The following is a 115343-nucleotide window of genomic DNA, read 5'->3' on the forward strand; positions in this document are numbered from 1 at the left end:
GTGCAATCAAACTTAATCCTGCCTAAGACTATTGTAAGGCAAAAAGAGAAGTGAAAAAAGTAGTGGAGTCAGTATCCTATTTTCATTATAGGCTGAGATAAGCTTTCATGATTCGTTGACAATTCACATACGATTGAAATCGAAGCAAACGGATTATTTATATGCATGAGTAATGAAATCAAGCCGGTGCTTCTGAAGATACTCATGGATGTGCTGAAGGTGCCATTTTGTTAGCGGATATATCAAGTGTTGATGCAATCTATAACGTTTGTGGCTTATCCTCACGATATTTTTATCCTTATCTTTTTAATGAAATATTGATTTCAAGCTGTTTTTAAGAAAAATATCAAGATAAAAATTTATATGCGATAATGAAATCATAATAAAATTGAAGGGATGTGATTTCATGAATTACAATAAAACTGTAGACAAAGTAATGGCACTGCTGAAAGAAAAGAAGGTGTGTTCAAGCAGTCAAAAGTCATATAGAGATTGCTATGAATCCCTTGGACTTTCTATGAAACAAAGGAATGAGGGATATTCAGATGCTGTCTGTGAAAGTTGGCTTGCAGATATCAAAAATGAATTACCGTCGCAAAGACATATTGTATGGGTACAGTATACATATCAATTAGTGGAAATGGACTCCACAGGGAGCATTTCGGATCGCGGGCTTTATCTTAAGCGTTCAAACTATGACAAGCTGCCTATGTTTGGAGAAAAGACCTTGATGTGTATCTTGATGATTGCAGCAGTCGGTATACTGCCGGGACATTAGAATTAATCCGCATTTACTGTTCAGAAGGATTACTTTTTCTTGATGATATGGGATACACGCTGTTACTGATGTCATTTATGACGCAGTCATAAAGCTGATAGGAACAAAAATGTATTGTTCTGATAATACAAAGACTGTAATACTGAATAACACTGCACGTATGATCAAGTTTTATGGTGGAAAAGGATTTTGCCCTATGAACTACAGCCTTGTTTTCAACTGACAGATATATCCTCATATCGGGTTAGTATCCGAATTCTCACAGGAGAACCGGATGGCACTGGAAAAAATAACAGATGTAACTATCCAGTTTTCTTTTCTTCACTCATCAATTTTATCTCACAATCTGCCCGGTCGGGCGCAATTTTCCAAATAGAGTATAACAAAAAAATGGACATCTGACAATGTGTTTTTGAAATGGATATGCGACTATGCAAATTTTGCTTGGAGGACATGCGACCATGTCCTATAATAAATTAAAATCAAATTGATACGTGAATCGAAAAGAGCAAAATTATGATAAGAAAAAAGAAAGATTACAGAGAATTGAAAGTCAGTAGTTTCGGCGGCTATGGCTGCAAGTCAGCTCCGATGCTCAGACTCCAGGGATTGTGGCTTGAAGAGCTGGGATTCAAAGCCGGGTATCCTGTACTGGTCAAATGTGAAGACGGAAGGCTTATTATCACGCCGGACACTTCCAGAGCAGAAGTGGTGGAAGCTGAGAATGCATTTATGGAAGAGAAAACAAAGAAGCTGCATGAGAAATACCTTCAAGAGAAGCGTGAGCAGCATGTAAGATTTGTGGCTGAAAGAAAGGCAGGGTACGGTGTATGAGTAAAATTATTTTAGTAGGAGCAACAAAGGGCGGTGTCGGAAAAAGTGTAAGCGTATACAATCTGGCTTATTTTCTGGAAAAGCTTGTCATGGTGTGCTGAATCCGGTAATCGTCCGTACAACAGAAGATGGATATGAAATGCTTTCTGGTCATAACAGACAGAATGCAGCGAGACTGGCCGGTCTTACAGAGATACCGGCAATCGTGAAAACTGATTTGCCGGATACAGATACTTATGTGTATGTGATTGAAACGAATCTGATGCAGAGATCCTTTTCTGATTTGGAGATTTCGGAGAAGGCAGCAGTCTTGAAAGAATGATATGACAAGGTCTTGTATCAGAGACAAGGGGATATCATCATGGCAGAAGTGGCTAAGCTGGAAGGCATCCCGCTGAAAGGTGGTCACGGTGACCACCTTTTCAAAAATCGTGATGAAGTGGGCAAGAAATACGGATTGTCGGGAAGCTCTGTGGGAAGGCTTTTGAAAGTGAATGATCTGATAAAGCCACTTCGCAATAAGCTGGATAATGGTTCTTTGGTTTTTAAGGTTGGAATACAGATATCTTTTCTGCCGGAATCAGAACAGCAGCCGGTATATGAGCAGATGATGGAATTGTATGTGAAGCTGACAATGAATATGGCGATAAAACTTCGGGAACATTCCGGTGAGTTGACCGAGGCTATGGTACGGCGTTATCTGACTAAGACGGTGGAGCCGAAGGATAAGCCGATGAATATCATTTCCCAGGGAAGGATCAGAATGCGATTGAAGATATTATGGAAAAAGCGTTGGCGGCATGGTTTGAGGTGAAGTAAAGAAAGATTTTATAACTACAGCTACAATGACAGAAGGTTGCACTGCGAGTAGAATATAAAGCTAATATGTATAAAAACATACGGAGTTGTGGACTTTAATAACTATGAGGGGGTGTTTGTCATAAAAAGAAAATATCCTATAATCGATGTGGCCAGAACCGGTCAGAATATAAAGCATATCATGCAAGCGAGAGGATTAAATGTAAAGAATATTCAGGATTTTTTTAGATTTAGCACGCCTCAGAGCATTTATCACTGGTTTGACGGAAGAAATATGCCGACGGTAAACAATCTGTGTGCCTTAAGTGGACTCTTTCGTCTGCTAGTAGATACTCTTTTGAAAGGCAATAGAAATTATGAGTACAGACCGGCAGAGAATGCAATGTATCAGCGCATTACTATTTATTATGAAAAGTTCCTCAGGCCAGTCTCTGTTATGGATAATTGAAAATTGATTAAAGGGGATGAAGAGTAATGAAAGTAACAGGGTATACAGGATGGAAATTTGGAACTGTAAAATATAAGGTCATTAGTAACTGGGGGTTAAATGATGAAAAACAGTTATATGAAGATGCAAGGAAAGCAGTCATAGATGATATTCGAGATAATGGATATCATTTTTCAGGACATGATCATCAAAATTCAGATGTTGGAGTACCCGTGCTGGATGATAGATACCTATTTCAGGTGACTATGCGAAGTTGGGGCGGTCTTATGGCTGATGCTTATCCAGATGAAGATTATGGACTGCAGAATTCCAATGGAGAAAAAGGAAATTATAGGTATTGTAAATGGGCATGGTACAATCCAGAACTTGTTTCGGAAACAAAATATCCAGATGACAGTCGGATGATAGAGTATGAATGAAATCAGACATGAAAACATAGAAGGAGAGCTGTGAGGAGACTGCAGTATTAAACTATGCAGAGGGTGCTTGAGTAAAGTATCCTCTATTTTTTGCTTGCATTTCGAGTCACAGTTAAATCTCTTTAAACTAAAAAATAAGTAGATGTATATTTGATAAAATATAATATAGATATGAAATAATCGCAAAAAGATGTGATTATAATGCACATAAGAGTTGATATTCGTTGTAATCTATTTGCCTTCATGGTAAAATGAAAAATGTATATTATATCTATTTCGAGACAATGTTCTGAGTGAGGTAATAACTGAATGAAAATTAGCTATAAGAAGTTATGGATTATGCTGGCAGAAAAAGAAATGTCAAAGCAGTTGTTAAGAGAAAAACTTGAAATATCGGCAGGGACAATGACTAAATTGAATAAAGGAGAAGAGGTGTCTTTAGCTACGCTTCTTCGGATATGTGAGTTTTTTGACTGTAATATTGGAGATATCTGCGATGCGGTTAAGAAGGATGAATTGAAGTAGAAACCGGAGGAATCATAATGAGAGAACTTGTATGTCCTAAGCATATGTGCAAGACACCTATGGGAAAATGCATGGAATGGGATATTGATGAGATAACAGGTCAAAAAGTTCAATGCCAAGAAAAACCTGTGATGTCAACGACACTGTATTGGTGTAGTAAATGTAATGTTCCAATGTATGAGGAGCGTTGCCCAGAATGTGGAAGCAAAGGTGAATATATTGCAACAGATATTAGACCAGTATTTCCAGAGGAAAAAGTATTGTTGGCACTACTTTTAAATAAAGAGGATCCCTTGTGTTTCGAGGAAGCTTCTGTTTGGAATAATACAAATTATTACTTTATAGATGGCGAGAGATTGCAGGTTTCTATTAAGGAGTTTAATGGTAAGTCATTAGAAGAAATAAAAGCTATTAAGGCAAAATATAGTACCTGTGTGTCAGAGATTGATTACACAAAGTTTGACGCAAATATTCAAAAGTTTATAGAAGTAAACCAAAATAGATACAATGAAGTAACAGATGAAGCAATCAATTTTGTTCAAGGTTATAAAGATCGGTACTCGTTAGAAAATATGTTTGTGTCTTTTAGCGGTGGTAAGGATTCTACGGTTACGTCAGATATCGTGAGAAGAGCGTTTTCTTCAAATAAAGTTTATCATATCTTTGGAGATACCACACTGGAATTTCCGTTGACGTATGAATATAAAAAACGATTTGGTCGTGAACATAGAGTGCTGCCTGCAAAAAACTATGAAAAGAATTTTGAAAACCTTTGTAAGCAGATTGGTCCTCCAAGTCGTGTTATGAGATGGTGCTGTACAGTATTTAAGACGGGAGCGATTACTCAAACAATAGCCTCTGCTTTTAAAAATAAGACGAATATCTTATCTTTTCAGGGAATTCGACATAACGAATCTTTAAGTAGAAGTAAGTATGACAGGGAAAGTAAGAGCCCTAAGATTACAAAACAGACGGTTGCGGCACCAATTATCGAATGGACAGACTTTGATGTGTGGTTGTATATCCTGACTACAGGAATTGATTTTAATGATGCATATCGTCTTGGATATTCGCGAGTTGGCTGTTGGTGTTGTCCGAATAATGGTGCATGGTCAGAGTTTTTATCAAAGGTGCATATGTATGATCAATATGTACATTGGAGAGAAATCCTCGTTGATTTTGCGAAGAAGATAGATAAACCCGATCCAGAAGAGTATGTCGATCAGGGAGGTTGGAAAGCAAGACAAGGAGGGAATGGAATTGATATTGCAGAAAGATCTATTATCTCATATGAACCTTGTGCAACGGAAGACAATGCGTTCAATTATGAGCTGCAAAGGCCGATAACTCCTGAATTTTACGAATTATTTAAGCCTTTTGGTTATATTAATCCTCACCTAGGGAACGAACGTTTAGGAGAGGTGTATGTCCTTGATAAAAAGGGAAAGGTTGTTCTTGTACTTCAAGGAAGAATTGGTTCTACTAAGCTAAAAGTTACGATAAAAAATGAAAGACTTGCCGGAGCTACAAGCTTAAAAGTAGCAGATGGAAAAATTCAATGTCAGTTGACGAAATATCAGATGTGCATAGGATGCAAGGCATGCGAGAGTGTTTGCAAACATAATGCGGTCAAAATAAAAGAATTAGAAGATGGAAGTACTTCATATAAGATTGACGATGAAAAATGTGTAAGGTGTACCGAGTGTGTCAACCATTACAATGCCGGATGTTATGTGAGAAAGGTGCTTACAATCAAGAGAGAAGGATAAGATGGCGAACAAGGTTAATTATAAATTAAAAGGGCATGAAAAGTTTCCGTTGCGTGAAGGATGGATGAATAAAGGCATTTTTGCAGCAAAAGAAAATGGAACTCATATTTTCTTGGAAAATCAAGGACCGGATGTATTAGGCGTTGGTACAAATATGGTGAAGTCTATCCGTTATTGGATGCAAGCTTGTGGAATGATTGAAAAAAATGGAAATAAAGAAAAACTCTCAGATATGGCAGAAATCATTTTTGAAAAAGATCCATATTTTGAGGATGTTTTTTCGCTATGGCTGCTTCATTCAAATATTGCAAAAAATATCGAACAAGCAACGGTTTGGTATATGTTTTTTAATAGATTTGAAGCGGATTCTTTTTCAAAAGCAGATTTGCAAGGAAAGATGAAACAGGAACTTTTTAATTATGTGGGACAGCAAGTGACTGAAAGTTCATTAAAAGATGATATTGATGTATTGTTAAATATGTATTCTAAGGGTAAGATTCAAAACGAAGACCCTGAGGATAAAATTATATCTCCATTATCCGTGCTGGGAATTTTGAAAAAAGAAGATGAAACATATTATAAAGTGCAGCCGGATTTAAGAAAAGTAGATAATATACTAGTGTTATATGAAATAAGTTGTCTATTTGAAAATGAGAAGTCTCTTAGCATTGAGCGGATTTCAGCAGGAGAAAAGAGTCTTGGGGCAATATATCATATGACTATGGTTACGGTAAACAAATATTTAGATGATCTTGAGTCTTTGGGATATATTCGGGTCGATAGAACAGCAGGTCTTGATATGGTTTATCCGTTAAATATCAAGAAACCAATTGAAATTATAAAGGATTATTATAACAAATAAAGGTGGATAAATATATGGCCGTTAATAAATTAAGTCAAATCGTAAAGTTAAATGGTAATTTTAAAAATTCCATCAATCTTTATTTGAACTTAAATAAAAAAGAAAAAATAGAAAGCTATATTCCTACAAAATCATCTTTGAACATATTGAAACGGTATGCGAATTCTGTAAAACAGAATAAGAATCATTCAACAATACTAATAGGTTCTTATGGTAAAGGAAAGTCTCATTTGCTGTTAATTCTTTTAGCAATCGTGAGTATGGAACGGTCAAAAGAAAATGATAGCATTGTGAGTGGGTTTTTAAAGAAAATTCAGCCAGTAGATGTAGATGCATACAAGATAGTAAGAGATGTATGGCAGAATAAGGGGCGTTTTTTGCCGGTAATTATTTCAGGTAGTCAGGATGACGTTAGCCGTTCTTTCATGATTGCATTAAATGATGCGTTAAAAAGAGAGAAGTTGACAGACCTTATGCCTGACACTTTCTTTAGCATTGCCAAAGAGACTGTTGCACGTTGGAAAGCAGAGTATCCAGCAGTATATGAGAATTATGAAAAAGCTTTAAAAGTAAAAGGAACATCAGCAAAGATAATTGAAAATGGTTTAAAGGTGTGCAATCCTGAAATATTAGAACTATTTAAGAAAATTTATCCTTCATTAATGGGAGGAGAACAGTTTAATCCGCTTGCAGGAAGCGAAGTGTTGCCTATGTATCAAAGTGTAGCAAATAAGTTACATGAGGAGCGTGGTTATAGTGGTATTTATATTGTCTTTGACGAGTTCAGTAAATTTATCGAGGGACAGGAAAAACATGCAATTGGTGGAAATATGAAATTCCTTCAAGATATGTGTGAACTGGCTAATGAATCAAAGGAAATGCAGATTTATATGACAATGGTAGCACATAAATCTATCAAAGAGTATGGAACTTACCTGCCTGAAGCTATTATCAATGCGTTTACTGGTATTGAAGGTAGAATTGAAGAAGTTATTTTTAATACGTCTTCGAAAAATTGTTATGAACTGATTCAGAATGCTATAGAAACGGATACAGAAAGACTTGCGGAAATTCCAGACTCAAACAAATTTTTTGGAAGAGAAAAGATTGATGAATATTATAAAATACCTGCCTTTAGAACCACTTTTACCAATAAAGACTTTGAAAAAATTATTATCAAGGGATGCTATCCACTTAGCCCAGTTTCAGCGTATGCGTTGTTAAATATCAGTGAAAAGGTTGCGCAGAACGAGAGAACTTTATTTACATTCATTTCAAAAGAAGAACCTAATAGTATGGCACAACTTGTGTCTGATCATTCTTTTAGTGATGAATGGATTATTACACCGGATAGGGTGTATGATTATTTCCAAAATATGTTTAAGAAGGAAAAAGCAAATGAACGCGTTCATACAGAATGGCTAAATGCGGAGTATGCGATATCAAAGGCAAAAGAAGCAAGTAAAATACGTATGTTAAAGACATTGGCGGTTCTTAATATCATTAATAAATTTGATGAGATGCCTCCGACAGAGGAAATTCTCAAAATTGCTTCAGGACTTCCCAATGCTACAGAAATACTTAGTGCATTAGTTGCTAAGGAATTATTGTATAAAAAAGATACTAATAATTGCTATGTTTTTAAGACAAGAGCGGGTGCTACTCTTAAATCGGAAATCAAGAAACGTAAGGCTTTAAAGGATGTGCCCAACCTGCCCAAGGCATTTGCTCAGATTAGTGATATACAGTATGTATTGCCTAAAAAATATAATAATCAATACTCTATGACTAGGTATTTTAGATATGAATATTTGGATGTAAAGGATTTCTTACAAATAGATAATATAAATGTATTTTTGAAAGATGGTAAGTTTCAGGACGGAAAGGTAATAGCCCTCTATTCTCTGGAGAATGCAGATAAAACGAAAGAGATTCAAAAAAAGGTAAAAACTTTCGGAGCAGAAAATATCGTTGTGATTTATACAAAAACACCATTTGTCTTAATAAATAAGGTCACAGAATATGAAATTTTACAGGATATAAGGACAGACGTAAAATTCATGAAAGAGAACGAAATTCTATCCAAGGAATTGAACGTAATGGAGGAAGATATCGTTAAGTTGTTGTCGAACTTCTTAGAGGATGAATTTGAGAATGCCGATTCTCATGTCACTTTCTACCACGATGGGCAGGGATGGGTTTTAGACGAAAACATAACTACAAGTGCAGCTGTTGATGCTGTTTGTACCCATTTCTATTCAGAGACAATGGTTATTAATAATGAGTTGATTAACAAACAGTATATTAAAACTGCACCAATCAAGAAGTCTAGAAAAATCATTATGGAAAACATAATGAATAAGTGCTCTGATGAGGATTATCTGACGGGAACAAGTGCAGAATCTACCATTTATCGAGCAGTTATGGTTAATTCAGGAATATTAGCAAAGGAAAAACCAGATAAAGTTCAGAATTTGTTGGAAATGTTTGATGAATTCTTTGATGAATGTGTAGAAGAAAAACAGTCTTTGAGTATTCTTATTAATAAGTATAGCGCAAAGCCTTATGGAATGAGAGCAGGGGTTCTTCCTATTTTACTTGCTTATGTTCTGTCACAGAAGAAAGAGGATATTATTGTATACTACGAGGATAGAGAAACAACACTTACTGTGGATGCAATTATCAATATGGTGGATTATCCGGAGAAGTATTCAATGTTTATTTCCAAGGATAGTGCAGATAAAGATAAGTATTTGCAGGACTTGTCTAAGTTGTTTGCAGATAAGGCAGATAATAATCTTTCCGGTAATAGAATTGAAAATATCTTAACCTGTATGCAACGCTGGTATCGAGCTTTGCCCCAGATTACAAAGAACATTCGAAAAGAGAATGAGTACATTTCTGATAAGCAGGTTTTGAAAGCTTTACCTAAGTTGAAAAATATTATGCAACGCATGGATGTGAATGCATATGAGGCTATTTTTGAAACATTGCCTGAAATATGTGGAGATACAGACTATGAAGAGACTATTAGTTTCCTCCAGGTAATGAAAGTAAAATTGAATGGCTATATGGATTGGCTATTTGCAAAGGTTGCAGAAGATACAAGGAAGATTTTTTCGGAGGACGGAAAAGACGACTTGATTCATACTTTGAAGACTTGGTATGAGAATCAAAGTGATGTTGCAAAGCATGGATTATATAATGCAGCAGTATCTGGATTTATGTCTTGTATTGCTGATATAGATACTTATGATGAGTATTCTGTTGTTTCGAAGATAATGAAAATTATCACAGAGGTTCATGCAGATTCCTGGAATGATGATTCTTATACAGAGTATATTGAAAAGCTTAATGATTTAAAGGCTGAGATTGAATCTATTGGAAGTGAAGATAAAAAAGGAAATTATGTTCTTACATTCACCGGTAAGAATGGAGAAATAATACAAAAATATTATGATCCAGTTGATATGGATGAAGGAGCAATGTTTAGAAATATTATAGAAGATCAGTTGGAAAGTTTTGCAGATCTAGATGTGAATGTGCGTGTCGCAATTCTTCTAGAAATGATTGAAAAAGTGATGAGAAAAGAGGACTAGAAATGATTTATTTGGACAATGCAGCTACTACTTATCCAAAGCCAGAAACAGTTTATCAAAAGATGGACTGGGCGAATCGCGGCATTGCTGTGAATGCAGGACGTGGCGTATATAAGGTTGCGCAGGAGGCCTCTAATTTAATAGAAGATACACGTAAGAAATTGATTGAGGTGGTTCATGGAATTGCTGTAGAGGCTGCTGTCCTAACACCGTCGGCAACAATTTCGTTAAACATGATTTTGAATGGCCTACCGCTTTCAAAGGGGGATGTAGTATATGTATCACCATATGAACACAATGCTGTTGCACGTACATTACATCGAATTTCCCAAGAAAAAGGGATTCGAGTGGAAGAACTACCACTGAAAGAAAACCTGGAGATAGATTTGGAAAAAGCAAAATATCAATTTGTGAAGGATAGACCGAAGTGTGTATGCTGTACACATGTAAGCAACGTTACAGGATATATTTTACCAATAGAGGAAATTTTCTTGATGGCAAAAAAATATGGGGCAATTACGGTGATGGATGCTGCACAGTCGTTTGGATTGATGGATATAGACGTAAGAACATGCAAAGCAGATTTTATTGTATTTGCAGGTCATAAAACGTTGTATGGGCCATTAGGCGTTGCAGGATTTATTGATAATTCAACGATTAATCTGGCACCGTTTATTGTAGGTGGAACAGGAAGCGAATCTTTGAAATTAGATATGCCACAGAAGAGTCCGAGTAGATACGAGGCGGCAAGCAAAGATGTGGTAGCTATAGCTGGGTTACATGAAGCTTTATCCGTTTTGAATCAGAAGTGGAATTTTAAAACTGAGAAAAAACTTACAGAATATGCAATAGAGCGATTAAAAACTTTGAAGAATGTTATCCTTTATACGCCAGAGAAATTCGAGAATCATATCGGAGTCATTTCCTTTAATGTGAAAAGCTATAAGTCAGAAGATATAGGGAGTATTTTGGATGAGGATTTTGATATAGCCGTAAGAACTGGATATCATTGTGCTCCTTATGTACATAAATATTTAGAAGATGAGAAGTATTCAGGAACAGTAAGAATTGGTTTGGGTAAGTTTAATACAGAGGATGATATAGACCAATTAGTGGATGCAATAAGCGAATTATAAATATGGTGAAAGAGGCCGGATTATGAACAATAAGATGTATATTGATTATCTGAATTCATTGCACAATTACAATGCTCAAAATGAAAATGCATATGGAGAGAAAAATGTAGACAGTCCTTATTTTGAAGAGGTAATGGTGAGAGTGGGATTGTGCGATTATATCAAAGACAATCTTACAGAGAAAGAGCCACATATCGTGATTTTAACTGGACATGCTGGCGACGGTAAAACAAGTATCATGTATCAGGTTTTAACTGATTTGGGAGCAGAATTTGATGCAAAGGAAAAGATGAGTGAGATAAGTCTTCCAAATGGTGCGAAATGCCTTTGTGTTAAGGACTTTAGCGAACTGCCAGAAGAAGAAACGGAAAATCAGACAGATCGAATCCATGTAATGAGAAAATCTGTAGATATAGTGGAAAATGGAAATTATGTATTTATGGTTGCTAATACCGGTCCTCTTATCAATACGTTTGGGGAATTATTTGATGCCGAGGAAGAAAAAGAAAAAGCCAGGATTCGATTAATTAATATGATGGACAATAATGCTGGTGAAGTCGTCAGTATAAGTGGTGTTCGAATGTGTGTTATAAACGTTGCGACGATTGATAACGTTTATTTTGCAACAGAGTTTTTAGAAAAGATAACTCAGGACAAATTATGGGAAGGTTGTAAAAATTGTAAGAAATATGATTATTGTTACATATATAGGAATCGTCAGCTCATTATAGAAAATAAGACTAAAGTTTTTGAGTTTGTTCATAATCATTTTATCTGGTTAACGGAATATGGAATAAGATTAACTATTCGTAGTATGGCAGAACAGTTAGCATATATGCTAACTGGAGGAATGTCCTGCGAGGAAGTTGCTTATAGTGAATCATATAAGTATCTTTTTAGTAATTTGTTTTTTGGATATATTGGAACAAAGCAGAATGAGCGTGCACTAAATATTATCGCAGTTGATGCAGCAAATCGTTGCCTGTATGACCATAAAAGAATGCGTTCAGATGAAAAACTCTTAGTGGGTAAGGAATATAAGAAATTATTTGGAAATGCAATTGAAGGGATTATTGTTGAGGCGGAACATAAAAATGCCTTTGTTAGTGGTTGGACAGAATTCCTACGTAGAACATATTTGTTCATGAATATAGTTACTGATGAGAAAAGTGTTTTACAAGACTATGAGGATATTTTTTCGAAACAGTTTAAAAGATATCTTGCACTTCGAGATAGAACTGATACACCATCGAAGCTTGATACGAATCTAATTGAGGATGCATTGTCCATGATTTATGTGGGAACACCGAGTGATGGTACAGAAATTCCGTTGACTCTTAGTAGAGAGTCTGGTATCACACAGAATGTACAGTTGATTACCGGAACAATACCAGTACGGAGACTTCGCATAGAACAAATTAAAACAATAGATAGTATCTTTAATAAAGGAAAAGACAGATATGAGCTGAAACTAAAAATAGACAGAGCGGTTTTAGATACTGTCTTGACTCTTCCAATGCTGGATTATTTTGAAGAGTTGAAGAACGGTGTAATTGCTACAAATATTGATCCACAATTATCTCATGGTGTAGAAAGTTTAAAATCCCAGATATCAGAGATATTAAAAGATTATGAAGATGAGGATATTGTTGAGATTGTAGTGCTGAAGAATAGTGGGAATGAGAATATTCGTCTAGAGTTAACAGATGACGGAAAGATAAGAGAAGTATAGGGGGATTGAATATGGGGACATTTCCTAGTTGGATGGAAGATGATTATAATAAGATTGCTAATAAAGGTCCGTTATCTACCTTAATTTTTGGACATAGATTTAAGGTTGATCAAACGTTATATGAGTATTTAACTGAATTTCTTTTGGTATTTGTTTCTGCAAAAAACGAAGACTTGCAGGAAGGAAAAATGCAATTCCACGATGTGACGATTGAAAAAAATCTTAGCTATTGGGTAGAGCCCAGAATGGCTTTGCGTAGGTTTATTTTTTATGATAAGGCAAAAAAGAAAGGGGCTATTCCAGCAGATTCCATTGCTTATCGTGAGATGGTAAAACATTTGGTTGATAAAATGGATGTAAACGATAAGGAATTAGCGAAGGAATATGTAGAAGATATTCAAGATCTATTTCATGGATACGCTGCAGTGGTAAGAAATAGATTTTGGGGAGCTCAAACATTGTTGCCTATATGTCCAGAGTTTGTTTTATGCGGAGTTGATCCAACGGAGAAAAAGCGAAAGAAAGAGGTATATTGGGAAAATGATCCGGAATCTCTAGATACAAAATTTGATTTCACGAAGCATAACTTTTTGTCGCGTGGAGGAGAACTGTATTACTTGCATTTACTTCAAGGGGTAGAAGGGGACAAAGACAGAAGGGAAAGACTAGAGAAGTTATTAAATGATATGCTTAATGGATCATGTAAAAAGATATCTAAATTGGCTAGATATGTTCAGGATACATGGGAAGAGCAATATGCTCTTGATAAAAAGGTATTGTCTCAAAGATTAGAGGTGGCTTATATTCCAGCTACTGGATATAAAGAATGTGGAAGCTTTAGTGTGGATGAACTTAATAGTTTTCTTTCGTGTAAGTTACATCCGATTACAAGAGTTGAAATCCTGGCAAAGGGTGTAATGTTTCAAATTATGAGAATGATGTCTTGCAGGGTTGCGGATTACCTTGCTAAAGAAAGACCAGCATGGATTGTTGATATGAAGGGTGAAACAATAGATACGGTTAAGAAAATTGCGCACGAATCATTCCTTAATATAGAGTCGGATTTTATGACGGCAATAAATAAAATGGCAAACGAGGCAGGTATTACAGAAGAAGAACGTATGAAAAAAGTACGTGAGGCTCGTATAAATTCTTTGGATATTTTTAAAAGCAAAGGCAAAGAATTACAGTGTATTATTCCAGTGTCAGGTCCTTTTGAGAGATTTAGTCTTTCAGAAGATGCGATTCGCTTTCTGGTGCTTTCATTAGTGGCACCAGGAGATAAAATGACATTAAAAATGTTTTTGGAAAAATTGTATCGTAATTATAGAATAGTAATTGGCCCGGAAGAATATAGACAGAGTCTTGAAAATATAATTATGGATTCGTCTTTGGCAAATAGTTTTGCTGAAAATGTTGTTGCTTTTCAGGAGTTTTTACGTTCGACAGGGTTTTTAAAAGAACTGTCAGATGCGACATCTATTGTGGTGAATCCGTACGAGTCTATTGAGGAGGTAGAGGCATGAAATACGTTGTAAATAGAATTATAGAACTAATATTGAGTAATGAGCCTTCTACCAATAAGGAAACCATGGTTCGCGTGGATGGATTTGATAATATAGCAATTTATGAACAGGTTGCATCAAGAATCACATCATTACTTGGGGAAAAAGGACTTACCGTTGATGTAAGGCTTGCAAAAAACAAGTGGAATTCTTTTAAGAGGAATCCGGATAATACAACAATTTTACAGTCTATGAGACGGCATGAGTGGATTGCAGAAGAGGATAGTATTACCCATTATAGGAATCTTCACACAAGCAATGTTGTAATTCTGATGGGTACCGAGGATGAAGAAGACAAGGGAGGTCTTGCGAATTGTCATAGTATCACACCTGAAATTCTTGTCAAAACATTAAATGGAAAGTATCACCTTGTATTTAATGAAGATTCACTTACAGATCAGGATAATGATTTGATCGATCGTCTGTATAAGGATTTATTCGAGTATGAGGCAATAGACATTTGTAAGTTGAGTGACATAGCAGATTTTTGGGAAGGCAAGATTACAAATAGTAAGGATTTTATGGAGCTGTTCTTTAGTGGGCTTCCTGCATGGGGATTGCCTTATAGACGACTTGAGTTGCCAAAGCGGAAAGATATTTTGGGACGCAAAAATGTACTTGCAGATTGTCATAGATTTATAGTACGTCAGCCGTTTAATAACAAAATGTCAATTGCACAGTACAATAAGTATATGAAAAAAATTGATTATTACAATTCTGGAGAAGCAGAATTGGCAAAATATCCATCAGATCATGATTGTTGGAGTGAGCAAGGGATAAAGGATTATGATGAATTTGCAAAAGTGTTGAAGGAGTTCATAATAGGAGAGAATGTTCAAGAAAACGCAAAGAAGTTACTAGAAGTTGATTATTGTGTTGTTGAAGATGTACTCGATATTGGAATTCCAACAGAAAAGAAACCGCCTAAGGATAAGGTGAAAACATTAGTTGGAGAGCCATTGGAAATCTTTACAAATGCACTTTTTACAACTTTGGCACATATTAAAAATACAGATATTAGTGTAGATAATATAAAGTTTGATTTTACGCAGGCTGAAATCGTGTGTATGTATTCTGATGTTGAAGATGAGGAAGAAAAGCAGCAATTATTAGAGACATGGAAGGCAATCTGTACTCATTGCGGTGGTGTTATAGAATATCTGAACAAGAGAATGTGGACGGTAAACGAGAATGATGTCACTTTGACTTGCTCCCCTGAAAATTTCTTAATACCAGCACAGGCGTATCATTTTATTGAAGAAGATGTATATGTAAAGCCTGCAGCAGCAAATAAGTCTGTTAGTAAGATTGATTTTTCAACTTGTTATGAGGTTAACGGGAAAAGATTTCATCATGATTACCAATGGAAATTTGATACTGCAAATTCTTGGGATAAGAATTTTGGAGAACTATGTTTACAGGATTTCTGCAACAACAAAGATGGAAACTATACTCCGATATCAGAAATTTCAAAAATTAATTCTTTAATATTTTCTAAGAGTGAGGAAGAATTCTTTGACCGCTTTAAAGAATGTGACATTAAATTTGATTTTAATCTTACGGATTATGTAGACAAAAAGATACCAATGGTTGAGAAGGTTGTATCTGCTAAATTTGATGAAGTGGGAAAAGCGTTTGCTCAATTTGCATATGCTGTTGCAAATGAGGGATTTTACACTTGTATAGCAAAGGATAATTCTGAATTGTCAAGACTTTGTGATGCATATGTAAATTTAGGAAAATATTTAAGAGGACGAACATTTCCAGAAAACTTAAAGTGGATTTTAGACGCATACATTAATGCTTTTAATATTATAGGAGATGTTAGCGTATTTGAGTCAGAGAAAGAAATTGCGAGTTGCATAGTACCTGCATGGCATCCTGCTACATTGGAAAAATTAAATGATCAAAAGATATTTTTCCTTGATGGATGTGATGAATGGTGGAATGAAGTACAGAACAATGTTAATATTTCCGAGAAAGAGATTGCGGATACTCTTACAGATCTTCTTCAAATGAGTATGCTGCAAAGTACACTTGATATTTTCCCTTCTTACGGACAGGTGTATTTTGGAACAATTGCGTCCTTCGGAGCGTTTAGTCTATATGGTAGAAATGATATTATAAACGAGAATCGTTTGAGAGATATGATTCATAAAGATGCTATTTTTGATGATGATTTTGATCGAAAAGAAGTATCTAGATTAAACGATAATGCAAAGATGATTTACAGTGTAATGTCGGACTATGCGAGAGCTTTCCCCAATTTAGCAGACAATCTTAGCATTGTATTTATAGATCCGTCAGAGTTGCAACCAATTGTAGCAGCAATCTATAAATATATTGAAATAAGAAGAAAAAAGGAAGATCAGGCTAAAATTGATATTTCACTGCGAATTTTAGTAAGACCAGAGAATAAAGGTGGAAGGAATTATCTTGCGTATTGGATGGATGAGTTTTTTTCACAGGATGAAAATGTTAATATTCATACTTATTTGAATGAATGGAATAGTAAATCAGCACTTGAAAAGTTGTTAAATGGAAATAATGATATTGCCTTTGTGATGGATATTCTAAAGGTAAATAATCTTGGCTTTGTATCGTCCTATAATGATACGTGCCTGGCTCCGAGTCAGTGCAGATTTCCGATTGTGTATAAGCCAACACCAATTTCAAACACTTCTGTGAAGAGAGCTATTGAACTTTCTCAACCACAGTTTAAAGCTGCCTATGAGCATACTCAAATTGTACGTTACCGTAATAATATGGAAAAAATTCCGGATGGAATGTATATTGCCTCAAAGGAAGTGAGCATTGATACGGATGGACAGGCTATTGTTCATTTCCTTCACGAGAAAGCATATTGGGTAGTGTGTGTAGATAGTGGTATGGACGGTGCATTGTTAAGAAGTGATAATTCTCACCAACAAGATTACAATATTATAGGTTTCAGTACCGGCAAAGGTGCATATGGACAATATAATTTGACGATTACTACTAGAAAAACGATTCTTGAAACCATAAGAAAGAAACTGGAAAATCGACTGTATAGCTTGTTTAAGTGGGATAAGGAACAGATAAAAAAGGCTGCACAGCTTTGTATTGACGAAGCAAGTGGTTTGGATGGTATCAGCCTTTTATCTGCAACGAATCCAAAGGATGAAAATGTGCGTGAGTTTATGGCGTATGTTTTGACATCTCTTCGAGAAGGAAAATCAGAAAGTGAGAGTGTGCTTAAGATTGTTGTTAATTTGGATTCCTATAAACATTGGTTTGGAGGCGATATAGATAAGGATGAGGACATTTCTGCTTCTCGTCCGGATTTTCTGGTATTAGAAGCATTCCTTACTGATGATGATAAACTTAAGCTAAAAGCAATAGTAACAGAATGTAAGACATCTATATATGCGAATGCTGAACAGCATAAGGAGCATGCTCTTGAACAAGTGGAGAATGGCGTTCGTAGATTGAGTAGGATTTTTAATCCTGAATCGAAGTCTATTAAAAGAAGGTATTGGTTTGCTCAGCTATACCGTGCATTAGCGTTTGCACAAGTTACCTTTAGCAATGATACAACGGAATTTGCTGAGTTGTCCACAAAGCTTAGAAATGTTCTTGAGGGAAATTACGAAATCGAGTGGAATGGACGGATTCTTGGATTCTGGTTAGATAAGCAAGGTGATGAGGAAGTTGAAACAGTTGTAGGTGAAGAAGAAACGTTAATTTATGATATCCCACAAAAGGTAATTCAGTCCCTTTTGTTAAAGAACAACATAGATGGAGTAAAGTATGTGTATATTGATCCCCAAGCTGTTGTTGAAGATGAGGAGCAGCAGGAGAAAATCAGGGAGCGAGAAAAAATTCTTGATGAAGAGATAGCTACATCACAGACAGGAAAAGCTAAGAGAATTCAAATGTCAGAAGTTCCTAACCCCTCTGTATCGCTAATGAATGTGGCGGAGCATGTACATGCCGGTGGAGAGAATACACAGCTAGATGTTGAAGGGCCAGAGATGATTAATACCGAGAATGTTAACTTTGAAGCTTCATCAGATGATAATAATACAAATAATGAAACTAGTAAGGAATCAGTGATGATAAAAGAATCTTCTGATAAGGAACCAAAATTTACAAATGATTCAGAAATTATCAAGGTTGCGGAAAACGTTAATCTTGATGATATTCGTGTGTTAATTGGCAAGAATAAAACTATGTCAAATGTTTGTTGGGAATTTGGAAGTCCGCAGATGGCGAATCGACATCTATTGATAACCGGAACTTCTGGACAAGGAAAAACATATAGCATTCAAACAATGCTATATGAATTAGCAAAGAGCAATATTTCTTCTGTGATTTTTGATTATACGGAGGGATTCCGGCTCGATCAGCTTGAACCAGAGTTTGTAAAAAGTATGAACCACAAGATAAATCAGCATATTGTTAAAATCCAAGGCGTACCTATCAATCCGTTTAAAAGACAGGAGCAAGATTTTGCAGGAATGATTATACAGGACACATCAACAGATGTTGCAGGTAGATTTGCAAATATTTTGACACATGTGTATGGCTTTGGCGAACAGCAGTATGCGGCTATTTACGAGGCGACAAGAGTTGGTATGGATAAATATGGAGATGATATGGATATGAATCATTTCCAAGAAGAATTGATTGGGATACAGACCCAAAATGCTTCTGCAAAAACGGTTCTGTCCAAGATGACACCTTTTTTTCATAGCATTGAATTCAACAAGGATGCGGAATTCGATTGGGGCAGTATATTATATGCTCTGGAAGCAAAAATGAACATTTTTCAGCTTACGATGATTGATAGAGAAATGCAAGTTATTGTAACCGAACTAATGTTGTGGGATGCTTGGTATTTTACGAAAAATTATGGCTCCAAGGAGAAACCGTTTGTAGTGGTATTAGATGAAGCACAGAATCTTTCCCACAAGGAGAACTCGCCAAGTAAAGCTATTCTTACGGAAGGCAGAAAATTTGGCTGGTCAGCTTGGTTTGCTACGCAATCATTAAAAGTTCTTGCGGACGATGAGGTCGTAAGATTAATGCAGGCTGCACTTAAACTCTACTTTAAGCCTACGGATGAGGAAATTACTAAAATGTCTAAGCAGCTTGATCCGACAAATTCATCGCTCTGGATTGGTGCATTGAAGGCATTAAAAAAAGGACAGTGTATCGTAGTGGGTGATCGAAAAAAGGATGATGGAACTTTTGGAGGTACAAAGCCTACAGTAACCAGTATTACATCATTTAAGGATAGGGGTTAGTATGGTAAAACAAGTCAATATGAACTTTCACCAGACCTTTAAGCCAGCGTGTAAGTACATCAGCAGTATCTTAGATATTGCTGATGGAACTTCATGGCTTAGCGTGAAGGATATTTCTGGAATGACAGGAATTCCCCAAGGGGCATCAAGTGGAAAAGTAGAACCACATATTAGTTATGCTGAATACATGGGATTGATAAAAAGTGAAAAAAAAGATAAGCAAATTCAGTTAACAAGGACTGCGTTAGGCGAAAATGTTAGCATGGAGGATCCAGGATTACAAGAGTCTTTAACCAAATTATTGTTACATGCCATGATTTTGCGCCAGGAGGAAGGCGCAAGTATGTGGAGTTCAATTTTTAAAGATATTCTTCCAAAGTATCGTAATGGAATTAAGAAGGATATGCTTATTTTAGAATTGAATCAGATTTACGATAACAAGGTTACAACAAAAAATATTTCTCCATTTTTTGGCTCATATGATGATTTTTTTGCAGAGATAAAAATTTTGAATGTAGAGGATGATGTGGTGAAATGTAATTCTCTTGCATATAATAAGGAATTCATATATATGTATGCTTTGGCATTATGGGTATATTGGGAAGAATATTATCCTGAACAGGAGGAAATATCATCGGTTCAATTTGAAAAATTGGGATTTGGCAAAGCATTTGGTTGGAATACACAGGTAGAGTACGAAGTGATGGAACATTTAGCAGATAGAGGATTGCTGAGAATGAACCGGCAGCTAATGCCATACACGATTTTGAAACTTACAAATAAGGAAGAGTTAATTAGTAACTTGTATAGTGAATTGTGTTAGGAGGACATTCAGCGTGGAGTTAGGGAAGGTACTAGAGTTTAGAAAAGATCTATATTTTGAGGGTGCGGTTCAGGCAGATTGGTTTTACGTTCAAGAAAAAGCAGCAACAGTAGCAGAAAACTTTGTGTTTCATGGCAAGCAATATTTCGGAGTTGAAGATCAGGGAATTGGAAATAAAAAAAGAATCGATACAATCAGCTTAGTTGAGGAATTAGCAGAAAAGATGTCAGACGATCATGCCAATGCTCTTACATTGGCGATTGCGGATTATGGAACAGGAAAATCTCATTTGGCAGTAACTCTGGGGCAGATTTTTTCTGGAAAAGACTATATGCCGGACACATATAATAAGCTGATATCTAATATTGCTAGTATTGATTCTAACGCTGCAAGGCATATTCAGGCATTAACAGATGAAAGAAATTTCGTTATGGTAATAAACGGAATGAGAGATTTCAATTTGCATTCCGAAATTTTAAAGGCAGCACAGAAAAGCTTAAAACTATATGGATTGTCGGATGATGGATTAAGAAAACTGAATCGAGCTTTAGAAACAGCGGAGACTTTTTTTAATCGTAATGCGTATAATTCTATCTCTTTGTTTGAAGAGAAAGCAAGAGGTTTAGGATGGAATGAAAACGGTAATTACTTGATAGAGAAAATTCGCGATAATCTTATGACAGATGAGGTCGCTTTTGATATAGTAAATGCAGTTTATACAGAGGTTAATGGACAAGAAATAAGATGGGATGAGGGACTTTCTGCTTCTAATATTCTTGAAATGCTCATATCAGAATATTGTGGTATGAATGGTAGATTTGAACACATTATTCTATTATTTGATGAGTTTGGAAGATATTTAGAATATGCGTCCGGGGTTAATGCTGCCAAATCAGGAGATTCTGCATTACAACAGATTTTTGAAACTGCACAAAATGCAAATAGTGTCTTGCAAGTAATCAATTTTATTCAGTCTGACATCAAGACATATCTGCAGCGTGTGGATCAAACAAAGAATATTAGCCGATACATTGGGCGTTACGATACCAGTGATAAATATTATATTTCTTCCAATTTGGAAACGGTCTTTGCAAATCTAATTCAACGTAAGGATAAGGATGCTTTCGAACAAAATGTGGTTTCATGGCAAAAATCTCATGAAGCTCAGTGGAAGAATATATTTGAAAAGTTGAATATATGGCTTGTGACCAAAGGAATGTGGAAGGACTATGCCCTGTTTCGTAAGGTAGTAGTAGAAGGGATTTATCCGATGCATCCACTTTCTACGTTTATGTTGACACAGTTGTCTGATTATTTACAGAATAGGTCTTCTCTGACTCTGATTAGTCAATACATAGAAAATTCCAAGTCAGTAGATGTTTCTAAAGGCGATGTTCTTATTATGCCAGAAACTTTAATGCTTGGAGATTTGTATACAGAAATGCTTGCGGCAGAGCAGGAAGGAAAACAACCTTCACAGCAATGTATTCGCTACGACAATATCTTAAGAAAGTACGGAGATAAACTATCGGAGAAATCACTAGCTGTACTTAGGTCCAACTTAATTCTTAGAATTCTTCGTTTTAGAACGAAAGATTACACAGATGCAAAGGAAGCATTGGCCCTTTGTAGTGGATTTTCTATTGCTGAAATAGAAGAAGAACTCAGATGGCTTGAAAATGAATATGCTGTTTTGGGCTTTGATGATCATGCGGGATGTTTTGATTTTATGGAAGAGTCAAACGGAGCACATGATTTCAAGGTGTTAAAAAAACGTCTTATGGCAGGTGCCTCCATCAATAAGTCTTTATTACAGAGCATAAAGATTCAAGAGATTGCAGGTGTACTAGAAAAGCAGACTACTAATTTTGCATTAAAACATAAGATTACAACAAATGAATGGTTGTTTGAACAAGAAATGTATGCAATAGAGCAATTTGATGATATAAGAGTAAAGACATATTTAAAGGAATGGGGGAATGCAACCAGTTCTACGAATGCTAAGGGGCGGTTGGTATGGCTGTATGTTAATAAGGATACAGAAGCTTTATATGTAGAGCGAGCCGAATTACTTGTAAAAGAGTTTGTTGGGACACCTATCGTTGTTATGCTGCTAAATGATGTTGATAATAGGCTTTATGATACACTGTTAGAGTACGATGTTTTAGACAAATTAGATGACGTAAATCGAAATAAGTATGATCGACATTATCTGGCGGATTATGGACAAGCAGAGAGTAATCTGAAGGATGAGTTTTCGGAATTAAAGAAAAAGAGAATTCATATAGGTTCAGAAGGAATAGAAGAATTGAAAACAAGGATGCCAATGTACCTGACTAGTGTTTTTGAGGATTTATATCCAAATGTGGTTCCGTTCTCATTTGATGGCTTTGTAACAAAAGGAAATAATCTAGGAGGTAAGGGAGGTACTTATTACTGTACAATTATCAAGATGTTGCTTTCTAATTCCGTAAATGAAACAACAATCCACAATTTTGCCAGCGATGTGCGGAATAGAATCGAGGCATTATTGATGACAACAAATGCAACTTCCTGGAAGTGTATTGATAAGGAATTCAGAGTGATTCCTCCAGAAGAAAAAAAGGCACGACAAGTATATGACAAAATCGTAGCAAGCATCACTAAAAGTAAGGAATATGCATGTAATGACATCTTTGACACATATTGTCGTCCACCGTATGGCATGAGTGACGATATTGTTACGCTTATGCTTGCAGTTATCTGTGCAAATCTTAGTTATTGTCTACGATTTAGGTATAATGGCTCGATGACAAATATCAACAATTGGAAGGAACTTGTTGTAATTAAGGACAAGAAGATTGATATTGATGTTGTAAAGCAATCCGTTTTTGTAATGGTAGATGCCGGCGCAGTTACCGGGAAGTATATGCGATTTTTTGATCGGGTTCAAACTAATAAGAGTATTTCCGAAGTAGTATCACTTGAAAAGACTCTTACTAATATGATTGCAGCAGATGAGATTCCAGAAGAACTGAGTACTCAGTATTTACTTGCACGAAAATATCTAGATTCGGGTAAAAAGGCAATTCATGAGTGGAAGAGTTGCATAGGAGAAATCGATAAAAAACTTGAGGCCGCTATAGAGGGGAATAATTTGTACGAAGCTCTTAAAGGCTTGCAATTGGTTAATGTAGTACCATATACTAAGATTTTTAAAGACAATGGATATGAGATAGATGAAGAGTCAAAGAATTCAGTCAAAAGTCTTGCTGACAGTTTGAAAAATGTTGTAGATCAATTAATTGATCCTTATATTGAAAATATGTATTGTAAGTCGGTTGAAGGAGTTAATACATTCAGAAACCACAATACGAAAATGCATACAATGCTTGAAGAGCTTGGTTTCGTCGAGTATGCTTTGAAAATTAAAAAGCGTAAGGAAGAGGAACTTGCTAATATAGATGAGATTCGTTCTCGTCAAGAACTTCGAGCCGATTGTGAGAGGTTTTTAGAAGAAAGTCAGATTACTAAGTATGTTACCTATGTAAATATTTGTCTTTATTTGAAGACCGGAAAAGAACTACAGCCAAGAGTACAAAAGTATGGTGCTGCATTAGGTAAGGATTCTCAGAGAATTAATGACAATATCAATCGTAGAGTAGGTGATTTAGAAAAAAATCGCGACCGGACAAAGAAAGATATGTCAGATATCTGGGATGATCTTTATGAAGTGAAATGCGCTGAAGATGTAGAGGATTTACTAGACAATATTGCTAGTGTTTTGCAGAAAGGTATACCGGCAACAGACCAAGAAGGTTTTGAAGAATTGCAAGAAAATCTACAGGAGTTTCTGAATGACATTAATGCTATTAAAAATGCAACACAATCAAGAATTCAGTATAAAGAGATCTCTAAGGCTATGCTTGAAAAATATGAGGAGTCAGAATTTGATTTTGAGGTTCTTCCAATATTGAAAGCAGTTATAACTGATATTAAAAGAGCACTTGATGAAAAAGAGAAAAAGTGGATAACAGAAGAACTGACTCTGGGTGATAAGAGCAGAAAGGCTGTTCATCATTGGAAGGAAAAGTCACAATTTATACCGGAATATTTATCAGAGGAAACGATTGAAAAAGTTAAAAAACTTGATCAAGAGGCAGATGAGCTGATTAGAGAAGGTAAGATAGAGGATGTTATTTTCTATTTTGATAAATTGGATGAGGCAGAAAAGCAGGAGTGTATACAAAGATTACAAGGCAGATTAAATAGATAATATGATGACGTCGTAACACTTTTGGATAGTGTCAAGTGGTGTATGAAAAAACTGAGCTGAAAAAATAGGCTCAAATGAACATTGAAAACTGCAGATATTTATACTTGAATATTCTCCCATGGCATAGGGCGCTGCCCTATGTACCCACAATGAACCATTATCGGGCTCTGCCCGAACTCTTCCTCGCCGGAAGGAAGGTGGCACTTGCCCGGCATGTTATCGGCTCCGTTCAGCATCTCAACCTCGTTCAATACTTTATATCCGGCATGTTTATGTGGTCGGAGAAAGTTATAATAGGCAACCTATAGAGCCAAGTCATAGTTGGCATCGTCGATGTTATCAAAACCGTTCGATCATCTGCTTGAACGGACGAATTCTTTGGATACTTCATCGTCGTTGGTAAGTCCGATCACCTGAGTGATCTCAAATTTAAATTTTTCACCAAACTCATGGAAAAACTGCTGGGCAGCGAGAGGGTAGGCACTATAACCATCAGCAATAAAACGGAAGTTCTTTGGAAGTTCCGTTAAGTGCCGAAAAGCCATTCTCATGGCGAGAATGCAGGGAACGACACCACGTTAGTCAGATACCTGATAGCCAATGATGGAACGTTTGGCGGCATCCATGATGAACCAGATGTAAGTCTTGATACCACGGATTTTGATATAGGTCTCGTCATCAGTGAAGACATTGCCAGAGCCGTAATCGTAGTTGTCAACAAAAGGATTGATACAGATAGCGGCAGTCTTGCAGTAATTCGCTATCTGCTGATGGGAAATGGAGATGTTGTACAAATCCTTTAAGGCCTGAGAGGTTTTCCTGAGATATAATCCAAGATTTACGTGGAGAGTCAGGCACAAAGCCATTGTGTTGGAATCAAACTTGCTGAACTTCAGAGAAGAGGCATTCTTTGGCAGAGAGTTTAAATCCATGCAAAAAAAACCATCGTGAATTCACGGTAGATATAGTGGATCTTGAACTTGAAAAACAAGGATCGAAGAACGCCTATAAATATGTTTTTGATGCGAAGTACCGTATTGAAATGAACCCGAACAGCTCATTTTATCCGGATACCAAACCAGGTCCCAAAGTGGATGATATCAATACGGTGCATCGTTATCGTGATTCTATTGTTTATGAGAATCCGGATTCCAGATTTGCTTTTGAGAAAACTATGTTCGGCGCTTATATTTTGTTTCCATATGCAGAGGAGGAAGTATATAAGAATCATAGGTTTTACCGAAGTATAGGAAGTGTCAACATTGGCGGATTGCCGTTTCTTCCGAGTGCAACTTCACTTGTTACAAAGTTGCTGGACCATCTGATTACGGATTCACCCGAGTCAGCGTTTGAAAGAGCGACTCTTCCTGCAGGTATGGAGGAGCGTATTCGTACTGTAGATTGGAATAAGAGAGATGTGCTGATTGGTCTTGTTACAGATTCGGACCACCTGCAGTTGTTCCTGAAATCTAAGTTGTACTGGACTCGTCGATTTGATAAAGTGAACCTGCCAATACGGTATGTAGCGCTATATGAAAAAGGCTCCGATATTCGGTACTACGGAGAACTCATATCTTACGGTCAGAGAAAACGGTCACAGTTGCCCGGAGCCAGCAAACATAGTTCTAAGGATTATCATGTGTTTGAAGTCTTACAATGGCTAAAGTCGTTCAAATTGAGGAATAACTCAGAAAAATAATGGATATTCTGGTAGCGAATGATGTCTGTATTATACAGGAAAGTATGGGTATCATTCGCTCAAGTAAAAGTTAGGAGACAAAAGCATCCAGAAGGAACCTTCTCAGAGAGATGGGTATACCGATGCGGTGAAACCGCTGTTCCGGAAAAATGGGGTCAAAGTTTTAAATCACTAAGGACAGAATTCTGCGTAAGAGTCTTAAAATACCGTGCAAATGGTGCAGTGTTATCGAAATATACAGAAAGGATGGCCGAAATTATGAAGAAAGATAAATGGGCATTGAAAGTCTGTGAGCAGTCCGGATATAATTATAAGCCGACACCAGCGATTATGTTAAAAGGAGCATGGCTGGAGGACGGGGTATTTACAAAGGATACTCCGGTGACAGTTCTGGTTGAAGAGGGAAATGATATGGTTAAATAAAGGGAGCCGTCCAAGGGCGGGCATCCGGAAAGGAATTGTAAATGATATACATAACAGGTGATACCCACGGACAATTTGGACGAATAGAAGAATTTTGTGAGCGGCTAAAGACCAGTCGTGAAGATATATTGATTATACTTGGAGATGCTGGGATAAATTTCAGCGGACAGAAACAGGATAGTTTAAAGAAAAGATTTCTGGAATCTCTGTCGATTACGCTTTTCTGCATTCATGGGAATCATGAGCAGAGACCGTATACGATAGACAGTTATAAAGAAAAAAGCTGGCACGGCGGTACGGTTTACTATGAAGAAAAATATCCACATCTGTTGTTTGCAAAAGACGGGGAAGTGTTTGATTTGGATGGGAAGCAGGTGATTGTCATGGGTGGAGCGTACAGCATTGATAAAATGTTCCGGCTGATTTACGGTTACGGCTGGTGGGAAGATGAACAGCCATCAGAGGAAATAAAGAAGTATGTGGAAGCTCAGTTAGATAAACTAGGGTGGAAGGTGGATGTGGTGCTGAGTCATACTACACCATTGAAATATGAGCCGGTGGAAGTGTTCCTGCCAGGCGTTGACCAGAGCAAAGTAGATAAGTCTACGGAAGAATGGCTAGATGGGATAGAGGACAAGCTGGAATATCAGAAGTGGTATTGTGGGCATTATCATACGGAGAAGAAGATTGATAGGCTGGAGATAATGTTTCAGAATGTGGAAGAATTTTGCGGAAATATTAATACTATAAATTAAGCGAATGATAGAAAGGAAAGTGCTATGGAAAATCAGTTTAAGTGAAATGGATATATATTCAAAGGAATTAAATAAAACAATCTTTATAGACCATATAGGGTAAATATTATTTATGTGGTGATTAAGGATTATAAAGAAAGAATACAACAGTTGTCATAATTTGATTCTTTGTAGAGGACAAGAGAGATAACGCAAAAATGTATATCTTCTTTTAATATGCAAGTGTCCCTTAAATGGGGGAATTCGGTACCCCCCGTAAAATAAAGGAAAAACTAATATATAAGGAGAAATGCAAACATGATAAAAATACTATTCGTCTGCCATGGCAGGAATTGCCATTTTTATTAAATTTCCTTATTTTATGTAGGTTTTTGGATGGTAGAAGGGATTTTACAACTTTTGAAAGGCGTTCTGGTATGACGATTATTTGTTAATTATTTTCAGTACTTCCAGTGCAAAATAATTGTATTGAGAATGATTACTATTCGTGATAAAATTTGATTATATAAACGTGTGGTTAGATTATGGACTTGTGTTTCGCAAGTGTTGACGAAAATGGTAGGAAGATATGCTCTCTATCAATCTGTATTATGCTTATGTATATTTTATTATATATTATGCATCGCATATCTTAATGGAAGAGAAAGAGCGTATAGTCAATTTATATTTTATAAATACTTCTTTGCTAATCCGAAACCATTAATTGTAACAGAAGGGCGGTTTCTGTGATACTGTATACGGCTACGCTGGCCTCTGACCCACGGATACTCTTTGAAGACAGCCAGTTGCGGCGGCCCACTGCAAAGTTTTTGATAGCACGTTCGGCTGCATTTATTATAGGATAAGGGAGACAATTGTATATGGAACTTGATAAAAATTCACAACAACCATTGTATATGCAGCTAATGAAGAAAATAAAAGAACAGATACAGAGCGGATGTTATAAGCCAGGAGATCAGATTCCTACGGAAATTCAACTTTCAGAACTTTATCAAGTGAGTAGGATTACTGTTCGAAGAACAATTGAAGAACTCTGTGTTCAAGGAGTTTTAGTAAAACGTCAAGGCAAGGGTACATTTGTAGAAGCACCACGGATTTATAGGAAGATTGAAAATGATAACAATATGAGTTTTTCCGCGGCCTGTATAGCAAATGGAAGACGGCCGTCCTCTCATATCATTTCCTGCATGGTCATGGATGCGGAGAACTGGCAGAAGGAATTTCTAAAGATTCAGGATGATTCCCGCCTGTACCATATCGAACGTGTCCTGTCGGCGGATGATCTGCCGATTATATATGAACATATCTACATACCGGTAAGCCGAGTGCCGGATCTGCAGGCGGAACGTCTTGAAGGCGGATCGTTCACCCGCATGCTCAGCGAGGAATACAATGTACAGGAATCCGAGAAAGGGCGCAGTACGGTGGAGGTGCGTATGATCCCTCAGTCGATTGCGGGATATCTGAAGATGAGCACTGGTGAACCGGTTATGATTCTGACCAGTTATATCAATGATAAAGAGGAAAATCCGCTGTATATCAGCTATGAGATCATAGCGGGCGGACGATACCGGATTTCAATCTGAACCGGTAGTTTATAAAGGTTATATCTGAAAGTGAGAAGAGCTTATAAGCGAGACATTTCAAAATGAGAAATGCTGTTTTTAAGCTCTTTTTTTGTCTATTTACTACAAAAAATTGATTTTAAAAATATTTATTACTAACAAAGTTCTAATGCACCGGAAAGGTCATATTGTATTATAACGTTATAAGATGATATAATCAAAAGCAAGAGAGGAGGGAACGAGAAATGGAGAAAAAATTCTCAAAGGTGATAGCTGCAAAGCACCTGTTTGACAGCGTCCGAGACGATTCATACGAAGGTTATATATGTCTGAAAGACAATGTGATCGCCAAAGCCGGAACCGGGGCTCCAACGCAGGAGATCACAGATCAAGCAGACGAATTCCTACAGTTTGATGAGGAATTTGTTATGCCGGGGATTACAGACACACACACGTTTTTCACCGGATATGCAGTATTTCATGTCGGCGCGGATATGTCTGATGTGACGGACAATGGGCAGGGGCTGAAGACACTGCAGAACTATGAGGGCGGGAAGGGGTCAGAGGGCGCAATTTTGGGTCATGGCTGGATTCCGGAGAAATGGAATCAGGCAGAAGGTGAAAAGATGCTGGAAGCAGAGTATCCGGACAGACCGGTTATCCTTTTTGCGGCTGACAGATCAACCTGTATTATGAATCGGAAGGCAAGAGAGACTTACGGATTTACGCCGGAGAGTTGTTATCCTGAAAGCTATTACCGCATTATGAGGGAATATCTGAATGACCGTGGGTTTATTGAAAAGGAATTTTCAGACTACATGAAAATGATGAATTCCCGGGGCGTAACAACGGTAAAGGAGATGGGGTTCGACGATTTCTACGGATTTACGGATTACCTGAAGGAAATGGAAGATTCCGAAGACCTGCATCTCAGATTCTTCTTCATGTCCCAGCCGGTCGGACAAAGAATGAATCTTCCTTATGCAAGAAAGATGAGAGAAAAGTTTACAGGAGACAAGGTAAGATTCAGTGGATTTAACAGTATGACGGACGGGACCATTGCGGCAAATAAGGGAGATCTCAAAAAGCCATATGAGGGGCAGACGTTTACCTGCACGCTGGATATTCTTTATGATGAGATTGAGGCGGACGTACTTGCTGCGGATGCGGAAGATTTCAGATGGTCTCTTCATGCACAGGGAGACGGTGCAGTAGGAAAGATCACACAGATCTATGATAAGTGTAAAAAGGAAGACGGGCAGTTGAAGAACCGCCATGCCATTACGGACATGGAATTTACCGATCCCGTTGATCTGGAAAGACTTGGAGCTTTGGGGGTGACGGCAGAACTCTATTTCCAGATCATGTCACTGGATCCTGCGGAGGTGTTGCTTGATAATATCAGCAGAACAATCGGATTTGAGAGAAGAAAGAATTACTGGAACCGCAGGAAGATGCAGGATTCTGGTATGATATTAAGCGGGGCGACGGATCTGCCTCTTCTGATCACAAGTCTGCCGGAGTCAATCTATTACTCGTGCGGCGGATATCTGGATGGTCTGGATACTCCGTTCCAGCCGGAAAATACCATTACAGTATCGGAAATGCTGAAAGCATGGACCATCGGTGGAGCCAGAAACCTTTCTATGGAAGATAAGCTCGGAACGCTTGAAGAAGGGAAGCTTGCAGACATTACAGTATTTGACAGAGATTTTCTTTACGCAGATTCTGCAAATGTAAAAAGCGCAGGCGTAGTTATGACAATCATGGACGGAAAGACTGTATATAAAAAATAAAAGGAGAAGAGAGTAATGGCAGAGAAGAAAAAATTCAAGATACATATGCCTCATGTAATCACTCTGATCTTCTTCCTGATAATCGTTGTGGCAATCCTCACCTGGATCCTGCCAAGCGGTGAATTTGAGAGGACGATCATGGAGACTTCTACAGGTGAAAGAGAAGTCGCAGTTGCAGGAACCTATCATACTGTTGCAAAAATCACAGAAGATGGTACGAGTCTCCGACAGGGAATCACTGAGGTGCTGATGGCTCCAGGAAAAGGCATTCAGTCGATGGTAGAGGTACTTGCTTTTGTTTTTATCATTGGCGGAGTGTTCCAGATCATGGCAAAGACAAACGCGCTGAATATGGGAATTCAGAAAGTTGTTAAAAAACTCGGTTCAAAGGATGTGCTGATCATACCGATCCTGATGGCCCTGTTCGGTTTGGGAGGAAGTACATTCGGTATGTCGGACGAACTTGTTCCATTCTATCTGCTGATTATGCCGATAATGTTTGCAATGGGGTATGATTCCATGACTACATTTATGACAGTCTGTCTGTCGGCGACAGTCGGATATGCGGCATCAACAGTGAATCCGTTTTGCGTGCTAGTGGCACAGGGAATTGCCGGGATTCAGGGAAATCCGCAGCTGGTTTTCCGTATGATCCAGTGGGTAATTATGATGGCAGTTATCATTGCATTTGTTACATGGCGTGCTATGAAAATTAAGAAAAATCCTGAAAATTCAATTACATTTCAGGATGATCTGCACAAGAAAAAGGAAATGGGTGGAGAAGATGTTGATTTTAATCAGAATATGACACTTCGCCAGAAACTGGTGCTTGCAACATTCGTGATCGGTATGGTCATCGTTGTGTTTGGACTGGTTAATTTTGGATGGTATATGAATGAACTTTCTATGTGTTTCCTTGGAATGGGGATTCTGATGGGAATCTTCGGTGGACTTACTGAGACAGAGATTGCGGAAGAGTTTATTACAGGTGTTAAGGATATCGCATTTGCCGCTATGGTAATTGGTTTCTGCAGCGGTATTATGGTAGTGGCTCAGGACGGAAAAATTATTGATACGATTCTGAATGCCTTGAGTAATCTGGTGGCAAATTCGAATAACGTTGTATTTGCAGCTGTACTCTATGTGGTTCAGTCTCTGCTGACACTGCTTGTTCCGTCCTCTTCAGGACTGGCTGCTCTTTCTATTCCGATTCTGGCACCGCTTTGCGATCTTCACGGCGTAAATCCGGAGGCGGCAGTTACAGCACTGCAGTACGGAAATCAGCTTACGAATCTGCTGAGCCCTGTAGCGGGAACAACAGTGGCAGGACTTGCGGTGTGCCGGGTATCCTTTGCACAGTGGTGGAAAACAATCTGGAAAGTATGGATTATTCTTGCAGTACTTGCAATTGCATTCTGTACAATATCAGCAGGCCTTTAAATTATGATATATCGCGGAGGAACGCGAGAAGATATAGAAGGTGCACAATTCTTGTGCAATTTAAAAAAATATTTTATAAAAGTAGAAAAGGAGAATTGAATTATGAGCAATAGACCGGAAGAACTTATCAAAAAAATCTATGAGGAACAGGGAAAGATCAACGATGTATTCCTTACAGCCTGCGGGGGTTCTCTTGTAGATCTGTATCCGGGGTACTATTTTATAAATTCTGAGTCAGAGACAATGCATTCACACTGGCTGACAGCAAGAGAAATGACCGTATCACCATCAAAATTTCTGAAAAGAGGAGCACTCGTTATCCTGTGTTCACATGGAGGAAATACAAAAGAGACCGTTGAAGCTGCCAGACTTGCAAAAGAAAGAGGCGCCGCAATCATCACTATGACACACAATCCGGAATCAATCTGCGCACAGGAGGATATGAATCCGGTCGTATACAGCTGGGAAGATGATACAAATGAAAGAGAAAGGCCGCAGGGCATCGTTATCAGAGTATTAAATGAGCTGATGAAGATGCAGGAGCCTGGATATACAAAATATGAAGCAGTCCTGGACGGACTGGAGAAGGCTGACGGTATCGTACGCGCAGCTGTGAAGAAAGTACAGAACCGTACATGGGTATTCGCAGAGAAATATTTCGATGAACCGTTCCTCTACATCATGGGATCCGGCGCTTCCTACTCACAGGCATATGGATTCTCCATCTGTTCTCTTCAGGAGATGCAGTGGATGGATTGCTGCTACCTGCACTCAGGAGAATATTTCCACGGCCCGTTCGAGTGTACAGATGAAGATCATCTTTATATCCTGCTTATGGGAACCGGCAAGGCAAGAGTTATGGATGAAAGGGCACTCACATTCCTTAAAAAATATGCGAAGAAATATGAAGTTATTGATGCAGTCGAACTTGGCATTGATGCGATCGACGAGAGCGTAAACGAATATTTCTGTCCGATGGTATTCTATGCAATGACTGTTGCATACCGTACAGGACTTCAGGATAAGAGAAGACATCCGCTTGATATGAGAAGATACATGGGTGTTGTAGAGTATTAAGGAGAATAGCGATGGCAAAATATAATACAAATGTTTTAGGATTTGGCGATAACGTAGTAGATATTTATGAGCATTCGCACATGATGTATCCGGGAGGAAACTGTGTAAACCTCTGTGCTTATTCCAGAATGTTCGGAGCAAACCGTATTGCATATATGGGATATTTTGGAAGTGACGATATTGCTGAGTTTGTTATTTCCGTGCTGCAGGAGCTTGAGATTGAAACAGTTAAATGCAAACAGCTGGTCGGAGAGAACGGATGGTCCAAATGTACTCTGAATGAGGGTGACCGCATTTTCGGTGATTACAATGAGGGCGGAGTCAGAGGTAAGACACCGTATATTCTGGATCGGTTTGATCTGGAGTATATGAAACAGTTTGACTTTGTCCACACCGGAAATTATTGCTATACAGAATCACAGTTAAAGCCGATGAAAGAGGCGGGAATCAGGATTTCCTTTGATTTCTCGGACGATTCTTCAAAAGAATATTACGAAAAATATGCGCCCTATGTGACATATGCATTCTGTTCCTTTGACGGCGATGAAGACGCGGCGAAAGAACATCTGAAATTTATGTATTCTCTGGGACCGGAACTGGTATCTCTTACAAGAGGATCAAAGGGATGCATCATGTATGACGGAGAGCAGTTTTATGTACAGCCGGCGACAATGATCGATGAGGTTGTGGATACCATGGGGGCAGGGGATTCGTTCCTTACTTCTTTCATGGACTGCTATATCGATCAGTTAAAGAAAGGTGCAGAGAAACCGGATGCGATCCGGACGTCTCTAGCAGAAGCATCCAAATTTGCCGCGCATGTATGCACATTGGACGGTGCTTTCGGATACGGAAAGACAATTACAAGAGAAATATAAAACAAAAAAGAGGAGAGGACTGATGATCTATCATGGAGACGCACTGGAATATATCGGTGAAACACCGGATATTCTGAGCAGAATTATTGAGGGTCAGGCGTCTGTCCTGCAGGACTGCGGGAAAATATTCGACAGGGATGGAATCCGCGGAGGGATCAGTGAGGTCATTCTGACAGGATCCGGCTCATCCTACAATGCAGCTGTCGGAGCCTCTGTCTTTGCACAGAAACTGCTGGGTATACGGGTGACTCCCGTATACCCAGTAACAGTTATGGAAGAGATGGATGTTGTCTCAGACAAAGCACTGGTGATCGGAATTTCGCAGCAGGGCACGAGCACAGCAGTCATCCGAGCGCTTGATGCGGCGGGGGAAAAGGGATTTTGCACGGTTGCAGTGACAGGAGAGTATGAGACGGAGATTACACGGCACGGAGAGGCTGTTCTTTATGTGGAATGCGGGTATGAAGATGCCGGAGCCACGACCAAAGGATATACAGCTACCGTTCTGACACTGTTCCTTTTTTTTATTATGGCTGCTGAGAAAACGGGCAGGATTACCGGCATGCAGAAAGCGGAATATATCAGCCGGCTCCGCAGGGTAACCGGCAATATGCCGGGGATTCTTGAAGAAAGCTTCGGATGGTGTAAAAGAACAGCGGATAAACTTGTGAATAGCAGGGATCTGATGCTAATCACCGGAAGCAGCATGCGGGCATCACTTCTGGAGGGGTGTCTGAAATTTTCCGAGACCTGCCGATTCCCTGTCAGGGGGTATGAAGCAGAGGAATTTATGCATGGAATATACAATGCAGTGACAGAGGATACGGATTTTCTGTACCTGTTTCCGGCAGACGGATATGAAAAAATGAGAATGGAGAAATTGTACGGCTATTACAGGGAGAAAGGATACCGGCATTATGCGGTAAATCTTCCGGAGACTGCCTGTTCGGAAGGCCAGTGCGCGAATGTTCTGTGCTGCCATTTTATCAATGATCCTGATTTTTCTGTGCTGGAGTATATGCTGCCACAGCAAATGCTTTTTGTGTTCGCATCAAGAGCAAGAGGGATAGACTTGAACCTGCCGAAAGATCCGGAATTTCACAAATATATGGGAAGCAAGATTGAGTAATAAAAACAAAGGATCCGGGAAGGATCCAAAGGAGAACGACTTTGGAAAAAATGATCAAAAGAGAACAGATTGCAGGAATGAATATCCATTACCTGTTTTATTCACTGGAGTACTTTCTGGATGCACAGGCAGCGGCGGGAATCCGGACGATTGAATTCTGGCCCGGAACACCGCATTTTTTCCTGAGCTATCTGGAATATTCAGATTGTAAAAGAGTGAGAAAACTTCTGAATGACCGGGATCTGACACTCCGTGTCATCACACCGGAAAACTGTACATATCAGTATCAGTTTGCCGCACAGGAGAAAGAGCAGTTTGAAAAGAGCCTTGGGTACTTTAAGAAGGCGATGGATGCAGGCGAAGAACTGGGCGCGGAGATAATGGCCATCAATTCCGGATGGGGATACTGGAATGAAGAACGTGAGGAAGCGTGGAAACGTTCAAGAGAGATGCTGTCCATGCTTGCAGAATACGCGAAAGAGCGCGGCATACGTCTGGCAATGGAATCTTTGCGGCCGCAGGAATCCAATCTGGCTACAACAGTGCAGGATGTAAAACGGATGCTGGATGAAGTAAACCATCCAAATCTCAAAGCAATGATCGACACGACGGCTATGGGAGTCGCAGGAGAGACTATCGACCAGTGGTTTGACGTTCTGGGTGAAGATATTATCCATATGCACTTTATTGATGGCAATCCGTACGGACATCTTATCTGGGGCGACGGGACCCACGACCTCGAAGAGTTCTTGAGAGCGCTGAAACGTCATAACTACATGGGGTATCTCGGACAGGAAATCACGGAGTTTGATTATTTCAATAATCCGGCAGCAGCGGATCTGCGGAATATAAAAGCGTACGAGCCATATATTATCTGAAACTGAGAAACAGAATCCGCCCTGTGATCCGGCAGGGCAGCAAAGAGAAAAGGAAGCAAATGTGAGATTGATTATAAAGAAAAAGAGAGGAATCCTGTTCCTGCTTCTGACAGCTCTGACAATTGCCGGCTCCGCAGTTTTACTGCCCGCAGATGGGATGTTTACTCTGAATGCGGCGGAGCAGACGAAAGAAATCGTGGTGGGAACAAATGCCGAGTATTCACCTTTTGAATACCGGGACAGTGACGGAGAACTGACAGGATTTGATTATGACCTGCTTGAAGCCATTGCTGAGGTACAGGGGATTGAACTGGTCTGGAACGACCTGCCATTTGATTCGCTGATGGGATCAATGGAAGCAGGAGATATACAGATTATCGCAGCTGCGGTGGGACCGACGGAGGAACGGGAGAGAAGTGTAAATTTTTCAGATGTTTACTATACCGGTTCCCAGAGTATCATCTGCAATGAAGGTGCAGACATTACCGAATTCGCGGATCTGACAGGAAAGACAGTGGCAGTTCTGGAAGGTTCTATGAGTGATCTGATCGTATCTGGTGAAAATACAGATTACGGTATGGTGGAAGATGCTGATGTGAAACGTTTTAAGACGGCGTCCAGCGCAGTTATGGAACTGATGAACCAGGGAGCGGACGCAGTCGTGATAGATACAATCATGGCCGAGATTTACTGCGACCAGATGACCGGTATTACATATACGGAGGTGCCGGGGACAGAAGAAGATACGGTATTCTGCATCCAGAAAGGGAATACCGTACTTACTGAACTGATTAACGAAGGGCTGGCTAAGGTAAGAGAAAACGGCACATATGATGAACTGTATGAAAAATATTTCTCCGGTGAGGGAGAAGATACGGCTGCCGCAGATGAAGAGCAGGGTTTCCTGGGAAAACTGAAATTTATTTTCCTAGATGAAAACCGCTGGCAGTATTATGTGAGTGGTGTGGAGATTACGATTCTGATCTCAATACTTTCCACATTGGTTGGGACTTTGATCGGTCTGTTTGTAGCGATTGTGAGACTTCGAGCCGACCGGATGAAACGAAAGAGTATCGTGGCATGCATTGCGGCGTTGTATGTGGACATTATCCGCGGAACTCCGTCTGTGCTGCAGCTGATGATTATTTATTTTGCAGTGTTCCACAGCCGACTGGGATATGTGGCGGCCGTGGTCAGCTTCGGGATTAACAGCGGAGCTTATGTTTCCGAGGTGATCCGCGGCGGTATTCTTGCTGTGGATCAAGGACAGACAGAGGCAGGCAGATCGCTTGGAATGTCATATACGGATACCATGTCATTTGTAATCCTGCCCCAGGCAGTGAAAAATATCCTCCCGGCACTCGGAAATGAATTTGTCCAGCTGATCAAAGAGACGTCTATTCTTGGCTATGTGGGTATTCTGGATCTTACGAAAGCGGCTAGCTATGTGTCCTCCAGAACATATCAGATGTTTATTCCGCTTGTCGCCGCAGGAGTGATTTATTATGTTATTGTAAAACTTCTGACAATCCTGCTCGGGAAGTTTGAAAGGAGGCTGAGGGACAGTGATTAAGATCAGACATCTGCAGAAAAGTTTCGGGCAGGTACAGGTACTGAAAGATATCAGTACGGAAATCAGAAAAGGCGAGTGTGTCTGCGTGATCGGACCGTCCGGATCAGGAAAATCCACCTTCCTGAGATGCATCAATCTCCTAGAACAGCCTGACGGCGGAAGTATAGAAGTGGACGGCAGGGATATCCTGGATTCGGGACTGAAGATTGATGATTACCGCAAGGAAGTGGGAATGGTATTCCAGCATTTTAACCTCTTTCCTAATATGACAGTAAAACGTAATATTATGCTGGCTCCGATGCGAGTACTGGGACTGTCCGAGGAGGAAAGCTCCGGGAAAGCATTGAAACTGCTGAGGCAGGTCGGTTTAGAGTCCAAGGCGGACACCTATCCGAATAAGCTGTCCGGCGGACAGAAACAGCGCGTGGCCATTGCACGTGCGCTGGCAATGAATCCAAAAGTCCTGCTCTTTGACGAGCCGACTTCTGCTCTCGATCCGGAGATGGTCGGGGAGGTACTTCACGTTATGAAAGAACTGGCAGAAGGCGGAATGACGATGATTGTTGTAACACATGAAATGGGATTTGCCAGAGAAGTAAGTGATAGGGTGTTGTTCATTGATCACGGCGTGATTCTGGAGGACCGGCCGCCAAGAGAACTATTTGGGCGGCCAGAGAATGAACGGACGAAGGAATTTCTTGCGAAAATACTGACATAAAATGAAAAAAATTATGCAGATATTCCAGTTTGGTGTAGATATACGCTGACCATTGAAGAAGCTGCCGGATATTATCATATTGGAGAAGGCAAGCTGAGAATGCTCATTGACGAACATCCCAATGAAGATTTCTATGTGAGGAACGGAAACAGAGCATTGATAAAAAGACAGAAATTTGAACGGTATCTGGATCAGGCAACTGCAGTATAAAAAGTTTCTGAAAAAAGAGAATGGCAGATTGCCGATATCCTATGATAAAACTATACGGAGAGTCAAACTTGTGGTACAATAATCTTGCAAGTCTGGCTCTCCTTTTTTTGAAAGGAGAGATTCGATGAGTGAGAAAAGACGAGATAACCGCAATCGGATTTTGCGTGAGGGTGAGTACCAGCGTACAGACGGGAGGTATCGGTTCCGTTATATTGATGAGGACGGAAAAGAGAAAAATGTTTATAGTTGGCGTTTAGACAGGAATGACCCAACCCCCAAAGGTAAAAAGCGGGAACTTTCGCTGAGAGAGAAAGAAAAACATGAAGCAATTTGAGAAAATACTCTGAAAAACGAGGACTTCGGATTAGACCAGAAATCCTGTAAAATCAAGCGTTTGAGAAGAAATACAGACCCTATAAGGAGTTATAGAAAAATGATAAAAGTACTATTCATCTGCCACGGCAACATCTGCCGTTCCCCCATGGCCGAATTTGTCCTAAAAGACATAACCCAAAAAGAAAACCTATCCAACAATTTCTACATCGCATCCGCTGCCACCAGCACAGAAGAAATCGGCAATCCGGTACACCACGGAACACGGAACAAACTTCGTGAAGTAGGCATTTCCACAGCGGGCAAATACGCGGTGCAGATGAAAAAATCAGATTACGCAAAATATGATTACCTCATAGGCATGGATGCGTGGAATATCCGTAACATGAACCGCATTGCAGGCCACGATCCGGAACATAAGATCTGCCGCCTGCTGGATTTTTCAGAGCATCCCAGAGACATCGCAGATCCATGGTATACAGGGGATTTTGAAACAACATATTCCGACATTGTTGAAGGCTGCCGGGCCTTTCTGGAGACTTTGCGGCGTCAGAAGAAAATCTGATCCGGCTGCAGCCAGCAGAAAAAGCCATCAGTAAAAAAACAGCAAAGAAGGTTTGAAACAATGCAGAAGAGCCAAACGCCACAAACCCGATACCTGTTAACGCACCTGTCAGAGCTGCAGGGCGTTGGTATATTTTCTTTAAAAGATAACAACATCATTTCATATCAGAAAAATTCTGCTCACAATCCTTTACACCATTGCGCAGAACTGCAGTGTTTCCTGGCAGAAAATGCAGAAAAACAAACAGTTCCATATATCTGTAAAGACGATTACCAGGCCTATTTTGTTTGTATCAAGGCGCCAGATGCGTACTATCTGGCTGGTCCAATGTGCACGGTTTTCTTTAATAAAATCGAAAGACACAAGTTCTATCGCGCATATGGTATACCGGAAGATGCAGAGAAGAACCTTCGCCAGTTTACGGTTACTGAAATACTTCAGACAGTTTGCATACTTGCAAAAATTGTGTGCGATGCAGAATACACGGATCAGCAGCTGTTGGATGCCAATCATCTGGTTCCGGTCACGAAAGAACAAGAAACGGAAGAGCAGATTTTGTTTACCTTAAAGTCTGAGGAAGAAGACTTTTACCGCCATTCCTATCAGGAAGAGAGGAAACTTCTGGATATGGTGCGTGAGGGGAATGTGGAAGAGGCAGTCCGTTTGTCAAAAGATATGGATGCGGAAGTCGGAAAACTGGGAGCCAGTGAGCTGACCCATTGGCGGAATATGCTGGTTGTAGGTGTGACTTTGTGTGCTCGCGCGGCGATTGAGGGCGGATTAATGCCATATGCGGCTTATCGCATGAGCGGGTATTACATTAATAAAGGGTCAGAATGTAAAGATATAATGCAGATTCTTGCCTATCGGAATCATGCCATAGAGGAACTTACAAAACGTGTCTGTGAGCTGAAGACTAAGCGCCATACTTCCAGTTATACAGAGCAGTGTAAGGATTATGTAAAGAAGCATTTCAAAGAAAAAGTATATCTGGATGATATTGCAGGTAAGCTGGGAATCAGCAGCAGTTATTTATCACGAATTTTCAAAAGAGAGACAGGCATATGTATCCAGGACTATGTGAACGATATAAGAATTGAACGTGCTGCAAACCTTTTGATTTATTCAGAGGAATCGATTCCGAGAATAGCAGAGTACGTCAATTTTCCGTCACAAAGTTACTTTGGAAAAATTTTCAAAGCGAAAAAGAACATGACACCAAGACAGTACCGGGAATCCTATAAACCAACGGAATTTCTGGAAGAAAAATAGAAAAAACAAAAATGTATAAAATATGAGGAATGACAAAAGAACGTAGGAATAGCAAAAAGTAACAAAAGAAAGACAGCACTAATAAAATAAGAACAAAATAAAATCAAAAAGATCAAAATACAGATATATCCATTTGTAGATTCCTGTTAAGATATCTTCAACAAAATAACTGAGGATTCGCTGCCACTATGAGTGGAATGACAACCATGAGTGGAGCGACGAATCTTCAAAAAACGGAACAGAAGCGGTGGTAACGGCAATCCATACATACCTATATTCCCCAATATTACAGACCCGTTCCCATCAACAAAACAGGAAAAATCACAGGCAGAAAGACATTAGTCAATCTGCCAACAATCATACTATCTAAAGGAGTTTGCCATGGAATATCTGAAAGATTCAAACTGGATCTGGAGCCCGTCCTGGAATTCGGAAGACAAGGAAAATCCGCGAATCGTGTTTTTCCGCAAATCAATAGACATAGACGGAAAAATAAAGGAAGCCGCCCTGCACATATCCGCAGACACCCGCTATAAACTATATATCAATGGGAAATTCATAGAGGCAGGACCTTCCAGAGGCGATCTGCAGATATGGTTTTATGATACCATTGACATAATGCCATATCTGAAAGAGGGTATAAATGTAATCGCAGTCTCTGTTCTCCGCTATCCCCAGGACCCGGAAAAAGGAAATCACGGAATGTTCCGTACACCGGTACCGGGCCTGAACGTGAAGGGGGAAATACGGACTGTCAGCGGAAAACAATATGCGTTGTCCGCCGACGCATCCTGGAAATGCAAAAAAGATGATTCCGTCTTATTTATTCGGGAAGAGGAACGTTTTGCTCCCCTGATCATACATGAAAATGCTATAGGAAATCCGGAACTCTTTGGCTGGAAGACAGATACCTATGATGACAGCCTATGGGATGCGGCAAGACCGTATATCAATAAACAGATTTCAAAAGCCATCAGCCCGGGTAATTTATATCCCCGGACTATCCCGTTTATGTACCGGAAAGAGCGTCAGTTTTCCGGTGTTATGGATGTTAAAAAATCCGGATATACCGGTCAGGATTGGTCAGATTTTATAAATGGAAAAAGAACTTTAAAATTCCCTGCAGAAACCGAAGAAATCATAGAACTTGACGCAGGAGAAGAAATGACAGGATATTTGAAAACAGAATTTTGTCACGGAAAAGGCTCCAAAGTGCAATTCCTCTATTCGGAAGCTTACGTCCAAAATGGTTTTACAGGACCGGAAAAAATTCCGGTAAAAAGAGACCGAGCAGATAACATGAACGGCCATCTGCAGGGCTATGAAGACACATATTCTGTGGGGGGATTTGGCAGTCCGGATATGCCGGAAACTTATGAACCTTATTGGTTCCGTACCTTCCGTTTTATACGGCTGCACATCATTACAGGACAGGAACCGCTTACACTCTGCAGCATGCATTACGAAGAAACAGGATACCCTCTGCAGGTGCAGACAGAGGTTACAACCTCCGATAACACTTTAGCAGACATTTGGGATATCAGCGAAAGAACTCTGAGACGGTGTATGCATGAAAGCTACGAGGATTGTCCTTTTTATGAGCAGCTCCAGTATATAATGGATGCAAGGCAGCAGATTCTCTACACATATGCAGTCAGTGCGGATGACAGACTAGCCAGGAAATGTCTGGACGATTTAAAACGTTCCCAGCGGTATGACGGTCTGCTGAATTGCTGCTATCCGAACTGCAATCCCAATGTGATTCCCGGATTTTCCGTTTATTATATATTGATGGTCTATGACCACATGATGTATTTCGGTGACAAAAAGCTGATAGAGGAACACATGCCGGCAATTCATCAGATCTTAAACTTTTTTGATAGAAATCTGACCCCGCAGGGATATGTGGGGAAAATCGGAGGAATGAATATGGAGACTCCCTTCTGGTCTTTTATTGATTGGGCAGAGGAGTGGAACGACACCACAGGAATGCCTCCGGCCGGGGTGAATGGACCAATTACAATGGAAAGTCTATTATATATTTACGGCCTTCAGCATGCTGCAAAGCTGGCGTTATTTTTGGACCGAAGGGAAGAGGCGCACAGATTTTCGGAAAAGGCGGAAAAAGTCAGGAATGCTGTCAGAACCTATTGTACAGGGAAAAATAGTATGCTTCAGGACGGCCCCGGAGTCGAGGAATACAGTCAGCACTGCCAGGTGTTTGCGGTTTTGACAGATACTGTAGATACAATTACCGGGACCGGGAATCTGTTGGAAACCATAAAAAATAAGAAGTATACCCAGTGTACCGTTGCCATGTGTTTCTATCTCTTCCGGGCTCTGGAAAAGACAGGACTGTATCAATATACAAACCAGTATTGGGAGATATGGAGAAATATGGTCAGAAATCATTGCACGACCTGTGTGGAAGCAGAGGCATATGCCAGGAGTGAATGCCACGGATGGGGTGCTCTTATTTTATATGAACTGCCCTGCGTCACGCTTGGGGTACGCCCCGCAAAACCCGGATTCCGAAAAGTCCGCATTGCTCCCACAGCGGGATATCTGACACATGCGTCAGGGAAAGTAAAAACACCGGTGGGTGATATACAGGTGTCATGGAAATTGGAACATGGGAACTGTAAAGTGGAGTATACGGTACCGGAAGATATAGAGGTGCTGCCTGCGCCTGTGTGAAAATTTCCTCACCTTTATAGGCGGAGGCATAAATCGCCAAAACAAACTCAGCGGCAGTGACGGACAGGGAGAAACCGTATCCTTCACGGACATGAGAGCAAGCCTCGCATCCATATATGACGTAATCATACGCTGTGAAATTACCGAATGTGGATTGAAACAAAAAATAACATTATTACACAACCCCTTTTACATACAGGCTGTAACACCAGAGCAGCAGTCTGTATGCAAAAGGGTTTTTATTATTTTACCAGATAATTATATATTTTCCGCCCATCCCTAAATGCTCTCTTCCTCCTTTCCCCATCCCCACACAACACCATTATTACAACAAAATAATTACAAAAACAACAAAATAACAGTATATCAATTTCCCGTCCACTGCTATTATAAATACATCAAAACACAAGACAATCAAAGGAGAAAGCACATGATTTCAGAACGTTTTTACGGAATCGGGGAACCGCTGATCCAGCGGGAGCGGGATACCCATGTACCGGCAGCAGAATATCTGGATTTGGTAAAGGCATTGGGATGTACGGCATACCGTTCCTGGATGCATCTGACAGAGATCCTGAAGGACCCTCTTACACCTGATGAGGAGGCTGTTTCCGCTCATACAGAGCTTTTGGACAGGGCAGTGGAGCTGGATCTGGAAGTGACGGGCATGAGCCACGAGTGGTTTCTGCCGGAGGGATGTATTCAGCATACAGGGCATGCAGTTCCAAGGCGGGATTTGACAGAAGGCAGTCTTTACCGTCAGACACTTGAGATGCTGGAGCAGTCCTGGTTTACCATGGTATCCCTGTTTCCACAGGTGTCCCAGTGGGAGGTGGGGAACGAGTGGAACATCAATGCATTTCTGCAGCCTGACGGATTTCTTGACAGCGATATGTCAGAGCCGTTTAGCCCGGAGGAGAAGCTGGACATAGCGGTTGACCTCATGTATTTTGCCGCAAAGGGCATCAGAAGAGCGAACCCCAATGCAAAAGTTGTTTCCTTTTCCCCGGCGCTGAGCACGCCCTGGCTGGGAGGAAATCTGCCGGACTTCCTGCCGCCCATGTATGGAATCGCGTGGACTCTGGACAAGATTTACAGCCGCATCCGGTCAGGAAAATTCTGGTCCACAGACCCGGATGATTACTTTGACCTGGTGGCATGGCACCCCTATCAGATGAGTACCTGCCAGGATAAAAGAGAGGCGGATCTGTTCCTGCACATTGAGGAACCGGACTATCTGTGGAAGGATTATAACGACGCAGCATATCGTGTCATGTGCAAATACGGTGATGCAGAGAAACAGGTCATCCTAACGGAAACAGGTTTTACAGACTGCGGAGATCCCAAGCTTGAAAAAATGCAGGCTGAATATACACGTAAATTGCTGCAGCTTGCGGGAGAACTCCCTTATGTCCGGACTATCTATAATTTCCGGCTGCTGACCGAGACAGGAATGCTGGAAAAGCAGGGCATAGAGAAAAACCAGATCGGCGGCCGGGCAGAAGTGTACTTCGGATTTTTCGAGGAACCCCATAAGAACTGCAGACCAAGATTAAAGGCATATGTCTTACAGGAGGCAGCGGGCGGTAACGAAGACCTAGCTGCAGCAGGGAAAAAAGTGGCACTTTTAAGGAAGAAATCATGAGGAAACCGCAATGAAAGAATACGTGGTAAATACAACATCCGGGAAAGTAAAAGGCTATCTGAGAAACAATCTGGTGGAATATCTGGGCATCCCATTTGCACAGCCTCCCGTTGGCAGCCTGCGCTTTAAAAGAGCACAGCCTGTGGCTCCATGGCAAGGGATTTATGATGCCGGAGACTATGGAAAAGAAGCTGTCCGACTGGACGAAGGACAGTTAAAAGGCAGCGAAGACTGCCTTACCCTGAACATAAGACGCCCCATGGAGGGAAAGGATCTGCCGGTTCTTGTGTGGATACACGGCGGTGGATACAATACGGGATCAGCGTCCGTTCCCCTTTACAGCGGTGTCTCATTTGCGGAAAAAGGTATTGTCTTTGTCTCCGTTCAGTATCGTTTAAATGTACTGGGATTTTATGACTTTACAACATACCCCGGCTGTGAAGATTTTGAGAGTAACTGCGGTGTATCTGACCAGATTCTTGCCATAACCTGGATCCATGAAAATATAAAAGCTTTCGGCGGCGACCCCGGCCGCATCACCATAGCCGGAGAATCAGCCGGCGGAGCCTCTGTGATCAATATGCTGGCAGCTCCCGCCGTAAAAGGTATGTTCAGCCAGGCAATCGCACAAAGCCCCCTGCCGAACTGTATTGCCACCCACAGGACAGCCGGAGAGAATACAGATCTGTTTCTGGAAGGCATGAGGTGGAACGTGGGGGATCTGCAGAAGCTCAGAACCATAAATCCCTTTGAATTGCAGAAAGGCAATACTTATGTGGCAGAAAAGCACCAGTACAAAAACCCGGGAATCTTTCTTCCCGGCCCTATACAGGACGATCTGCTTCCCGTACGCCCCATTGATGCCATCCGCAGCGGCAGCGCAGAGGGAGTAAAGCTTCTCATCGGTACCAACAAGCATGAGGGAACCTTGTTCGTCCATCCGGAAAAGACGGGGTTTCCAAACAACTGGGCCATGACTGCTGCTATGTTTGAGAAGAACGGACATGCCGCCGCGCTTCCGGAAATGATCCGTTATTACCAGTCTTCCCCGGAAGAACAGAAGCTGAAAGAAGTATCAGACAGACAAAGAGAAGTCCCGGCGGAACAGTTAAAACCGTTTATAAATTTTGCCACAGACTACGCTTTTCGTATGCCTTCCCTGAAGGCAGCGCAGGCCCAGAAAGCATACGGGGATGTGTGGCTGTATAGCTTTGAATTTGTTTCAAGATCCGGGAAAAGTACAGGGATGGGAGCCTCCCACGCTTATGAACTTCCCTGTATGTTCGCCGACAAAGAATTTGCTTTCAGCAGATTTATCTTTGACGGGGAAACGGAGGAAACCGCAGACACGCTGATAGAAGCTATGCACAGTTCCTGGGTCCGGTTTATAAAAACAGGGGAACCCGATAAAGAGAACTGGCCAAAATACACGGGATATCACACCCCGGTCCGTGTCTTTGACAGAGTGAGCAGGACAGAAATACGGGATTTCAGTAAGCTTATGGAACTCTGGAAGGACATGCGGTTTTATGAAAACTGAGGGTAACGTGGCTGAAGCGTTACAACTGAGGCAGTAAAGACCAAACACTGCCCTGAAAAGGAGAGAAGAAAATGTTTAGTTATGCATCAAAACATAATGACCCCAAAGCAAAATTAGGCTGGAGCGAACGCATCGGCTACGGTATCGGCAACTATGGTATGGCGTGGGTAAACGGCATCATGTCAGCCTTCTTTATGATCTATCTGACCAATGTATCCTTCGTGGATGCAGGTGTGGCAGGCACGATCATTGCCCTGTCAAAAGTATTTGACGGTATCAGCGATCTGATCATGGGCGGAATCGTGGACCACACCAAATCCAAACACGGCAAGGCCAGGATCTGGCTGGTGCGCATGTGTATTCCGCTGGCAGTTTCCACACTGCTGCTGTTCTGTATCCCGGCATCCATGACCGGATTTATAAAATACGTCTACATATTTATCATGTATAACCTGGTAAACGCCGTATTCTACACAGCTATGTATGTTCCGTATACTTCCATGAATTACCTTATGACCCAGAATGACTTTGACCGTGGTCTGCTGGGCAACATGAACATGATTTTCCAGACACTGGCGAACATCACCATGAACACCTTCTTCCTCACTTGGCTGAACAAATTCGGAGACGGTGATATCTACACACAGAAAGCATGGACAAAAGCCTTTATGATTGTAGGCATAATTGTCATTGCTGCCAGTATCCTCTGTTTCTTCGGAACAAAGGAACGCGTAAAAAACATGGAAAAACAGTCAGAAGGGGAAAAAGAAGAAAAATCCGTACCTGCAAGGAAAGCCGTAAAATCCCTGTTCCAAAATAAATACTGGGTTCTGATGACAGTCTGCATGTTCCTGATTTTCTTTGTCATTGTCATGTACGCAGTGGCGGCAGCCTACTATGCGCAGTATGTTCTCGGGGATATAGGCTTCTACACCCCGATCAACAACGCGCTGTCCATCGCACAGTTCGGCATCATGTTCCTCACACCGGCATTCATGAAGAAATTCGGAAAACACAGAACCTATCAGGTCGGTCTTATTGCTATGATGGCGGGATTCGCAGGCACAGGCCTGTGCGGTACAAACCTTCCGTTACTTATTTTCTTTAACGCAGTAAAAGGCGTGGGGTTAGGGGCTGCCGGCGGTATGGCCTTTGGAATGGTGTCAGATACGATTGAATACGGAGAGTGGAAGAACGGTGTTGTGGCTGTGGGAATGGGCAATGCAGGCGTCAGCACAGCCCAGAAGCTGGGACTCGGTCTTGGACAGGCAGTTATGGGTTGGATTCTTGCGGCAGGCGGATTCGATGCGGCAAAAGCCGTGCAGTCAGCAGGTGCACAGAGCGCGATCAGCTTTTGCTACAACTGGATTCCCGTTATCTGTGTGGCCCTGTGCTCTGTACTTATGCTGTTTTACCGCCTGGACAAAGAATTGCCGGTGATCCGCACAGAGATGGCAAAACGTAACAGTTCAGACAGGTCTGCGTATTGACTGCGCTGACCGTATGAAAAAGTAGTGCCGGCAGACCGGTTAAAATATTCTGTACTGGAATAACTTCCTGATATGTGGTATATTGATGAAAAGAGAGGGAAAGCTTAGTACCCCCAATCCTTCAGGGCCTCATAGACAGTCCGGGCAATGGCTTTGGCTCCCAATTCGTTGGGATGGACACCGTCCTGGAGGAAAAATTCGGGGTGGCTGGCAGTCACCTCATGAATATCGATAAAAGGCAGTCCCAGTTCCTTGGCGAGCTCACGGACTGCTTTTGCTGATTCGCCGGCTACGCCGGCCCGTATCTTATAGGGCTTTGCAGGATTGAAATTCTCCGGGAATACAGAGGCAGGCGTCATGAGAATGACATCCGGTCTGGATGGCAGCTCCTGGTAGGAGAGGATCAACTGCCGGTAATCATCCTGGAATGCCTCTGTGCTGATCCAGTTATAGGGCTTTGTATCGTTGGTCCCCAGCATGATCAGCACCACATCCGGTTTGAAGTCCAGGCTTTTTTTGTACCGCTTGTGGCTCGTATAAGGTCTGTCACAGCTTTCCTGAAGTGTGTATCCGCTGGCACCGAAATTTTTTACGGAATATTTCCGGCCGAGCATAGTTCCAAGCTGTGCGGGATAACTGTCGTGGCTTTTGTCCCGGATCGTGGCGCCGTAGGTTATGCTGTCCCCCACACAGGCGATCCGCGTTTGGGAAGGGCAGGTCAGCCGGAGGACGAGGAGTATGACGGCCAGAAGAACGGCAAAGCGCAGCAGGTAATCAGAAAGTTTCTTTTGTCTCATAAAGGAATTTTCTCCTTTTTTCATATTTCACATGCATATCTTATTGTAAGGGCTAAAAAATGGAATTGCAAGGGAAGGATACAAAAATGGAAGATAGAATAAAAGAAGTTCTGGTGCAGACACCTTTCTGGGAACATTTGACAAAAGAGCAGCAGGAGAGGGTGTGCCGGGATTCCAGAGAAGTGCACTATCCGGCGGGAAGCCTGATCTATTCACCCACCAGGGAATGCCTGGGAACCGTATTTATTTTAAAGGGCGTTATCCGTGCGTATCTTTTGTCTGACGAGGGCAAAGAGGTGACCATATACCGGATCAGGGAAGGGGATACCTGTGTGCTCACAGCCTCCTGTGCCCTGTCGGCCATCACCTTTGATGTGGAGATAGAGGCAGAGGCGGACTGTGATGTTCTGCTGATACCGGCACCTGTATTTTCAGCTCTTGCGGTGGACAATATCTATGTGGAGAATTATGCCTACAAGATCGCAACGGAGCGTTTTTCAAGCGTTGTGGAGGCTCTGCAGCAGATGCTGTTTTTAAGTCTGACTCAGAGGATCGCCGCTTTTCTCATCGACGAATCCGCACAGAGGAAGGATGACAGCATCCGTATGACCCATGAGGAAATCGCAAAAGCCATCGGCAGTGCCAGGGAAGCGGTGAGCAGAACCCTGAAACAGATGGTAAAAAAGGGGGATATATCCCTGTTCCGCGGCGGAATCAAGATTGAAAATAAAAGCAGCCTTTATGAGCTGCTGCCGTAAGGCAGGCATGACGAAAAAGGGTGCGGCAGGAAGCCGCACCCTTTTATCCATCCATCTCTGTTTTTATTTCAGAAGATTCAAAAGCTGCCCTTTTGGAACAACTCCCACAGATTTTTCCACAACCTTTCCATTCTTGAACACCAGAACCGTGGGAATGTTCATAACGCCGTAGGAGGAAGCCAGACCCGGATTCTCATCCACATTTACTTTGCCTACTTTATACGCGCCTTTGGATTCCTCGGCAATCTCCTCAATAACCGGCCCCAACATGCGGCAGGGCATACACCAGGTTGCCCAGAAATCTACCATTACAGGAACAACAGAATCCAATACCTCACTTTTAAAGTTTTTCTCATCAAATACCATTGCCATAATTATACACTCCTTATTTTTATCATAAATTTTTGGTTTCTCATCTTTATGAGCCTATTCTATCAGATGCAGGCCCGCTTTTCTGTGACTGTGTCACACTGCTTCCGGAAGCTTTTTTAAATACTTCACAGCTTTTGTTCCCGCAAGAGCTCCTTCATAGACGGCTTTTGATACCTGAAGAAGGCCGCCTGTGCAGTCTCCTGCTGCAAAAAGTCCGGGAAGGGCAGTGCTGGTGTCTGTCTCTATCATGATATGATTGTTTTCTATCATCAAGCCCAGTTTTCTTGCAATATCTGTGCTTCCTGCGGTTCCGAGCGCCACGAAAAGTCCGTCCAGCGGGAATTTTTCGTGATCCTCCAGTTCCAGCCATTTTAAAGTGGGCTCTCCTCCGGCGGAAATGATCTTCCTTGTCTCAACCTGGATGGTTCCCAGCGCTTCTTTTTCAAAAGTGGGTTCCATGCCGTTGGTGAGGATCGTGACTTTGGCGGCCATGGGTTCCAGCACCTTTGCCTCATGCAGGGCGTATTCTCCGTTGCCGATCACTGCCACATCCTTCTGGCGGTAGAAAAAACCGTCGCAGATGGCACAGTAACTGATACCGCTGCCTTCATATCTGCGGGCTTCCTTAAGGGCAAGCGTGTTCCTTTTGGTTCCCGTTGCCAGGATCAATGCCTTGGTCTGATAGGTGGACGTGATGGTGTGGATCGTGTAATCGCCGTCGTATTCCACAGACAGCATTTCATCCTCCACGACAGGGACTCCCAGGGCTTTGATCTGCTTCAGACCGTTCTCATACAGCTCCTGTCCGGAAACAGGGTCAGGCAGTCCGTAATAATTTTCAATCTTCGCTGCCTTTTCCAGAGCACCGATACCTTTGTGTATGATAAGCGGCGTGATGCCGGAGCGGACTGCGTACAGAGCAGCGGAGATTCCGGCAGGTCCTGCGCCGGCGATAATCAGTTTTTCCATATATTCAGGCACTTCCTTTCTTTCTACTCTTATCTTATCATAAATTTTACCAAAAGACACAGGTTTTGTTGGTGACCTGGTTACATAAGAAAAAAGCCTTTATAAAAACAGAGAAAAATGGTAAAATATAAACATAAGAAATGGCCGGGAGGAGGAAAGATTTATGGAAGAGGAAAAAAAGATTGAAAGGCTGAGGGCAATCCTTGATGCCAGCGCCTATACAGTCATTTTAAGCGGTTCCGGCATGATGGCAGAGTGCGGATACATGGGAATGAAGACACCGGAGAAAGCGTATGAGATCGAGAAGACATACGGTGTGTCACCGGAGGATATATTTACCAGTGTGTACTACAACAACAGGCCGGCGGAGTTTTTCAAATTTTACCGCGACGAAGTTCTCCAGGGGGATGTGGACACCAGCGACACGTTCCGTGTGGCAGCCAGGATGGAGCAGAAGGGAAAGCTGAAGTGTATCATTACCGGGAATATTTACGGATATCCCCAGAAGGCAGGCTGCCGCAATGTGATCAACCTGCACGGAAGCATCCATGAGAATATCTGCCCTCACTGCGGAAGGAAATATCCGCTGGAATATATAAGAGCGTCCAAAAAAGTACCGCTGTGTGAGGACTGCAGCCGTGTCATCCGCCCGCAGGTGGCTCTCTTTGGCGAAATGATGGACAGCCAGCTCATGACAAGGGCAACCTGGGAGATTGAGAACGCGGATACCCTGATTCTTCTTGGAACGACACTGGATTCCGAGGTGTTTTCCAAGTATATCAAATACTTTGAGGGAACGAATCTGGTCATCATTCATAAAGAGCATCATCACTCAGACAGCAGAGCAGACCTTGTCATCTGGGATGAGCCGAGAAATGTTTTTACGAAACTAGGTTATTAATGTGAAAACCTAACAAAAAAGCGCCCCGTTTTTCGTGAATGAGGCGCTTTTTATATGAGGGATTTAGAAAAACACTAACATATTTCACAAAAATTAATCAAAAAAACAACTTGTATTTATGAAAAAAATCAGTTGTATTTTTCCATATACCAATTGGTACACGAAAACCCTCCAAAAACAGGGAGAAAACCATAAAAGAAATTGAAAAAATGTCTGAAAAATTGTCCGTAAAATCACAGGAAAGCCACATCGAAAAAAATATAAAGAAAGATTGACAAATGAAAAAATTAGCTGTAATGTTTTCTGGAATCATAAATAAATAAGAAAGGAGAAGTTAAAAAATCATAAAATAGAAAGGGAGGATGTCCTACGGGAACTATAGCGGATAGGATTACGGAAGAGCTGAACTGCGAGACCGTATTTACCATCCCAATTTTTGGCGGGATACCAGTCACGGAGTCCGTGGTGGTCACCTGGATCATTATGGCAGCATTGACGATATTATCCATCGTTCTTGTCAGAAATCTGAAGGTGGAAAATCCCGGTAAGAAACAGTTGGCTCTGGAATCATCTATTGGATTTCTGCATGACTTTTTCGCGGATATTCTGGGCGAGAGAGGAAAGCAGTATATTCCTTACTTGATTACCGCTGCCATCTATATTGGCGTGGCTAACTTAATTGGTCTTCTGGGCTTTAAGCCGCCCACAAAGGACTTAAACGTGACAGCAGGGCTGGCAATCATAAGCATCTTCCTGATTGAATATTCAGGATGGAAGCAGAAAGGGTTTAAGCGGTTCATGCACAGTTTTGCAGAACCCATGGCCATTGTTACGCCGATTAACATTATGGAGATATTTATCCGCCCGGTATCGCTTTGTATGCGGTTGTTCGGCAATGTTATCGGATCATTTGTTGTAATGGAACTGATCAAAATGATCTTACCGGTTGTTTTACCCATTCCATTCAGCTTTTATTTTGACATTTTTGATGGTCTGATTCAGGCCTATGTATTTGTTTTTTTAACTTCGCTCTTTATCAAGGAGCAGATAGAAGAGTAATCATTAAAAATAAATTTGGAAAAGGAGAACAGAGATATGTTAACAGCAATTGGTGCAGGTATGGCAGTTTTAACAGGTTTAGGAGCAGGTTTAGGTATCGGTCTTGCAACATCTAAAGCAACAGAAGCGATCGCAAGACAGCCGGAGGCAGAGGGAAAGATCAGTAAAGCGCTGTTACTCGGATGTGCACTTGCAGAGGCAACTGCTATTTACGGTTTCGTTATCGCTTTATTACTGTTATTCGTAAAATAAGGAAGGCAGGTGAAGACAGGTGCTGAGTTTAGGCTGGGGCCTTATCTGGACCATAATTAACCTGATAGTTCTTTATCTCTTACTGAAAAAATTCCTGATCGGACCGATACTGGGAATCATGGAAAAAAGAAAGACACTCATCGCACAGCAGCTTGAAAATGCCAGGACAACAGAAGGAAAGGCGAATGAGCTGAAAGGCCAGTATGAAATGGCAATAAGCGGTGCAAAAGCCGAGTCCTTACAGATTATCGAGGAAGCGAAAGCGGATGCGAGGACCCTGACAGAGCGTACCGTTCGGGAAGCGAATGAGCAGGCTGCCAGAATCCTGGAAAGTGCCAGAAAAACGGCAGAACAGGAAAAGGAAAATGCCCTGGCAGGAGCAAAATCCGAAATCGCGGGCCTTGCCGTGGAAGCAGCCAGAAAAATGCTTGCAGGCGGAAGCCAGGCGGGAAACAGCATGCTCTACGACACATTTTTAGCAGAAGCGGGTGATGCAGATGACAGAGAGTCTGAATAATTACGGGAAAGTGCTGTATGAGCTGAACATTTCACCGGAATCTGCAGCCGGCGCAAGAGAACTTTTAGAGAAAGTTCCCCAGGTGTCGGAAGTGCTTTCAAGCCCTGTTGTATCCCTGGCGGCGAAGCAGAGAGTTGTAGACCGGATTTTTCCGAAAGAGATACATAATTTTATGAAAATACTGTGCAGATACCACAAAGCAGGCAAGGCACAGGAAATTTTTAAGGCATATCAGGAGTATTACAACGAGCAAAACAATATTTTAAATGCCACTCTGTCTTATGTGGTACTTCCTACAGAGGAGCAGCTTGAAGGAATCAGAAGATTTCTCTGCAGGCAATACCACGTAAAGGATGTAGCATTTCAGTTACAGGAAGAAAAAGACCTGGTCGGCGGATTTACCCTCCGCGTAGGAGACCGGGAGATTGATTACAGCCTGAAGGGCAGAATCAATGCACTACAACAAAAATTGACCTGGAGGTGAACGCTTTGAGTTCAATCAATTCAGAGGAGATTATCTCCATTCTGAAAGAAGAAATAGAAAATTTCGATATGACAACGGGTGTCCGTGAAGTGGGAAACGTAATCTGGGTCGGTGACGGAATTGCGACTGTTTATGGAATAGACCATGCGATGTACGGAGAGATCGTGACCTTTGAGAACGGTGTCAAGGGTATGGTGCAGGATATCAAGAGAAATGAGATCGGTGTCATCATATTCGGCAAGGACATGGGAATCAAAGAGGGCACAAAAGTTGTCCGCACAAAGAAAAGAGCAGGTATTCCGGTTGGTGAAGGCTATATCGGAAGAATCGTGGATGCCCTTGGCGCACCCATTGACGGAAAAGGAGAGATCAAGGCAGAGGATTACCGTCCCATCGAGCAGGAAGCACCTGGTATCATTGACCGTAAATCCGTATCTGTTCCCATGGAAACAGGTATTCTGGCCATTGACTCCATGTTCCCCATCGGCCGCGGACAGCGTGAGCTGATCATCGGCGACCGTCAGACAGGTAAGACCTCCATTGCCATTGACGCTATCCTGAACCAGAAAGGTAAGGACGTCATGTGTATCTACGTGGCAATCGGACAGAAGGCCTCCACAGTTGCAAAACTGACCGGAACTCTGGAAAAATACGGCGCCATGGATTACACCACAGTCTTTGCGGCGACAGCAAGCGACTGTGCGCCCCTTCAGTATATTGTTCCCTATTCGGGAACCGCTCTGGCAGAGTACTTTATGTACCAGGGCAAGGATGTGCTGATCGTCTATGATGACCTGTCAAAGCATGCGGTGGCTTACCGTGCCCTTTCCCTGCTTCTGGAGCGTTCTCCGGGACGTGAGGCTTACCCGGGCGACGTATTCTACCTGCATTCCAGACTGCTGGAGCGTTCCAGCCGTTTGAGCGACGCGGCGGGCGGCGGTTCCATCACGGCACTGCCTATCATTGAGACACAGGCAGGCGACGTTTCCGCTTATATTCCGACCAATGTTATTTCTATCACAGACGGACAGATTTTCCTGGAAAGTGACCTGTTTTTCGCCGGCAACCGTCCGGCTGTCAATGTGGGTCTTTCCGTATCCCGTGTGGGCGGCGCGGCCCAGACAAAGGCCATGAAAAAGGCATCAGGCAGCATGAGGATTGACCTGGCACAGTACAGGGAGATGGAAGTGTTTACACAGTTCGCGTCTGACCTGGATGATGCCACAAAAGAACAGCTTTCCTACGGAAAGACGCTGATGGAGCTTTTGAAACAGCCTCTGTGCCATCCCTTGTCCAACCATGAGCAGGTTATCACCCTCTGGACAGCAACACATAAGGTATTTTCCGGTGTGGAGATTAAGGATGTGAAGCCGTTCCAGACAGATATGCTGGCTTACTTTGAGAAAAACTATCCGGAGATCGGACAGGAGATTGAGACGAAAAAAGTCATCTCCGACGAACTGGGCGAGAAGATTTTAAAGGTGGCAGAGGAATTTAAGAATAAGAGCAGGTGATGAGATGGCAAGTGCAAAAGAGATACAAAGCCGTATAAACAGTATCCAGGATACGATGAAGATCACCAACGCCATGTACATGATTTCCTCCTCCAAGTTAAAGAGAGCAAGGAAAGTGCTGGCGGATACGGAGCCGTATTTTTATTCCCTGCAGTCTGCGATCGGCCGTGTTCTCCGTCATATGCCTCCGGATACGGAAGGAAACCGTTTCTTTGACGAGCGGGCTGATGTTCCGGAAGACAAACGCAGAACGGGCTACATCGTCGTTTCCGCAGACAAGGGTCTTGCCGGTGCTTACAATCACAATGTGTTTAAGATAGCAGAAGAATGTATGGAAAATGACGCGCATCCCCAGCTCTTTGTGCTGGGAGAGGTGGGAAGACAGTATTTCTACAAGAAGAACGTGGATATTGACACGAACTTCCGGTTCACAGTACAGAAGCCGACCATGCACCGGGCCAGGGTGATCTCAGAGAAGATGATCGCCAATTACCTGACCGGGGAGCTGGATGAAGTGTATATCATTTACACGAGAATGGCCAATGCCGCCAATATGGTGGCAGAGATGGAACAGCTTCTTCCCCTTAAAAAAGCAAGTTTCCGTACACCGGCACAGGTGATGGTAGATATTCATCAGGAGGAGATCGAGATGGTTCCCTCCGCAGAAGAAGTCCTGAACAGCATTGTTCCCAATTACCTGCACGGTATCATTTACGGCTGTCTTGTGGAATCCTATGCCAGTGAGCATAATTCCCGTATGATGGCCATGGATGCAGCTACCAGCAGTGCAAAAGACATGCTGAAAGATTTATCAATAAAATATAACCGTGTGCGTCAGGCTGCGATCACCCAGGAAATCACTGAGGTCATCAGCGGAGCCAAGGCACAGAAGAATAAAAACTAGCGAGCAGGAAGGAGGTTTCCTCACGACTGTGAGATGCAATCGTTATGGAAAAAGGAAAAATCGTACAGGTCATGGGACCTGTTGTAGACGTAGAATTTGAAGACCAGAACCTTCCGTATATCAAAGATGCCCTTACCGTGGAGAACAATGGAAAGAAGCTTGTGATGGAAGTGGCACAGCACATCGGAAACAATACGGTGCGCTGTATCATGCTGGCTTCCAGCGACGGCCTCTGTAAAGATATGGAGGTCACGGCAACAGGAGCAGGTATTTCCGTACCGGTGGGAAAAGAGACACTGGGACGTCTGTTCAACGTGCTGGGCGAAACCATTGACAACGGAGAACAGCTTGAAAATGCGGAGCACTGGGTCATCCACAGAGATCCACCAAGCTTCGAGGAGCAGAGCCCAGTAGTCGAGATTCTGGAGACTGGTATAAAGGTAATCGACCTGTTGGCGCCTTACGCAAAAGGCGGTAAGATCGGTCTGTTCGGCGGTGCCGGGGTTGGTAAGACCGTTCTGATCCAGGAGTTGATCAGCAATATTGCCACAGAGCACGGCGGATACTCCATTTTCACCGGTGTTGGTGAGCGTTCCCGTGAGGGAAATGACCTTTGGACAGAGATGAAGGAATCCGGCGTACTGGAGAAGACAGCCCTGGTATTCGGGCAGATGAATGAGCCGCCGGGAGCGCGTATGCGTGTGGCGGAGACCGGACTTACCATGGCAGAGTATTTCCGTGACCAGGAGCACCAGAACGTGCTGCTGTTCATTGACAATATCTTCCGTTTTACCCAGGCAGGTTCTGAGGTTTCAGCGCTTCTGGGACGTATGCCGTCAGCCGTTGGCTACCAGCCCACCCTGGCTACTGAGATGGGTGAGCTGCAGGAGAGGATCGCCTCCACAAAGAACGGTTCCGTTACAAGTGTGCAGGCTGTCTATGTGCCTGCCGATGACTTGACGGACCCGGCTCCGGCCACCACATTTGCCCATCTGGATGCCACTACGGTTCTGTCCAGAAAGATCGTGGAGCAGGGTATCTATCCCGCGGTTGACCCGCTGGAATCCACCTCCCGTATTCTGGAGGCTGATGTGGTCGGGGAAGAGCACTATGATGTGGCCAGAAGGGTGCAGGAGTATCTGCAGAAGTACAAAGAGCTGCAGGACATCATTGCTATCCTTGGTATGGAAGAGCTTTCCGAGGAAGACAAAAAAGTAGTTGCCCGTGCCAGAAAGATCCAAAAATTCCTGTCCCAGCCCTTCCATGTGGCTGAGGTGTTCACCGGAATTGCCGGTAAATATGTACCTCTCAAAGAGACAATCCGCGGCTTTAAGATGATCGTGGACGGCGAGATGGACGAATATCCGGAGAATGCATTCTTTAATGTGGGAACCATTGACGAGGTGGTGGAGAAAGCAAAAGCTGAGCAGTAATGCAGGGCGGAAAAGGAGTGCATGTATATGAATACATTCGGACTGAATATCGTTGCCAGTGATAAAGATTTTTATCACGGCAGAGGAACCAGTATCATGCTTCCTGCAAAGGACGGCCAGATTTCCATTCTGGCCCACCATGCGGATATGATGGTTGCCATTGTACCCGGTGAGATGCGTTTTAAGCCTGCTGACAGTGAAGAGTGGAAGACAGCGATTGTGGGAAACGGGTTTGCGCAGATCATCAATAACCGTGTGACTGTTCTGGTAGACAGCTGTGAGTACCCCGAGAATATTGACCTGAAGCGTGCAAAAGATGCCCTGGAGCGCGCGGAAGAACAGCTCAGGCAGCAGCAGAGTCTGCAGGAATATTATATATCCAAGGCATCCCTTGCAAGAGCCATGGCCCGTATGAAAGCAGCAAAGAAGCATGACGTATAAGACGTTTATACAGGAGATGAGGAGAACATTCCTCGTCTCTTTTTTTATGGATGATCCGTTGGTCTCATAAAAGCTTTTTATTAAAAATCAGTACGGAAAGAAGCAGATTCACCACCGATAAAACGCCGGTGATCACCACAGCACACATGAAATCAGACACATCTGCTGCCTGGGGAAGCAGGCTGTAAGAGGACATCAGTTGTGTGGGAATATACTTTTTCATATCAGGTATCCATGCCAGCAGGTAGAATACGAAAAACACACCTCCGGTTCCGGCCAGTACCATATAATTGGTGCTGCACAGGGAGGACATAAGCATAATAAGCGTGATCAGCCACAGCCCTGTCATATAGAGGCAGAAGGCTCCGAAAAATATATGGGATGCCATGCTGTTATCCCAGAAATACATATTATAGGCATAGGTGATCCCGAAAGAAATCCAGTAACACACAGTCCAGAGAAGAAGGGCGGAAAAGGCTTTGGACAGGATCAGTTTCCACCGGTTCATGCCTTTTGTCAGGATAATGATCAGGGTGCCTTTCTGATATTCCGTGGTCAGAATACCGCTTGCAATGACAATAAAAACAATCAGATATATGGGGGTATTCTTATAAAACTGCGTCCAGGATGTAAATACGTCCACCTTGATCTCTGTCAGGACCATACCGCTTTCCTCCAGGGAACCGGCAAAGTTCTCCATCATCCAGGGCGTCAGCTTGGCAACAAGGGGATTCATGATCCCGAATAAAACAGAGAGAATCACAAGCAGGGGCATTCTGCCGGTGCGCAGAGATTCCCGCAGTTCTTTTTTAGTAAAAGCTGTGAGCTGTCTCATATCCCAATCACCTCCATAAACAGGTTTTCCAGTGTGGCTTCCCGCATCTCCACCTTCTGGACACAGAGCGCATTGTCTGCCAGAATCTTCATGGCATGTGTCATGTCTTTTTCATCTTTTCCCGGGAAGAACAGGCGGACTGCGCTTATTCTCTCGCTGCCGGACATGGATGCTGCGAAGGCGTCGGCGTCCTGCGGCGTGTAAAATTCTATGTCAAATCCGTTGCCTTTTCGTCTGCTCTTTATTTCCTCCAGAGTCCCCTTAAGCGCGGTGCGGCCGTTGTGGAGAAGAGCGATCTCATCACAGATGCGTTCCACATCCGAGAGGATATGTGTGGAGAAGACAACCGTGGTATGGTCTTTGACGGACAGAAGAATATCCAGGATCTCTTTTCTGCCAAGGGGGTCCAGGGCAGAAGTGGGTTCGTCGTAGATCAGCAGTTTTGGTTCGTTTAGAAGAGCCTGGGCGATTCCTAAGCGCTGCTTCATTCCTCTGGAAAACCCGTGAATGCGTTTATTTTCCTTATCCAGTCCCACCAGGTGCAGCAGTTCGTCTGATTTTTTGCGGATTCCGGCGGATGACATTCCTGTGATCTCTCCGCACAGTCTGAGATATTCCGAGGGTGTCATGTATCCGTAAAATTCCGGGACATCCGGCAGGTAGCCCATATAGCGGTTGGTACGATTCTGCCCGTAGCGGACCGTTTCCCCGTTTACTTTGATCGTGCCGCTGTCTGTCTGCAGAAGTCCCAGGATCATTTTCATGGTGGTGGTCTTACCTGCTCCGTTCTGTCCGATAAATCCGTAGACACAGTGTTCCGGTACGGTAAAGCTCAGGTCGTCAATGATTTTTTTACTCCCGAAAGATTTTGATACATGGGAAAGGGTCAGCATATCCATTTAATTGTCCTCCTTTCCGAGCAGAAGGTACAGGACCGGCCCGATAAATTCCAGCCCCACGATCGTGACAACCAGCCACAGGGCACGTGAACCCCTCTTATAATTCTTATGGGTGAGAATATGGCGCAGGGTGATGAAAAGCAGAAGCAGTTCCGCAATGGCTAAAGGAATGAGAAATGGTAAAAGTTCTGAAACTGTCATAGGGATTCTCCTCTCACTATAAATATTTGTTTGATCTTCCGGTAATCTTCACTGCTCTCAAGCGGCTGAAACACAGGGTTTTCCAGTGCCTGCACCACGCTGTCCGCAATGACTTTTTTAGCACGGACCAGGTTCCCTCCCAGATCCGACTGTTCAAAATAAGGATCAATGGCATCGAAATACTGATCTCCGTGCAGGAAAACCTTGTCACATTCCAGCAGGGAATCGGTTATGGATGCAAACTTTTTCAAGCGGTCCAGAGCCTCCTCAAGTCTTCCGTGTATGCAGCAGATGACAGCAGTCTGATAATGGAACTGGGCGGCTGTGTTGTGGTGCAGATTCTCCAGACTGTAGAGTTTCATGAGACAGTCAATGCGGTGAATGGTTTCCTCACAGGAATCCATATCCTCCGCGTGGAGGGAAAGATACTGCACAGCTCCCGACACAAGGGAAAGGAGATGGGTATACATGCCGAACTGGCTGTACCGGTTGGCCTTTTCCTTCTGACCGGCAATAGCATAGGCCTGAACCAGGATCGTTTCCCCCTGAAAGGAGTAGTGATACGGATTCAGTATCTCTTCCAGTGTGTCGATCACCTCCTGGGTCCTGCCGCAGAGCAGATCAATACTGGCTTTTAACAGGAGGGCGTCGTTGCACAGGGGGATTTCCCTGCAGTCACTGATAATGTGGGAACACAGTCTGGCTGCTTCCTCCAGAATCTCTGTCTGCATCTGCGGGTTTGGGGCAAGGGTGGCATGGTTCATCCAAAGAACACAGACCTGGAAAAGGAAGGGGGAACAGGAGTAGTATTTTTTGACCAATTGCCGGCTCTTCTCCATCACCTCCTCAAAGGGCTGTTCTGCGAATTCTTTCGTGAAATCAAAATATATTTTCTGAATCTGTTCCCTGCTGAGATTAGGCTCATATCCCAGAAGTTCGTCTACTGTGACATCAAAATAGGCGGCCAGGCGGGGGAGCAGCATAATATCCGGCAGGCTCTGCTTTGTCTCCCATTTTGAGACAGAGGCTTTGGTGACACCCACGAAATCAGCCAGCTCTTCCTGGGTGATTCCTTTTTTGTGGCGTAATTTAATGATGTTTTCGGAAAAATTAAGTATATTCATCCTTTCATCCTCCTTATATGGTTGATTATAAGCAGGTAACTGAAAATTATCAATGGATTGCAGCGATACTTTGAGATACAAAATCAACTGTTGGGAAACCGACACAGCATACTGTCCTTCAGACCTGAAAAGATGTATCCTGTGCAAATGAATATCAATCTTTTTTGAACCTGCTATAATGTGTGTAAGAAAACTTATGAAAAACTGGAATCATTGTAAGGAGGAATTTATATGAAATGGATATTATGGGGATTAACAGCACTGACGGGAATCATAGCAGTGATTCTGCTGATGGGAAAAGGGAGCTTTCTCATTGCCGGGTACAATACGTCCCGGAATAAAGAAAAATACAATGAGAAAAGGCTGTGCCGGGTCGTAGGCGGAGGATTGGGTGTGATCACCCTTGTTATGGCTGCCTGGAGTATAATGGGAGACCAGTTCCCTGTGGCAGCCTTTGTGATCAGCATTGCTGCTGTGGTGGCTGCCATACAGATTCTGAGCAATACGGTGTGCGTAGTAAAAGGGGAAGCCGTTCAGGAAAAAGACAGGGCCAGGGATAAAATTTACAGAAACGCGTCCTTTCTTTTCACCGCAGTCATTTTGGCAGTGGTTTCCTTTGTGCTTTTTACAGGAAATGTAACCCCGGTTATGCATGAGGCATCCCTGGAGATACAGGTATCCTTCTGGCCGGATCATGAGGTGCCGTATGCTTCTGTTAAATCTGTTTCTTACACGGATGATCTGCAGCGCGGCAGCCGGAAAAATGGGATTGGAGGTCCCACACTGCAGGCAGGATATTTTAAGAACGCAGAGTTCGGTGATTATAAACTGTATTCCTATACATCCTGTGACAGCTTTGTGGTCCTGGACACAGAGCAGGGAACCGTGGTGCTGAACGGTAAAGACGAGGCAGCTACCAGGAAGCTTTACGAGGAAATAAAGGAAAAGGTACAGCAGAACTGACACAGACTGCAGTTGACAGAGTGTTTTCTCTCCCTATACAATAGGGGTATCACGAGAGAAAAGGCAGGCAAACACATGAACACAAAAGATTTGAAATGTTTTGAGGCCGTCTATCAGGAAAAAAGCATCAGCAGGGCTGCCAGACGCCTTTATATCACACCTCAGGGACTGGGAAAAAATATAAGGACCCTGGAGGCAGAACTGGAAACCGTTCTTTTTGAGCGCACCAAACAGGGTATGCGCCCAACACAGAGCGCGGATTTTCTCTATGGAAGGACGAAGAAGATCATACAGGAGCTGGAGGAGCTGGAAAACGGCGTAAGACAGCTTGAGAACAGAAAGATAGTTCTTCGCATCGGATGCGCCTGCGGTGTCTTTAATGTCCTTCCTTTTGAGCTGATCCTGAATTTTATGAGGGAGAATCCCCATATCCGGGTGGAGTGGAATGAGTATTCCAACGAGGAAGTGAAGTCCATGCTGGAAGACTCCAGACTGGAATACGGTTTCATTGTGGGAAAACACGAAGGGGACGACATGATACAGCGGAAACTGGACGGAAGGGAGATCCTGCTGCTTGTCTATGAAGGGCATCCCCTGTATGAAAAGGAGAGTGTGAACGTGGAGATGCTGAGGGAGGAGAACATGATCCTCATGAATGAACATTTCCACATGTACCACGATTTTGCCTCCATCTGCTGTGCGAAGGGATTTACTCCCAACATCATAGCAAAGACATCGGACGGTGCTGTCCTGTACAAACTCTGCCGCCAGAAGATCGGTCTTGCGGTCATACCGGAATTTATGTTGGAGGATTTCCGTATGGAACATATGCGCGCCATACCCTTTGAGGAACATATGACCTGGGAGGTGTTCGGCGTTTACAAGGAAGATACGAAAAATTATGAGACCATACAGCAGTTTGACTGCTTTCTAAAACAAAAAGTTTCCACCTGACAAGCAAAGGTTGCTGGCGGAAAGGCGTTGTTCTTTTGTATTATATTGTTAAAAGAAATACGAAGGAGGACGCAATGAAATATAAAAATTTATTTACCCCTGTGCAGATCGGCAGGGTTACCCTAAAGAACCGTTTTGCACTGGCCCCCATGGGACCTCTGGGACTGGCGGACGCCCAGGGCGGGTTCAACCAGAGAGGTATTGATTATTACACAGAGCGGGCAAAGGGCGGCACCGGCCTGATCATCACCGGTGTCACGTTCTCAGACTGCCGGGTGGAGACTCAGAGTATGCCCAATTGTCCCAATTCCACTTACAATCCGGTACATTTTATCCGGACCAGCAGGGAGATGACAGAGCGTGTTCACGCGTACGGCAGCAAGATTTTTCTCATGATGTCAGGGGGCTTTGGCCGTGTCACCATACCCACCAACCTGGGAGAGTTCCCGCCGGTTGCGCCATCCGCCATTCCTCACAGATGGCTGGATAAGACATGCCGTCCTCTGACGAAAGAGGAAATACGCAGCATTGTAAAGTCTTTCAGCGACGGCGCATACAATGCCAAGCGCGGCGGTTTTGACGGTATTGAAGTCCATGCGGTCCATGAGGGATACCTGCTGGACCAGTTTGCCATTTCCATGTTCAACCAGAGAACAGACGAATACGGCGGTTCCCTGGAAAACAGGCTCCGCTTCGCAAGGGAAGTGGTGGAGGAGATCAAGTCCCGCTGCGGGGAGGATTTCCCGGTTGTCCTGCGTTTCAGCGTAAAAAGCATGATCAAGGACTGGAGAGAGGGTGCCCTTCCGGGCGAAGAGTTTGAGGAAAAGGGCCGTGATATTCCGGAGGGTCTGGAAGCTGCAAAACTGCTTGTCAGCTATGGATACGATGCGCTGGATACAGATGTGGGTACCTATGATGCCTGGTGGTGGAATCATCCCCCCATGTATCAGGAAAAAGGACTGTTCCGCCCGTACTGTAAAATGGTGAAGGAAGTGGTGGATGTACCTGTGCTCTGCGCCGGACGTATGGATGATCCGGCTATGGCTTCTGAGGCTGTGGAGGATGGAACCTGTGATATTGTAAGTCTTGGCCGTCCTCTTCTGGCTGACCCGGACTATGTGAACAAACTGCGGGCAGGGCGCACAGAGGATATCCGTCCCTGCATCTCCTGCCAGGAGGGCTGTATGGGGCGTGTACAGGAATATTCCATGATCAACTGTGCCGTGAATCCCCAGGCGGCCCGGGAACGGGTGACCGCCTATGAACCTATACGGAAGAGCAAAAAAGTAATGGTAGTGGGCGGCGGTGTGGCCGGCTGTGAGGCAGCCAGAGTGCTGGCAATCCGCGGACACAGGCCGGAAGTCTTTGAGAAGAACGGGTGTCTGGGAGGCAATCTGATCCCGGGCGGTGCTCCTGACTTTAAGGAGGATGATCTGGAACTGGCAAAGTGGTATGAGACCACTCTGAAAAAACTGGATGTTCCGGTACACCTTCATACTGAAGTCAGAAAAGAAGATGTGGAAAAAGCAGAATATGACGCTGTGATCATCGCCACAGGCTCCGTCCCGAAGGTGTTCCCTCTGGGTGACGATGCCCATGTATACACTGCGGCACAGGTCCTCACAAAGGAAAAAGACTGCGGCGGCAGTACCGTAGTGGTAGGCGGCGGTCTGGTGGGCTGTGAGACAGCACTGTGGCTTGCGCAGCAGGGTAAGAAAGTGACGATTGTGGAAGCCCTCGATAAGCTGATGGCAGTCAACGGCCCTCTCTGCCATGCCAACAAAGATATGCTGGAGCGCCTGATCCCCTACAACGGCATTGAGGTGGTGACCGGCGCCAAAGTGACCGGATTCCGGGATGGAATGTTATCCTGTGTTGTTCAGGAGGAGAAGAAGGAGATTTCCTGTGACAGCGTTATTTTATCTGTTGGATACAGGGAGGAGAATTCCCTCTACAATGACCTGCAGTTTGATGTGCCGGAAATCTATCTGCTGGGTGACGCGAAGAAAGTTTCAAATATTATGTACGCGATCTGGGATGCATTTGAAGTGGCAAACCATATGTGATAGGTGTATCAACAAGCGTGCTGCCAAAGCGTACGGCAGCCATAACAAAAAATATAGATTTATATCCCCCCACGTGGCTTGTGGGGGGATTTTTTGTCTGCTATACTATGGATAGTCAAAAAAATAACAGATGCGGCGTTACTTTTTTGCTGACAATTTACCGGAATGAATGAAGAGGAAAATACATTGAATACACCACAGAAGTTTGAATTTTTGCTGAAGAAACTGGTACAGATCCTGCTGTCCATGCTGGTGCTGTCCATACTGGTATTTTTTATTGCCCGCCTTTCTCCCGGGGACCCTTTAAAATCCTATTACGGGGAGAGCGTGGAGCGGATGAATGAGAGCCAGAAGGAGAAGGCCAGGGAGCGTCTGGGCCTCAATGAGCCTATGACCGTGCAGTACGTGCGCTGGGTGGAAAATGCCCTGCACGGGGATTTCGGGATTTCATATAAATATAAGCAGGATGTGGGAGCAGTCATAGAGAAGGTATATGCCAATACCCTGATACTGGGAGGCTTATCCTATGTGCTCACCTTCCTTTTCGCTGTTTTGCTGGGTATTTTCTGTGCGATGCGTGAGAATACCCTGATCGACAGGTGCATCTGTAAGATTGGGACTGTGACCAACTGTATCCCCTCCTTTTTCGTTGCGCTTGTGCTGATCCTTATCTTCGGCGTGAATCTGGCTGTGCTGCCCACAAGCGGCGCCTATGCCCTGGGAGGGGAACATTCCCTGGGGGACAGGCTGATACATCTGATCCTGCCGGTCACGGTTATGGTGTTATCCCATCTGTGGTATTACACATATATGGTAAGAAACAAGCTTCTGGAGGAAATCCGCGAGGACTATGTACTTCTGTGCAAGGTAAAGGGCATGGGGAAATGCCGCATCATGTTCACCCACTGCCTGAGGAAAATCCTGCCTTCCCTGATCAGTATCATGGCTATTTCCGTGCCCCATATCATCGGCGGAACCTACATCGCGGAGAGTGTATTTTCCTATCCCGGTCTGGGGACGCTCAGTATGGAGAGTGCCCAGTACCATGACTACAATATGCTGATGGTATTAAGCCTTATCACAGGCTTTGCGGTCATTGTGGCAAATGTGGCAGGCCAGATCATCAGCGAATGGATTGACCCCAGAATGAAACAGGAAAGAGGGGAAAAAGCAGCATGAAAAAGAAAAAATTTCCCGTTTTCTCCCTGTTGGTACTGGGAGTTATTATCCTAGGATGCCTGTTTGGAAAAGTTTTAGCGACAGGAGATCCTTTTTACATGAACCTGACAGAAGTCAGTCTGCCGCCCGGCAGTGCCCATTATTTCGGCACGGATACCATGGGGAGGGATATATACTCCATGATATGGGAGGGCGGAAGAGTATCCCTGTATATCGGGATACTGGCGACTGCTATATCCTCTGTGACTGCCATTGTATACGGCTGTGTCAGCGGCCTTGTGCCGGATTGGCTGGACGATCTGCTGATGCGCTTCACAGAGATCATTTTGAGTATTCCCTCCATCCTGCTTGTGATCTTTCTGCAGGCACTTCTGGGGGAAGCTACAGCTACCAGTATTGCTGTGGTGATCGGACTTACAAGCTGGATGAACATTTCCAAAGTAGTCAGAAGTGAAGTGCGCCAGATACGGAACAGTGATTTTGTTCTGGCGTCCAGACTGGCCGGCGGAAAGTTTTTCTACATACTGCGGAAACATCTGTTTCCCAATTTTATATCCTCCACCATGTTCATGATCGTCACAAATGTAAGCGCGGCGATCGGCACGGAGGCCACCTTAAGTTTTCTGGGAATTGGCCTTCCCATGGAGATCATTTCCTGGGGCAGCATGATGTCCCTTTCACAGAAAGCCCTGTTGTCCAACTCCTGGTGGATCATTCTGATTCCCGGGCTGTTCCTGGTAACCACTCTGGTGTGTATCACCAATGTGGGAGAGTACATCCGCCTGAGAAACAACAGAGAACACAGCAACCTATAAAACGGCAACCGATTATAGCCGCTGCCGGGCATTCCGGCAAACCGGCAATAAACGCAAAAGGAGAACAGACATGAAGAAGAAAATACTGACATTACTGCTGGCAGCATCCATGGCAGCCTCACTGCTTGCAGGCTGCGGGAGCAAAGACGATAAGGCAAAAGGAGATACAGACACAAAAACAGAGGCTGTGGATAAGAGCGGGGAAGAAAAAACGCTGGTTTACGGAAGCGGTGATTACACCAATATTAACCCTGCGCTCTATGAGCATGGGGAGATCAATTCCCTTATATTTGCAGGTATGACAGCCCATGATGCAGAGGACAAAGTGGTACCTGCTCTTGCAGAGAGCTGGGAGTGGGATGAGGCGTCCAAAACCTATACCTTTCATTTGAGAAAAGACGTGACATTCCATGACGGCGAGACCTTTACCTCCGCGGATGTGAAGTTTACGCTGGATACTATAATGAACCCGGACAATGCCTCTGAGATTGCTTCCAACTATGAGGATATCACAGGGATTGAGACTCCGGATGACAGTACGGTGAAGATAACTCTGAAAGCACCAAATGTTGCCATGCTGGATTACCTGACTATCGGAATCCTGCCCAAGCATCTGCTGGAGGGAAAAGACATCGTTACCGATGATTTCAACAGAAATCCTGTGGGCTGCGGCCCATACAAGCTGGTTTCCTGGGACGAGGGACAGAGCATTACCCTTGAAAAGTTTGATGACTTCTATCTGGGAGCACCTAAGATTGACAAGGTAGTCTTCAAGATTGTGGAGGATACCCAGGCAAGGGCCCTTCAGTTAAAATCAGGGGAACTGGATCTGGCGCAGGTGACACCGAAAGATGCCAAGCAGTTTGAGGGGGAAGACGGATTTGTTGTGGATGTTATGAAAACAGCAGATTACAGAGGAATCCTTTATAACTTCGGAAGTGAGTTCTTTGGCAGACACAGGGAACTGCCAAATATCTTAAGCTATGCCATTGACCGCCAGTCTATTGTGGACAGCGTGCTGTTAGGTCACGGGGAGGCAGCGTACTCTCCTCTGCAGATGGGACCTTATAACAACCCGGACATTGAAAAATATGAGTTTGATCCGGAGAAAGCGAAACAGCTTCTGGAAGAAAACGGCTGGAAAATGGGCGATGACGGGTATTATGAAAAAGACGGAGAACAGCTTGCCTTCACCATTTCCAACGGTCAGGCAGACCAGGTGCGTATTGATATGTCAAATATCTGCGCGCAGAACCTGCAGGATATCGGCGTGAACTGTAAAGTGGAAGTGACAGCAGAGACAGACTGGGCAAACCAGGATGCATACCTGATTGGGTGGGGAAGTCCTTTTGACCCGGATGACCATACCTACAAAGTATTCGGCACAGACAAAGGAGCCAACTACAGCAGCTACTCCAATGCAAAAGTAGACGAACTTCTTCAGCAGGCAAGAGAACTGGAGACACAGGAGGAGAGACTTCCGCTGTATAAGGAATTCCAGGCGGAGCTGTCAAAAGACCTTCCTTATACCTTTATCGCATATATTGACGCCATGTATGTATCAAAAGACAACATCACCGGACTGACGAAGGACACGGTTCTCGGACATCACGGTGTGGGTATCTTCTGGAATATTTACGACTGGGATATGTAACACTTCATTATAGAAAAGAGAGAACACTTATGGAGACATTATTGGAGATTCGCGATCTGTCTGTGACCTTTCAGGATGAGGAGCAGACCCGCGCCGCAAGACACGTGAGCCTGGAGCTTAAGAAGGGGGAGCTGGCTGCCCTTGTGGGGGAATCCGGCTCAGGGAAAACCGTGCTGTGCAAAACCATTTTACAGCTTCTCGGAAATAAGACCCGGGTGGAAAGCGGCGAGATTCTGTATCAGGGCAGCAACATATTGGAATATACGGAAAAGCAGATGCAGAAATTCCGCGGCAGGGAGATTTCCATGGTGTTTCAGGACCCTTATCTGTCATTGAACCCAACCATTTCCATCGGGAAGCAGATCATGGAGACCATCCTTCTCCATGAGAAAATATCAAAAAAAGAGGCAAAGGCCAGAACACTGGAACTATTGGAACTCACCGGATTTGACCAATGTGAAAAGCGTTTTTTCCAGTATCCTCACCAGTTTTCCGGGGGTATGCGGCAGAGGGCGGCAATCGCCATAGCCCTTGCCTGCAGCCCGGGCCTTTTGCTGGCAGATGAGCCTACTACTGCGCTGGATGTGGACACCCAGCAGCAGATCATGGAGCTTTTGGCAAAGATAAGAAAAGAGACCGGGGTTGCCATTCTCTTCATCACCCATGACCTGGGTCTGGTGGAAGATGTGGCGGACAGCGTATATGTTATGTACCGGGGAGAGATTGTGGAGAGCGGCAGTGTCCATGATATTTTTGATCACGCGCAGAATCCCTATACCATAAAACTGCTGGGATACCGGAATTACGGAAAAGGCATTGGGCATACACACGGTAAGATACATTTCCACAACGGCATGCCCCATACCCACGGCGGCACGCACAACCATATGCACCCCCATGTGGAGGGGGATGTCTCTCATCCGGCTGTACAGGTAGAGGAAAAGATAACACCCGGTGATCAGGTGGTTCTTCTTAAAGAGCCGGAACCGGAAAAGCTCATCGAGATTCGGCATCTGTCTAAAAATTTCCGTCTGGACAGGCATACGGTTTCCCGTGTCCTGGAGGATTTTTCTCTGGATGTCTACAGAGGGGAAATCCTGGGAGTGGCCGGTCCCTCCGGCTGCGGGAAATCCACCCTTGCCAGGTGTATCGTAGGGCTTTACGAACCGGATGGCGGAAAGATTCTCTATCACGGGGACACTGCCCGCATTTACAGAAGACAGATGATCTTCCAGGATAGCTCCTCAGCATTTAATCCTCACATGACCCTGGAGGAGATTATAGGGGAACCGCTCAGGATCCAGAAGCTGTGCAGAGGCAGGCAGGAACTGCGGGAGCGGGTGCGTTCCTTAATGGAGCAGGTGGAACTTGATCCGGCCCTTGCCCTCCGCCATCCCTATGACGTGTCAGGAGGACAGCGGCAGAGGGCAGCCATTGCCAGGGCGCTGTCTGTGGAACCGGAGTTTATTGTGGCGGATGAGCCCATTTCCTCGTTGGATATCTCCATTCAGGCACAGATCATGTATCTGTTTAAAAAGCTGCAGGAGGAGCATCATCTGACTATTATGCTCATTGCCCATGACCTGCCCATGGTCATGCACGTCAGTGACCGGATCATCATGATGGGGCAGGAAAAATAAATCATTGTGAAGCTGTTACAAAAATCAGGCGATTTTGTAACAGCTTTTTTAAATATATAAAAGTTGGAATATTCACCTTGAACTTTCAGTTTTTAACGTCTATAATTTATTAAACGACAGGAATCGGGGAATCTGTCGAATAGGGGAAAAGGACATAGGAATTGAAGGGAAAAATGGAAAAAATCAAAGCGTACATATCTAAAACCCGTTTTTGGGTTCTTGTGGCAGTGGTGCTGATGGTCATCATTGCTGTTGTTGTTATCTTTAAAAAGGCGGAAAACGCCGAAGAAACTCCTTATGAAAAAAACAGAAAGACCGTAGCCGCCCTGGAAAAGGCGGATATTTCCCATACGGAAAATGCTCTGAAAGACCTGGAAAGCCGGGACGGTTCCGAGGGCAGTCAAGGGGAAGAGCGGGATACGGTGGAATTAAAAAGGGCATTCCAGAATGCTGTGATACTGGGGGATTCTTTTTCAGAATCCATCGTGGAGTACGGCTTTTTGGACACGGATGTGGTGCTCTATAAAAGAGGCCTCAGCGTAAGCCAGGCAGATGACCTGGTGGACAATGCCATCTCACTGCGTCCCTCGGCAGTGTTTTTTGTTTTCGGAACAAACGACATGGAAATCTGTGAAGGGGACAGCAAAAAGTTTATTGAGGCATACAGGCGCCAGATCGGGCGGCTGAAAGAAGGGCTTCCGGATGCTGCAGTTTATATCAACAGCATTCTGCCCGCAACCAAAGAGGCTGTGAAGGAGACGCCGAGTTATGCGTACTGTGAAGCGTTTAACGAGGCACTTCAGGCCATGTGTGAAGAAGATGGATATACCTTTGTGGACTGTACTTTTTTAATAGAAGGAAAAGATGGAATTTATGAGCCGGACGGCATCCATGTGATCAAGAGTTATTATCCGGCATGGCTGTCCTATCTGGCAGATACGGCGGGATTATAAGATGAAAATAAAATGGGTAAAAGCGGGAACCCTTATGTTTTTGGCAACCTACCTTGTTTTTTTATGCACAAGAGGCTGGGCAAAGGATGTTCCCATAGAGGAAATGGCTTCCAAAATGGAGCAGGATAAGACAATAACTTCCCTGGAAAAATGCGGTGCAAGACAGCTTCGCAGGTTCTACGGGCTGGAAGCAGGGAATCTTGAAGGATATGTTTTTTATAAAGCAGAGTCCCCCATGTCTGTGGATGAGTTTCTGGTCGTAAAGGCGGAAAGTCCGAAGGAGGCAGAGGATGTGCTGGACAGTGCGGAAAAGCATCTGGAGGAACAGAAGAAAAGTTTTGAGGGATACGGCGTGTCCCAGACGGCGCTTCTTACAGAGGCAGCGGTGGAATCGAGGGGAAGTTATGTGCTGTACGCATCCGGAAGTCATGCGCAGCAGTGGAGGAAAGAATTTCTGGAATTGATCAAATAGCAGGGAGGATGATTTCCGGACTGCGTCCGGATTCAGGGGAGAATATATATGTTGCTGAACAGTTTGTTTTTTATCTTTGCATTTTTACCGGCAGTGCTGCTGATATACTACCTGCTGCCTGCCGCGGGGAGGAATTGGTTCCTTCTGGCAGCCAGCCTTGTGTTTTATGCCTGGGGAGACCCGGTCTATCTTATTCTGCTGATATTTTCTGCGGTATTTCATTATATTATGGGTCTGCAGATCGGAGGAGAGGAGAATGACGGAAGACGGAAGAAACAGGATCTGATCTTTGCCGTGGGAGTGGATGTATTTCTGCTCTGTTTCTTTAAATATTTCGGGCCGGCAGCGAATCTGATCGGCAGCTTTTTTCATACACAGATTGCAGTCAGGGAGCTGGCGCTTCCCATAGGACTGTCCTTTTATACTTTTAAGAATCTGTCCTATCTCTTTGATATTTACTATGGCAGAACAGAGGCGGAGAAGAAATTTACGGATTTTGCCGCCTACGCGGTATTTTTTCCTGCCATGACCGCAGGGCCTATTGTGCGGTACAAGGACATGAAGGAGCAGATGAAGAAGCGCAGGGTGAATGCACTGCAGCTTGGCTACGGAGCCAGAAGGTTTATTCTGGGTCTTGCAAAAAAGGTGCTGCTGGCCGACACACTGGCCTCCCTTTATGGGGAGATCAGCGCAGGGGCAGGAAATATATCTGTGCTCACTGCCTGGATCGGTATGTTTGCCTTTACCATGGAAATCTATTTTGATTTTTCAGGATATTCCGATATGGCCATTGGAATCAGCAGAATGCTGGGATTTACGGTAAAAGAAAACTTTGACTATCCGTATATGTCAAAAAGCGTCACTGAGTTCTGGCGGAGATGGCACATCTCTCTCGGAAGCTGGTTCAGGGATTATATCTACATACCTCTGGGCGGCAACCGCGTGGGAACAGGAAAGCATATCCGCAATATCCTGATCGTGTGGTGCCTTACCGGAATGTGGCATGGGGCAGCGCTGAATTTTCCTGTGTGGGGGTTATATTACGGAGTACTTCTGATAGCAGAAAAATATATTCTTGGCAGCAGGCTGAAAAAACTGCCGGGCTGGGTATCAGGGACTTATACGATGCTGCTGGTAATGATAGGCTGGATGCTGTTTTCCCACAATTCCCTGGGGGAGGCAGTGGGATATCTGGGGCATTTGGTGGGAATCGGGGCCGTGGGTCTTGCGGATACGGCGGCGCTGTATTATCTGAAGACAAACCTCGTGGTCTTCCTGCTGTGCATACTTGCCTGCAGACCGGGCTTTTACAGATGGGTGGAGAGCCGGTTCCACGATTCTATAATTGGCTCCGCGGTGCTGTACGGCGTGCTGTTTCTTCTGGGGACAGCCTGCCTGGTCTACAGCTCTTACCATCCTTTTTTATACCTGCGTTTTTAATAAAACAGGCGGGGATTCCCCACCGGAACGGAGAGGTTCATGAATGAAAAAAATAAAAACCTGCACAGGAGGGCAGCGATCATTACAGGCTGGGTATTTATCGCAGTCACAGCCTTTTTCTTTCTTGGCAGCCTGATCGCCAGAGACAGGACTTTTTCTGACAAGGAGAACAGAATGCTGGAACAGGCACCCGGTATCAATGGGGGACAGATCATATCCGGCAGATATGAGGAGAAGTTCGAGACGTATTTCACTGATCAGTTCCTGCTGCGGGATATGTGGATTGAGATGAAGGCCGGATTCGACCGGCTGATCGGCAGAGTGGAGTCAAACGGCGTCTATCTGGGAAAAGACGGATACCTGATAGAGAAGTTCACAGAACCCGACGGGAAAAACCTGAAGGAGACCTGCAGCGCCATAGGAGACTTCGCTAAGAGATATGGGGAAGTGAAGCAGTACGCCATGATAGTGCCTAATGCAGTGGAAATCCTCTCTGACAAGCTGCCTGCCTTCGCACCGGCAGCAGATCAGGGAAGGTATCTTGACACCCTCGGAAAAGAGCTGGAGAAGCAGGGAATCACGGTTCTGGATATGCGCGGCGTCCTGAAAAAGAACCGGGACAAGAAACTGTATTATAAGACAGACCATCACTGGACCACAGAGGCGGCGTATCTGGCGTTTCTGGAGGCAGGGAAGACCATGGGATACAATGGATCAGAGATCACATTTGACGCGCTGCCTGTCACAGGCGGATTCCAGGGTACACTGTCTGCAAAGAGCGGTTTTCGTTCAGGAGAGAAGGAGGAGCTGGAAGTATATCTGCCAAAGGACGGTTCCCCTTCTTCGGTGGTCAATTATGTGGATGAGCAGAAAAAGACAGCCAGTTTTTACGATACGGGAAAACTGGATACCAGAGACGGATACGCCTGTTTTCTGGGCGGCAACCACCCGCTTATCCGTATCGAGACACCTGTGCAGTCAGATAAGACACTTTTGGTGCTGAAGGATTCCTATGCCAACTGTTACCTGCCGTTTCTGGCGACCCAGTACCGGAAGATCGTGGCAGTAGACCCCAGGTATTATTACGGGGATTTGGAAGAGCTGATGCAGGTGGAGGAGATACAGGAGGTTTTATATCTGTACAATGCCAATACTTTCTTTTCAGACACATCCCTGCAGATGGTTCTGAGGGAAAGCTGAGAGGGAGAGGGGCAAAAATACAGGGCTTTCGCCGGTATAGCTTTCAGTTATGATTTACATACTAATTAGTTATAACGCTTTAAATGCATTGACAAAATTTTGAATAGTTGATAGAATTACAAGAAAAGTTAAGCTGTTCCGTGAAAACGGGAGAGCATGGGAGAAGGTGCTGTATGAACAAAAGAATTTTATCTATTCTGGTTGAAAATACGGCCGGTGTTCTGAGCCGGGTCTCCGGTTTGTTCAGCCGACGCGGTTATAATATCGACAGTCTTTCCGTGGGTATCACAACGGATCCGAATTATTCCCGTATGACAGTTGTCTGCAGAGGGGATGAACTGATTCTGGAACAGATCACCAAGCAGGTGGAAAAGCTTGAAGACGTACTTACCGTGAAGGTGCTGAAGGACGGGCAGAGTGTCAACAGAGAATTGATTCTGGTGAAGGTCCGTGTGGAGCCCGAGCAGCGACCGAGTATCTCTTCAATCGTGGATATTTTCCGTGCCAATATTATTGATGTGGGCAAGGAATCCATGATCATTGAGCTTACCGGTACCAAGTCAAAGCTGGAAGCGTTTATTGACCTGCTGGAAGGCTATGAGATTCTGGAACTGGCAAGAACGGGTATCACCGGACTTTCCAGAGGTGTTGATGATGTCTTCTATTTAGAAGAAGACGAGGAGTAATTTTACATACGTTAGCTAGAGAATGATTTTTTATTCCCTAAGATAAAACAATATGCTAGGAGGAAATTAAAATGGCAGTAAAAATTTATTATCAGGAAGATTGCAACATGGCACTTTTAGAGGGCAAGAAAGTTGCGATCATCGGTTACGGCAGCCAGGGACATGCACATGCTCTGAACTTAAAAGAATCAGGTGTGGATGTTGTTGTCGGACTTTATGAAGGCAGCAAATCCTGGGCAAAAGCAGAGGCACAGGGATTAAAAGTTTATACAGCAGCAGAAGCTGCAAAACAGGCTGATGTCATCATGATTCTGATCAACGATGAGAAACAGGCAGCTATGTACAAAAAAGATGTTGAGCCGAACCTGGAAGAAGGTAATATGCTCATGTTCGCACACGGCTTTGCTATCCATTTCGGACAGATCAAACCGCCGGCTAACATTGACGTTACCATGATCGCTCCTAAGGGACCGGGTCATACAGTAAGAAGCGAGTATCAGGTAGGAAAAGGTGTTCCGTGTCTGGTAGCTGTACAGCAGGATTACACAGGAAAAGCAAAAGACAGAGCACTGGCTTACGCTGCAGCACTGGGCGGAGCAAGAGCAGGTGTTCTGGAGACTACTTTCAAAGTTGAGACTGAGACCGACCTGTTCGGCGAGCAGGCAGTTCTCTGCGGCGGTGTATGCGCACTGATGAAAGCCGGCTTCGAGACATTGGTAGAAGCAGGATATGCACCGGAGAACGCTTACTTTGAGTGTATCCATGAGATGAAACTGATCGTTGACCTGATCTACGAAAGCGGATTCCAGGGTATGCGTTATTCTATCTCCAATACTGCTGAGTATGGTGATTACATCACAGGACCTAAGATCATCACAGATGATACCAAGAAAGCTATGAAGAAGATCCTGTCCGATATCCAGGACGGTACTTTTGCAAAAGACTGGATTTCCGAGAACCAGACAGGCTGCATGCACTTCGGCGCTATGAGAAGAAGAGAAGCAGAGCATCAGTTAGAGGAAGTCGGAGCAGAGCTGCGTAAATTATACAGCTGGAACGACACAGGCAAACTGATCGAGAACTAAATGTTAATGTATAAATAAAAACAGCCGCCGGGTGAAGGAAGTATCCTTTTCCCGGCGGCTTTGCCGTGGGGCCGCTGCCCCGCAGTTATTCCTGTAATTATGGCCGTTTACTGTTATAAAAATCAATGAAATCCTTTACCGCTGTGGTCTGCTGCAGGTTATCCAGGAAAGCGAAGCCGATATTCCGCTTGTGGATCGGGAAGGGGAGGGGAATCTCCACCAGGGTCTTATCCCTCAGTTCTTTTTCTACGAACTGGCGGATGACACAGGCCACGCCCAGGCCGATCTTGGCAAATTCAATGAGCAGGTCCATGGTGGACACTTCCAGCAGGTTGTTTGTCTCAATGTGGTGCATGGAGAGGTAGTCATCTATATACTGACGGGTCATATTTTCCTTGTCCAGCAGCATCAGAGTGGCTGTGTGGAAGATATCGTCCTTGTGGTTGGTGCGCAGGGACAGATTGTCCAGGTAGGAACTGGTGCTGACGAAAATGTCCTCAATTTCCCCGAGAGAATCAAAATGTATGTGGTGAAGCCGTTCCGGTTCCCCGATAAGCCCCAGATCAATTTTGTTTTCCTTCAGAAGCTGCAGGGTATGGTTGGTGGACTGGCATTCAATGGTGATCTTCACATGTGGGTGCAGCTTGATGAATTCCTGCAGATAAGGAAGCAGCATATATTTGCAGAGGGTAGTGCTGACCCCGATATGTAAATGCCCGATTCCCAGGTCATTGATCTTCTTAATACGGGATTCTCCCATTTGCAGGGAATAGAAGGCTTTCTGCACATAGTCGTAGAGGATCTCCCCCTCCTCGGTGAGCTGGACGCCTCTGGAATTTCTGGAGAACAAAGTCACATCCAGACTCTGCTCCAGTTTGCGGATGGATTTGCTGATCGCCGGCTGGCTGATATAGAGCTGCTCTGCGGCTTTGGAAATATTACCCGCGTTGGCTACGGTATAGAAGACGCGGTACAGGGATAAATTCTGCTCCATTTATAAAACCTCACTTCTGTATTTTATTTTACACCATATAAATAGGAGTTATGGCAGATATATTTAATATGTATTTCTATTATAACAAAAGATATGCTATGATAGCAATAGATGAAATCGATAGAACAAGGAGGAATACCCATGGGAATGACAATGACACAGAAAATTCTGGCTGCAGCAGCCGGCCTTGACAAAGTGGAAGCCGGACAGTTGATCGAGGCAGACCTGGATTTGGTACTGGGTAATGATATTACATCTCCTGTAGCAATTCACGAGATGGATAAAATGACCGTTAAGAATGTATTTGATAAAGACAAAATCGCGTTGGTTATGGACCACTTTATTCCGAACAAGGATATCAAATCAGCGGAACACTGCAAATGCGTGCGTGAATTCGCATGTAAGAATGAAATTACCAATTACTTCGATGTGGGAGAGATGGGCATTGAGCATGCGCTGCTTCCGGAAAAAGGCCTTACCGTGGCAGGTGACGTGGTGATCGGAGCGGACTCTCATACCTGTACCTACGGCGCGCTGGGCGCTTTCTCCACAGGCGTGGGAAGTACCGATATGGCAGCAGGCATGGCTACGGGAAAAGCCTGGTTCAAAGTACCGTCTGCCATCAGATTCAATATTGTAGGCAAACCGGCCAAATGGGTAAGCGGAAAAGACGTGATCTTACATATCATCGGCATGATCGGCGTGGACGGTGCTCTTTACAAATCCATGGAATTTGTAGGTGAAGGCATCAAAAACCTGAGCATGGATGACCGCTTCACCATTGCCAACATGGCAATTGAGGCAGGCGGAAAGAATGGAATCTTCCCGGTTGACGAGCAGACGGAAGCATACATGAAAGAACATTCCAAACGCCCGTATAAAGTTTACGAGGCAGATGCGGATGCGGTTTACGACGAAGAATATACCATTGATCTGAGCCAGCTGAAACCGACCATCGCATTCCCGCATTTGCCGGAAAATACAAAGACAATGGATGAGATCACAGAGGATGTGGTGATCGACCAGTCCGTGATCGGTTCCTGTACCAACGGCAGAATTGAAGACCTTCGCTGTGCAGCAGAGATATTAAAAGGCCGTAAAGTGAAAAAGGGCGTGCGCTGTATTATCATTCCTGCAACACAGAACATCTATCTGCAGGCAATGGAGGAAGGACTTTTGAAGATCTTTATAGAAGCCGGCGCAGTTGTCAGCACTCCGACCTGCGGACCGTGCCTGGGCGGATATATGGGTATCCTGGCAGAGGGCGAGCGCTGCATTTCCACCACAAACAGAAACTTTGTGGGACGTATGGGACACGTGGACTCTGAAGTATATCTGGCAAGCCCGGCTGTGGCTGCGGCAAGCGCAGTAACCGGCAAAATTTCCGTTCCGGAAGAACTTGGATTATAGGAGGGTGAAGACATGAAAGCAAACGGAACAGTTTTTAAATATGGCGACAATGTGGATACGGATGTCATCATCCCGGCAAGATATCTGAATTCTTCTGATCCGGCAGAGCTGGCACAGCACTGTATGGAGGACATTGACAAGGAATTCGTGAAGAAGGTACAGAAGGGTGATATCATTGTGGCAAATAAGAACTTCGGCTGCGGTTCTTCCCGTGAGCATGCACCCATTGCCATCAAGGCAGCAGGGGTAAGCTGCGTCATTGCCGAGACCTTTGCCCGTATTTTCTACCGCAACTCTATCAATATCGGCCTGCCTATCATTGAGTGTCCGGAAGCGGCACAGAACATCGAAGCGGGAGATGAGGTGGAAGTGGATTTCGACAGCGGGATCATCACCAACAAGACAAAAGGAACCAGCTTCAAAGGCCAGGCATTCCCTGAGTTCATGCAGAAAATCATTAAGGCTGAAGGCCTGATCAATTACATTAACAGCCAGCAGTAAAACAGCAGGATATAAAACGGTCCATTTCGCCGGGAAAAGCGGGATGGGCCGTTTTTTATGTGCGTGGGGGGAGGTGATGGCTGCGATTCATTGGCTTTGGGATGGGCGGAATCAGGTTGTAAGAGGAATGAAAATATGATATTATTTTTGTACAGAGTTAGCAGAGGAAAGTGTATGATAAAAAACATGAAAAAGCAGACAAAATTCTATAACACACCAGATGCTCCAAAACCCAACCGTCCGATTCACATGGGTGCAGTTGGCATTATAAGAAATAACGGAAGGGTATTACTGGAACGCAGGACAGACGCAGATCGCTGGGCATTTATCGGCGGTGGCCTGAAAATGGAAGAATCGCTGGAGGAATGTGTGCAGAGGGAGGTAAGGGAAGAGACAGGACTTTGGGCAGACAGTCTAAAATTACTTAATGTATTTTCCTATCCTTACAGGATAGCTGCTTACCCGGATGGAAATATCGTGCGCATTATAACTGCGGTCTATGAGGTCTTTATAAAAGATTTTCAGGGACTTTGCTGCAGTGAGGAATCCAGAGAACTGCGTTTTTTTGAGACAGATGAATTATCGGGGCTTACAATTGCAGAGACGCATAAGGATATTCTTGAATATTATATGTTACATTTTGCATAAGAAAAGGAGGGAGAATGTGATAAAACGGAAAATGGCGGCCGCTTCTGTGCTGTCTGTATTATGCATTTCTATGGTGGTTGGGGTAGGAGTACATGTAAATAACAGCATAAAACTGGATTTGATCATACCAAAACGGGAAGAGATTATAAAAGAAGGGTATCCAAAGAACGAAGCAGGGCAGACCTATGGAATGGGAGGCGTTATATATGGAGACCCTGAACTGCTGCTGGCTATAGGGGAAGATGATGTACAGGGATATGTGAAAAGCACAGACCTGGTTGGAGACCTGCCGGAAAGTCCTGAGGAGGCTTTGGAATTAAATAAAATAAAATCTTTCCGTATACCTATGTATCTGCAGGACGGTAAAACAGTGATTGGGGAATTTGTTGTTGGGTCACCGGCAGATGAGGAGGAAAATTGACAGGAGGGCTGCAGCAGCCCTCCTGCCAGTGTTTGGCCTCAAATATTAATTGGAAAATAAAATTCCGGCAGTCCGGTAGAATATGGCGCTATGTCATACTGCTGAAAATAAATAACCAGTTTTCCCGGCTCTAAATAAAAATTGTTGATACGAAATGTGTTATGCAAAAGCGTTTTATAGTCATCAAAATAAGTACCGGGATTCTCTTTTAATCTTCTGGCAATCTGGCTTTCCATGGATACCTGCAGCTGATGCAGGGAAGAAGGCGTAAGAGGATAAAAATCTGTGAGCCGCAGCCTTTCTCCGCTGCCGAAATCCCATGTATCAGAAGTGCGTATCGTCTGTCCATGGGCTCCGCCCGTATAAGTATATGTATCCGTATATAAGCTGGTGATGCATTCGGAATTATAGGTAATCTGGAAAACAACGTCCAGAGTATAAGCATTAAACGGGCGCGTGCCCTGTATGTATTCAAGGTCCTGTGCTGCCTGCGCAAATATCACATTCCTGCAGTAGTCCCGGGTGTTCTGGGCAAGTCGGAGATAGTAAGCATTTATAGCCTCGGCGGCTTTCACATTGCATGTGGTAGTAAAGGAAGGGTAGTTGATTTTATATGTTACGATCGGTATGTTTTTATATGATATGGTATCTGTTAAGGTATTTGTCGTGACTGTCTGCATATATACCACCTCACCGATTCATAATATAGATCATAAAATTAAGATACGCCGCGAATATACACCAGATGAGATAAGGAATTTGTAAATAAGCGGCAGCGGGGCTGATCTTATAAAACTGACAGATCATGACGATAATAACAAGAATCAACGCCAGCAGCCATATAAATGCAAGAAAATACTGGGAGAAACCAAAGAAAATAATGCTCCAGAAGAAATTGAAAAGCAATTGAACAGCGTATGTCCTAAGCGCCCTGCGCCTGCCCGGATCATTGGATTCATAGATGAGGTAGGAAGAAATTCCCATTAAAATGTAAAGTATTGTCCACACAACCGGAAATATAAAAGCCGGCGGACTGAGGGCTGGCTTGTTTATCATGTCATACATAGAACGGTTTCCGCTGATCAGGGTAGACAGAGAACCAATGGCCAGCGGAAGCAGGATGGAGATAACAAAAGAGCTTCTGTTTTCTTTACTCATATCTGTAATGTACTCCCTGTACGGGTATTTACTAAAACATATGCGTTTTTTTGATTACTTATGAGAAGTATTTGAAAGCTAATCCGTTTTCTTTATTTTATCACCGCCGCAGATTTCTTTGTGTACAAGGATGGTGTTCAAGGTGTCGCCAAGCTGGGAAAAACCGCAGCCAAGATCGCTAATTCGTCCTCTGTGCAGTTTTGAGAAAGAGCACAGGCCGCTGTAGATATAAAAGTAACAAGTTCACAGGAATTCATTATTATCATCTCTGCTTTATTATTATGCAGAAACAGCGGTAAAGTGATATATTCGGGAAAATTCCGCTTTATTCAAACCGGCAGGCTGGTAAAATATAATGTATAGAGAAAGAATTCGTGGTGGAGCGGCATAGGAAAACAATTGTTATGAGTAAAAAATTGGATAACAGTTATAAAGTGCAGAAGTAACGGAAACCGATAAAAAGCAGATTTATCAAAGGAATGTATATGGAATTTTATTTTAAATTGAAAGGCGGGAAAATGCACCTATACAGGGAAAACGGCATTTTTGATGATGATTTAGGGGAACTGGAAGAAACGTTTACCGGGAAGTTGAGAACGCATAATATATTTGGTGAAAACTTTGAACTGGAAGATATATCCGGTTTCTTTTCAAAAGGAAAACGTTTTTCAATCAAGAGTACCAAAGGGTTAAAGGAGGTTATCGAGAAGAAGGGATTTGGCGATAAATATGTTCTGAAAGAATAGATATATGGAATTTTAGTGGATGCTGCAAAATATGCTGTGCAATATTCAGTGTGTAATTTGCAGTATAAAGAGGAGGTCTGATATGGGTAAAAAAGGTTATAGTGAAAAGGGATTCTTTGAAAGTTGGAAGCACTATGATGACTGAATATTGAAAAAATAAAGAGATCATGTTCGATTACTCTGGAAGCCGTCCTTCGTACATGATACTTAATTCTCCATACACCTGAGCCCAGTTCCGGATGGTTGTGGTCCATTTCTTTGTGGCCTCAAATTGGGGATATGGCATCCCAGTTATCCTTCCAGGGCTTCATGGGATTCGGATATTTGGGCGTCCATTTTTCTGTTACCCGGTCAAGTGCTGCCAGCGCCTTTTTTTCATCAGCTGCCTGGTAGATGAGTCTTTGCAATCAGTTCATCAAGAGCTTGTGCGCCAGTAGGATTCACTTCAGGAGTAATCTGTACCCGCATCCCTTTGAGTTCATCGACGCGCCATGACAATTTTTCAGCAGACATTGTACTAATGTCAGCGTCGAAATCAAAGTTAGGGTTGATCTCCTTATATTCTTGTAGATGTTTAAGAAGTTCAATTCCTTCTTTAGCTGAATTAGATAAATTGTCTAATCCATTTGTATCCACTTCAGGAGCAATGTCAATCAGGCCGAGGTCAGACAGGACATTATTGAATTGTTCTGCTTGGTCAGCACTGACACCAAGTACATCCATGGTGTTTTCCAATGCTTGTTCCATTTCTTTACCTTGCGCATACTGCCCATCGGATAAATCTATGGATTTTAATTGTTCAGATGTGTATCCTGATAATGAAGTGGTTGCTGATTTTAATGCAACATCTTGACCTTCATATGCAGACTGTACTTTTTCAGATATTTCGGCATATTGAGCTGCAGCCTCTTCGTTTCCGTTAAAATTTCTGTTTGTAGGAGTTTCTAGTGCCTTTTGATATGAATCTGCAACCTTATCGACAGCATCGTCTTTAACAAACAGGTCAGCTTTGAGTTCAATATTATATTCACCTGCAGTTTCTTTGATTTGTTCTGCAAGTTTGTCGGCAACAAGAGTAGTATTCTTGCCATAGGTATTCTCTTTGAGGATTTGTTTACGTTCAATTGCAAGAGTATTTACTGTACTTCTTGCACCTTCTATTTCGTTATTATAGGTGTCAGCTTCTCTTTCGGCCAATAACTGCATAACATCCGCAGTTTCTTGTATATCTTGTTTGAGTCCGGCAATCTTATCTTTTTGTGCGTCAATAGCGGTCTGATTCCCAAAAGTCATTCCTTCAGAAGTCTCGTATTGACCAGCTTTGGTCGGTTCCGCATAATGTGCTCCAGCCTCGGCTAACTCTCCAGCCAAATCTTTGATATGCTCTTTTACTTGGTCAACCGTAGCAACAAAGTTATTGGAAAAACCATAATCCTCCAAACGACCAAACATAGCCATAAATGGTTCAAAACCAATACCCATCCGTTGCGCAGCATCTTCAAGGTCGGCTATATTGTACTGCCATTTTTCAAATGATTGACCGCTTGCATCAACTGCAGGAACTTATTCAGAAAATCCTTTCGTTCGGAGATCTTCCAAGAAGTTTTTACATCCAGATGCATCATCTGTTAAATAGCGAACTGCTTTTTCATAATTTTCTATGAAGTTGACAGGATTGTCTGCTCCAGAAGAAGAAAGCCATTTTGCTATGGATTTGAAATCATCAGTGCCGACAAGTCCTTTGGCGTAAAGTTCCTGAGCTGTTTTTATTTGAGAAACCATTTTCTCATAATTGCTACCTGCATTCGGTGTTTCAGCGGCTTTTGTTGCTTCGTCTAACAGAGGAGTAGCATTTAAATCAACAGCAGCTTGTTTGGCTTCATAGAGAGCCATTTTCAATTCCTGCGCATTGTGGATATCTTTTTCAGACACCAGTTGACCAGCTAAATTTAAATCATCTACAGATAAACCTTTTACAGCGTCTTCACCAAATTTGGCAACAAAATTGGCATAATTGGTTCCCAATTCATCAAGAACATCATTGAAGTCCATACCTTCTTTGATTTGTTTTTGGCTGATACCTTTTATTTTGGAACCGATTGTCTTTGTCAAAGAATTTACTTGTGTAGCATATTCGCAGAAGGACATTTGCGATTTTTGGTGTCAAGTTCAAAGAGCTGACCGATAGCATCCTGTACATCAGAGTTTTTTAAACCTTTGACAACATTCTTCGTCCAATTTTTGATTTTTTCTTCTGAATCGAGATATTTACTTATAGTCTCAGTGCTAAAAGAGCCGATGGTGGATTACATTAATGTATCTATATTAGCAGCCTTCTTATCAGTGGTATTGATGATCATTTTATAATAATCATCATTAGCATTTAGAAAATCAGCAGTACCTGACTGACAGTATTCGCCATTTCTGTTTATTTGGCTTCTGATTCGTCTGTTTTAGCAATAATTAAATTAATATTCTTGACAACAGATTTTGAGTCGTATTTTTTCAGACCTGCCTGTTTTAAAGTGTACTTCCAGTTCAGATTTGTTAACCCTTCATCAATTGCAACAGTATCCAAGTAATCATGGATATTTTTTTCTTTATCCCCATTCTTTTCGTAAGCATCACGTATGCCTTTGATTTGATTTTGTTGCTTTGTTCCAGATTCTTGCCAAAGGTATTTTCTAGATTGGTCAGTCTGAGCTTTGAAAACTCGCAGTAAAATACCTGTCTTTTTGATGTTCCTTTGATATTCCTGTAATTCGGCAGATCGAAATGCGTCATTTAAAGAAGCGGTATTTGACGCAACTGTCAGAATAGGCTGACCAAGATCATTATATCCTTTTACAAGAGACGGAAGAGTAGAAGCTAAACTGGGTGCAAGTGATTGGTATTCGGCAAATTTCTGAGCAGACAAGGAAAGATTGTGTCCCGTAGAATCTACGCCTTCTTGTAATTGGAGAAATCGTTTTTCATTATCAGCTTTCCATTGTTTACCGGAATATATGTTAGAATGACTTTGTTGTATTTCGGAGGAAGCTTCTTTAGCTTTATTAATTGCGTCTTCTTGTGCATTGGCAAGTTTTTGATAAAGAGCAATTACTCCGTTTATAGCAGCCGATATACCGATTCCAATAGCCATATTCCCAGCGGTTGCGAGTATGTTTTTACCAAATGATGCTAAGCCGGATTTAACAGGGTGGAGAGTTTGATTTAAGCCTTGTAATGTAGCCTTACCATGCTCTACTGTAGTAAAATAGCGCTTGGAAGCAGAATCCATGTCTTTATTAGTTCGTGCCCATGTATGTCCACCTTCATTAAGCAGCAGTATCCTTTCAGGTATATACCTTAACGTCAGATATAGTATTGCGCACTATATGGAGCAGATATTTCTATCCGGCGATTTACGGTATGTTAAAAAAACACTTTAAAGTATCAAGTTCCAAAAATATTCCCACAAAATCTTTAGAAGAAGCAAAAAGATTAGTCTATAACTGGAGACCTTCTGATTGTTTTATTCTGGCAAAAACAAATGAAATGATTGAAGAATATGACAAAGGTATTCTGTGTGAGAAGAAATCCAGGGTGTTTACAGAATGGCTTGACATGTCTGACGATGGACGAAATAACATTTTTGCGGGTAGATAGTATTATAAATTCAAATAAATAAAGGGACTAATGAATCCGATGTGGTTGAAAGAATAGCTACATCGGCTTTTACTTGCAAAATATGTACAATATTTACAAAAATAACTTGTAAAAATATGGGATTAATGGTAATATATACATATAAAAATAATAATAGTATTAAAAAATAATAATATTAAAAGAGAATAGTGTTAAAAGAGATTAATGTGTTTTGAGATGTACTATAAAATTGAAAGCAGGTGATTCCAATGGAGAGGTAAGTAATAAAAAATATTGCGAATAGATAAAAAGAGAAAAGAGTGGATTTATATTATTTACATGAATCTTGTAACTTGAAAATACGTTTTCTAAAAAGGAGAATGAATATATGAAGTTAAAAATGAAAATAATAAGCACCTTAGCCATATTCTCAATGCTTTGCACACCCATGTCTGTCGCTGCAGATGCATCCTCACCAGAAAATAATGAGGATATTAATATTCGTATAATAAGCGAAGAAAAAATGTCTGATGAAGAGATTCAGGAATACAATGCGAAAGAACACGTAAATATTGGATTAACAGAACAAAGCTCAACGGGTATTGTTCCTTATGGGATAGGCATACCAACTACGAAGTATAACATATCCACTACAACTGCCTACAATTTTGCTGGTAGCTCAACAAGCGGCAACTTATATACAAACTACTATTTTTCTGGATATGAGAAGTATTATGTTCAAATTAAAAACTATTCAGACACAACATTAACAGCAAAAGTAAAAACATTTTTTAGCACAAAGAAGACATTGACTGTAAAACCAGGAAATACAATTTATGCAGAAGTGAGTGGATTTTCTACAAGTAGCAATGTATATATTTTATTTGAAGCTCCTTCAGATTTCTCAGGGTGGATTAAAGCATTAGATTAAAGGCTTATTGCTCATATATCACTCTATGCGGCCCGTTACAATGAAAATCTAATCCCTAGCATGTCTGGGGATTAGTACCGTTAGAAATATATATTTTTTGGAAAGGCCATTAATCAGATCATTTTCACTCTATACTCTTAAGCAATATTAGGAAGGTGTTATATGGGAAAAAAGAATCTTTCAAGGCGTGGAGGTATTTTATGTCAGCGACTCTTTTGAAATTCTTCGCATTATTTTTTATGACATTAGACCATATATATGATTATTTTCCTGGCTCTCCTCTTTTTTTTAAGTGGATAGGAAGGATATCAGCACCTATTTTTTTGTTTTTATCATGTGAAAGTTATCGCCACACTAGTAAAAAAATAAAATACATGATTAGGCTTTACATATCAAGTTTATTAATGGGGATTATTAACTTTTGGAGCCTTTCTAAATATAAAGATATACCTAATAATATTTTTAGAACATTATTAATAGCTGTTTTATCATATTATATCTATGATAAGATAAAAGAAAAAAAGTACAAATATTTTTATGTCTATACCATTTGGCAGCTATTTGCATACATATTTATGGTTTGCATATTACAAATTTCCAAGTTTAACGAAGAATTTATCGTACGTGTTGTAGCACCATTACTGGGAAGTGTATTTTATGTCGAAGGTGGATTGTTATTTATAATTCTGTCTTTATTATTTTATATTTTTCATAATCGCAAACTACTATTATCTTTATCATTCACTGGATTTGCAGTAACATATACAGCATTGTTTCAATTTAACATATTAGAAAGAACAAGAAATTATTTGGACCGCATATCAGGGCATATTCTTGGTGAAATATTTTTTTTTATATCTGTTACCATATTAAATATTGCACCAATGAATATTTATGAACATTCTCTATTATATGATAATTATGTCTGGATGATGTTATTGTCTATTCCATTCATTCTTTCATATAATGGAAAAAGGGGTATTGGGATGAGGTATTTTTTTTATCTCTATTATCCACTTCATTTAATTATATTAAGTATTATTTCATTTGAGTTTTCTGTATCATAATGAAAAAGTTTTGTACATAAAAAAGCAAATACTTATAGTTTGGGTAAAATTGAAGTCTTATAATGTATTCATACGTCTTTGACGTAAATACATTTAAAGGAGGTCATCTTTTATGACTAATTATCGAGTTATCGAGAGATTATCAGGCTTGCCAGCCTGAATCTCAGCCAAACCAATATCGCACTCAGTTGCGGTGTCTCCAAGAAAACGGACAATAAGGTTCTGAAGGCGGCACGGGAGCAAAATATCTCATGACCGCTTGATGCAAACCAGATTGATTCGGTAATCGAGCAGCTGTTGTTCCCCAAACAGAATGGTAAGCAGGCTCATACCAACAAACGGATGCCGGATTCCGGATTACGCTCACATCCGCAAGGAACTGCTACGAAACGGCGTGAACAAAAAGCTCCTATGGACAGAATACCTTGAGGAATGTGCTTCTATCCAGTGATTGGATTTCATATCCGGAAAAGCCTCTGCGCATCCGTACAAACTGCATGGAAGAACGGCAGCAAATATATATGCCGGTATATCCCTGCCACTGGCGGCATCATAAACCTTGAGGAGAAGTGAGAGAATGAGAGCATCAGCAGAAATGATATTTTATGCAGATGAAATAGAAGAACTTTTTGAAGTATTAGAAAAGGGATATCAATCAAATGGTAATATCGTTAATTTGGGATTAATATGCAACTTTGATTTGGGATTAAGGGGAGGTGAGCTATGTGCCTTAAAATGGCTAGATATTAATTGGATAAATGAGACGCTTTTTGTTCAAAGGCAAGAATGTACTACTGGTGAAGTGGTTGATTATGTGAAATCTGATAGCTCGGCTGGCTATAGTGAGCTGTATTTGACGGATGGCGTTATGCAGATCTTTAAAAGGATAAAAAATGAATAAAAAGTTTTATCTGAGTATTTATTTTCAAATCCAGATAGTAGTAGAGCGGTTAAAGATCAATTTGAACATAGGTTAACAAAAGCTGAACTGGCATTAGGATGGAAAACAGGAAAGTTAAAATATTCTCATTGTATACGGCGTACTGTGGCATCGCGAATGAATGTAGATGGATGGTCACTAGAAGAGATCAGAAGATGGCTAGGACATACAAGTAAAGAAACAACATTAAAATATATTTTTAATCCCTATCGACAAGACGAGATGAAGGAGAAGCGAAAAAAAACATCCATATTACAAAATAATAAAAACTGTCTTCAAAATAATGATTCATTTTAAAAATAAAAAAATACTGGAGAACCGCATAAACAGCGGCCTCCAGTATCTTAATTATTAATCGGGGCAACAGGATTTGAACCTGCGACCTCACGGCCCCCAGCCGTGCGCGCTACCAAGCTACGCCATACCCCGTAACGATTATTTATTATAACAGAATTTTTGGAAAATGCAAGAAAAAATCGAAAAAAAGTTTAATTTTTTTTATTAAAATATTTTTAAGGAAAAAAACGCGCATTTTGACCGGACTGCCGCATGATAAAAGTACAGATATAATGGCTGTTTTCTGTACGGAGGACCGCAGTTGTTTCCATCGGCAGTCCCCCATTTGAATGATCAAAAACGCTGGGATTCCTATTAGAAATGAATCACCCTTGGTTCATCCGTAAATGATGCAAAGGTAGCCGTGGCATCTTTCAGGTAAAATACTTGTGTATTGCCATCGCCGGGCTGATACATGGCCTGCAGGTTCGGGTAGCCGTCCAGCATGTGCTTCTGTGCCTCTACCCTGTCATCCAGCACGGCAGTGGCCTCGATCCGCAGCCAGTGACCGCCGTCGAATGCGCAGATCTCTATTTGGGGATTAGCCAGAATCTGTCGGGAAACATTTTTTACTTTACCGGTCTGGATATAGAGTTTGTCTTCAAAGATGTCCACGGTTCCAAAGGGACGGACTCTTGGTTGACTGCCCTCTGTGGTTGCCAGATAATAAGTCCCGCATTTCTTTAGAAAATCATAGATTTCCTGCATAAAACAGACCTCCTTTGTAAATTTGACATTTTTACGCGCCTATACTAATATTATAGCAAATACATGAGAAAAAGAAAGCGCTATTTAAAAGAATAAGCGAAAATAAGCGAGGATACCCCACGATATGACCGCACTCTTCAAAAATGTCTGTCGTGGGATGAAATAACAGACAGAGCAGGAGGATGAACCTTTGAAGATAGAAGACCTGGACAGTAATTTTAAACAGGAAGCAAACAGTACACGCTTAAATTACAGGAAGGTAAAGGAAACAGAGGCAGAGATTGAGGGATTATGCCCCCATACCTGGCAGCGCCTTCCCGATGGTGTTCTGGAAGAAATAGACAGACCGGAGCTTACTGCGCTTGCCCGGCATACCAGCGGAGGTGTGATGCGATTTCAGACAGATACCTGTATTCTGGGTTTGTGTATGGAGCTGCTGGAGCCGGATTTTATGATGTCCCATATGCCCCTGACCGGAAGCGCGGGCATGGATGTGTTTGTAAACGGCAGCTATGCCGCTACATTCAGGGCAGAACTGGGAGAAGATGCGGTAAAGGGAGAAATTCTTCTTTCAGGGGAAAAATCGGAAATAACCGTATATCTGCCCCTCTACAACGGTGTGAAGGAATTTTACCTGGGTATCTCAGAGAAGGCATGTATATGGAAGCCGCTTGAACATAAAGTAAGGAGGCCTATAATCTTTTATGGCTCCTCCATCACACAGGGCGGATGTGCCTCCAGAACCTCCAATGCCTATCCGGCGCTGGTGGCAAGATGGCTGGATGCAGGCATGTATTGTCTTGGGTTCTCAGGCAATGCCAGAGGGGATCTGCCGATTGCCCGTTATATTGCCGGACTGCCTGCAGAATATCTGGTCTATGATTACGACTACAATGCTCCCGATGCCGCGTTTTTGAGGGAAACACATGAACCGTTTCTGGAATATATTCTTTCACATAACCCGACGCTTCCTGTGCTTGTCATGTCACGGCCAAACCCGGAATTTAAGACAGAAGAGCTGCAGAGCAGGGAGCGCAGACAGATTATATGGGAGACGGTTTTCAAATGCAGGGAAAGAGGATATCAGGTGGATTTTCTGGACGGTGCGGAGCTGTTTGGGGAGGAAGCAAGAGAGTGCTGCACTGTGGATGGCATTCATCCCAATGATTTGGGATTTTACCGGATCGCGCAGAGGGTTTTTGGAAAAATACATGCGTTTCTCTCTTGACATTTTCGGCAGGGAATGGTATCTTAACTTTAACACAACAGCAGCGAGCTGTTGCAATATGACAAATGCGAAGATAAGGATTAGTACAGATTCATATCGGATTTCAGAGAGCCGCTGGCTGGTGTGAAGCGGCAGACGCAGAATCTGGAACTGCCCTTGGAGCAGCTGCCCGAACTTTCTTTGAGAAACAGTAGGCGCAGACGGAACCCTGCCGTTATCAGAAGGGAAAGATATAAGGTGTACATATCTGTATCTTATTAAGCGTATGAAGTATATTCATAAAGTAGAGTGGTACCGCGCAGGACAGTAGTCTTTCGTCTCTATTACAAGCATATTGTAATAAAGATGGAGGGCTTTTTTTTATACCATTTGGGAAGCCAGAGAAATCCCTGGAAGTCCGGGCAGGCCGCCTGTTATTAAAGCTTAGATATAGGTATCCAAAAAAGTCAGGAGGAAAAGAGAATGAAAAATTGCAGTAAGTACAAGAGACAGTATTTCATGCCGCCGGTAAAATGTATGAAGTGGGCGGAAAAAGAGTATGTGGACAAAGCTCCCGTTTGGTGCAGTGTTGACCTGCGTGACGGCAACCAGGCACTTGTCATCCCCATGAATCTGGAACAGAAAGTGGAGTTTTTCAAACTTCTGGTGGAGATTGGATTTAAAGAGATAGAAGTGGGATTCCCGGCTGCTTCTGAAACAGAATATACATTCCTCAGAAAGCTGATCGAGGAAAACCTGATTCCGGATGATGTGACCATTCAGGTTCTGACTCAGGCCAGGGAACATATTATCAAGAAGACATTTGAGGCAGTAAAAGGAGCCAAAAATGTAATTGTTCATGTATACAATTCCACATCCCTTGCACAGCGTGAACAGGTGTTCAGAAAATCAAAGGAAGAAGTTCTGAAGATTGCAGTAGAAGGCGCTAAACTTTTAAAACAGCTCACAGAGGAAGCAGGAGAGAATTACCGCTTCGAGTACAGTCCGGAGAGCTTTACAGGAACTGAACCGGAATATGCGCTTGAGGTATGCAACGCAGTGCTTGACATCTGGCAGCCCACAGCCGACAGAAAGCCAATCATCAACCTGCCTGTAACAGTGGAGCATTCCATGCCCCATGTATACGCAAGTCAGATAGAATATATGTGTGAGAACCTGAAATACAGAGAAAACGTGATCGTATCCCTTCATCCGCACAACGACAGAGGATGTGGTGTGGCTGATTCTGAGATGGGACTTTTAGCAGGAGCTGACCGTATTGAGGGAACACTTTTCGGAAACGGCGAGAGAACCGGTAATGTGGACATCATTACCCTGGCCTTGAATATGTATTCCCAGGGTGTTGAACCGAATCTGGACTTTACCAATATGAGTGCAATCTGTGAAAAATACGAAGAGTTCACAGGAATGAAAATAAGCGAGAGAAGCCCATACTGCGGCGCGCTGGTTTTCGCAGCTTTCTCCGGTTCCCATCAGGATGCCATTGCAAAAGGCATGCACTGGCTGGATGAAAAGAAACCGGAACACTGGACTGTTCCCTATCTGCCCATTGATCCGAAAGATGTGGGAAGAAACTATGACGCAGACGTTATCCGTATTAACAGCCAGTCCGGCAAAGGCGGTGTAGGTTATATTCTGGAAACAAAATACGGCCTGAACCTGCCGGCTAAGATGCGGGAGGCCATGGGATATACAGCCAAGGCTGTCTCAGATCATACACAGAAGGAACTGCTGCCTGAGCAGATTTTCGAGCTGTTCAAAAAGACATTTGAGAACGTTACCTCTCCTCTGAAAATCCACAGTGTTCATTTCCAGCAGAAGGACGGCGGCATCACCACACAGGTGACATCCAGTTTTAACGGACGTGAGGTGACGATAGAGGCAGCCGGAAACGGACGTCTCAACGCAGTCAGCAACGCATTGAAAAAGGAATACGGGTTCCAGTATGATCTGATAACATATCAGGAACATGCATTGGAGCAGAGTTCCAGTTCCAAGGCCATTGCCTATGTGGGAATCCGCAAACCGGACGGCAGTCTTGCCTGGGGCGCAGGAGTGGATCCTGATATCATCAGGGCATCCATCGACGCGCTGGTGACAGCTATTAATAACAGATAAATATCAACAGGGCTGAATGAATATCGAAGGGTATTTGTTCAGTCCTGTTTCTTTATAAATACAGTGAAATCAGGCGGGTACAGAGGGGGAATAAATATAATAAAAGGATTATTGCTGCTGATACTATGCTCCATATGCCTTACAGCATGCAGCGGGGAAAGAAAATTAGAGATAAACACAGAAGAGATAACAAAGGACACCATTGTATCCTGTGAGGATGGAATGTTTTACGAATATATGCATTCTTATCCAGACATTCCGTCACTGGCCAGAGAAAGTGATGTGGTCGTTTATGCTGAGACAGCAGGTATAAGCTATTATATTGCCGGGGATGGTGTGTGCCGCACAAAAGCGGATATTAAAATTCTGCAGTCTTTCAAGGAAAATTATAAAAAAGGAACAAAAATTAAAATGATAAAAGATCAGGGGTATGCATCCGTAAAGGATTATATTGATTCTTTCAGAACAAAGGATGAGAGGAGAAGCTGCCGTCAAAAATATGAACAGTACAGTGATGAAGCACTAAAACACATTTATGTGCTGCAGATAGAGCAAGATGATATAATGCTGGAAACAGGTCAGAAAAGTATTTATTTTCTTCAGAAGTCTGCATATTACAATACGGATGGGACGTATGCCAGAATAAACGGGCCGGAAGGAGAGTATATGGAAACAGAGGAGGGGTATTTTGCAGAAGTAAAAACATTCTGTGATTACCGCAAAAGTATAGAGACAAGGGGAGATACCGGCACAGAGGAAGAGGAATACCAAGTTTTTACTTTGGATGAAATGGCATCTCAGATAAATGAATCAAAATAAGCATTTTCAAAATTGAGAGATCAATTTTTATGCCATCATTTTTAACATCATTTTCGCACATATGCAACAAAACAGGACTCAGCGGACACTTATAAAAAGAAGGGTAACGATTGCTGTGTATTTCAGAAAATGAGGTGAAATGATATGAAAAAAATAAAGGAAAAGAAGAGAGGCGGTATTTTTCTTTACACATTGGCATTATGTCTGGTACTGCTTACAGGGTGTTCCTCCATACAGAGACAAAGTGGCGGTGATAAAAGGACCGAACCGAGGGGAAATGTGTCTTCAGAGGTGGGAAATACATCCCGGGAGGACAACGAACCGGCTGCCCGGGAGTTTGAGATCACCGGGAAAGTGATCACAGCAGATGAGAACACCATACTGTTTTTACAGGATGGGGAAGAAAATGGTGGACTGGCCGACTTTGGCACAAGTGATGTCCTGTTTTATGACCAAGAAGGAACGGAATTAGAAGCAAAGGCACTCCGGCCGGGAATGCGCATCGCGCTTTCCGCAGCCGCTGACAGCACTTCTGTGGAGCGTTATCCGCTGGGAATCACAGGCGTTCACAAAGTCCGCGTTCTGGAACAGCAAAATGATGTGGTCGGCCTGTATCTTGACATCCTGAAGGCAGTCTACGGCGCAGACACGGCACTGAATGATAAGATCACCATAGCGGCTCTTGATCTGACAAAGGAAGAGAACCTTTCCAAACAGGAGAAGGAGGCCCTTCGATATCTTTTTTGGTCCTATTTGACAAATGCACAGGAAAGCCTGCCTGACGGCGGAAGTGGACATATAGATGTAATGCTGTCCACTTGGGAGGAACTGACGGAGGAAGGTTTGATCGATAAAGAAAACCTGGATTTTCCGGAAGGAATTCTGATAACCATAAAAGCAGGACAGATAAAAAATGACAGTTTCCGGTTTGATGTGGAAAAATGGCGTTCCGGTCTTGGTGCTATCGGGTATGACTCCTGCGAAGGGACATTTGAGGACGGCGCCGGAACTTACCGTCTGGGTGCGGCCTGGATATCATAAGCAGATAGAATAAAAGAAGATACAGATATTTCCACATTTTAGTGAAATAGAGGAAAAAAGCACGAAAAAGTGTATAAAATAACCATCAATAAATAAGATAATATTGTGAAGATTAGCTAAAAGACGCCCCGGCTTATTGACTTCCATTGCCCAATTATTTTATAATCCATATAATTCATGACATCAGAAACGGAACTGAGAGGTATCACTGGTGTCTATTCGAGATAAGAAAACAGGCAAAGGAAAAAGGTATGGACATTATTCGTACGATTGCGGCCGGATTTTTATTTTTGATCCGGAAGATATCTAAAAAGAGCCGGAGAACCTGTGCGCTGGTTATGACAGGGGCAGTGGTGATCGCTGCCGTGGCATTCACCTTCCATGGGCTTCATGCAGGCGGGAAAAATAATGTATATGCATCTGTGAGTGACGACAAAGATCCGCCTAACGATAAGGATGAGCCAGAGGAAGAACAGCTGTACGGTCTGGACGCAATTATTTCAGGCGTACTGATAAGTCAGGATACCCAGAGCGAAGTACATCGGCTCGGCACCTCCTGTGAGGCTGTGCTGGTAGGGCAGAGAACAGGAAAAAAGGTGCAGGAATCACATTTTGATTTCAGTGAAGAGACAGCCAGCAGTGTGGCTGAACTGGAGAATCATTCCATCGGCGCTTCTGAGAGTCTCCTCAGGATGACGGACCAGGATTATGAGACGCTTCTTAAAATTGTGGAGGCGGAAGCCGGCGGAGAGGATATCAAAGGCCGTATTTTGGTGGCAAATGTGATCTTCAACCGGGTGAAAAGCCCTGATTTTCCCAACAGTATTCACGATGTGGTGTGGGAGAATTCGGACGGAAGTCCCCAGTTTTCTCCTACGGTTGACGGCAGAATCGATACGGTCACCGTTTCAGAGGGGACCAGAGAAGCGGTCAACCGGGCGATAGACGGGGAGGATTACTCCCAGGGTGCACTGTTCTTCATGGAAGAGGCTTATGCGGAACAGCACAATATTAAATGGTTTAAAGAGGATTTAAAATTTTTATTCCAATATGGGGTACATGACTTTTTCACGTATCCGTAAAGAAGAAAGGACTTAAAAAAGATGGAGATTTTGTACAAGAGCACAAGAGGAACAGGGGAATGCGTAAAGGCATCCGAGGCAATTTTAAAAGGACTCTCAAAGGACGGCGGACTGTTCGTACCCACAAGTATTCCCAGGCTGGATATTCCCATGGAAAAATTGGCAGAGATGACTTACCAGGAGATCGCTTATGAGGTTATGAGCCGTTTTCTGACCGATTTTACAGAGGAAGAGTTAAAGGCATGTATTGCCAGAGCCTATGATTCCAAATTCGATACAGAGGAGATCGCCCCTCTGGTAAAGGCAGGCGGCGCATATTATCTGGAGCTGTTTCACGGAGCGACCATAGCGTTCAAGGATATGGCACTTTCCATCCTGCCCCATCTTTTGACCACCTCCGCAAAGAAAAATCATGTAAAAAATGAGATCGTTATCCTCACTGCCACATCAGGCGATACAGGTAAAGCAGCTATGGCCGGTTTCGCAGATGTGCCCGGTACAAGGATCATTGTCTTTTATCCCAAGAATGGTGTCAGCCCCATCCAGGAAAAACAGATGGTGACACAGAAGGGAAATAATACATATGTGGTGGGAATCACAGGCAATTTTGATGATGCCCAGACCGCAGTGAAAAAAATGTTCAATGACAAGGCCATGGAGGAGGAGCTTGACAAGGCAGGCTTCCAGTTCTCTTCTGCCAACTCCATCAATATCGGCCGTCTGGTGCCTCAGGTGGTGTACTATGTTTACGCTTACGTGAACCTTTTCAAGAACGGTGAGATAAAAGATGGTGAAAAAATTAACGTAACAGTGCCCACCGGAAACTTCGGAAACATCCTGGCAGCTTATTATGCCAAGAATATGGGCCTGCCGATCGATAAATTGATCTGTGCCTCCAATGAGAACAAAGTTCTCTTTGACTTTTTCTCTACCGGAAGCTATGATAGGAACCGTGACTTCATTCTGACCTCCTCTCCATCCATGGATATCCTTATATCCAGCAACCTGGAAAGGCTTATTTACCGCATTGCAGGGGAAAATGCGGACAAAAACCGGGAGATGATGGAGCAGCTTACCAAGGGCGGAACCTATCAGATCACAGAGGAAATGCGCGGCCAGCTTGCTGATTTCTATGGCAATTTTGCTACAGAGGAGGAGACTGCCCAGGCTATAAAGGCTCTTTATGAGGATACAGGCTACGTGATTGACACCCATACAGCGGTTGCTGCCTGTGTTTACGGAAAATACACAGATGAGACCGGAGATGAGACCAAGACGGTCATCGCCTCCACAGCCAGTCCGTTTAAATTCACAAGAAGCGTCATGAACGCCATTGACAGCAAATATGATGCCATGGGTGATTTCGAGCTGGTGGATGAATTGTCCAAAATTGCAAATGTGAAGGTTCCCAATGCCATTGAGGAGATCCGTACAGCCCCTGTTCTGCACGATACCGTGGTGGACGTTCCTGATATGCCTGCAGCAGTAAAAAATGTGCTCGGAATTTAAAAAATAAAAATTCTATAAAATGTAAAAAAATCGTCAAGAAAATACATTGTTAAAGTATTGACTTTTAAAAACTAACATGAGATAATAAATTGACTTTGAGATAAGATTAAGGAGGAAACCATATGTCAACAAAAGCATATTACCCAATCAACGAGATTGGAGCAGGCAAAACTGGCTTCAGCAAAACTCGTTCCATTATTGAAGCAGCATTCTATGGCAACAATGTTGTTAAGGTTAACACATTAAAAGAGGCATATGAATTAGCGAAGAACTCACCTGGAACAGTCGTTACAGATATGCCTGTTTATAGAGGCGAAGAGTTTGGTCTTGAGAGAGATGCTAAAGTTTTATTATTCAACGATGGTGCTATCACAGGACGTTATGCAGCAGCACGCCGTATTGCCGGAGAACCAGGTGTTGACTGCGCGGCTCTTGACAAAGTGGCTATGGATGCTATTTATGAAGCCCGCTGGAAAACCATGTACCATGCAGAGGTATATGTAGGTCTGGACCCGGAATTCATGGTAAAAGCTCACCTGCTGATTCCGGAAGGCGAAGAGAACATCATGTACTCCTGGATGCTGAACTTCCAGTATATGTCTGATGACTATGTAAAAATGTATAAAAATTCCCAGCCTGTAGGCGGCGGAAAAGAAGCAGATATTTTTATCTTCTCAGATCCTCAGTGGGCACCTGCAAGCCGTCCGGGCGTTGACTTCAGCTGCTTAAGCGATCCGCAGACTCTGTGCTACTTCAACACAGACCAGAACTGTGCTTGTATCCTTGGTATGAGATACTTCGGTGAGCACAAAAAAGGTACTCTTACCATGGCTTGGGCAATTGCCAACAGAAATGGTTATGCAGCATGCCACGGCGGACAGAAAGAATACACACTGGCTGACGGCTCCAAATACGTTGCTTCTGTATACGGTCTGTCAGGATCAGGTAAATCTACCATCACACATGCAAAACACAATGGCAAATACGAGATCAAGGTTCTGCATGATGATGCATTCATCATCAACACAGATACTTGTGCTTCCGTAGCGTTAGAGCCTACATACTTCGATAAAACTCAGGATTATCCTGCAGGATGCGATGACAACAAGTTCCTTCTGACATCTATGAATAACTCTGCTACATTAGACGAGGATGGAAACATCCAGCTTGTAACAGAAGATATCAGAAATGGTAACGGACGTGCGATCAAATCCAAACTGTGGGCACCGAACCGCGTTGACAAGATCGACGAGCCGGTTAACGCAATCTTCTGGATCATGAAAGACCCGACCATTCCGCCGGTAGTGAAATTAAAAGGTGCTTCTTTAGCATCTGTAATGGGCGCTACTCTGGCTACAAAACGTTCTTCAGCAGAGCGTCTTGCACCGGGCGTTGACCCGAATAAGCTGGTTGTTGTTCCTTACGCTAACCCGTTCAGAACATATCCGTTAGCTGATGACTACGAGAAATTCAAAAAACTGGTTGAAGAGAAAAATGTAGACTGCTACATCATCAACACAGGCGATTTCATGGGCAAGAAAGTACAGCCGAAAGATACTTTAGGTATCCTGGAAGCAATCGTAGAGAAGAAAGCAGACTTCAAACCTTGGGGACCGTTCTCCGATATCGAAATCTTCGATTGGGAAGGATTCGTTCCGGATATGAATGATGCAAGCTACGTTGATCAGCTCAGAGCTCGTATGAATGACCGTGTCAATGAGATCAAAGCTTTTGAGACAAAGAAAGATGGATATGACAAACTTCCTGCTGACGCTTTAGAGGCAATCCAGAAAGTTGTTGAAGAGCTGAAATAATTCAGTCTTGTAATAGAAATCTTGCGGACCGTCAGTGATGGCGGTCCGTTTTCCTGTTTCATACCCGGAGATATTCAAAGGTCCTCGGGCAGCGGAGAAAATATATGATGGATTTGGAATATGCAAAAGAAAGTTTCCGGCAATATCTCAATCATTACGACAGAAGCGACGATAAGATCATGCTGAAGGAGGTCCATACCTTCTGCGTCCTGGATGCAGCGGACTATATCTGCAGGGAAGAGAAGATTTCCAAGGAAGACCACGAACTGGCTCTTCTCATAGCTCTGCTTCACGATATCGGACGATTTGAACAGTTGAAGACCTTCCACAGCTATGACGACAATTTGTTTGACCATGCCGAGTTCGGCGTAAAGGTCCTCTTTGAGGACGGCATGATCAGGCAGTTTATCCGCGATGACAGGTATGACCCTATCATCAGGACAGCGATTGCCTGTCATTCCCTCTATGAAATACCAAAGGAAGTAGAGGGAAGGGAACTCCTGCACTGCAGGATCATCAGGGATGCGGATAAACTGGATAATTTCAGGGTAAAGGATACGGAGAAGGCTGAGGCCATCTTTGGCATTTCTGCAGAACAGGTAGGGCTTGAACCTGTCTCAGAAAACATCTTGAACGCCATAAGAGAACACCGCTGTATCCGGCGGGGGGAGAGAACCACGCATATGGATATGTGGATATCCTATCTGGCTTTTATCTTTGACTTAAACTTCCCTTCCAGTTTCCTTTACATTAAGAATCAGGACTACATGAACCGGAATATAGACCGCATTCCTTATGGGAATCCCAAGACAAAGGTAGATATGGAAGAAGTGCGTTCTATCTGTAATATTTATATTGAAGAAAAAATTTATTAAGTGTGTGCATTTTTGTTGAAAAAGTTCATATACTAGAGTATAATAAAGATACGAAGTAATCCTGGGGTGTGCGATGCTCCTACAGTTTTTGAACCTACATTTCTTTAAACGGGATTCCTATATTTCTGTTCAGATGTCAGGCCGTCATTGCGCAGCGGAAGGCAGAAGAACAGTTGCGGTTGCCCACCTGGCTTAGGCTAGGAGTCAGAAAGTAGGAAACGGCATCCTGGGATTATTAATATAACAGCAGGTTTGCTGATATATATGAATAGTGGACATTTGCAGCAGGAACGCCGCATTTGATGCGAGAGTCTGAAGAATCAGACTCTTTTTGTTTATAACAATAGGAACATGGACCCTCAGGGGAATGCGCAGTTGGCGCAGCAGGCAGATGACCGCACGCTTCGGCGCAGGAGTCCGGCAGGCAGGACTCATTGATATTAAATCATGAAAAACAGGAGATGAAGACATGGGAGTGACAAAAAAGAGCTTTGGAAAAAGTCCTGAAGGAAAAGATGTATTTCTCTATGAACTGAAAAATGAAAATGGTGTGGCAGCTTCTGTTACAGATTTCGGTGCCATACTGGTCAGCGTGATGGTTCCGGATAAAAATAAAAAGCTGACCGATGTGGTTCTTGGCTATGATACCGTGGAAGGGTATTATGAGAATAAACCTCATTTCGGTTCCCCCATCGGCAGGAACGGAAACCGTATCGGCGGAGCAAAATTCACCATTAACGGAAAAGAATATGTGCTGGCTCAGAATGACAACAAAAATAATTTACATAGCGGCCCGGATTTCTACCGTACCCGCGTATGGGATGTGGAAGAAGTAAAGGAGCAGGAGAACAGCATAACCTTCCGTATCTTCAGCCCGGACGGTGACCAGGGATTCCCCGGAAACTTTACCGGATATGTAACCTATAAGCTCACAGATGACAATGAGCTGGTTATGCATTATACGGGAAGTGCAGACGCGGATACTGTGGTGAACATGACAAACCATTCCTACTTTAACCTGGCAGGACATAATGCCGGAGCGGAGAGCATGCTGAATCATGTGGTTCAGATCCATGCACCGGAATTTACCCCGGTATCTGATTCCGAAGCTATTCCCACAGGGGAGATCCTGAAGGTGGAGGGCACACCCATGGACTTTACTTCTCCAAAGAAGATCGGACAGGATGTGGAGGCTGACTATGAACAGCTCATCTTCGGAGGCGGCTATGACCATAACTATGCACTTTGCAGGGAGAAGGGCGAGGTGAAAGAAGCAGCCGCTGCTCACAGTGATGAGACAGGCATTACCATGAAGGTGTTCACAGATCTTCCCGGCATGCAGTTCTACATCGGTAATTTCATCAACAACGAGAACGGAAAGGGAGGCAGTGTCTATACAAAGCGTGCCGGCTTCTGTATGGAGACGCAGTATTATCCCAATGCCTGCAATGAGGCTAATTTCCAGTCCTCTGTTCTGAAAGCCGGAGAGAAATACGATACTACCACAATTTATCAGTTTGTAACTGAAGCGTAGGCATAAAAAAGAAGACGGGCTGCCGCAGGCAGGCACGCCGGCGCCGGATTTCGGTGCGGACGGCCTTGGGGCAGCCCGTTTTCTGTCCCGTAAGAAGGCGGGGAAAATAAAAGAGACAACAGGAGGCAAAACATGGAGTCCAGATTATTGAGAAACAAATATTTCTTGTATGTAACAGAGTTTTTTTCCGGCATGTCTGTGATGGCTGTGGAACTGGGGGCAAGCAGGCTTATGGCGCCCTATTTCAGTTCTTCCCAGATCGTGTGGACCGTTATCATCGGAGTGATCATGATCGCAATGGCGATTGGAAATGTGTGGGGCGGACGCTCTGCGGACAAACGTCATGATCCGGACAGGCTGTACCGGAGGCTTTTGATCGCTGCCATATGGATCGCTTTGATACCGTTTGCCGGCAGATATCTGATCGCGGGGATATCCCTGCTTTTGGCAGTTTTTATAAAGTCTAATTTTCTGGTCTGGGCAGCGCTTTTTACCTGTCTGGCAATCTTCGCGTTTCCCTGTGTACTGCTGGGAACCGTGACACCGTCTCTGGTGAAGTTTTCCGTGAGTAATCTGGATGACAACGGAAAGACAGTGGGAGAGCTGGGCGCTTTAAACACCATCGGCAGTATTATCGGTACTTTTCTCCCTACATTTGTCACCATTCCGGCAGTGGGGACTGCAGCCACATTCCTGATATTTTCAGCGGTTCTGGCAGCTATCGCGGTGGTGTACTTTGTGACAGTCAAAAGAAAAAGAGGACTTTGTATCGGAACCGCTGTCGTGCTTCTCGTTTTGGCAGCGCTGACACCGGGATTCAGTTTCGCTTTCTGGGAGAAGGATGTGACACTGGAGGATGAGTCCATCTATAATTATCTGCAGGTAAAAGACAGTGAAGACCAGACGATTCTGTCCACCAATGTGCTTTTCGGCGTGCAGTCCATCAAGGCGAAGAACCGGGAACTGACAGGCATGTATTATGACTATGCGCTGGCAGCCCCGGTGATGGCAGGCATTCACACAAAAAAAGATAACAACGTGATGATACTGGGGCTTGGGAGCGGTACCTTTGCCGATTACTGTGACCGGTATTTTCCGGGAACCAAAATCCAGGGGGCAGAGATTGATGAGAAGATAGCGGATATCGCAACGGACTATTTCGGGCTGCCTGACAGTGTGGAAGTGGCAGTGGAGGATGGCAGAGCCTATCTGACAGCCTCTGAGGAAGCCTATGATGTGATCATGGTGGACGCCTACCAGGATATCACCATCCCTTTTCAGATGTCCTCTGTTGAATTTTTCAGCCAGGTGGAAAGCCATCTGAAGAAGAACGGGGTGATGGTGGTCAATATGAATATGAAATCCAGCTCCGAGGATTCCATCAATGACTATCTCTGTGATACCATAGCCTCTGTGTTCAAATATGTGTACACCGTGCCTGTGGACGGCGGAACCAATATGGAGGTCTTTGCCTCCAACGAGGCGGGTCTTCCGGAAATGCTTAAGAAAAACACGGAAAAACTTCCAGATGGAGAGCTAAAGGGCATGATGGAAACCGTATCGGCTGAACTTACCGGATATGAGGGAAAAGACAGGATACTGACCGATGACAAGGCACCTGTAGAGCTTCTGGGAATGAAAGTCTTAGATGAGATCATAGGGGAAGAACTGGATTATTACAGGGAACTGTATCTGGGATAAGCCGGAAAATTTCTCAAAGGGTATGAAATCTTTTCTTCTTTCATATATTAATATATGGACTGGAAGCAGAAATTAAAATGGAAAATGCTGATCATACTGCTTGCCGTAATCGGAATCGTGATTGTATGGCAGGCAAACAGAGCGGGAGTGAGAAGACAGGAAAGTTACCGGACGCAGAGCCTGCAGGAAAATATGATAAAAGAAAATGAGCGGGCCAGCGCCGGTCTGACTCTGCCGGCATCCTCCCAGAACCATGCAGAAGCAGAGGAAAACGGACAGGAGAGTGCTGCAGAAACTGCAGACACAGATTCTCAGGCTGATGATACAGAGCAGGATGACAGTCAGCCTGCCGAAACACCAAAGAGTGAATCGGCAGCGGCGGCTGTACAGGAACCCAGGATTTCCGTACTGCTTATGACAGACGGATATAAGGGATATACACACCAGAGTGTAAGTCTGCAGTTTCATGGCAGTTATCATCTTCAGGGAAGCCAGGAAATGGATTATGCAGACGGTGAGACCTTGGAGCTGACCGCGGACAGTTCTCTTTTTAAGGATGGAAAGCTGGAGCTTCGGGCAGACGGAGAGGAAAACAGGGCAACCCTGCTGTCAGTGGAAAGACAGCAGGGTAATCCTGCCTACAGGGGCGATTTTACGGTCTATCAGGAGCAGGGAGGTCTGCGCCTTGTGAATACTCTGCCTTTGGAGGAATATCTGTACGGTGTGGTACCCAGTGAAATGCCGGCGTCCTACGACAAGGAAGCCCTGAAAGCCCAGGCAGTCTGCGCCAGAACGTACGCCTGTGTGCAGATGCAGAAAAGCGCGCTGTCGGATCTGGGGGCCCAGGTGGATGACAGTGTAGCCTATCAGGTCTATCAAAACGGCGGGGAGGCTGCCGAGGCCAATGCTGCTGTGGATGAGACAAAAGGAGAGATCCTGGAAAGCAATGGTCAGCCGATCACCGCCTATTATTTCTCCACATCCAGCGGAAAAACCAGCACGGATGAGGTGTGGGAGGTTTCCGCTCCTGCCTCCTACCTAAAAAGCGTGGACTGCAGTTATGACGCACAGGAGCCGTGGCATCAGTGGAGCATCTCCTTTTCCCGGGAACGCCTGCTGGAAGCCGTACAGACAAAATACGCGGGGGTAAAGGAAATACATGGGATTGATGTGGAGAAGACAGGAGACAGCGGTGTTGTCATGAGCCTGGCATTGGACACAGATCAGGGAGTCTACAATATCAGCAATGAGTACGATATACGTGCCCTGCTGTCCCCGGACGGACTGTCCATAACAAGGCAGGACGGCTCTGTGGTGAAGGGCTCCAATCTTCTTCCCAGCGCGTATTTTACACTGGAGGAACAGAGGGATGAAAATAATGTTCTTACAGGTTATGTGATAAAGGGCGGCGGTTACGGTCACGGCGTAGGCCTGAGCCAGAACGGTGCAAAAGGAATGGCAGAAGCGGGAATGGGTTACCGGGAGATACTTGCATACTTTTACCAGGATGTTGAGCTGGCTGACATCAGCAGCATTCTGTGAAACTTGTCATCCGAAGGGGCACATGCTATAATGGGAAAATAATGCAGAATTTACATGCGGGTGCAGATAAAATGAAGATACTAAAAAGTGTGGTGCGCACAGTCACCGGATTTATGGAAAATATGAATAAGAACCACGTGTCAGCCTACTCTGCACAGGCTGCTTATTTTATCATACTTTCCTTTATCCCATTTATGCTCCTTCTCATGACTTCTGTGCGGTATACGCCCCTTAACAGACAGGAAGTGATCAATGCGGTAATGCAGATCTGCCCCGAGAGCTTTGAGACCTTTATCCAGGGCATAGTCAATGAAGTGTATGAGAAATCCCTGACTGTTGTCCCTCTCTCCGGTGTCATTGCCCTGTGGTCCGCAGGCAAAGGAATCCAGTCGCTTACCAATGGATTCAACTGTATTTATCAGGTAAAAGAGACCAGGAATTATATTGTGACAAGAATACGGTCTGTATTTTACACCCTTGTCTTTGTCATTGCCATTATACTGACGCTGATCCTTCAGGTCTTCGGCAACAGTCTGCAGAGGGAGCTGAGCAAGCACCTGCCGTTTCTCGACAAGCTGGTGTCCATGATCATCAGCATGCGAGTGACCATCACCCTGCTGGCCCTGTGTGTGGTGTTCCTCTTTCTGTATAAATTTGTGCCAAACAGGAAGGCTACCTTCCGAAGCCAGATGCCCGGGGCGGTGTTTACGGCAGTGAGCTGGTCTGCATTTTCCTTCGGATTTTCCCTTTATTTTGATTATTATGAGGGAACGTCGAACATGTACGGAAGCATGACCACCATCATACTGATCCTTTTGTGGATGTACTTCTGTATGAATATCATGATGATCGGCGCACAGATCAACTGCTATTTTGAGGAAAAATTCAAATGGGTGCATCAGGTGGCAACGGAAACCCTTAAAAGGGAATATCAGCAGTTAATAGGAAGGGATGACGAGGAAGAAGAGGGAGAAACAGAGGATTCTGTAAAGAAATCGGAAGAAAAAGACAGAAAAGCTGACAAACCTTCTTGACAGATTGCAGATTAATGGCTAAAATGGTTTACAGACAATACATGAAAAAGGCTGTGAAGGTGTCAGTAGATGTTTATCTTCTGTCAGAGATGAGGAGTCACCGGCTGCAAGCTCCTCTCAGTTCAGATAACCATTGAGATTCCCACCGGAGCCGCATTTCTGAAGCAGCAGTAGGAAATGCCGTCACTGTGCGTTAAACAGATATGAGTGCCCACTGTAATTTTGACAGATGGGAACAAGGGTGGTACCACGGACTTTACAGGCTTCGTCCCTTTCGGGCGGGGTCTTTTTTTATTGTCAGAAATAAAATCATAAGGAGATAACCATGAAAGAAAAATTACAGCGGATTCAGGAAGAAGCTGCAAAGCGCATCCAGGAGTCGGATTCCCTGGACAAATTAAACGATGTACGTGTTGCTTTCCTTGGAAAAAAAGGAGAGCTGACAGCAGTTTTAAAGGGTATGAAAGAGGTAGCTGCTGAGGACAGGCCGAAGGTCGGACAGTGGGTAAATGAGACACGTGCCCAGATTGAAAAGCATCTGGAAGACACAAAAGTAAAGCTGGAAGCAGCCGTTATGGAAGAAAAACTGAAAGCAGAAGTGATCGATGTTACTCTTCCGGCTAAGAAAATGGAAATCGGCCACAGACATCCCAACACCATAGCGCTGGAGGAAGTGGAGCGTATCTTCATCGGTATGGGCTATGAAGTGGTGGAAGGCCCGGAAGTGGAGTACATGGACTACAACTTCACAAAACTGAACATTCCGGAGGGACATCCTGCAAGAGATGAACAGGATACCTTCTTCATTGATGATAAGATCTGCCTGCGTTCCCAGACTTCCCCGGTACAGGCGCGTACCATGGAAAAGGGAAAACTGCCCATCCGTATGATCGCACCGGGACGCGTGTTCCGTTCCGACGAGGTGGATGCAACCCATTCTCCTTCCTTCCACCAGATTGAAGGACTTGTCATTGACAAACACATTACCTTTGCAGACTTAAAAGGAACGCTGGAAGAATTTGCAAAAGAGCTGTTCGGACCGGAGACAAAGACAAAATTCCGTCCCCATCATTTCCCGTTCACAGAGCCGAGCGCAGAGGTGGATGTCTCCTGCTTCAAATGCGGAGGCAAAGGCTGCCGTTTCTGTAAAGGCTCCGGCTGGATCGAGATTCTGGGCTGCGGCATGGTACATCCTCATGTTCTTGAGATGTGCGGCATTGATCCGGAAGAATACACAGGCTTCGCCTTTGGTGTGGGACTGGAGCGTATTGCACTGCTGAAATATGAGATTGATGATATGAGACTTCTGTACGAAAACGACACCAGATTCCTGAAACAGTTCTGATCGCGGAGAAGAAAATGATCAGGAGATCCTGAGGCAGAATAATAATTATAGAGGAGAACAACAATGAATACATCTTTATCATGGATTAAAATGTATGTGCCGGATCTGGACGTTACGGCACAGGAATATACAGATGCAATGACCTTATCCGGAACCAAAGTGGAAGGCTTTGAGAAGCTGGATGCGGATTTGGATAAAATCGTCATCGGACAGATTGAGAAGATCGAACGCCATCCGGACGCGGACAAGCTGATCATCTGCCAGGTCAATGTGGGAACAGAGACAGTTCAGATCGTGACCGGTGCGCCGAATGTAAAAGAGGGTGACAAGGTTCCTGTCGTTCTGGACGGAGGCCGTGTCGCAGGCGGTCACGACGGCAAAAAGACACCGGGCGGTGTTTTGATCAAAAAAGGGAAACTGCGCGGCATTGAGTCCTGCGGCATGATGTGCTCCATTGAGGAGCTGGGTTCCACCAGGGAATTTTATCCGGAAGCTCCGGAATACGGTATTTACATTTTTCCGGAGGACGCTGTGGTCGGTGAGAGTGCTATTCACGCGCTGGGTCTGGATGACGTGGTATTTGAATATGAGATCACTTCAAACCGTGTGGACTGTTACAGTGTGATCGGTATTGCAAGGGAGGCAGCAGCAACTTTCAATAAGAAATTCATTCCTCCGGCTGTGGAAGTAAAAGGAAATCAGGAGGACGCCCATGATTACATCAAGGTGACCGTGGAAGATAAGGATCTGTGCCCGCGTTACTGCGCAAGGGTGGTAAAGAATGTTAAGATCGGCCCTTCACCAAAATGGATACAGCGCTGCCTGGCGGCAAACGGTATCCGTCCGATCAACAATCTGGTGGATATCACCAACTATGTGATGGAAGAATACGGACAGCCCATGCACGCCTACGATATGGATACGATTGAGGGACAGGAGATCATTGTGCGCCGCGCTTCTAAGGATGAGAAGTTTGTGACACTGGACGGACAGGAACGTGTTCTGGATGATTCCGTGCTGATGATCTGCGACGGCAGAAAGCCGGTGGGAATTGCAGGTATCATGGGAGGAGAGAACTCCATGATCACAGACAGCGTAAGTACGGTATTATTTGAGGCTGCCTGCTTTGACGGTGTAAATATCCGCCTTTCCAGCAAGAAAGTGGGACTCAGGACAGATGCCTCCGGCAAATTCGAGAAGGGCCTTGATCCCAACAATGCGCAGGCAGCCATTGACAGAGCCTGCCAGTTGATTGAAGAGTTTGGCTGCGGTGAAGTTGTGGGCGGAATGGTTGATGTGTATGCAAAAGTGAAAGAGCCGGTCCGTGTTGCATTTGAGCCGGAGAAAATAAACGATCTGCTGGGTACAGAACTTTCCAGGGAGGAAATGCTCTCCTATCTTGCAAAAGTGGAGCTGGCATATGACGAGAAGACAAATGAGATCGTAGCGCCTACTTTCCGCGCGGATATTTTCCGTACCGCGGACATTGCGGAGGAAGTGGCACGTTTCTACGGATACGACAATATTCCTACCACACTTCCTAAGGGAGAAGCTACCACGGGCAAACTGCCGTTTAAGCTGCGTATTGAGCAGGTTGCGAGAGATATGGCAGAGTGCAACGGATTTTCACAGGGATACTGCTATTCCTTTGAAAGCCCCAAGGTATTTGACAAGCTGCTGATCCCGGCAGAGGATGCGCTTCGTAAAGTGATCACCATTTCCAATCCTTTAGGCGAAGATTTCAGCATTATGAGAACCACACCGCTGAACGGTATGCTCCAGTCTCTGGGAACAAACTATAAGAGAAGAAATAAAGATGTGCGTCTCTATGAGCTGGGCAATGTATATCTGCCGAAGGAACTGCCCCTTAAGGATCTGCCGGAGGAGAGAATGATGTTCACTCTCGGCATGTACGGTGCCGGTGACTTCTTTGCCATGAAAGGTGTTGTGGAGGAATTCCTGGATAAGATCGGAATGCATGAGAAAGAGGAATATGACCCGAAATCAGGCAAACCGTTCCTGCATCCCGGACGCCAGGCTGACATCATCTACAAGGGAACCGTGATCGGCTATCTGGGTGAGGTACACCCGGCTGTAGCGGACACCTACGGCATTGGCGAGAGAGCTTATGTTGCAGTGCTGGAGATTCCGGCTATTCTGGAGTTCGCAACTTTTGACAGGAAATACGAAGGAATCGCCAAATTCCCTGCAGTGAGCCGCGATATCAGTATGGTAGTGCCGAAACACGTACTGGCAGGAGAGATTGAGCATGTACTTGTACAGCGCGGCGGCAAGATTCTGGAGAGTTACAAACTCTTCGATATCTATGAGGGAAGCCAGATCAAAGACGGATTCAAGTCACTGGCATACTCTGTAACCTTCCGTGCAAAAGATAAGACACTGGAGGAGGCTGAGATCACAGCAGCCATGAAGAAAATCTTAAACGGGCTTGAGGGCCTTGGAATAGAACTGCGTAAATAAGACAAAGCGCGGTTTGCAGAAATTTTAGGAGAGCAGGTAATATGAAGCTTTATATTATCCGTCACGGGGAAACCTCCTGGAATGTCCAGAGAAGGCTTCAGGGGGCCTCTGACACGGATTTGAATGAAAACGGCATTACTCTGGCAAAGCGGACAGGGGAGGCTTTAAAAGAAATTCCCTTTGACCTCTGCTTTACCAGCCCGTTAAAACGGGCTAAAATGACTGCAGAACTGATACTGGCCGGAAGGAATATCCCCATATACGACGATGAACGTCTCCGGGAAATCTCCTTCGGCGAATGGGAAGGGCGGGATTCCGCCCTTTTGCCTGCCCATATGCTGGATAATTTTTTCCACCATACAGAGGTGTATGAGCCTCCGAAGGGTGGGGAGAGTATCAGGGAAATCTGCACAAGGACAAAGGACTTTTTCCAGGAGCTTATATGCAGGGAAAAACTGCAGGATAAAACACTGCTCATTGCGTCCCACGGATGCGCCGTGCGGGCACTTTTACAGAATGTCTATCCGGATGCGGAGATCAGAAATTTCTGGCATGGCTGTGTTCCGCCAAACTGCGGCGTAAATATTGTGGAGGTCGCAGACGGAAGGGCAGAGCTTTTGGAAGAGGATGTTGTATTTGGCTGACAGGGATAAAGGAGAAAAAATGAAGACATCAGATTTTTATTATGATCTGCCGGAGGAACTGATCGCGCAGGACCCTCTTGCCGACCGTTCCGCTTCCAGGCTGCTGCATCTGGACCGGGAAACAGGAGAGATCGAGCATACGGATTTTAAACATATCACCAGGTACCTGAACCCGGGAGACTGCCTTGTCATCAATGACACGAAGGTCATTCCCGCCCGTCTGTACGGAAGCAAGGTGGGAACCGATGCAGGGATTGAGATACTGCTTCTGAAAAGAAAAGGCGACAATGTGTGGGAGACACTGGTAAAGCCCGGAAAAAAGGCAAAACCGGGCACGGTCATCCGTTTCGGTGACGGACTTCTCACAGGGGAAGTCATTGATGTGGTGGAGGAGGGAAACCGTCTGATCAAATTCAGTTATGAAGGGATTTTTGAGGAAATCCTGGATAAGCTGGGTGAGATGCCTCTTCCCCCGTATATCACCCACAAGCTGGAGGATAAAAACAGATACCAGACCGTTTACGCGAAGAAGGAAGGGAGTGCCGCAGCGCCTACCGCAGGCCTTCATTTTACGGAGGAGCTGCTTGAGGAGATACGGCAGATGGGCGTCAATATTGCCCATGTCACACTGCATGTAGGGCTTGGAACCTTCCGCCCGGTAAAAGTAGATGATGTGGAGAAGCATCATATGCATTCGGAATTCTACGTGGTGGAGGAAGACCAGGCAGAACTGATCAATGAAACCAGAAAAAACGGCGGCAGGATCATTTCCGTGGGAACTACAAGCTGCAGAACCCTGGAATCCGCCGCGGATGAGAACGGAAACCTTCAGGCAAAAAGCGGATGGACAGAGATCTTTATCTATCCGGGGTATCAGTTTAAGATCATTGACGGACTGATCACCAATTTCCATCTGCCGGAATCTACACTGCTGATGCTCGTCTCGGCTTTGGCGGGGAAAGAGAATATTATGAAGGCTTATGAGGAAGCGGTGAAGGAGAGGTATCGGTTCTTTTCGTTTGGAGATGCGATGATGATTTTGTAGAGTGATTCACTACAAAATAGCGATACAACAGATTATGGAGATATGAAGAAAGCCAGGGGTGATTAAACCTCTGGCTTTTCTTTGTAGATGAACGTATGAGATAATCCGTTGCGGAATGTAATAGAGTGAACGGCTCCGTCTTTGAAAACGATGTTGTCTATGATGCTGCTGAGAAAAGAATCAAGGACCTCTGGAGAAACGGTAGCACTCAGCGATTGAAAGCTGACGTAATTTCGGTCAGTGAGCTTCTGGGAGAGTATGAAGTTGCTTGCCTTGGCGATAAATTCATCATCAGTGATAGACTGTTGCAGGCTGTCTTCTGATGCCAGGAACGCCAACTTGTCCTCGACTTCTTCCAGGGAGTCCGAAAGCTGAATCTTCTGAGTGAGGTATTCGGATTCCGACATGGCTTTTTCGGAATAGAGAAACAGCTTGTTCAGACGGTCAATAGCTCTCTCCAGACGGATTTTTTCCTTTTTGAGCTTCGATAGCTGCAACGGCGGCTCAGAGTCTGTTTTGATTTTGACGTCTTTTCCGAAAACTTCGCCTTTGACAGTGCCGGTGCGGAGCGTATGAAACAGATCCTGTAATCCGTCCGGGGCAATGGCAACCACTGGGGAGAAGGTATCGCCAGAGAGTAGCTGCTGTTCCAGTTTCTGTATGCTCGTTTCCGGAGAGAACGCCTTTTGAGCGTTGAGCATATTGAGAATGTAGTTGAAGACGAACTCGCCAATGATTGGGTCTGAGGTAGATTTTCCAGTACACCACAGCTTACTTTTTCGGTGTGTAGGGCAGAAGTAGAGAGAATAGCGTCTGCCGGTAGTCTTCTTTACGGTGGAAATGGAACTCGTCATAGGTTGACCGCAATTTCCACAGATGAGCAGGCCGGAGAAAATGTGCGTGTATTTGCTCTTGCCACTCTTACGAAATGATTTGAGCCTGCGGTTGGATTCCAGGAGTGCAAGGATACGTTCTTTCTGTTCTCGGCTTACGATGGCCGGGTGGTGGTCTTTCACGGTAATCCATTCGGATTTATCCTTAGGACGTTGCCGGTCCCCTTCCTTAAGGCGGTTGTACTGGTAATCGCCGCAGTAGAATACGCTGCGAAGAATAATATCCAGAGAGACAGGAGACCAGTCATTACCGGCACGAGTCCGGTAGCCATGTTCGTTCAGATACCGGGCCAGGTAAACCAGGGAGCGGAGTTCTTCGTATTTGTCATGAATCAGATGGGCGATGTTGTACTCGTCGGAGTTGAAGCTGAAAGCCTGTTCCTCCGGGTCATAATCGTAGCCGTAAGGAATACGTCCGCCGTTCCACTGCCCGTTGCTGGCTCTGGAAATCATAGTGGCAGTGACACGTTCCGAGGTCATGTTACGCTCCAACTCCGCAAAGACAAGGATAATTTTGAGCATCGCTTCTCCCATAGCCGTACTGGTGTCGAATTGCTCGTTTTTCGAGACAAAGGTAACGCCCAGGTTTTTAAGCTCCTGGTACATCTCTGCAAAGTCCAGAAGGTTTCTGGAGATGCGGTCAATCTTCCAGACCAGCAGATGCGTGTACGTGCCGGTCCGAAGCTGAGACATCATTTTCTGAAATTCTGGCCGGATGGTATTTTTGCCAGAGTACCCGGCATCCTCGAAGATTGTCACATCGTCAGTGTTCAGTATCAGCTTGGCGTAGGCAATCAAATCTTGACGCTGCATAGGCAGAGAGTCCCTGTCGATCTGATGCAGTGTAGAGACTCGTATGTAGATAGCCACTTTTGCGTGAGTGGCAGCACTGTTTGAAATCATATTTTTCCTCCAAAAATACGCCGTCCCATTACAGAACGGCGCATGTTCATTTCTACGCCCTTTTAGTCGGGCAATTCAATATTACATCCCTTAATCCGGCAAAATCCGTTATGTAAGGTTTTAGAGCTTTCAGCGAATTAAGAGAAATATTTTTCTGGTTGGGCTTTTGCTCGTTGAGCACATAGGTAGGCAACACATAGAACTCCCAGTATTCCAGGGCAAGCGGCGAGACGTCTTTTGTCAGTGCTTTGTAAAGGCAAAAAACGTAGAGGTCAGAATGACGCTTGACGCCCGGAGAATATCCGGCTTTCGGGTCCCAGGCTCTGTGAGGTGCTATGCTGAACTGTATATGCTCGTGGTACGCTTCATCCCAGGATTGGAGATAAGAAGCGGATTTGACTTCGATTCGCTGTCCGGTAGGACTGGTCAAATCAAAGGGGAGCCAATCAGTTCGCATTTTCGAATCGGGGGGGGTAATAACGCACTGTGTACTATGTATTCTGCAAGTACGCCCCGGTCTGTGTTGTTGAGCAGATCACTGTAAGCCCAGGACCAGAAATCTACTACCGACAAGCCGGTGTCTTCCCCATGAAAAGTAAATTTGTTATTGGATGTTAATTGCTCCATGCAGGAATCCTCCCTTCGCAGAGAGAGGCTATGCCATGGATGTTGCCGCCAAGAGCAAAGACCAACGCCCGGCGGCAGTCGGTGTCTGTCAGAATATCGGAATAGGTATGGACCAACGGCAAGAACTCACGAACCGAAAGTGAGAGTTTCTTCCGCAGGTGTGCTATTTTGTTGATGGTTCCGGCAGACAGCGATGCAGGCCCTTCCTCCAGAGAAGAACAGAAGGAAGAGAGATAGAGCAGTAGAGCCGCAGCATCACAATTCAGTTGTTCTTCGGTCCGGGCCAGGAAAAAGCATTTCTTTGAGTCCATAAGCCCTCCTGTCCGGTATCATCTGAAACGACGATACCAATCTAAACGGATAATCTTTTTTCACCGTCAAGGTATTTCTTGCTTTCCTCAAGAGCTTTGAGGTAGCCCTTCATTTCCCCTTTAAATTCATAACGCTTTTCTGTTGGCAGAGCCTTGTAAATACTCAGCAGCTCCTTCTCATCATCGGTGTAAGTTTCGGTCTGGACGT

Annotated in this window: 100 protein-coding genes, 1 tRNA gene, 1 other RNA gene, 5 pseudogenes and 2 other annotated features (1 of these 109 running past the window's edge); of the genes and pseudogenes, 85 read left to right on the plus strand and 22 right to left on the minus strand. The window is 43.7% G+C overall.

Annotated elements, in window-relative coordinates; all coding sequences use genetic code 11:
* Positions 1-406 precede the first annotated feature (406 nt).
* The 15 genes from MUB35_RS19795 to MUB35_RS19865 all read left to right on the plus strand — a co-directional run bounded on the left by MUB35_RS19795 (position 407) and on the right by MUB35_RS19865 (position 24852).
* Positions 407-778 carry a hypothetical protein gene (locus tag MUB35_RS19795; RefSeq protein ID WP_244806683.1) on the plus strand — a complete coding sequence of 124 codons (372 nt, stop codon included), beginning with the start codon at positions 407-409 and terminating at the stop codon, positions 776-778.
* A 516-nt stretch (positions 779-1294) separates the two neighbouring features.
* Complete coding sequence (locus MUB35_RS19800) at positions 1295-1612, plus strand: SymE family type I addiction module toxin (RefSeq protein WP_244806684.1); 318 nt, start codon at positions 1295-1297, stop codon at positions 1610-1612.
* A gap of 94 nt (positions 1613-1706) precedes the next feature.
* On the plus strand, positions 1707-1934 hold the full coding sequence (locus MUB35_RS19805; protein ID WP_244806685.1) for a ParB N-terminal domain-containing protein: 228 nt from the start codon (positions 1707-1709) through the stop codon (positions 1932-1934).
* A 39-nt stretch (positions 1935-1973) separates the two neighbouring features.
* Positions 1974-2426 carry a hypothetical protein gene (locus tag MUB35_RS19810; RefSeq protein WP_244806686.1) on the plus strand — a complete coding sequence of 151 codons (453 nt, stop codon included), beginning with the start codon at positions 1974-1976 and terminating at the stop codon, positions 2424-2426.
* A 479-nt stretch (positions 2427-2905) separates the two neighbouring features.
* On the plus strand, positions 2906-3298 hold the full coding sequence (locus MUB35_RS19815) for a hypothetical protein (RefSeq protein ID WP_244806687.1): 393 nt from the start codon (positions 2906-2908) through the stop codon (positions 3296-3298).
* Positions 3299-3637: 339 nt separating this feature from the next.
* Entirely contained in the window at positions 3638-3823 is a 186-nt protein-coding gene (locus MUB35_RS19820; RefSeq protein ID WP_331477591.1) for a helix-turn-helix domain-containing protein, read from the plus strand.
* Between the two features lie 17 nt (positions 3824-3840).
* Positions 3841-5592: a phosphoadenosine phosphosulfate reductase domain-containing protein gene (locus MUB35_RS19825; RefSeq protein ID WP_244806689.1), complete on the plus strand. Its 1752-nt coding sequence runs from the start codon at positions 3841-3843 to the stop codon at positions 5590-5592.
* 1 nt (position 5593) lies between these two features.
* Positions 5594-6454 (plus strand): DUF4007 family protein, encoded by an 861-nt coding sequence (locus MUB35_RS19830; RefSeq protein WP_244806690.1) that lies wholly within the window; start codon positions 5594-5596, stop codon positions 6452-6454.
* A 14-nt stretch (positions 6455-6468) separates the two neighbouring features.
* A complete protein-coding gene (locus tag MUB35_RS19835; RefSeq protein WP_244806691.1) occupies positions 6469-10053 on the plus strand; it encodes a hypothetical protein in 3585 nt (1194 codons plus the stop codon).
* A 2-nt stretch (positions 10054-10055) separates the two neighbouring features.
* Positions 10056-11189 carry an aminotransferase class V-fold PLP-dependent enzyme gene (locus tag MUB35_RS19840; protein WP_244806692.1) on the plus strand — a complete coding sequence of 378 codons (1134 nt, stop codon included), beginning with the start codon at positions 10056-10058 and terminating at the stop codon, positions 11187-11189.
* Between the two features lie 22 nt (positions 11190-11211).
* On the plus strand, positions 11212-12921 hold the full coding sequence (locus tag MUB35_RS19845; RefSeq protein WP_244806693.1) for a hypothetical protein: 1710 nt from the start codon (positions 11212-11214) through the stop codon (positions 12919-12921).
* 11 nt (positions 12922-12932) lie between these two features.
* Complete coding sequence (locus MUB35_RS19850; RefSeq protein WP_244806694.1) at positions 12933-14447, plus strand: hypothetical protein; 1515 nt, start codon at positions 12933-12935, stop codon at positions 14445-14447.
* Entirely contained in the window at positions 14444-19774 is a 5331-nt protein-coding gene (locus MUB35_RS19855) for an ATP-binding protein (protein ID WP_244806695.1), read from the plus strand. The genes MUB35_RS19850 and MUB35_RS19855 overlap by 4 nt, the downstream gene beginning before the upstream one ends.
* A gap of 1 nt (position 19775) precedes the next feature.
* Positions 19776-20597 (plus strand): hypothetical protein, encoded by an 822-nt coding sequence (locus tag MUB35_RS19860; protein ID WP_244806696.1) that lies wholly within the window; start codon positions 19776-19778, stop codon positions 20595-20597.
* A 13-nt stretch (positions 20598-20610) separates the two neighbouring features.
* Positions 20611-24852: a hypothetical protein gene (locus tag MUB35_RS19865; RefSeq protein WP_244806697.1), complete on the plus strand. Its 4242-nt coding sequence runs from the start codon at positions 20611-20613 to the stop codon at positions 24850-24852.
* Positions 24853-24950: 98 nt separating this feature from the next.
* Here MUB35_RS19865 and MUB35_RS30860 read toward each other — a convergent pair.
* Positions 24951-25834 (minus strand): annotated as a pseudogene (locus MUB35_RS30860) (IS6 family transposase); the annotation flags it as partial.
* Here MUB35_RS30860 and MUB35_RS19875 point away from each other — a divergent pair.
* The 3 genes from MUB35_RS19875 (at position 25820) to MUB35_RS19885 (ending at position 27729) form a co-directional block, all read left to right on the plus strand.
* Complete coding sequence (locus MUB35_RS19875; RefSeq protein WP_244806698.1) at positions 25820-26551, plus strand: nuclease domain-containing protein; 732 nt, start codon at positions 25820-25822, stop codon at positions 26549-26551. The pseudogene MUB35_RS30860 and the gene MUB35_RS19875 sit on opposite strands and share 15 nt — an antisense overlap.
* Before the next feature lie 258 nt (positions 26552-26809).
* On the plus strand, positions 26810-26974 hold the full coding sequence (locus tag MUB35_RS19880; RefSeq protein WP_103732198.1) for a SymE family type I addiction module toxin: 165 nt from the start codon (positions 26810-26812) through the stop codon (positions 26972-26974).
* A gap of 41 nt (positions 26975-27015) precedes the next feature.
* Entirely contained in the window at positions 27016-27729 is a 714-nt protein-coding gene (locus tag MUB35_RS19885; RefSeq protein ID WP_033140446.1) for a metallophosphoesterase family protein, read from the plus strand.
* Between the two features lie 709 nt (positions 27730-28438).
* Here the strand turns inward: MUB35_RS19885 and MUB35_RS30865 are convergent.
* Positions 28439-28561, minus strand: a pseudogene (locus tag MUB35_RS30865) (IS66 family transposase); the annotation flags it as partial.
* Between the two features lie 28 nt (positions 28562-28589).
* Between MUB35_RS30865 and MUB35_RS19895 the strand changes: the two are divergent.
* From MUB35_RS19895 to MUB35_RS19980, 17 genes and pseudogenes are all read left to right on the plus strand, one after another.
* Positions 28590-29315, plus strand: coding sequence for a GntR family transcriptional regulator (locus MUB35_RS19895; protein WP_244806699.1), 726 nt, complete (start codon positions 28590-28592; stop codon positions 29313-29315).
* 224 nt (positions 29316-29539) lie between these two features.
* Entirely contained in the window at positions 29540-31090 is a 1551-nt protein-coding gene (locus MUB35_RS19900) for an amidohydrolase (protein WP_244806700.1), read from the plus strand.
* A 15-nt stretch (positions 31091-31105) separates the two neighbouring features.
* Complete coding sequence (locus tag MUB35_RS19905) at positions 31106-32530, plus strand: YfcC family protein (protein WP_227210115.1); 1425 nt, start codon at positions 31106-31108, stop codon at positions 32528-32530.
* A 102-nt stretch (positions 32531-32632) separates the two neighbouring features.
* The gene (locus tag MUB35_RS19910; RefSeq protein ID WP_227210116.1) at positions 32633-33607 is read left to right on the plus strand and encodes an SIS domain-containing protein; all 975 of its coding nucleotides are present in this window, start codon (positions 32633-32635) and stop codon (positions 33605-33607) included.
* An 11-nt stretch (positions 33608-33618) separates the two neighbouring features.
* On the plus strand, positions 33619-34485 hold the full coding sequence (locus MUB35_RS19915; RefSeq protein ID WP_033140443.1) for a PfkB family carbohydrate kinase: 867 nt from the start codon (positions 33619-33621) through the stop codon (positions 34483-34485).
* Between the two features lie 22 nt (positions 34486-34507).
* Complete coding sequence (locus MUB35_RS19920) at positions 34508-35614, plus strand: SIS domain-containing protein (RefSeq protein ID WP_033140442.1); 1107 nt, start codon at positions 34508-34510, stop codon at positions 35612-35614.
* Between the two features lie 50 nt (positions 35615-35664).
* Complete coding sequence (locus MUB35_RS19925) at positions 35665-36492, plus strand: sugar phosphate isomerase/epimerase family protein (RefSeq protein ID WP_033140599.1); 828 nt, start codon at positions 35665-35667, stop codon at positions 36490-36492.
* A gap of 61 nt (positions 36493-36553) precedes the next feature.
* Entirely contained in the window at positions 36554-38065 is a 1512-nt protein-coding gene (locus MUB35_RS30690) for an ABC transporter permease subunit (RefSeq protein ID WP_331477597.1), read from the plus strand.
* Entirely contained in the window at positions 38058-38783 is a 726-nt protein-coding gene (locus MUB35_RS19940; RefSeq protein ID WP_033140441.1) for an amino acid ABC transporter ATP-binding protein, read from the plus strand. The genes MUB35_RS30690 and MUB35_RS19940 overlap by 8 nt, the downstream gene beginning before the upstream one ends.
* Positions 38784-38804: 21 nt before the next feature.
* Positions 38805-38993: an excisionase gene (locus MUB35_RS19945; RefSeq protein ID WP_054351157.1), complete on the plus strand. Its 189-nt coding sequence runs from the start codon at positions 38805-38807 to the stop codon at positions 38991-38993.
* Positions 38994-39117: 124 nt separating this feature from the next.
* A pseudogene (locus MUB35_RS19950) lies at positions 39118-39312 on the plus strand (integrase DNA-binding domain-containing protein); the annotation flags it as partial.
* Between the two features lie 114 nt (positions 39313-39426).
* Complete coding sequence (locus tag MUB35_RS19955) at positions 39427-39891, plus strand: low molecular weight protein-tyrosine-phosphatase (RefSeq protein WP_033140439.1); 465 nt, start codon at positions 39427-39429, stop codon at positions 39889-39891.
* Positions 39892-39951: 60 nt separating this feature from the next.
* Entirely contained in the window at positions 39952-41163 is a 1212-nt protein-coding gene (locus MUB35_RS19960; protein WP_244806701.1) for a helix-turn-helix transcriptional regulator, read from the plus strand.
* Between the two features lie 381 nt (positions 41164-41544).
* On the plus strand, positions 41545-43860 hold the full coding sequence (locus tag MUB35_RS19965; protein WP_244806702.1) for an alpha-L-rhamnosidase-related protein: 2316 nt from the start codon (positions 41545-41547) through the stop codon (positions 43858-43860).
* A gap of 430 nt (positions 43861-44290) precedes the next feature.
* On the plus strand, positions 44291-45505 hold the full coding sequence (locus MUB35_RS19970) for a hypothetical protein (RefSeq protein ID WP_244806703.1): 1215 nt from the start codon (positions 44291-44293) through the stop codon (positions 45503-45505).
* Positions 45506-45515: 10 nt separating this feature from the next.
* Entirely contained in the window at positions 45516-47045 is a 1530-nt protein-coding gene (locus tag MUB35_RS19975) for a carboxylesterase/lipase family protein (protein ID WP_244806704.1), read from the plus strand.
* A 71-nt stretch (positions 47046-47116) separates the two neighbouring features.
* Positions 47117-48535: an MFS transporter gene (locus MUB35_RS19980; protein ID WP_244806705.1), complete on the plus strand. Its 1419-nt coding sequence runs from the start codon at positions 47117-47119 to the stop codon at positions 48533-48535.
* A 104-nt stretch (positions 48536-48639) separates the two neighbouring features.
* Here MUB35_RS19980 and MUB35_RS19985 read toward each other — a convergent pair whose 3' ends face one another.
* Positions 48640-49332: a GDSL-type esterase/lipase family protein gene (locus tag MUB35_RS19985; RefSeq protein ID WP_244806706.1), complete on the minus strand. Its 693-nt coding sequence runs from the start codon at positions 49330-49332 to the stop codon at positions 48640-48642.
* Positions 49333-49418: 86 nt separating this feature from the next.
* On the opposite strand from MUB35_RS19985, the gene MUB35_RS19990 reads away from it, so the two are divergent.
* On the plus strand, positions 49419-50090 hold the full coding sequence (locus MUB35_RS19990) for a Crp/Fnr family transcriptional regulator (RefSeq protein WP_033140434.1): 672 nt from the start codon (positions 49419-49421) through the stop codon (positions 50088-50090).
* A gap of 63 nt (positions 50091-50153) precedes the next feature.
* Here MUB35_RS19990 and trxA read toward each other — a convergent pair whose 3' ends face one another.
* Entirely contained in the window at positions 50154-50462 is a 309-nt protein-coding gene (trxA, locus tag MUB35_RS19995; protein WP_033140433.1) for a thioredoxin, read from the minus strand.
* A 93-nt stretch (positions 50463-50555) separates the two neighbouring features.
* A complete protein-coding gene (locus tag MUB35_RS20000; protein WP_244806707.1) occupies positions 50556-51431 on the minus strand; it encodes an NAD(P)/FAD-dependent oxidoreductase in 876 nt (291 codons plus the stop codon).
* 163 nt (positions 51432-51594) lie between these two features.
* Here MUB35_RS20000 and MUB35_RS20005 point away from each other — a divergent pair, with 163 nt between their 5' ends.
* The 9 genes from MUB35_RS20005 (at position 51595) to atpC (ending at position 58936) form a co-directional block, all read left to right on the plus strand.
* The gene (locus tag MUB35_RS20005) at positions 51595-52332 is read left to right on the plus strand and encodes an SIR2 family NAD-dependent protein deacylase (protein WP_033140431.1); all 738 of its coding nucleotides are present in this window, start codon (positions 51595-51597) and stop codon (positions 52330-52332) included.
* Positions 52333-52722: 390 nt separating this feature from the next.
* Positions 52723-53391, plus strand: a complete 669-nt coding sequence (locus tag MUB35_RS20010) for a F0F1 ATP synthase subunit A (RefSeq protein WP_033140430.1) — start codon at positions 52723-52725, stop codon at positions 53389-53391.
* 36 nt (positions 53392-53427) lie between these two features.
* Entirely contained in the window at positions 53428-53643 is a 216-nt protein-coding gene (gene atpE / locus MUB35_RS20015; RefSeq protein ID WP_018594308.1) for an ATP synthase F0 subunit C, read from the plus strand.
* A gap of 19 nt (positions 53644-53662) precedes the next feature.
* Positions 53663-54160, plus strand: coding sequence for a F0F1 ATP synthase subunit B (gene atpF, locus MUB35_RS20020; protein ID WP_033140429.1), 498 nt, complete (start codon positions 53663-53665; stop codon positions 54158-54160).
* A complete protein-coding gene (atpH, locus tag MUB35_RS20025) occupies positions 54135-54644 on the plus strand; it encodes an ATP synthase F1 subunit delta (protein WP_244806708.1) in 510 nt (169 codons plus the stop codon). The genes atpF and atpH overlap by 26 nt, the downstream gene beginning before the upstream one ends.
* Before the next feature lie 5 nt (positions 54645-54649).
* Positions 54650-56158 (plus strand): F0F1 ATP synthase subunit alpha, encoded by a 1509-nt coding sequence (atpA, locus tag MUB35_RS20030; RefSeq protein WP_033140428.1) that lies wholly within the window; start codon positions 54650-54652, stop codon positions 56156-56158.
* A gap of 4 nt (positions 56159-56162) precedes the next feature.
* Entirely contained in the window at positions 56163-57062 is a 900-nt protein-coding gene (atpG, locus tag MUB35_RS20035) for an ATP synthase F1 subunit gamma (protein ID WP_033140427.1), read from the plus strand.
* Between the two features lie 44 nt (positions 57063-57106).
* Positions 57107-58495, plus strand: a complete 1389-nt coding sequence (gene atpD, locus MUB35_RS20040; RefSeq protein WP_033140426.1) for a F0F1 ATP synthase subunit beta — start codon at positions 57107-57109, stop codon at positions 58493-58495.
* Between the two features lie 27 nt (positions 58496-58522).
* Entirely contained in the window at positions 58523-58936 is a 414-nt protein-coding gene (gene atpC / locus MUB35_RS20045) for an ATP synthase F1 subunit epsilon (RefSeq protein ID WP_033140425.1), read from the plus strand.
* Positions 58937-59000: 64 nt separating this feature from the next.
* On the opposite strand, the gene MUB35_RS20050 is transcribed toward atpC, so the two are convergent.
* Genes MUB35_RS20050 through MUB35_RS20065 form a run of 4 tightly spaced genes read right to left on the minus strand, consistent with a single transcriptional unit; the run spans position 59001 to position 61995 of the window.
* Complete coding sequence (locus MUB35_RS20050) at positions 59001-59771, minus strand: ABC transporter permease (protein WP_033140424.1); 771 nt, start codon at positions 59769-59771, stop codon at positions 59001-59003.
* Positions 59768-60670, minus strand: a complete 903-nt coding sequence (locus MUB35_RS20055; RefSeq protein WP_244806709.1) for an ABC transporter ATP-binding protein — start codon at positions 60668-60670, stop codon at positions 59768-59770. Before MUB35_RS20055 ends, MUB35_RS20050 begins: the two co-directional genes overlap by 4 nt.
* A complete protein-coding gene (locus MUB35_RS20060) occupies positions 60671-60871 on the minus strand; it encodes a PLDc N-terminal domain-containing protein (RefSeq protein WP_033140422.1) in 201 nt (66 codons plus the stop codon).
* On the minus strand, positions 60868-61995 hold the full coding sequence (locus MUB35_RS20065; RefSeq protein ID WP_244806710.1) for a helix-turn-helix domain-containing protein: 1128 nt from the start codon (positions 61993-61995) through the stop codon (positions 60868-60870). The genes MUB35_RS20060 and MUB35_RS20065 overlap by 4 nt, the downstream gene beginning before the upstream one ends.
* Positions 61996-62226: 231 nt before the next feature.
* On the opposite strand from MUB35_RS20065, the gene MUB35_RS20070 reads away from it, so the two are divergent.
* From MUB35_RS20070 to ilvC, 13 genes are all read left to right on the plus strand, one after another.
* The gene (locus tag MUB35_RS20070) at positions 62227-62958 is read left to right on the plus strand and encodes a DUF3784 domain-containing protein (RefSeq protein WP_148391518.1); all 732 of its coding nucleotides are present in this window, start codon (positions 62227-62229) and stop codon (positions 62956-62958) included.
* Positions 62959-63033: 75 nt separating this feature from the next.
* A complete protein-coding gene (locus MUB35_RS20075) occupies positions 63034-63912 on the plus strand; it encodes a LysR family transcriptional regulator (protein ID WP_227210144.1) in 879 nt (292 codons plus the stop codon).
* 74 nt (positions 63913-63986) lie between these two features.
* Positions 63987-65978 carry an oxidoreductase gene (locus MUB35_RS20080; RefSeq protein WP_244806711.1) on the plus strand — a complete coding sequence of 664 codons (1992 nt, stop codon included), beginning with the start codon at positions 63987-63989 and terminating at the stop codon, positions 65976-65978.
* A gap of 186 nt (positions 65979-66164) precedes the next feature.
* Positions 66165-67157 carry an ABC transporter permease gene (locus MUB35_RS20085; RefSeq protein ID WP_103732084.1) on the plus strand — a complete coding sequence of 331 codons (993 nt, stop codon included), beginning with the start codon at positions 66165-66167 and terminating at the stop codon, positions 67155-67157.
* Positions 67154-67972, plus strand: a complete 819-nt coding sequence (locus MUB35_RS20090) for an ABC transporter permease (RefSeq protein ID WP_156120826.1) — start codon at positions 67154-67156, stop codon at positions 67970-67972. The genes MUB35_RS20085 and MUB35_RS20090 overlap by 4 nt, the downstream gene beginning before the upstream one ends.
* A gap of 70 nt (positions 67973-68042) precedes the next feature.
* A complete protein-coding gene (locus MUB35_RS20095; protein WP_227210146.1) occupies positions 68043-69626 on the plus strand; it encodes an ABC transporter substrate-binding protein in 1584 nt (527 codons plus the stop codon).
* 29 nt (positions 69627-69655) lie between these two features.
* The gene (locus MUB35_RS20100; RefSeq protein WP_244806712.1) at positions 69656-71266 is read left to right on the plus strand and encodes an ATP-binding cassette domain-containing protein; all 1611 of its coding nucleotides are present in this window, start codon (positions 69656-69658) and stop codon (positions 71264-71266) included.
* A 173-nt stretch (positions 71267-71439) separates the two neighbouring features.
* Positions 71440-72219, plus strand: coding sequence for a GDSL-type esterase/lipase family protein (locus MUB35_RS20105; RefSeq protein WP_146051707.1), 780 nt, complete (start codon positions 71440-71442; stop codon positions 72217-72219).
* A 1-nt stretch (position 72220) separates the two neighbouring features.
* A complete protein-coding gene (locus tag MUB35_RS20110) occupies positions 72221-72691 on the plus strand; it encodes a DUF4358 domain-containing protein (RefSeq protein WP_244806713.1) in 471 nt (156 codons plus the stop codon).
* Positions 72692-72739: 48 nt separating this feature from the next.
* Positions 72740-74131 carry an MBOAT family O-acyltransferase gene (locus tag MUB35_RS20115; RefSeq protein WP_244806714.1) on the plus strand — a complete coding sequence of 464 codons (1392 nt, stop codon included), beginning with the start codon at positions 72740-72742 and terminating at the stop codon, positions 74129-74131.
* 39 nt (positions 74132-74170) lie between these two features.
* The gene (locus tag MUB35_RS20120) at positions 74171-75331 is read left to right on the plus strand and encodes a DHHW family protein (RefSeq protein WP_244806715.1); all 1161 of its coding nucleotides are present in this window, start codon (positions 74171-74173) and stop codon (positions 75329-75331) included.
* A 173-nt stretch (positions 75332-75504) separates the two neighbouring features.
* Positions 75505-76017 (plus strand): acetolactate synthase small subunit, encoded by a 513-nt coding sequence (gene ilvN / locus MUB35_RS20125; protein WP_033140411.1) that lies wholly within the window; start codon positions 75505-75507, stop codon positions 76015-76017.
* Positions 76018-76088: 71 nt separating this feature from the next.
* Positions 76089-77102, plus strand: coding sequence for a ketol-acid reductoisomerase (gene ilvC / locus MUB35_RS20130; protein WP_033140410.1), 1014 nt, complete (start codon positions 76089-76091; stop codon positions 77100-77102).
* 97 nt (positions 77103-77199) lie between these two features.
* Here the strand turns inward: ilvC and MUB35_RS20135 are convergent, their stop codons facing one another.
* Positions 77200-78096 carry a LysR family transcriptional regulator gene (locus tag MUB35_RS20135; protein WP_033140409.1) on the minus strand — a complete coding sequence of 299 codons (897 nt, stop codon included), beginning with the start codon at positions 78094-78096 and terminating at the stop codon, positions 77200-77202.
* A gap of 141 nt (positions 78097-78237) precedes the next feature.
* On the opposite strand from MUB35_RS20135, the gene leuC reads away from it, so the two are divergent.
* From leuC to MUB35_RS20155, 4 genes are all read left to right on the plus strand, one after another.
* On the plus strand, positions 78238-79506 hold the full coding sequence (leuC, locus tag MUB35_RS20140) for a 3-isopropylmalate dehydratase large subunit (protein WP_033140408.1): 1269 nt from the start codon (positions 78238-78240) through the stop codon (positions 79504-79506).
* Positions 79507-79518: 12 nt separating this feature from the next.
* A complete protein-coding gene (leuD, locus tag MUB35_RS20145) occupies positions 79519-80007 on the plus strand; it encodes a 3-isopropylmalate dehydratase small subunit (protein WP_033140407.1) in 489 nt (162 codons plus the stop codon).
* Between the two features lie 174 nt (positions 80008-80181).
* Entirely contained in the window at positions 80182-80655 is a 474-nt protein-coding gene (locus MUB35_RS20150; protein ID WP_054351172.1) for an NUDIX domain-containing protein, read from the plus strand.
* Between the two features lie 16 nt (positions 80656-80671).
* Positions 80672-81076, plus strand: a complete 405-nt coding sequence (locus MUB35_RS20155; RefSeq protein WP_244806716.1) for a hypothetical protein — start codon at positions 80672-80674, stop codon at positions 81074-81076.
* Between the two features lie 38 nt (positions 81077-81114).
* Here MUB35_RS20155 and MUB35_RS20160 read toward each other — a convergent pair whose 3' ends face one another.
* From MUB35_RS20160 to MUB35_RS31055, 3 genes are all read right to left on the minus strand, one after another.
* Complete coding sequence (locus MUB35_RS20160) at positions 81115-81756, minus strand: DUF3298 and DUF4163 domain-containing protein (protein ID WP_244806717.1); 642 nt, start codon at positions 81754-81756, stop codon at positions 81115-81117.
* A 10-nt stretch (positions 81757-81766) separates the two neighbouring features.
* Positions 81767-82234 (minus strand): TspO/MBR family protein, encoded by a 468-nt coding sequence (locus MUB35_RS20165; RefSeq protein WP_244806718.1) that lies wholly within the window; start codon positions 82232-82234, stop codon positions 81767-81769.
* 78 nt (positions 82235-82312) lie between these two features.
* A complete protein-coding gene (locus tag MUB35_RS31055) occupies positions 82313-82462 on the minus strand; it encodes a DUF6774 domain-containing protein (RefSeq protein ID WP_353963992.1) in 150 nt (49 codons plus the stop codon).
* 257 nt (positions 82463-82719) lie between these two features.
* On the opposite strand from MUB35_RS31055, the gene MUB35_RS20170 reads away from it, so the two are divergent.
* Positions 82720-82980, plus strand: coding sequence for a hypothetical protein (locus MUB35_RS20170; protein ID WP_156120825.1), 261 nt, complete (start codon positions 82720-82722; stop codon positions 82978-82980).
* A 175-nt stretch (positions 82981-83155) separates the two neighbouring features.
* On the opposite strand, the pseudogene MUB35_RS30870 reads toward MUB35_RS20170, so the two are convergent.
* The 4 genes and pseudogenes from MUB35_RS30870 to MUB35_RS20190 form a co-directional block, all read right to left on the minus strand.
* Positions 83156-83381: pseudogene (locus MUB35_RS30870) on the minus strand (transposase); the annotation flags it as partial.
* Entirely contained in the window at positions 83359-84462 is a 1104-nt protein-coding gene (locus MUB35_RS20180) for a hypothetical protein (RefSeq protein WP_244806719.1), read from the minus strand. The pseudogene MUB35_RS30870 and the gene MUB35_RS20180, both read right to left, overlap by 23 nt.
* A gap of 81 nt (positions 84463-84543) precedes the next feature.
* Complete coding sequence (locus tag MUB35_RS20185) at positions 84544-85092, minus strand: hypothetical protein (RefSeq protein WP_103733094.1); 549 nt, start codon at positions 85090-85092, stop codon at positions 84544-84546.
* 316 nt (positions 85093-85408) lie between these two features.
* Entirely contained in the window at positions 85409-86260 is an 852-nt protein-coding gene (locus MUB35_RS20190) for a hypothetical protein (RefSeq protein WP_176834276.1), read from the minus strand.
* A gap of 86 nt (positions 86261-86346) precedes the next feature.
* Between MUB35_RS20190 and MUB35_RS20195 the strand changes: the two genes are divergently transcribed.
* From MUB35_RS20195 to MUB35_RS30875, 5 genes and pseudogenes are all read left to right on the plus strand, one after another.
* A complete protein-coding gene (locus MUB35_RS20195; protein WP_225305330.1) occupies positions 86347-86628 on the plus strand; it encodes an ORF6C domain-containing protein in 282 nt (93 codons plus the stop codon).
* Between the two features lie 367 nt (positions 86629-86995).
* The gene (locus tag MUB35_RS20200) at positions 86996-87538 is read left to right on the plus strand and encodes a hypothetical protein (protein WP_054351179.1); all 543 of its coding nucleotides are present in this window, start codon (positions 86996-86998) and stop codon (positions 87536-87538) included.
* 200 nt (positions 87539-87738) lie between these two features.
* The gene (locus MUB35_RS20205; RefSeq protein ID WP_033140398.1) at positions 87739-88605 is read left to right on the plus strand and encodes a TraX family protein; all 867 of its coding nucleotides are present in this window, start codon (positions 87739-87741) and stop codon (positions 88603-88605) included.
* Positions 88606-89182: 577 nt separating this feature from the next.
* The gene (locus tag MUB35_RS20210) at positions 89183-89506 is read left to right on the plus strand and encodes a hypothetical protein (protein WP_225305329.1); all 324 of its coding nucleotides are present in this window, start codon (positions 89183-89185) and stop codon (positions 89504-89506) included.
* Between the two features lie 21 nt (positions 89507-89527).
* Positions 89528-89842: pseudogene (locus MUB35_RS30875) on the plus strand (site-specific integrase); the annotation flags it as partial.
* Between the two features lie 58 nt (positions 89843-89900).
* Here MUB35_RS30875 and MUB35_RS20220 read toward each other — a convergent pair.
* Positions 89901-89974: transfer RNA gene (locus MUB35_RS20220), tRNA-Pro, on the minus strand.
* A 222-nt stretch (positions 89975-90196) separates the two neighbouring features.
* Positions 90197-90589 carry a pyridoxamine 5'-phosphate oxidase family protein gene (locus MUB35_RS20225; protein ID WP_033140396.1) on the minus strand — a complete coding sequence of 131 codons (393 nt, stop codon included), beginning with the start codon at positions 90587-90589 and terminating at the stop codon, positions 90197-90199.
* A gap of 190 nt (positions 90590-90779) precedes the next feature.
* Here MUB35_RS20225 and MUB35_RS20230 point away from each other — a divergent pair, with 190 nt between their 5' ends.
* From MUB35_RS20230 to queA, 17 genes are all read left to right on the plus strand, one after another.
* Positions 90780-91817, plus strand: coding sequence for an SGNH/GDSL hydrolase family protein (locus MUB35_RS20230; RefSeq protein ID WP_244806720.1), 1038 nt, complete (start codon positions 90780-90782; stop codon positions 91815-91817).
* A gap of 61 nt (positions 91818-91878) precedes the next feature.
* Positions 91879-92142 (plus strand) — a binding site (T-box leader).
* A 137-nt stretch (positions 92143-92279) separates the two neighbouring features.
* Positions 92280-93935, plus strand: a complete 1656-nt coding sequence (locus MUB35_RS20235) for a 2-isopropylmalate synthase (RefSeq protein ID WP_033140394.1) — start codon at positions 92280-92282, stop codon at positions 93933-93935.
* A gap of 222 nt (positions 93936-94157) precedes the next feature.
* Positions 94158-94754 carry a hypothetical protein gene (locus MUB35_RS20240; protein ID WP_244806721.1) on the plus strand — a complete coding sequence of 199 codons (597 nt, stop codon included), beginning with the start codon at positions 94158-94160 and terminating at the stop codon, positions 94752-94754.
* Positions 94755-94898: 144 nt separating this feature from the next.
* A complete protein-coding gene (locus MUB35_RS20245) occupies positions 94899-95795 on the plus strand; it encodes a hypothetical protein (protein WP_033140392.1) in 897 nt (298 codons plus the stop codon).
* Positions 95796-96046: 251 nt separating this feature from the next.
* Positions 96047-96877: a cell wall hydrolase gene (locus MUB35_RS20250; protein ID WP_081960216.1), complete on the plus strand. Its 831-nt coding sequence runs from the start codon at positions 96047-96049 to the stop codon at positions 96875-96877.
* Between the two features lie 21 nt (positions 96878-96898).
* Positions 96899-98386, plus strand: a complete 1488-nt coding sequence (gene thrC / locus MUB35_RS20255) for a threonine synthase (protein ID WP_244806722.1) — start codon at positions 96899-96901, stop codon at positions 98384-98386.
* 122 nt (positions 98387-98508) lie between these two features.
* Complete coding sequence (locus MUB35_RS20260) at positions 98509-100200, plus strand: phosphoenolpyruvate carboxykinase (ATP) (RefSeq protein WP_033140390.1); 1692 nt, start codon at positions 98509-98511, stop codon at positions 100198-100200.
* A 104-nt stretch (positions 100201-100304) separates the two neighbouring features.
* A complete protein-coding gene (locus tag MUB35_RS20265) occupies positions 100305-101075 on the plus strand; it encodes an HD domain-containing protein (RefSeq protein ID WP_244806723.1) in 771 nt (256 codons plus the stop codon).
* Positions 101076-101130: 55 nt separating this feature from the next.
* Positions 101131-101312, plus strand: a non-coding RNA gene (gene ssrS / locus MUB35_RS20270) — 6S RNA.
* Positions 101313-101544: 232 nt separating this feature from the next.
* Positions 101545-102609 carry an aldose epimerase family protein gene (locus tag MUB35_RS20275; RefSeq protein WP_148391502.1) on the plus strand — a complete coding sequence of 355 codons (1065 nt, stop codon included), beginning with the start codon at positions 101545-101547 and terminating at the stop codon, positions 102607-102609.
* 132 nt (positions 102610-102741) lie between these two features.
* Positions 102742-104310, plus strand: coding sequence for a spermidine synthase (locus tag MUB35_RS20280; RefSeq protein WP_033140388.1), 1569 nt, complete (start codon positions 102742-102744; stop codon positions 104308-104310).
* An 84-nt stretch (positions 104311-104394) separates the two neighbouring features.
* Positions 104395-105852, plus strand: coding sequence for a SpoIID/LytB domain-containing protein (locus tag MUB35_RS20285; RefSeq protein ID WP_244806724.1), 1458 nt, complete (start codon positions 104395-104397; stop codon positions 105850-105852).
* 71 nt (positions 105853-105923) lie between these two features.
* A complete protein-coding gene (locus MUB35_RS20290; protein WP_148391500.1) occupies positions 105924-106886 on the plus strand; it encodes a YihY/virulence factor BrkB family protein in 963 nt (320 codons plus the stop codon).
* Positions 106887-106930: 44 nt separating this feature from the next.
* Positions 106931-107162: a binding site (T-box leader), on the plus strand.
* 49 nt (positions 107163-107211) lie between these two features.
* Complete coding sequence (gene pheS / locus MUB35_RS20295; RefSeq protein WP_033140387.1) at positions 107212-108231, plus strand: phenylalanine--tRNA ligase subunit alpha; 1020 nt, start codon at positions 107212-107214, stop codon at positions 108229-108231.
* A 63-nt stretch (positions 108232-108294) separates the two neighbouring features.
* Complete coding sequence (gene pheT, locus MUB35_RS20300; protein ID WP_244806725.1) at positions 108295-110712, plus strand: phenylalanine--tRNA ligase subunit beta; 2418 nt, start codon at positions 108295-108297, stop codon at positions 110710-110712.
* Between the two features lie 41 nt (positions 110713-110753).
* Positions 110754-111356: a histidine phosphatase family protein gene (locus MUB35_RS20305; RefSeq protein WP_033140385.1), complete on the plus strand. Its 603-nt coding sequence runs from the start codon at positions 110754-110756 to the stop codon at positions 111354-111356.
* A 19-nt stretch (positions 111357-111375) separates the two neighbouring features.
* A complete protein-coding gene (gene queA, locus MUB35_RS20310) occupies positions 111376-112401 on the plus strand; it encodes a tRNA preQ1(34) S-adenosylmethionine ribosyltransferase-isomerase QueA (RefSeq protein WP_244806726.1) in 1026 nt (341 codons plus the stop codon).
* 62 nt (positions 112402-112463) lie between these two features.
* On the opposite strand, the gene MUB35_RS20315 is transcribed toward queA, so the two are convergent.
* From MUB35_RS20315 to MUB35_RS20325, 3 genes are all read right to left on the minus strand, one after another.
* Positions 112464-114197, minus strand: coding sequence for a recombinase family protein (locus MUB35_RS20315; RefSeq protein WP_244806727.1), 1734 nt, complete (start codon positions 114195-114197; stop codon positions 112464-112466).
* Between the two features lie 614 nt (positions 114198-114811).
* Positions 114812-115135, minus strand: coding sequence for a hypothetical protein (locus MUB35_RS20320; RefSeq protein WP_244806728.1), 324 nt, complete (start codon positions 115133-115135; stop codon positions 114812-114814).
* Between the two features lie 41 nt (positions 115136-115176).
* Positions 115177-115343, minus strand: the 3' end of a protein-coding gene (locus MUB35_RS20325) for a helix-turn-helix domain-containing protein (protein ID WP_118005616.1). Its footprint extends 211 nt past the window's final position; the window shows 167 of its 378 coding nt (coding positions 212-378); the start codon falls outside the window, past its right edge — the gene reads right to left on this strand; it ends in the stop codon at positions 115177-115179.

Origin of the sequence: Blautia sp. NSJ-175 (assembly GCF_022867815.1) — a bacterium.
GTDB lineage: Bacteria > Bacillota > Clostridia > Lachnospirales > Lachnospiraceae > Blautia > Blautia celeris.

What these genes read in the sequence shown, in the direction of transcription:
- MUB35_RS20160 (WP_244806717.1), bottom strand. Translation starts at nt 81,756, where the DNA reads ATGCAGACAGTCACGACAAATACCTTAACAGATACCATATCATATAAA.
- MUB35_RS20165 (WP_244806718.1), bottom strand. Translation starts at nt 82,234, where the DNA reads ATGAGTAAAGAAAACAGAAGCTCTTTTGTTATCTCCATCCTGCTTCCG.
- MUB35_RS20265 (WP_244806723.1), top strand. Translation starts at nt 100,305, where the DNA reads ATGATGGATTTGGAATATGCAAAAGAAAGTTTCCGGCAATATCTCAAT.
- MUB35_RS19925 (WP_033140599.1), top strand. Translation starts at nt 35,665, where the DNA reads ATGATCAAAAGAGAACAGATTGCAGGAATGAATATCCATTACCTGTTT.
- MUB35_RS20095 (WP_227210146.1), top strand. Translation starts at nt 68,043, where the DNA reads ATGAAGAAGAAAATACTGACATTACTGCTGGCAGCATCCATGGCAGCC.
- MUB35_RS20250 (WP_081960216.1), top strand. Translation starts at nt 96,047, where the DNA reads ATGGACATTATTCGTACGATTGCGGCCGGATTTTTATTTTTGATCCGG.
- MUB35_RS19915 (WP_033140443.1), top strand. Translation starts at nt 33,619, where the DNA reads ATGGCAAAATATAATACAAATGTTTTAGGATTTGGCGATAACGTAGTA.
- MUB35_RS19955 (WP_033140439.1), top strand. Translation starts at nt 39,427, where the DNA reads ATGATAAAAGTACTATTCATCTGCCACGGCAACATCTGCCGTTCCCCC.
- MUB35_RS20110 (WP_244806713.1), top strand. Translation starts at nt 72,221, where the DNA reads ATGAAAATAAAATGGGTAAAAGCGGGAACCCTTATGTTTTTGGCAACC.
- MUB35_RS19795 (WP_244806683.1), top strand. Translation starts at nt 407, where the DNA reads ATGAATTACAATAAAACTGTAGACAAAGTAATGGCACTGCTGAAAGAA.
- MUB35_RS20115 (WP_244806714.1), top strand. Translation starts at nt 72,740, where the DNA reads ATGTTGCTGAACAGTTTGTTTTTTATCTTTGCATTTTTACCGGCAGTG.
- MUB35_RS20245 (WP_033140392.1), top strand. Translation starts at nt 94,899, where the DNA reads ATGAAAAAAATAAAGGAAAAGAAGAGAGGCGGTATTTTTCTTTACACA.
- MUB35_RS20240 (WP_244806721.1), top strand. Translation starts at nt 94,158, where the DNA reads ATGTTTTACGAATATATGCATTCTTATCCAGACATTCCGTCACTGGCC.
- MUB35_RS19835 (WP_244806691.1), top strand. Translation starts at nt 6,469, where the DNA reads ATGGCCGTTAATAAATTAAGTCAAATCGTAAAGTTAAATGGTAATTTT.
- trxA (WP_033140433.1), bottom strand. Translation starts at nt 50,462, where the DNA reads ATGGCAATGGTATTTGATGAGAAAAACTTTAAAAGTGAGGTATTGGAT.
- MUB35_RS19900 (WP_244806700.1), top strand. Translation starts at nt 29,540, where the DNA reads ATGGAGAAAAAATTCTCAAAGGTGATAGCTGCAAAGCACCTGTTTGAC.
- MUB35_RS19920 (WP_033140442.1), top strand. Translation starts at nt 34,508, where the DNA reads ATGATCTATCATGGAGACGCACTGGAATATATCGGTGAAACACCGGAT.
- MUB35_RS20055 (WP_244806709.1), bottom strand. Translation starts at nt 60,670, where the DNA reads ATGGATATGCTGACCCTTTCCCATGTATCAAAATCTTTCGGGAGTAAA.
- MUB35_RS20180 (WP_244806719.1), bottom strand. Translation starts at nt 84,462, where the DNA reads ATGGGTATTGGTTTTGAACCATTTATGGCTATGTTTGGTCGTTTGGAG.
- leuD (WP_033140407.1), top strand. Translation starts at nt 79,519, where the DNA reads ATGAAAGCAAACGGAACAGTTTTTAAATATGGCGACAATGTGGATACG.
- MUB35_RS20090 (WP_156120826.1), top strand. Translation starts at nt 67,154, where the DNA reads ATGAAAAAGAAAAAATTTCCCGTTTTCTCCCTGTTGGTACTGGGAGTT.
- atpC (WP_033140425.1), top strand. Translation starts at nt 58,523, where the DNA reads ATGAATACATTCGGACTGAATATCGTTGCCAGTGATAAAGATTTTTAT.
- queA (WP_244806726.1), top strand. Translation starts at nt 111,376, where the DNA reads ATGAAGACATCAGATTTTTATTATGATCTGCCGGAGGAACTGATCGCG.
- MUB35_RS19810 (WP_244806686.1), top strand. Translation starts at nt 1,974, where the DNA reads ATGGCAGAAGTGGCTAAGCTGGAAGGCATCCCGCTGAAAGGTGGTCAC.
- MUB35_RS20200 (WP_054351179.1), top strand. Translation starts at nt 86,996, where the DNA reads ATGAAGTTAAAAATGAAAATAATAAGCACCTTAGCCATATTCTCAATG.
- MUB35_RS20315 (WP_244806727.1), bottom strand. Translation starts at nt 114,197, where the DNA reads ATGATTTCAAACAGTGCTGCCACTCACGCAAAAGTGGCTATCTACATA.
- MUB35_RS20305 (WP_033140385.1), top strand. Translation starts at nt 110,754, where the DNA reads ATGAAGCTTTATATTATCCGTCACGGGGAAACCTCCTGGAATGTCCAG.
- MUB35_RS19800 (WP_244806684.1), top strand. Translation starts at nt 1,295, where the DNA reads ATGATAAGAAAAAAGAAAGATTACAGAGAATTGAAAGTCAGTAGTTTC.
- MUB35_RS19815 (WP_244806687.1), top strand. Translation starts at nt 2,906, where the DNA reads ATGAAAGTAACAGGGTATACAGGATGGAAATTTGGAACTGTAAAATAT.
- pheS (WP_033140387.1), top strand. Translation starts at nt 107,212, where the DNA reads ATGAAAGAAAAATTACAGCGGATTCAGGAAGAAGCTGCAAAGCGCATC.
- MUB35_RS20290 (WP_148391500.1), top strand. Translation starts at nt 105,924, where the DNA reads ATGAAGATACTAAAAAGTGTGGTGCGCACAGTCACCGGATTTATGGAA.
- MUB35_RS20225 (WP_033140396.1), bottom strand. Translation starts at nt 90,589, where the DNA reads ATGCAGGAAATCTATGATTTTCTAAAGAAATGCGGGACTTATTATCTG.
- MUB35_RS20080 (WP_244806711.1), top strand. Translation starts at nt 63,987, where the DNA reads ATGAAATATAAAAATTTATTTACCCCTGTGCAGATCGGCAGGGTTACC.
- MUB35_RS19840 (WP_244806692.1), top strand. Translation starts at nt 10,056, where the DNA reads ATGATTTATTTGGACAATGCAGCTACTACTTATCCAAAGCCAGAAACA.
- MUB35_RS19845 (WP_244806693.1), top strand. Translation starts at nt 11,212, where the DNA reads ATGAACAATAAGATGTATATTGATTATCTGAATTCATTGCACAATTAC.
- MUB35_RS20170 (WP_156120825.1), top strand. Translation starts at nt 82,720, where the DNA reads ATGGAATTTTATTTTAAATTGAAAGGCGGGAAAATGCACCTATACAGG.
- MUB35_RS19850 (WP_244806694.1), top strand. Translation starts at nt 12,933, where the DNA reads ATGGGGACATTTCCTAGTTGGATGGAAGATGATTATAATAAGATTGCT.
- MUB35_RS20005 (WP_033140431.1), top strand. Translation starts at nt 51,595, where the DNA reads ATGGAAGAGGAAAAAAAGATTGAAAGGCTGAGGGCAATCCTTGATGCC.
- MUB35_RS19820 (WP_331477591.1), top strand. Translation starts at nt 3,638, where the DNA reads ATGCTGGCAGAAAAAGAAATGTCAAAGCAGTTGTTAAGAGAAAAACTT.
- ilvN (WP_033140411.1), top strand. Translation starts at nt 75,505, where the DNA reads ATGAACAAAAGAATTTTATCTATTCTGGTTGAAAATACGGCCGGTGTT.
- MUB35_RS19880 (WP_103732198.1), top strand. Translation starts at nt 26,810, where the DNA reads ATGAAGAAAGATAAATGGGCATTGAAAGTCTGTGAGCAGTCCGGATAT.
- atpH (WP_244806708.1), top strand. Translation starts at nt 54,135, where the DNA reads ATGCAGATGACAGAGAGTCTGAATAATTACGGGAAAGTGCTGTATGAG.
- MUB35_RS20065 (WP_244806710.1), bottom strand. Translation starts at nt 61,995, where the DNA reads ATGAATATACTTAATTTTTCCGAAAACATCATTAAATTACGCCACAAA.
- MUB35_RS19895 (WP_244806699.1), top strand. Translation starts at nt 28,590, where the DNA reads ATGGAACTTGATAAAAATTCACAACAACCATTGTATATGCAGCTAATG.
- MUB35_RS20235 (WP_033140394.1), top strand. Translation starts at nt 92,280, where the DNA reads ATGAAAAATTGCAGTAAGTACAAGAGACAGTATTTCATGCCGCCGGTA.
- MUB35_RS20060 (WP_033140422.1), bottom strand. Translation starts at nt 60,871, where the DNA reads ATGACAGTTTCAGAACTTTTACCATTTCTCATTCCTTTAGCCATTGCG.
- MUB35_RS20050 (WP_033140424.1), bottom strand. Translation starts at nt 59,771, where the DNA reads ATGAGACAGCTCACAGCTTTTACTAAAAAAGAACTGCGGGAATCTCTG.
- MUB35_RS20100 (WP_244806712.1), top strand. Translation starts at nt 69,656, where the DNA reads ATGGAGACATTATTGGAGATTCGCGATCTGTCTGTGACCTTTCAGGAT.
- MUB35_RS19990 (WP_033140434.1), top strand. Translation starts at nt 49,419, where the DNA reads ATGGAAGATAGAATAAAAGAAGTTCTGGTGCAGACACCTTTCTGGGAA.
- MUB35_RS19885 (WP_033140446.1), top strand. Translation starts at nt 27,016, where the DNA reads ATGATATACATAACAGGTGATACCCACGGACAATTTGGACGAATAGAA.
- MUB35_RS20070 (WP_148391518.1), top strand. Translation starts at nt 62,227, where the DNA reads ATGAAATGGATATTATGGGGATTAACAGCACTGACGGGAATCATAGCA.
- MUB35_RS19860 (WP_244806696.1), top strand. Translation starts at nt 19,776, where the DNA reads ATGGTAAAACAAGTCAATATGAACTTTCACCAGACCTTTAAGCCAGCG.
- atpG (WP_033140427.1), top strand. Translation starts at nt 56,163, where the DNA reads ATGGCAAGTGCAAAAGAGATACAAAGCCGTATAAACAGTATCCAGGAT.
- MUB35_RS20285 (WP_244806724.1), top strand. Translation starts at nt 104,395, where the DNA reads ATGCTGATCATACTGCTTGCCGTAATCGGAATCGTGATTGTATGGCAG.
- thrC (WP_244806722.1), top strand. Translation starts at nt 96,899, where the DNA reads ATGGAGATTTTGTACAAGAGCACAAGAGGAACAGGGGAATGCGTAAAG.
- MUB35_RS19825 (WP_244806689.1), top strand. Translation starts at nt 3,841, where the DNA reads ATGAGAGAACTTGTATGTCCTAAGCATATGTGCAAGACACCTATGGGA.
- MUB35_RS19980 (WP_244806705.1), top strand. Translation starts at nt 47,117, where the DNA reads ATGTTTAGTTATGCATCAAAACATAATGACCCCAAAGCAAAATTAGGC.
- MUB35_RS20190 (WP_176834276.1), bottom strand. Translation starts at nt 86,260, where the DNA reads ATGGATTCTGCTTCCAAGCGCTATTTTACTACAGTAGAGCATGGTAAG.
- MUB35_RS20320 (WP_244806728.1), bottom strand. Translation starts at nt 115,135, where the DNA reads ATGGACTCAAAGAAATGCTTTTTCCTGGCCCGGACCGAAGAACAACTG.
- leuC (WP_033140408.1), top strand. Translation starts at nt 78,238, where the DNA reads ATGGGAATGACAATGACACAGAAAATTCTGGCTGCAGCAGCCGGCCTT.
- MUB35_RS20120 (WP_244806715.1), top strand. Translation starts at nt 74,171, where the DNA reads ATGAATGAAAAAAATAAAAACCTGCACAGGAGGGCAGCGATCATTACA.
- ilvC (WP_033140410.1), top strand. Translation starts at nt 76,089, where the DNA reads ATGGCAGTAAAAATTTATTATCAGGAAGATTGCAACATGGCACTTTTA.
- atpD (WP_033140426.1), top strand. Translation starts at nt 57,107, where the DNA reads ATGGAAAAAGGAAAAATCGTACAGGTCATGGGACCTGTTGTAGACGTA.
- MUB35_RS20280 (WP_033140388.1), top strand. Translation starts at nt 102,742, where the DNA reads ATGGAGTCCAGATTATTGAGAAACAAATATTTCTTGTATGTAACAGAG.
- MUB35_RS19970 (WP_244806703.1), top strand. Translation starts at nt 44,291, where the DNA reads ATGATTTCAGAACGTTTTTACGGAATCGGGGAACCGCTGATCCAGCGG.
- MUB35_RS20260 (WP_033140390.1), top strand. Translation starts at nt 98,509, where the DNA reads ATGTCAACAAAAGCATATTACCCAATCAACGAGATTGGAGCAGGCAAA.
- MUB35_RS19975 (WP_244806704.1), top strand. Translation starts at nt 45,516, where the DNA reads ATGAAAGAATACGTGGTAAATACAACATCCGGGAAAGTAAAAGGCTAT.
- MUB35_RS19905 (WP_227210115.1), top strand. Translation starts at nt 31,106, where the DNA reads ATGGCAGAGAAGAAAAAATTCAAGATACATATGCCTCATGTAATCACT.
- MUB35_RS20105 (WP_146051707.1), top strand. Translation starts at nt 71,440, where the DNA reads ATGGAAAAAATCAAAGCGTACATATCTAAAACCCGTTTTTGGGTTCTT.
- MUB35_RS19960 (WP_244806701.1), top strand. Translation starts at nt 39,952, where the DNA reads ATGCAGAAGAGCCAAACGCCACAAACCCGATACCTGTTAACGCACCTG.
- MUB35_RS20000 (WP_244806707.1), bottom strand. Translation starts at nt 51,431, where the DNA reads ATGGAAAAACTGATTATCGCCGGCGCAGGACCTGCCGGAATCTCCGCT.
- MUB35_RS20275 (WP_148391502.1), top strand. Translation starts at nt 101,545, where the DNA reads ATGGGAGTGACAAAAAAGAGCTTTGGAAAAAGTCCTGAAGGAAAAGAT.
- MUB35_RS20075 (WP_227210144.1), top strand. Translation starts at nt 63,034, where the DNA reads ATGAACACAAAAGATTTGAAATGTTTTGAGGCCGTCTATCAGGAAAAA.
- MUB35_RS20210 (WP_225305329.1), top strand. Translation starts at nt 89,183, where the DNA reads ATGAGAGCATCAGCAGAAATGATATTTTATGCAGATGAAATAGAAGAA.
- pheT (WP_244806725.1), top strand. Translation starts at nt 108,295, where the DNA reads ATGAATACATCTTTATCATGGATTAAAATGTATGTGCCGGATCTGGAC.
- MUB35_RS20205 (WP_033140398.1), top strand. Translation starts at nt 87,739, where the DNA reads ATGTCAGCGACTCTTTTGAAATTCTTCGCATTATTTTTTATGACATTA.
- MUB35_RS19910 (WP_227210116.1), top strand. Translation starts at nt 32,633, where the DNA reads ATGAGCAATAGACCGGAAGAACTTATCAAAAAAATCTATGAGGAACAG.
- MUB35_RS19965 (WP_244806702.1), top strand. Translation starts at nt 41,545, where the DNA reads ATGGAATATCTGAAAGATTCAAACTGGATCTGGAGCCCGTCCTGGAAT.
- MUB35_RS20150 (WP_054351172.1), top strand. Translation starts at nt 80,182, where the DNA reads ATGATAAAAAACATGAAAAAGCAGACAAAATTCTATAACACACCAGAT.
- atpE (WP_018594308.1), top strand. Translation starts at nt 53,428, where the DNA reads ATGTTAACAGCAATTGGTGCAGGTATGGCAGTTTTAACAGGTTTAGGA.
- MUB35_RS19855 (WP_244806695.1), top strand. Translation starts at nt 14,444, where the DNA reads ATGAAATACGTTGTAAATAGAATTATAGAACTAATATTGAGTAATGAG.
- MUB35_RS19985 (WP_244806706.1), bottom strand. Translation starts at nt 49,332, where the DNA reads ATGAGACAAAAGAAACTTTCTGATTACCTGCTGCGCTTTGCCGTTCTT.
- MUB35_RS19830 (WP_244806690.1), top strand. Translation starts at nt 5,594, where the DNA reads ATGGCGAACAAGGTTAATTATAAATTAAAAGGGCATGAAAAGTTTCCG.
- MUB35_RS20135 (WP_033140409.1), bottom strand. Translation starts at nt 78,096, where the DNA reads ATGGAGCAGAATTTATCCCTGTACCGCGTCTTCTATACCGTAGCCAAC.